Origin of the sequence: Campylobacter sp. JMF_01 NE2, assembly GCF_027737365.1 — a bacterium.
In the GTDB taxonomy this organism is placed as follows: Bacteria; Campylobacterota; Campylobacteria; order Campylobacterales; family Campylobacteraceae; genus Campylobacter_B.
The window spans coordinates 1-114,088 of record NZ_JAOVTR010000001.1 but is presented as its reverse complement, the minus strand read 5'-3'; the positions used below and the strand labels follow the sequence as shown (position 1 = coordinate 114,088).

119 protein-coding genes, 1 tRNA gene, 1 other RNA gene and 1 pseudogene (1 of these 122 cut by a window edge) are annotated in these 114,088 nt (G+C 40.7%); 73 read left to right on the top strand and 49 right to left on the bottom strand.

Features of this window, described 5'->3' with window-relative positions; genetic code table 11:
- Positions 1-171 carry the 5' end (the start) of a peptidase U32 family protein gene (locus OFO01_RS00610; protein WP_270858244.1) on the bottom strand. The gene continues 1,092 nt to the left of window position 1, outside the view, so 171 of the gene's 1,263 nt are visible here — the first part of the coding sequence; the start codon lies at positions 169-171; its stop codon lies off the left edge, out of view.
- 72 nt (positions 172-243) lie between these two features.
- Between OFO01_RS00610 and OFO01_RS00605 the strand changes: the two genes are divergently transcribed.
- The 3 genes from OFO01_RS00605 (at position 244) to OFO01_RS00595 (ending at position 2,476) form a co-directional block, all read left to right on the top strand.
- Positions 244-1,029 (top strand): histidinol-phosphatase, encoded by a 786-nt coding sequence (locus OFO01_RS00605; RefSeq protein WP_270858243.1) that lies wholly within the window; start codon positions 244-246, stop codon positions 1,027-1,029.
- Positions 1,030-1,044: 15 nt separating this feature from the next.
- On the top strand, positions 1,045-2,100 hold the full coding sequence (locus OFO01_RS00600) for a DUF3137 domain-containing protein (RefSeq protein WP_270858242.1): 1,056 nt from the start codon (positions 1,045-1,047) through the stop codon (positions 2,098-2,100).
- 235 nt (positions 2,101-2,335) lie between these two features.
- The gene (locus OFO01_RS00595; protein WP_270858241.1) at positions 2,336-2,476 is read left to right on the top strand and encodes a hypothetical protein; all 141 of its coding nucleotides are present in this window, start codon (positions 2,336-2,338) and stop codon (positions 2,474-2,476) included.
- A 138-nt stretch (positions 2,477-2,614) separates the two neighbouring features.
- Here OFO01_RS00595 and OFO01_RS00590 read toward each other — a convergent pair whose 3' ends face one another.
- The 9 genes from OFO01_RS00590 to rpoD form a co-directional block, all read right to left on the bottom strand.
- The gene (locus tag OFO01_RS00590; RefSeq protein ID WP_270858240.1) at positions 2,615-3,505 is read right to left on the bottom strand and encodes an NAD(P)H-dependent glycerol-3-phosphate dehydrogenase; all 891 of its coding nucleotides are present in this window, start codon (positions 3,503-3,505) and stop codon (positions 2,615-2,617) included.
- 129 nt (positions 3,506-3,634) lie between these two features.
- Positions 3,635-4,714: a DUF3137 domain-containing protein gene (locus OFO01_RS00585; protein WP_270858239.1), complete on the bottom strand. Its 1,080-nt coding sequence runs from the start codon at positions 4,712-4,714 to the stop codon at positions 3,635-3,637.
- 115 nt (positions 4,715-4,829) lie between these two features.
- Positions 4,830-6,248, bottom strand: coding sequence for an Asp-tRNA(Asn)/Glu-tRNA(Gln) amidotransferase subunit GatB (gatB, locus tag OFO01_RS00580; RefSeq protein WP_270858238.1), 1,419 nt, complete (start codon positions 6,246-6,248; stop codon positions 4,830-4,832).
- A 108-nt stretch (positions 6,249-6,356) separates the two neighbouring features.
- Positions 6,357-6,542 (bottom strand): hypothetical protein, encoded by a 186-nt coding sequence (locus OFO01_RS00575; protein ID WP_270858237.1) that lies wholly within the window; start codon positions 6,540-6,542, stop codon positions 6,357-6,359.
- Between the two features lie 25 nt (positions 6,543-6,567).
- On the bottom strand, positions 6,568-7,251 hold the full coding sequence (locus OFO01_RS00570) for a F0F1 ATP synthase subunit A (protein WP_270858236.1): 684 nt from the start codon (positions 7,249-7,251) through the stop codon (positions 6,568-6,570).
- A gap of 78 nt (positions 7,252-7,329) precedes the next feature.
- The gene (locus OFO01_RS00565) at positions 7,330-8,664 is read right to left on the bottom strand and encodes a coproporphyrinogen III oxidase family protein (protein ID WP_270858235.1); all 1,335 of its coding nucleotides are present in this window, start codon (positions 8,662-8,664) and stop codon (positions 7,330-7,332) included.
- A 64-nt stretch (positions 8,665-8,728) separates the two neighbouring features.
- Complete coding sequence (locus tag OFO01_RS00560; protein ID WP_270858234.1) at positions 8,729-9,067, bottom strand: AzlD domain-containing protein; 339 nt, start codon at positions 9,065-9,067, stop codon at positions 8,729-8,731.
- A gap of 2 nt (positions 9,068-9,069) precedes the next feature.
- A complete protein-coding gene (locus OFO01_RS00555) occupies positions 9,070-9,777 on the bottom strand; it encodes an AzlC family ABC transporter permease (protein WP_270858233.1) in 708 nt (235 codons plus the stop codon).
- 43 nt (positions 9,778-9,820) lie between these two features.
- Positions 9,821-11,698 carry an RNA polymerase sigma factor RpoD gene (rpoD, locus tag OFO01_RS00550; RefSeq protein WP_270858232.1) on the bottom strand — a complete coding sequence of 626 codons (1,878 nt, stop codon included), beginning with the start codon at positions 11,696-11,698 and terminating at the stop codon, positions 9,821-9,823.
- A 231-nt stretch (positions 11,699-11,929) separates the two neighbouring features.
- On the opposite strand from rpoD, the gene OFO01_RS00545 reads away from it, so the two are divergent.
- The 13 genes from OFO01_RS00545 to OFO01_RS00485 all read left to right on the top strand — a co-directional run bounded on the left by OFO01_RS00545 (position 11,930) and on the right by OFO01_RS00485 (position 22,035).
- Complete coding sequence (locus OFO01_RS00545; protein ID WP_270858231.1) at positions 11,930-12,409, top strand: 3-isopropylmalate dehydratase small subunit; 480 nt, start codon at positions 11,930-11,932, stop codon at positions 12,407-12,409.
- Between the two features lie 12 nt (positions 12,410-12,421).
- Complete coding sequence (leuB, locus tag OFO01_RS00540; protein WP_270858230.1) at positions 12,422-13,492, top strand: 3-isopropylmalate dehydrogenase; 1,071 nt, start codon at positions 12,422-12,424, stop codon at positions 13,490-13,492.
- Positions 13,493-13,504: 12 nt separating this feature from the next.
- Complete coding sequence (locus tag OFO01_RS00535; RefSeq protein WP_270858229.1) at positions 13,505-13,750, top strand: hypothetical protein; 246 nt, start codon at positions 13,505-13,507, stop codon at positions 13,748-13,750.
- On the top strand, positions 13,740-14,168 hold the full coding sequence (locus tag OFO01_RS00530; protein WP_270858228.1) for a CiaD-like domain-containing protein: 429 nt from the start codon (positions 13,740-13,742) through the stop codon (positions 14,166-14,168). The genes OFO01_RS00535 and OFO01_RS00530 overlap by 11 nt, the downstream gene beginning before the upstream one ends.
- Complete coding sequence (locus OFO01_RS00525; protein WP_270858227.1) at positions 14,149-15,252, top strand: CCA tRNA nucleotidyltransferase; 1,104 nt, start codon at positions 14,149-14,151, stop codon at positions 15,250-15,252. The genes OFO01_RS00530 and OFO01_RS00525 overlap by 20 nt, the downstream gene beginning before the upstream one ends.
- A 100-nt stretch (positions 15,253-15,352) precedes the next feature.
- Complete coding sequence (locus OFO01_RS00520) at positions 15,353-16,348, top strand: hypothetical protein (RefSeq protein ID WP_270858226.1); 996 nt, start codon at positions 15,353-15,355, stop codon at positions 16,346-16,348.
- A gap of 278 nt (positions 16,349-16,626) precedes the next feature.
- Positions 16,627-17,115 (top strand): tRNA (cytidine(34)-2'-O)-methyltransferase, encoded by a 489-nt coding sequence (locus tag OFO01_RS00515; protein WP_270858225.1) that lies wholly within the window; start codon positions 16,627-16,629, stop codon positions 17,113-17,115.
- Positions 17,103-18,449, top strand: coding sequence for an endonuclease/exonuclease/phosphatase family protein (locus OFO01_RS00510; protein WP_270858224.1), 1,347 nt, complete (start codon positions 17,103-17,105; stop codon positions 18,447-18,449). The genes OFO01_RS00515 and OFO01_RS00510 overlap by 13 nt, the downstream gene beginning before the upstream one ends.
- Complete coding sequence (locus OFO01_RS00505) at positions 18,446-18,580, top strand: hypothetical protein (RefSeq protein ID WP_270858223.1); 135 nt, start codon at positions 18,446-18,448, stop codon at positions 18,578-18,580. Before OFO01_RS00510 ends, OFO01_RS00505 begins: the two co-directional genes overlap by 4 nt.
- Positions 18,564-20,585: a glycine--tRNA ligase subunit beta gene (gene glyS / locus OFO01_RS00500; protein ID WP_270858222.1), complete on the top strand. Its 2,022-nt coding sequence runs from the start codon at positions 18,564-18,566 to the stop codon at positions 20,583-20,585. Before OFO01_RS00505 ends, glyS begins: the two co-directional genes overlap by 17 nt.
- A 9-nt stretch (positions 20,586-20,594) precedes the next feature.
- Positions 20,595-20,987, top strand: a complete 393-nt coding sequence (locus OFO01_RS00495) for a DUF4878 domain-containing protein (protein ID WP_270858221.1) — start codon at positions 20,595-20,597, stop codon at positions 20,985-20,987.
- Positions 20,988-21,003: 16 nt separating this feature from the next.
- Positions 21,004-21,393, top strand: coding sequence for a DUF4878 domain-containing protein (locus OFO01_RS00490; RefSeq protein WP_270858220.1), 390 nt, complete (start codon positions 21,004-21,006; stop codon positions 21,391-21,393).
- 3 nt (positions 21,394-21,396) lie between these two features.
- Complete coding sequence (locus tag OFO01_RS00485) at positions 21,397-22,035, top strand: YiiX/YebB-like N1pC/P60 family cysteine hydrolase (RefSeq protein ID WP_270858219.1); 639 nt, start codon at positions 21,397-21,399, stop codon at positions 22,033-22,035.
- A gap of 144 nt (positions 22,036-22,179) precedes the next feature.
- On the opposite strand, the gene OFO01_RS00480 is transcribed toward OFO01_RS00485, so the two are convergent.
- From OFO01_RS00480 to OFO01_RS00465, 4 genes are all read right to left on the bottom strand, one after another.
- Positions 22,180-23,229 (bottom strand): cytochrome-c peroxidase, encoded by a 1,050-nt coding sequence (locus tag OFO01_RS00480; RefSeq protein ID WP_270858218.1) that lies wholly within the window; start codon positions 23,227-23,229, stop codon positions 22,180-22,182.
- A 177-nt stretch (positions 23,230-23,406) separates the two neighbouring features.
- The gene (locus tag OFO01_RS00475) at positions 23,407-24,126 is read right to left on the bottom strand and encodes a metallophosphoesterase family protein (RefSeq protein ID WP_270858217.1); all 720 of its coding nucleotides are present in this window, start codon (positions 24,124-24,126) and stop codon (positions 23,407-23,409) included.
- A gap of 198 nt (positions 24,127-24,324) precedes the next feature.
- Positions 24,325-24,400, bottom strand: a tRNA-Lys gene (locus OFO01_RS00470).
- A 165-nt stretch (positions 24,401-24,565) separates the two neighbouring features.
- Positions 24,566-25,375 (bottom strand): lipid-binding SYLF domain-containing protein, encoded by an 810-nt coding sequence (locus OFO01_RS00465; protein WP_270858216.1) that lies wholly within the window; start codon positions 25,373-25,375, stop codon positions 24,566-24,568.
- Positions 25,376-25,485: 110 nt separating this feature from the next.
- On the opposite strand from OFO01_RS00465, the gene OFO01_RS00460 reads away from it, so the two are divergent.
- A complete protein-coding gene (locus OFO01_RS00460) occupies positions 25,486-26,298 on the top strand; it encodes a M23 family metallopeptidase (RefSeq protein ID WP_270858215.1) in 813 nt (270 codons plus the stop codon).
- Positions 26,291-27,169, top strand: a complete 879-nt coding sequence (locus OFO01_RS00455) for a hypothetical protein (RefSeq protein ID WP_270858214.1) — start codon at positions 26,291-26,293, stop codon at positions 27,167-27,169. The genes OFO01_RS00460 and OFO01_RS00455 overlap by 8 nt, the downstream gene beginning before the upstream one ends.
- Before the next feature lie 26 nt (positions 27,170-27,195).
- On the opposite strand, the gene OFO01_RS00450 is transcribed toward OFO01_RS00455, so the two are convergent.
- The 4 genes from OFO01_RS00450 to mobB are packed head-to-tail and all read right to left on the bottom strand — an operon-like array spanning position 27,196 to position 29,386.
- Positions 27,196-27,795, bottom strand: a complete 600-nt coding sequence (locus tag OFO01_RS00450) for a LysE family translocator (RefSeq protein WP_270858213.1) — start codon at positions 27,793-27,795, stop codon at positions 27,196-27,198.
- Between the two features lie 35 nt (positions 27,796-27,830).
- On the bottom strand, positions 27,831-28,034 hold the full coding sequence (locus tag OFO01_RS00445; protein ID WP_270858212.1) for a hypothetical protein: 204 nt from the start codon (positions 28,032-28,034) through the stop codon (positions 27,831-27,833).
- Positions 28,034-28,885 (bottom strand): class 1 fructose-bisphosphatase, encoded by an 852-nt coding sequence (locus OFO01_RS00440; protein ID WP_270858211.1) that lies wholly within the window; start codon positions 28,883-28,885, stop codon positions 28,034-28,036. Before OFO01_RS00440 ends, OFO01_RS00445 begins: the two co-directional genes overlap by 1 nt.
- 12 nt (positions 28,886-28,897) lie before the next feature.
- Positions 28,898-29,386, bottom strand: coding sequence for a molybdopterin-guanine dinucleotide biosynthesis protein B (mobB, locus tag OFO01_RS00435; protein WP_270858210.1), 489 nt, complete (start codon positions 29,384-29,386; stop codon positions 28,898-28,900).
- A gap of 90 nt (positions 29,387-29,476) precedes the next feature.
- Between mobB and OFO01_RS00430 the strand changes: the two genes are divergently transcribed.
- Positions 29,477-29,995: a hypothetical protein gene (locus OFO01_RS00430; RefSeq protein ID WP_270858209.1), complete on the top strand. Its 519-nt coding sequence runs from the start codon at positions 29,477-29,479 to the stop codon at positions 29,993-29,995.
- 71 nt (positions 29,996-30,066) lie between these two features.
- A complete protein-coding gene (gene ypfJ, locus OFO01_RS00425) occupies positions 30,067-30,948 on the top strand; it encodes a KPN_02809 family neutral zinc metallopeptidase (protein ID WP_270858208.1) in 882 nt (293 codons plus the stop codon).
- A 68-nt stretch (positions 30,949-31,016) separates the two neighbouring features.
- Here the strand turns inward: ypfJ and OFO01_RS00420 are convergent, their stop codons facing one another.
- From OFO01_RS00420 to gltX, 3 genes are read right to left on the bottom strand one after another with little or no spacing between them, the layout of a single operon-like run.
- Positions 31,017-32,675 (bottom strand): transglycosylase SLT domain-containing protein, encoded by a 1,659-nt coding sequence (locus OFO01_RS00420; protein WP_270858207.1) that lies wholly within the window; start codon positions 32,673-32,675, stop codon positions 31,017-31,019.
- On the bottom strand, positions 32,672-32,959 hold the full coding sequence (locus OFO01_RS00415; protein ID WP_270858206.1) for a YggT family protein: 288 nt from the start codon (positions 32,957-32,959) through the stop codon (positions 32,672-32,674). The genes OFO01_RS00420 and OFO01_RS00415 overlap by 4 nt, the downstream gene beginning before the upstream one ends.
- Complete coding sequence (gene gltX, locus OFO01_RS00410) at positions 32,946-34,253, bottom strand: glutamate--tRNA ligase (protein ID WP_270858205.1); 1,308 nt, start codon at positions 34,251-34,253, stop codon at positions 32,946-32,948. Before gltX ends, OFO01_RS00415 begins: the two co-directional genes overlap by 14 nt.
- Before the next feature lie 124 nt (positions 34,254-34,377).
- Here gltX and mscL point away from each other — a divergent pair, with 124 nt between their 5' ends.
- The 6 genes from mscL to OFO01_RS00380 all read left to right on the top strand — a co-directional run bounded on the left by mscL (position 34,378) and on the right by OFO01_RS00380 (position 39,815).
- Positions 34,378-34,776, top strand: coding sequence for a large-conductance mechanosensitive channel protein MscL (gene mscL / locus OFO01_RS00405; protein ID WP_270858204.1), 399 nt, complete (start codon positions 34,378-34,380; stop codon positions 34,774-34,776).
- A gap of 1 nt (position 34,777) precedes the next feature.
- Positions 34,778-35,416 (top strand): Crp/Fnr family transcriptional regulator, encoded by a 639-nt coding sequence (locus OFO01_RS00400; RefSeq protein WP_270858203.1) that lies wholly within the window; start codon positions 34,778-34,780, stop codon positions 35,414-35,416.
- A gap of 12 nt (positions 35,417-35,428) precedes the next feature.
- Positions 35,429-36,553 (top strand): metallophosphoesterase, encoded by a 1,125-nt coding sequence (locus tag OFO01_RS00395; protein WP_270858202.1) that lies wholly within the window; start codon positions 35,429-35,431, stop codon positions 36,551-36,553.
- Entirely contained in the window at positions 36,553-37,458 is a 906-nt protein-coding gene (asd, locus tag OFO01_RS00390; protein ID WP_270858201.1) for an archaetidylserine decarboxylase, read from the top strand. Before OFO01_RS00395 ends, asd begins: the two co-directional genes overlap by 1 nt.
- A gap of 63 nt (positions 37,459-37,521) precedes the next feature.
- Entirely contained in the window at positions 37,522-37,953 is a 432-nt protein-coding gene (locus OFO01_RS00385; protein WP_270858200.1) for a type II secretion system protein, read from the top strand.
- Positions 37,941-39,815: a primosomal protein N' gene (locus OFO01_RS00380; protein ID WP_442868031.1), complete on the top strand. Its 1,875-nt coding sequence runs from the start codon at positions 37,941-37,943 to the stop codon at positions 39,813-39,815. Before OFO01_RS00385 ends, OFO01_RS00380 begins: the two co-directional genes overlap by 13 nt.
- Here OFO01_RS00380 and ybeY read toward each other — a convergent pair.
- On the bottom strand, positions 39,812-40,231 hold the full coding sequence (ybeY, locus tag OFO01_RS00375; RefSeq protein WP_270858198.1) for an rRNA maturation RNase YbeY: 420 nt from the start codon (positions 40,229-40,231) through the stop codon (positions 39,812-39,814). The genes OFO01_RS00380 and ybeY overlap by 4 nt on opposite strands.
- Positions 40,232-40,286: 55 nt before the next feature.
- Between ybeY and queC the strand changes: the two genes are divergently transcribed.
- A complete protein-coding gene (gene queC, locus OFO01_RS00370) occupies positions 40,287-40,964 on the top strand; it encodes a 7-cyano-7-deazaguanine synthase QueC (protein ID WP_442868029.1) in 678 nt (225 codons plus the stop codon).
- A 111-nt stretch (positions 40,965-41,075) separates the two neighbouring features.
- Here the strand turns inward: queC and tsaD are convergent, their stop codons facing one another.
- Positions 41,076-42,083 carry a tRNA (adenosine(37)-N6)-threonylcarbamoyltransferase complex transferase subunit TsaD gene (tsaD, locus tag OFO01_RS00365; RefSeq protein ID WP_270858197.1) on the bottom strand — a complete coding sequence of 336 codons (1,008 nt, stop codon included), beginning with the start codon at positions 42,081-42,083 and terminating at the stop codon, positions 41,076-41,078.
- Positions 42,084-42,244: 161 nt separating this feature from the next.
- On the opposite strand from tsaD, the gene OFO01_RS00360 reads away from it, so the two are divergent.
- From OFO01_RS00360 to OFO01_RS00280, 17 genes and pseudogenes are all read left to right on the top strand, one after another.
- Positions 42,245-43,195, top strand: coding sequence for an NAD(P)-binding domain-containing protein (locus tag OFO01_RS00360; RefSeq protein ID WP_270858196.1), 951 nt, complete (start codon positions 42,245-42,247; stop codon positions 43,193-43,195).
- Positions 43,192-43,902, top strand: a complete 711-nt coding sequence (locus OFO01_RS00355) for a tRNA1(Val) (adenine(37)-N6)-methyltransferase (protein WP_270858195.1) — start codon at positions 43,192-43,194, stop codon at positions 43,900-43,902. Before OFO01_RS00360 ends, OFO01_RS00355 begins: the two co-directional genes overlap by 4 nt.
- Positions 43,892-44,254, top strand: coding sequence for a YkgJ family cysteine cluster protein (locus tag OFO01_RS00350; RefSeq protein ID WP_442868030.1), 363 nt, complete (start codon positions 43,892-43,894; stop codon positions 44,252-44,254). The genes OFO01_RS00355 and OFO01_RS00350 overlap by 11 nt, the downstream gene beginning before the upstream one ends.
- Positions 44,233-45,666, top strand: a complete 1,434-nt coding sequence (locus OFO01_RS00345) for a tetratricopeptide repeat protein (protein ID WP_270858193.1) — start codon at positions 44,233-44,235, stop codon at positions 45,664-45,666. Before OFO01_RS00350 ends, OFO01_RS00345 begins: the two co-directional genes overlap by 22 nt.
- Entirely contained in the window at positions 45,663-46,454 is a 792-nt protein-coding gene (gene trpC / locus OFO01_RS00340; RefSeq protein WP_270858192.1) for an indole-3-glycerol phosphate synthase TrpC, read from the top strand. Before OFO01_RS00345 ends, trpC begins: the two co-directional genes overlap by 4 nt.
- A gap of 9 nt (positions 46,455-46,463) precedes the next feature.
- On the top strand, positions 46,464-46,946 hold the full coding sequence (locus OFO01_RS00335; RefSeq protein WP_270858191.1) for an HIT family protein: 483 nt from the start codon (positions 46,464-46,466) through the stop codon (positions 46,944-46,946).
- A gap of 17 nt (positions 46,947-46,963) precedes the next feature.
- Complete coding sequence (locus tag OFO01_RS00330; RefSeq protein WP_270858190.1) at positions 46,964-50,197, top strand: WG repeat-containing protein; 3,234 nt, start codon at positions 46,964-46,966, stop codon at positions 50,195-50,197.
- Positions 50,164-50,394: a WG repeat-containing protein gene (locus OFO01_RS00325; RefSeq protein WP_270858189.1), complete on the top strand. Its 231-nt coding sequence runs from the start codon at positions 50,164-50,166 to the stop codon at positions 50,392-50,394. The genes OFO01_RS00330 and OFO01_RS00325 overlap by 34 nt, the downstream gene beginning before the upstream one ends.
- 23 nt (positions 50,395-50,417) lie before the next feature.
- Positions 50,418-51,419, top strand: coding sequence for a bifunctional 3,4-dihydroxy-2-butanone 4-phosphate synthase/GTP cyclohydrolase II (locus tag OFO01_RS00320; protein WP_270858739.1), 1,002 nt, complete (start codon positions 50,418-50,420; stop codon positions 51,417-51,419).
- A complete protein-coding gene (locus OFO01_RS00315; RefSeq protein WP_270858188.1) occupies positions 51,416-52,693 on the top strand; it encodes a DNA polymerase Y family protein in 1,278 nt (425 codons plus the stop codon). The genes OFO01_RS00320 and OFO01_RS00315 overlap by 4 nt, the downstream gene beginning before the upstream one ends.
- Before the next feature lie 9 nt (positions 52,694-52,702).
- Complete coding sequence (locus OFO01_RS00310) at positions 52,703-53,242, top strand: hypothetical protein (protein ID WP_270858187.1); 540 nt, start codon at positions 52,703-52,705, stop codon at positions 53,240-53,242.
- Positions 53,243-53,273: 31 nt separating this feature from the next.
- Positions 53,274-54,092, top strand: a complete 819-nt coding sequence (gene lgt, locus OFO01_RS00305; protein ID WP_270858186.1) for a prolipoprotein diacylglyceryl transferase — start codon at positions 53,274-53,276, stop codon at positions 54,090-54,092.
- A gap of 96 nt (positions 54,093-54,188) precedes the next feature.
- Positions 54,189-54,890 (top strand): annotated as a pseudogene (locus OFO01_RS00300) (fumarate reductase cytochrome b subunit); the annotation flags it as partial.
- 28 nt (positions 54,891-54,918) lie between these two features.
- Entirely contained in the window at positions 54,919-56,937 is a 2,019-nt protein-coding gene (locus OFO01_RS00295) for a fumarate reductase flavoprotein subunit (protein WP_270858185.1), read from the top strand.
- Positions 56,930-57,652, top strand: a complete 723-nt coding sequence (locus tag OFO01_RS00290; protein WP_270858184.1) for a fumarate reductase iron-sulfur subunit — start codon at positions 56,930-56,932, stop codon at positions 57,650-57,652. The genes OFO01_RS00295 and OFO01_RS00290 overlap by 8 nt, the downstream gene beginning before the upstream one ends.
- A 113-nt stretch (positions 57,653-57,765) precedes the next feature.
- On the top strand, positions 57,766-60,045 hold the full coding sequence (locus tag OFO01_RS00285; protein WP_270858183.1) for a dynamin family protein: 2,280 nt from the start codon (positions 57,766-57,768) through the stop codon (positions 60,043-60,045).
- Positions 60,039-61,874 carry a dynamin family protein gene (locus OFO01_RS00280; RefSeq protein ID WP_270858182.1) on the top strand — a complete coding sequence of 612 codons (1,836 nt, stop codon included), beginning with the start codon at positions 60,039-60,041 and terminating at the stop codon, positions 61,872-61,874. Before OFO01_RS00285 ends, OFO01_RS00280 begins: the two co-directional genes overlap by 7 nt.
- 15 nt (positions 61,875-61,889) lie before the next feature.
- Here OFO01_RS00280 and OFO01_RS00275 read toward each other — a convergent pair whose 3' ends face one another.
- Positions 61,890-62,303 (bottom strand): hypothetical protein, encoded by a 414-nt coding sequence (locus tag OFO01_RS00275; protein ID WP_270858181.1) that lies wholly within the window; start codon positions 62,301-62,303, stop codon positions 61,890-61,892.
- Complete coding sequence (rarD, locus tag OFO01_RS00270) at positions 62,296-63,171, bottom strand: EamA family transporter RarD (RefSeq protein ID WP_270858180.1); 876 nt, start codon at positions 63,169-63,171, stop codon at positions 62,296-62,298. Before rarD ends, OFO01_RS00275 begins: the two co-directional genes overlap by 8 nt.
- A 172-nt stretch (positions 63,172-63,343) precedes the next feature.
- On the opposite strand from rarD, the gene OFO01_RS00265 reads away from it, so the two are divergent.
- Positions 63,344-64,684 carry a class II 3-deoxy-7-phosphoheptulonate synthase gene (locus OFO01_RS00265; RefSeq protein WP_270858179.1) on the top strand — a complete coding sequence of 447 codons (1,341 nt, stop codon included), beginning with the start codon at positions 63,344-63,346 and terminating at the stop codon, positions 64,682-64,684.
- A gap of 136 nt (positions 64,685-64,820) precedes the next feature.
- On the opposite strand, the gene OFO01_RS00260 is transcribed toward OFO01_RS00265, so the two are convergent.
- The gene (locus tag OFO01_RS00260) at positions 64,821-65,579 is read right to left on the bottom strand and encodes a metallophosphoesterase family protein (protein ID WP_270858178.1); all 759 of its coding nucleotides are present in this window, start codon (positions 65,577-65,579) and stop codon (positions 64,821-64,823) included.
- A 64-nt stretch (positions 65,580-65,643) separates the two neighbouring features.
- Positions 65,644-66,004, bottom strand: a transfer-messenger RNA (tmRNA) gene (ssrA, locus tag OFO01_RS00255).
- A gap of 103 nt (positions 66,005-66,107) precedes the next feature.
- On the opposite strand from ssrA, the gene panB reads away from it, so the two are divergent.
- Positions 66,108-66,902 (top strand): 3-methyl-2-oxobutanoate hydroxymethyltransferase, encoded by a 795-nt coding sequence (gene panB / locus OFO01_RS00250; RefSeq protein WP_270858177.1) that lies wholly within the window; start codon positions 66,108-66,110, stop codon positions 66,900-66,902.
- 9 nt (positions 66,903-66,911) lie between these two features.
- Complete coding sequence (gene ruvB / locus OFO01_RS00245) at positions 66,912-67,925, top strand: Holliday junction branch migration DNA helicase RuvB (RefSeq protein ID WP_270858176.1); 1,014 nt, start codon at positions 66,912-66,914, stop codon at positions 67,923-67,925.
- A gap of 171 nt (positions 67,926-68,096) precedes the next feature.
- On the opposite strand, the gene OFO01_RS00240 is transcribed toward ruvB, so the two are convergent.
- The 3 genes from OFO01_RS00240 to OFO01_RS00230 form a co-directional block, all read right to left on the bottom strand.
- Complete coding sequence (locus tag OFO01_RS00240) at positions 68,097-68,894, bottom strand: hypothetical protein (protein ID WP_270858175.1); 798 nt, start codon at positions 68,892-68,894, stop codon at positions 68,097-68,099.
- Positions 68,875-69,726 carry an ankyrin repeat domain-containing protein gene (locus OFO01_RS00235; protein WP_270875513.1) on the bottom strand — a complete coding sequence of 284 codons (852 nt, stop codon included), beginning with the start codon at positions 69,724-69,726 and terminating at the stop codon, positions 68,875-68,877. Before OFO01_RS00235 ends, OFO01_RS00240 begins: the two co-directional genes overlap by 20 nt.
- Before the next feature lie 121 nt (positions 69,727-69,847).
- The gene (locus tag OFO01_RS00230) at positions 69,848-70,498 is read right to left on the bottom strand and encodes a Crp/Fnr family transcriptional regulator (protein WP_270858173.1); all 651 of its coding nucleotides are present in this window, start codon (positions 70,496-70,498) and stop codon (positions 69,848-69,850) included.
- A 90-nt stretch (positions 70,499-70,588) separates the two neighbouring features.
- On the opposite strand from OFO01_RS00230, the gene hcp reads away from it, so the two are divergent.
- The 3 genes from hcp (at position 70,589) to OFO01_RS00215 (ending at position 74,573) form a co-directional block, all read left to right on the top strand.
- Entirely contained in the window at positions 70,589-72,220 is a 1,632-nt protein-coding gene (gene hcp, locus OFO01_RS00225) for a hydroxylamine reductase (RefSeq protein ID WP_270858172.1), read from the top strand.
- Between the two features lie 98 nt (positions 72,221-72,318).
- Complete coding sequence (locus OFO01_RS00220) at positions 72,319-72,810, top strand: EexN family lipoprotein (RefSeq protein ID WP_270858171.1); 492 nt, start codon at positions 72,319-72,321, stop codon at positions 72,808-72,810.
- Positions 72,811-73,433: 623 nt separating this feature from the next.
- A complete protein-coding gene (locus tag OFO01_RS00215; RefSeq protein ID WP_270858170.1) occupies positions 73,434-74,573 on the top strand; it encodes an AI-2E family transporter in 1,140 nt (379 codons plus the stop codon).
- Here the strand turns inward: OFO01_RS00215 and acpS are convergent.
- Genes acpS through OFO01_RS00200 form a run of 3 tightly spaced genes read right to left on the bottom strand, consistent with a single transcriptional unit; the run spans position 74,567 to position 76,165 of the window.
- Entirely contained in the window at positions 74,567-74,929 is a 363-nt protein-coding gene (gene acpS / locus OFO01_RS00210) for a holo-ACP synthase (RefSeq protein WP_270858169.1), read from the bottom strand. The two genes, OFO01_RS00215 and acpS, sit on opposite strands and share 7 nt — an antisense overlap.
- Positions 74,930-75,418 (bottom strand): peptidylprolyl isomerase, encoded by a 489-nt coding sequence (locus OFO01_RS00205; RefSeq protein ID WP_270858168.1) that lies wholly within the window; start codon positions 75,416-75,418, stop codon positions 74,930-74,932.
- 9 nt (positions 75,419-75,427) lie between these two features.
- Positions 75,428-76,165 carry a YebC/PmpR family DNA-binding transcriptional regulator gene (locus OFO01_RS00200; protein WP_270858167.1) on the bottom strand — a complete coding sequence of 246 codons (738 nt, stop codon included), beginning with the start codon at positions 76,163-76,165 and terminating at the stop codon, positions 75,428-75,430.
- Positions 76,166-76,301: 136 nt separating this feature from the next.
- On the opposite strand from OFO01_RS00200, the gene OFO01_RS00195 reads away from it, so the two are divergent.
- The 10 genes from OFO01_RS00195 to OFO01_RS00150 all read left to right on the top strand — a co-directional run bounded on the left by OFO01_RS00195 (position 76,302) and on the right by OFO01_RS00150 (position 88,323).
- Positions 76,302-76,511, top strand: a complete 210-nt coding sequence (locus OFO01_RS00195) for a heavy-metal-associated domain-containing protein (RefSeq protein ID WP_442867897.1) — start codon at positions 76,302-76,304, stop codon at positions 76,509-76,511.
- 6 nt (positions 76,512-76,517) lie between these two features.
- Complete coding sequence (locus OFO01_RS00190; protein ID WP_270858166.1) at positions 76,518-78,686, top strand: heavy metal translocating P-type ATPase; 2,169 nt, start codon at positions 76,518-76,520, stop codon at positions 78,684-78,686.
- A gap of 132 nt (positions 78,687-78,818) precedes the next feature.
- Positions 78,819-81,368 carry a bifunctional aconitate hydratase 2/2-methylisocitrate dehydratase gene (locus tag OFO01_RS00185; RefSeq protein WP_270858165.1) on the top strand — a complete coding sequence of 850 codons (2,550 nt, stop codon included), beginning with the start codon at positions 78,819-78,821 and terminating at the stop codon, positions 81,366-81,368.
- 85 nt (positions 81,369-81,453) lie between these two features.
- Positions 81,454-82,698 carry an ankyrin repeat domain-containing protein gene (locus tag OFO01_RS00180; RefSeq protein ID WP_270858164.1) on the top strand — a complete coding sequence of 415 codons (1,245 nt, stop codon included), beginning with the start codon at positions 81,454-81,456 and terminating at the stop codon, positions 82,696-82,698.
- 21 nt (positions 82,699-82,719) lie between these two features.
- Positions 82,720-84,423, top strand: a complete 1,704-nt coding sequence (locus tag OFO01_RS00175) for a Na+/H+ antiporter NhaC family protein (RefSeq protein WP_270858163.1) — start codon at positions 82,720-82,722, stop codon at positions 84,421-84,423.
- Positions 84,410-85,519, top strand: coding sequence for a tRNA (uridine(54)-C5)-methyltransferase TrmA (gene trmA, locus OFO01_RS00170; protein WP_270858162.1), 1,110 nt, complete (start codon positions 84,410-84,412; stop codon positions 85,517-85,519). Before OFO01_RS00175 ends, trmA begins: the two co-directional genes overlap by 14 nt.
- Positions 85,516-85,905 carry a CoA-binding protein gene (locus OFO01_RS00165; RefSeq protein WP_270858161.1) on the top strand — a complete coding sequence of 130 codons (390 nt, stop codon included), beginning with the start codon at positions 85,516-85,518 and terminating at the stop codon, positions 85,903-85,905. Before trmA ends, OFO01_RS00165 begins: the two co-directional genes overlap by 4 nt.
- Before the next feature lie 2 nt (positions 85,906-85,907).
- The gene (gene ilvA / locus OFO01_RS00160; protein ID WP_270858160.1) at positions 85,908-87,119 is read left to right on the top strand and encodes a threonine ammonia-lyase; all 1,212 of its coding nucleotides are present in this window, start codon (positions 85,908-85,910) and stop codon (positions 87,117-87,119) included.
- Positions 87,120-87,141: 22 nt separating this feature from the next.
- Positions 87,142-87,858 (top strand): DUF4230 domain-containing protein, encoded by a 717-nt coding sequence (locus OFO01_RS00155; protein WP_270858159.1) that lies wholly within the window; start codon positions 87,142-87,144, stop codon positions 87,856-87,858.
- Between the two features lie 9 nt (positions 87,859-87,867).
- Positions 87,868-88,323 carry a hypothetical protein gene (locus OFO01_RS00150; protein ID WP_270858158.1) on the top strand — a complete coding sequence of 152 codons (456 nt, stop codon included), beginning with the start codon at positions 87,868-87,870 and terminating at the stop codon, positions 88,321-88,323.
- 1 nt (position 88,324) lies between these two features.
- Here the strand turns inward: OFO01_RS00150 and OFO01_RS00145 are convergent, their stop codons facing one another.
- The 4 genes from OFO01_RS00145 to ribH are packed head-to-tail and all read right to left on the bottom strand — an operon-like array spanning position 88,325 to position 90,607.
- A complete protein-coding gene (locus tag OFO01_RS00145) occupies positions 88,325-89,065 on the bottom strand; it encodes a DUF3108 domain-containing protein (protein ID WP_270858157.1) in 741 nt (246 codons plus the stop codon).
- Positions 89,062-89,748, bottom strand: coding sequence for an orotidine-5'-phosphate decarboxylase (pyrF, locus tag OFO01_RS00140; RefSeq protein ID WP_270858156.1), 687 nt, complete (start codon positions 89,746-89,748; stop codon positions 89,062-89,064). The genes OFO01_RS00145 and pyrF overlap by 4 nt, the downstream gene beginning before the upstream one ends.
- A complete protein-coding gene (gene nusB, locus OFO01_RS00135; RefSeq protein ID WP_270858155.1) occupies positions 89,745-90,134 on the bottom strand; it encodes a transcription antitermination factor NusB in 390 nt (129 codons plus the stop codon). The genes pyrF and nusB overlap by 4 nt, the downstream gene beginning before the upstream one ends.
- 2 nt (positions 90,135-90,136) lie before the next feature.
- A complete protein-coding gene (gene ribH, locus OFO01_RS00130; RefSeq protein WP_270858154.1) occupies positions 90,137-90,607 on the bottom strand; it encodes a 6,7-dimethyl-8-ribityllumazine synthase in 471 nt (156 codons plus the stop codon).
- 151 nt (positions 90,608-90,758) lie between these two features.
- Here ribH and sodB point away from each other — a divergent pair, with 151 nt between their 5' ends.
- Positions 90,759-91,382: a superoxide dismutase [Fe] gene (gene sodB / locus OFO01_RS00125; protein WP_270858153.1), complete on the top strand. Its 624-nt coding sequence runs from the start codon at positions 90,759-90,761 to the stop codon at positions 91,380-91,382.
- Between the two features lie 32 nt (positions 91,383-91,414).
- On the opposite strand, the gene OFO01_RS00120 is transcribed toward sodB, so the two are convergent.
- The 5 genes from OFO01_RS00120 to OFO01_RS00100 all read right to left on the bottom strand — a co-directional run bounded on the left by OFO01_RS00120 (position 91,415) and on the right by OFO01_RS00100 (position 96,867).
- Entirely contained in the window at positions 91,415-92,050 is a 636-nt protein-coding gene (locus OFO01_RS00120; RefSeq protein WP_270858152.1) for a phosphoribosylanthranilate isomerase, read from the bottom strand.
- Positions 92,051-92,057: 7 nt separating this feature from the next.
- Positions 92,058-92,783 (bottom strand): EcoRI family type II restriction endonuclease, encoded by a 726-nt coding sequence (locus OFO01_RS00115; protein ID WP_270858151.1) that lies wholly within the window; start codon positions 92,781-92,783, stop codon positions 92,058-92,060.
- A 3-nt stretch (positions 92,784-92,786) separates the two neighbouring features.
- Positions 92,787-93,884 (bottom strand): DNA adenine methylase, encoded by a 1,098-nt coding sequence (locus OFO01_RS00110; protein WP_270858150.1) that lies wholly within the window; start codon positions 93,882-93,884, stop codon positions 92,787-92,789.
- A gap of 110 nt (positions 93,885-93,994) precedes the next feature.
- A complete protein-coding gene (gene trpD / locus OFO01_RS00105; RefSeq protein WP_270858149.1) occupies positions 93,995-95,596 on the bottom strand; it encodes an anthranilate phosphoribosyltransferase in 1,602 nt (533 codons plus the stop codon).
- Positions 95,593-96,867, bottom strand: coding sequence for an anthranilate synthase component I family protein (locus OFO01_RS00100; protein WP_270858148.1), 1,275 nt, complete (start codon positions 96,865-96,867; stop codon positions 95,593-95,595). Before OFO01_RS00100 ends, trpD begins: the two co-directional genes overlap by 4 nt.
- Positions 96,868-96,937: 70 nt before the next feature.
- Between OFO01_RS00100 and OFO01_RS00095 the strand changes: the two genes are divergently transcribed.
- Together OFO01_RS00095 and OFO01_RS00090 are read left to right on the top strand one after the other, a co-directional pair.
- Positions 96,938-97,690, top strand: a complete 753-nt coding sequence (locus OFO01_RS00095; protein ID WP_270858147.1) for a YaaA family protein — start codon at positions 96,938-96,940, stop codon at positions 97,688-97,690.
- Positions 97,691-97,699: 9 nt separating this feature from the next.
- Positions 97,700-98,452 carry a sulfite exporter TauE/SafE family protein gene (locus OFO01_RS00090; protein WP_270858146.1) on the top strand — a complete coding sequence of 251 codons (753 nt, stop codon included), beginning with the start codon at positions 97,700-97,702 and terminating at the stop codon, positions 98,450-98,452.
- Positions 98,453-98,707: 255 nt separating this feature from the next.
- Here OFO01_RS00090 and OFO01_RS00085 read toward each other — a convergent pair whose 3' ends face one another.
- The 5 genes from OFO01_RS00085 to OFO01_RS00065 form a co-directional block, all read right to left on the bottom strand.
- Positions 98,708-99,406 (bottom strand): hypothetical protein, encoded by a 699-nt coding sequence (locus OFO01_RS00085; protein ID WP_270858145.1) that lies wholly within the window; start codon positions 99,404-99,406, stop codon positions 98,708-98,710.
- Positions 99,407-99,446: 40 nt separating this feature from the next.
- Positions 99,447-99,695: a hypothetical protein gene (locus tag OFO01_RS00080; RefSeq protein WP_270858144.1), complete on the bottom strand. Its 249-nt coding sequence runs from the start codon at positions 99,693-99,695 to the stop codon at positions 99,447-99,449.
- A 350-nt stretch (positions 99,696-100,045) separates the two neighbouring features.
- Positions 100,046-101,410: a sodium-dependent transporter gene (locus OFO01_RS00075; protein WP_270858143.1), complete on the bottom strand. Its 1,365-nt coding sequence runs from the start codon at positions 101,408-101,410 to the stop codon at positions 100,046-100,048.
- A 135-nt stretch (positions 101,411-101,545) separates the two neighbouring features.
- Positions 101,546-101,758 carry a 30S ribosomal protein S21 gene (gene rpsU / locus OFO01_RS00070; protein ID WP_270858142.1) on the bottom strand — a complete coding sequence of 71 codons (213 nt, stop codon included), beginning with the start codon at positions 101,756-101,758 and terminating at the stop codon, positions 101,546-101,548.
- A gap of 66 nt (positions 101,759-101,824) precedes the next feature.
- Entirely contained in the window at positions 101,825-102,358 is a 534-nt protein-coding gene (locus OFO01_RS00065) for a hypothetical protein (protein WP_270858141.1), read from the bottom strand.
- Positions 102,359-102,498: 140 nt separating this feature from the next.
- Between OFO01_RS00065 and OFO01_RS00060 the strand changes: the two genes are divergently transcribed.
- The 6 genes from OFO01_RS00060 to OFO01_RS00035 all read left to right on the top strand — a co-directional run bounded on the left by OFO01_RS00060 (position 102,499) and on the right by OFO01_RS00035 (position 109,243).
- Positions 102,499-104,598 carry a ribonucleoside triphosphate reductase gene (locus OFO01_RS00060; protein ID WP_270858140.1) on the top strand — a complete coding sequence of 700 codons (2,100 nt, stop codon included), beginning with the start codon at positions 102,499-102,501 and terminating at the stop codon, positions 104,596-104,598.
- Positions 104,599-104,626: 28 nt separating this feature from the next.
- The gene (nrdD, locus tag OFO01_RS00055) at positions 104,627-104,791 is read left to right on the top strand and encodes an anaerobic ribonucleoside-triphosphate reductase (protein WP_270858139.1); all 165 of its coding nucleotides are present in this window, start codon (positions 104,627-104,629) and stop codon (positions 104,789-104,791) included.
- A 63-nt stretch (positions 104,792-104,854) separates the two neighbouring features.
- On the top strand, positions 104,855-105,535 hold the full coding sequence (locus OFO01_RS00050) for an anaerobic ribonucleoside-triphosphate reductase activating protein (protein ID WP_270858138.1): 681 nt from the start codon (positions 104,855-104,857) through the stop codon (positions 105,533-105,535).
- A gap of 49 nt (positions 105,536-105,584) precedes the next feature.
- Positions 105,585-106,607: a ribonucleotide-diphosphate reductase subunit beta gene (locus tag OFO01_RS00045; protein WP_270858137.1), complete on the top strand. Its 1,023-nt coding sequence runs from the start codon at positions 105,585-105,587 to the stop codon at positions 106,605-106,607.
- A gap of 132 nt (positions 106,608-106,739) precedes the next feature.
- Positions 106,740-107,375 carry a protein-L-isoaspartate(D-aspartate) O-methyltransferase gene (locus OFO01_RS00040; protein WP_270858136.1) on the top strand — a complete coding sequence of 212 codons (636 nt, stop codon included), beginning with the start codon at positions 106,740-106,742 and terminating at the stop codon, positions 107,373-107,375.
- A 68-nt stretch (positions 107,376-107,443) separates the two neighbouring features.
- A complete protein-coding gene (locus OFO01_RS00035; RefSeq protein ID WP_270858135.1) occupies positions 107,444-109,243 on the top strand; it encodes a hypothetical protein in 1,800 nt (599 codons plus the stop codon).
- An 83-nt stretch (positions 109,244-109,326) separates the two neighbouring features.
- Here OFO01_RS00035 and OFO01_RS00030 read toward each other — a convergent pair whose 3' ends face one another.
- A complete protein-coding gene (locus OFO01_RS00030) occupies positions 109,327-109,779 on the bottom strand; it encodes a molybdopterin synthase catalytic subunit (protein WP_270858134.1) in 453 nt (150 codons plus the stop codon).
- Position 109,780: 1 nt separating this feature from the next.
- Positions 109,781-110,002, bottom strand: coding sequence for a MoaD/ThiS family protein (locus OFO01_RS00025; RefSeq protein ID WP_270858133.1), 222 nt, complete (start codon positions 110,000-110,002; stop codon positions 109,781-109,783).
- An 86-nt stretch (positions 110,003-110,088) separates the two neighbouring features.
- Here OFO01_RS00025 and nspC point away from each other — a divergent pair, with 86 nt between their 5' ends.
- The 4 genes from nspC to selD all read left to right on the top strand — a co-directional run bounded on the left by nspC (position 110,089) and on the right by selD (position 113,951).
- Positions 110,089-111,246 (top strand): carboxynorspermidine decarboxylase, encoded by a 1,158-nt coding sequence (gene nspC / locus OFO01_RS00020; RefSeq protein WP_270858132.1) that lies wholly within the window; start codon positions 110,089-110,091, stop codon positions 111,244-111,246.
- Positions 111,247-111,314: 68 nt separating this feature from the next.
- The gene (locus OFO01_RS00015) at positions 111,315-112,268 is read left to right on the top strand and encodes a formate dehydrogenase subunit gamma (RefSeq protein ID WP_270858131.1); all 954 of its coding nucleotides are present in this window, start codon (positions 111,315-111,317) and stop codon (positions 112,266-112,268) included.
- A 64-nt stretch (positions 112,269-112,332) separates the two neighbouring features.
- Positions 112,333-112,929: a sulfurtransferase-like selenium metabolism protein YedF gene (gene yedF / locus OFO01_RS00010; protein WP_270858130.1), complete on the top strand. Its 597-nt coding sequence runs from the start codon at positions 112,333-112,335 to the stop codon at positions 112,927-112,929.
- Positions 112,926-113,951, top strand: coding sequence for a selenide, water dikinase SelD (selD, locus tag OFO01_RS00005; RefSeq protein WP_270858129.1), 1,026 nt, complete (start codon positions 112,926-112,928; stop codon positions 113,949-113,951). Before yedF ends, selD begins: the two co-directional genes overlap by 4 nt.
- Positions 113,952-114,088 lie beyond the last annotated feature (137 nt).

Below are 114,088 nucleotides of genomic sequence, written 5' to 3'. Positions count from 1 at the left end.
GTGGGTAAATTCTACGCCCTCTTCAAAGCTAGTTTTATCAAATTCCTTTGCGCTTCTTTGGCGAAGCGAAAACGCCCCCGTGCTCGCATATACAGCGTCTGCGCCGTAGGATAGGGCGATTTTTAGTTTAGTTAAATTTCCTGCTGGACTTAGAAGTTCTGGTTTTTTCAAAAATAATCCTATAAAATTTTTTAAAGCGTGATTTTACTACAATTTAGCAAAAAAATATTTTAAGGAAGCAAAATGAAGGTCGATTTACACAACCACACAACCCTTTGCAACCACGCTAGCGGAAGCGTTTGCGAGTATGTGCAAAGAGCGTGCGAGCTGGGGTTTGATATCTATGGATTTGCTGATCATGCGCCGATGAATTTCGATGAAAAGTATCGTATGAGCTTTTCGCAGATGAGCGAATATGAGCGTATTATAAATGAAGCAAGGTCGAAATTTGGGGATAAAATCGAAATTTTAACCGGTTATGAAGTGGATTTTATGCGAAATCGCGCGCTTATAGATGAGCGAGTTTTGACGCGCAAATGCGATTACTTAATCGGTTCGGTGCATTTTTTGGATAATTGGGGCTTTGATAATGAGGAATTTATCGCGCAGTGGAGCGAGCGCGATATAGATGATATTTATGCTGAGTATTTTGCGCTGATTTGCGCTCTGTGTGGTAGCGGTAAATTTGACATTTTGGGGCATTTTGATTTGATTAAAATTTTTAAATTTACCCCTAAAAAGGATATTAGGATACTAGCGCGCGAAGCTGTGAAGGCTGTGAAAAAAAGCGGTATCACTCTAGAATTAAACGCCGCTGGACTTCGCAAAATGGTAGGCGAGATTTACCCAAGCGACGCGCTTTTGGCTGAGTTTGCGAGTGCGGGCGTGGATATTAGCTTTGGGTGCGATGCGCACGCTGTGGCACAAGTGGGCTTTGGATACGATGAGCTGACGCGCAAGGCTAGGGCGTTTGGCTGGGATAGAGTGGCCCTGTATCGCGGGAGAGATAAAGAGCTAGTGAAATTTTAAATTTAAGGCAAAAATTTGAATATCAAAGAATTAGAAAATTTAAGGAAAAATACTTTAAAGGAAATTGATAATTTAAAGCCTTTTGTTATTTTGGGGACTTTTATAATTCCGAGTTTGGTTTTGATAATTTTTCATTATTCTGGTTATGATGTAAAAAGTGCAAGTATTCCAATTGCTTTTATTTTATGTTTGCTTATGATTTTTTATGTAGCAGATATTTTTGAGCTTGATAAAACGCCACAAATAAAATATATGTTGTTTGCCAGAATTACACCTATGATATTTTTTACAATAGCAACAAATTTGGCAGAAAAATATCCAAAATTTTTCTATATTGTAGTTATAATTTTTACTATTTTTTCAATGAATTTAATTTATAAAATGTGTATGAAAAGCATAAAAAAATCAAAACAAAAAAAGTATCAAAAAGAATTTAAAATTCAATCTTTGAAGCCTTATTTGGCAGAGTTTGGTTATGATTATAATGAAAATGGTTTAATAGAAAATATGTATTTAAGACATAGTAAAATTTTTAGAGAAAGTGTTCATTATATAGAAAGTGGTAATGATAAAATTTGTGGAAAAGTCGATGGAATAAAATTTACTTTTGTAGATATAGCACTTGTTGATACTATAAAAAAATATGATATTTACGGTGTATTTTTTCATGCTAGTTTTAACAAAAAGGCAAATTCAAATTTATTTGTAATTTCAAACGACGCTACAAATGACAACGCCAAACAATTTAAAAAAATCACAATGGATAATAGCGAATTTAACTCTAAATTTAGCGTTTATTCAAATGATTTGCAAAATGCAATGTATATTTTAAGTCCTGCGTTTATGAAGCGACTTTTGGATTTGAAAAGACGGCTAAATTTCCCAATCAGCGTTAGTTTTGCGGGAGATAAAATTTACATATTTTTAGATACGGGCAAGGATAATTTTGAACCTGACATCGATAAAAGCGTTTTACGCGCAAATCCAGCTTTTACCATAAAACGGGAACTTTCGCACTTTTTATCAATCGTTAAAACTCTAAATTTAAATACAAGAATTTGGAAAGTGTAAAATTTGGCTAAATTTTGCGTGGAATTTCGTAGAATTTGAATTTTTGATAATTGCAAACCGCTAGGAATTTTAAAGTCTAATCTTTTTATGCGGGGGCGGTGCTCAGAGTTGCGAGGGCCGCCCGCCCCCGCACCCCCACCAGGCCGACGCCTATACTGTGGCGTGCTATGCACGCGTTTATTTACTGAATTTTGCTTACGCAAAATTCTTTTGCAATTACGCTTATGGGTAAAATTTGAAATTCACAGAATTTTGCCATTTTGGTGGCTGTGAATTTAAAATTTGTAGATTGCCACGCTCGTTTCACTCGCTCGCAATGACACTTAAAAGCAAAATTTCGGTGCAGTATCCTAAAATTTGCGAAGCGAAATTTTAAAAAAAAGTAAAATTTGGGCGAAATTTCACAAGATTTTGCCATTTTGGTGGCTGTGAATTTAAAATTTGTAGATTGCCACGCTCATTTCACTCGTTCGCAATGACACTTAAAAGCGAAATTTAAAAATTTCACTAAATTTTAGTGTTTTTTCAGCAAATCTTGCAAACTTTCCTTTACATTTTTGCCATTTAAAATTTTATTCACTTCGCTTGAAATTGGCGTGTAAATCCCATGCTCTTTGGCGATTTTTTCGACTGCGCGCGCAGTATATACGCCCTCTGCGACCTCGCCAAGCTCGTTTAAAATTTGCTCCAAGCTTTTGTTTTTAGCTAGACCTAGCCCCACGCGGTAGTTGCGCGAAAGCTCGCTAGAAGCGGTCAAAAACAGATCGCCAACCCCGCTAAGACCCAAAAATGTGTCGTCCTGCGCGCCAAAAAACTTGCCAAATCGTGCGATTTCGACGATTCCGCGCGCGATGAGGCTGGCTCTGGCGTTATTTCCTAGCCCTAGCCCGTCGCAAATCCCGCTGGCTATGGCGATGACATTTTTATACGCGCCACAGATTTCTGCGCCGATGACATCGGTGCTGGCGTAGGTTTTCATGTATGGTGGGAAAAGGTCTGCGATCGCTTCGGCGAGGGCGAGGGTTGTCGAGCTTACCACGAGGGCGCAAGGCAGTTTGCGCGTAACTTCGCTCGCAAATGAGGGGCCTGAGAGGTAGGCGAGGTTTTGCGCGCTCGTGTGGCGCTCGAAAATCTCGTTTAAAAACTTGCCGCTGCTGGCCTCGATGCCCTTTGAGGCGACTAGGATTTTTTGGTTTTTGTTTGTGAAATTATGGGCCAAAAACTCCGCCGTGTGCTGAGCGGCGATGACAAATACTAGCATTTCGCAATCCAAGGCTTCTTCGATACTGACGAAATTTGGCAAATCTCGCGGTGTGCGCGAGGTGATGACGCACTCGTTTTTTTCGCTTAACGCGCCACAAAGCGCACTTCCCCACTTACCTGCACCGATAATTGCTATTTTCATAAATTCACTTCCAAATTTAAAATAAACATGCTAATTTACCCAAAATTTGATAAAAAAATAATCAAAATTTGGATTTTTTGTGAAAAATAAAGATTGAGAGTAATATTTATATTTGTGTGATAATTAAAGCTAAATTTTCCAAATTTTGGTGTTTAAATTTAGTATTTTTACTATCGATAAAAAATTTGCAAAATCTTTTATTATAGTTGTTGCTGTTTGAGTGGCGCTTATATCGATATTTGGCTCAAAACTATCTTTTTTGGTGTCAATAAAAATATAAATTTTGCTTTTGAAAAAACTTACTATGATAGGAGAATTAAAAATTTGCCTTAATTGTGTAAGTCGTTGCATAAAAGCGGGACTTAGAATATACATTGTATTTTGCACATCATTTGAATATACATCAAAGAATTTATTAAATTCTGTATCGTCCATAGTGATTTTATCGCTTACAAAACCATAATCTTGCAATTTATATTTTTTTGTTGTTATAAAAGTCGTGAATTTAACTTTTTTGTTAAATTCAGCATAAAAAAATACGCCAAAAGTAGAAAAATTTATACTATTATGCACCATTATATCGGATAGTTCAAATTCTATATTATCGACTTTCCCGCTGATTTTATCATCGCCACCCGAAATTTCTTTCGTGCCAAAAATTAGACTATTTCTTATAAATTTTAAATTGATATTTCCTTTGGTTTCATACTCATACCCTTCTTTTAAAAACATAGGCTTTAAATATCTTAATTTAAATGCTTTTTTGTATTCTGCTATCTTATCGTTTTTTGCTAGGTTAAAAAACGCCAAATACGACACAAACATAGCAAATAAAGTAAGATATATCGCAGTAATATATGGAAAATCTACTTTGGTATATTGTGCTAACCCAAAAAATAATATATAAGGTAAAAATAAAAAAAACATTTCCTTCATTATTATAAATTTTCTTTCATCTCTTAGATATATATAAGTAAGAAATATTGCAAAAACTATGACAGAAATAACATCTATTGTAGGATTTATAGCAACGGTAATGTCAAATTTTTGATTTTGCTTATAAGCTAAGTTAAAAAATCCAAGCACAAGCTGATTATAAGAAATAAGTATAATAGGGATTAACAATGTATATAAAAAATATTTTATTTTTAATTTATGAATTTCTTTTAAAATTTTTATTCTTAAATTTTCTAGTTCGTTAATATCCAAATTTTCTCACTTTGGTTTCAATTTAAAAAATTTCACGCTTTTAAGAGTGGTGTATTTATCGTGCGTGAGCGAAAAAGCGTGAAATTTTTAATTTAATCCGTTTAAGTCTGGGAATTTAGAGTTTCGCCTTCAAAAGCTCATTTACTTTTGCTGGATTAAACGCTCCCTTGCCTTCCTTCATCACCTGACCCACAAAAAAGCCAAAAAGCTTATCTTTTCCGCTTTTGTATTCTGCGACTTTGTCAGCATTTGCGCCTAAAACTGCGTCGATTATAGCGATTATCGCGCCGTCATCGCTAACTTGTTTTAAGCCAAGTTTTTCGATTACGCTATCGACGCTTTCATCATTTTCCATTAAGAAATCAAGCACCTCTTTTGCCGCTTTTTGGCTGATTGTGCCGTCTTCAATGCGGGTTAAAAGCTCGTTCATTTTCGCGCTATCAACAGGGCTGTTTTCGATAGTTACGCCGTTTTTAAGGCGGCCGTTTAGCTCGACATTTAGCCATGTTACGCATAGTTTTGGCTCGCGCCCTGCGTTAATCAAATCCTCGAAATACTTCGCATTTTCATAGGTTGAAATGATAACTTCTGCGTCCTTTGGTTTGATACCAAGCTTTTCGACATAGCGAACTTTTTTCTCATCAGGCAGTTCAGGGATATTTTGCCCCTCTTTCATCATCTCATCATCGACTATCACAGTTAGCAAATCAGGATCGGGGAAATAGCGATATTCTGCGCTGTCTTCCTTGCTTCTCATTGATTTGGTTACAAATTTATTCGTATCAAAAAGTCTAGTTTCTTGATAAACTAGCTCGTCGTATTTGCCGTCTTCCCATGCTGAAATTTGACGCTGAACTTCGTATTCTATGGCTTTTTGGATAAATTTAAATGAATTTAAATTTTTGATTTCGACACGAGTGTAGAGCTTCTCATCGCCTTTTGGGCGAATGCTTACATTGACATCGCAGCGAAAAGAGCCCTCTTGCATATTTGCATCACTTATATTTAAAAAGCGTAAAATCGAGTGCAGTTTTTTCAGGTAAGCCACAGCCTCATCGCTAGAACGCATATCTGGCTCGCTTACTATTTCGAGCAGCGGCGTGCCTGTGCGGTTTAGATCGACTAGGCTTCTGCCGTTTTCGTGGCTGTTTTTACCCGCGTCCTCTTCTAGGTGCGCTCGCGTGATACCTATGCGTTTTTCATTTCCGTCAATATTGATAAAAAGCTCGCCGTTTTCGACGATAGGGATTGTAAATTGTGAAATTTGATACGCTTTTGGCAAATCAGGGTAGAAATAGTTTTTTCTATCGAAAATCGACTTGCGATTTATGGTCGCATTGACCGCGGTGCCAAAGCTTATGGCCTTTATGACAGCTGCTTTATTTAGCACAGGAAGTGCGCCCGGCAAGGCTAGGCAAGTAGGGCAAACATGGGTGTTTGCTCTGTCTCCGAAGCTAGTGGCGCATGAGCAAAAAATCTTGGTTTTTGTATTTAATTGACAATGAACTTCAAGTCCGATTATGGTTTCAAACATAAATTTTACCTTTAAAACAAAATTCTGTGATTTTACTACTAATTAAATTTGAAATCGGTTAAATTTTGAAATTTCAGCCCAAAATTTGGCAAAATTTGAGGCTAAATTTTACTTTTTGTTTTCTAATTGCTCTTTTAGATCGAGCAAATCGACTAAAAGGCAGGTGATGATGACACACACGACCCCAGGAGCTGTGCAAATTAGCAGAAATTTAAGACCTAAAAAATAAAATGCAGGATATGAAAAAAAGATAAACGCACCGACGAAAATCAGTCCGAACGATGCGCCTACCAAAAAGTATAAAAAATTGCGTTTAAGATTAATGCTCATCAACTACTACGGCGCCAGCTAGATAAACATAGCTAAGAACCATAAAAATGAAAGTTTGCAAAATCGCCATAAAGGTTAGTAGCGCATAAGGCACCATAGGCACGAGCGCAGGGAATAGCGTAAGCATAACCAAAAGGAACATATCATCGCCCTTGATATTTCCAAAAAGACGGAAAGATAACGACACAACGCGCGCGAAGTGTGAGATAAGCTCGACGATAAACATAAATGGTGCAAGAGCCTTTACTGGACCCATGAAGTGTTTGAAATATCCCACGACGCCGTGCTCTCTAATACCCTCGAAATGGTAATAAAACCACACACAAAGTGTCAAAGAAAGTGTCAAATTTAGGCTAGAAGTAGGGGATTCAAAACCAGGAATTAGACCGATAATATTGCTTAAAAATACAACCAAACCAAGAGTTGCTACAAGTGGGAGATATTTTTTGGCTCTTTCTTCGCTACCCATTGTGTCCTTGCCGATAGATAAAACACCGCCGACATAAGCCTCAGCGATATTTTGCATACCGTGTGGGACGAGTTGAAGTGAGCGAGTAGAAAAAATCGCAATAGCTATAATAATAGCAACTACTAAAAAGAAATAAAATAGATAAATAAAAGTGTGGTCGTAAGTAAATAAACTACCAGCGAACAAGAATATGTCTTTTAACATAAATTACCTTTTGGGATTAAAATTTTGCGCACATTTTACCTTTTTAATCGTTAAATTTGGTTTAAAATTTGAGCGAATTTAAGCAATTTGTTGCGCATTTTGCACTTCTTCTTCCATAATCGCAATATGCTTTGCGTGCTTGATTTTAGCGTCATCTTTGAAGGTCGCTCTGACCTTATCCATGCCGGTGTAGAACTCCTTCATCAAAATCACGCAAAGATATTTTCCAAACTGCGTCGTGGTGATTTTACCACCTTCTACGCGGATTGCGTTTGAAAGCCTAAGTAGCGAGATTTCGCGCCCTAGCTCTTTGCGTAAATTTATGCCGTTTGCGCTTTGAAATTTTGCCATGTCAATCTCGCCGTTAAAAAGCTCGGTCAAAAATATATATTTTGCTCTCTCGCTATCGCTAAAATCGCATGTGGCAATCACTGTGCTTTTGCCCTCTTTGATACGAGCTGAATAATCGCTTAGGTTGAAAGCATTTATCAAAAGTCTGCCGTCCAAAAAGCTAAACGCACCGCTTCCAATGCCCAAATATTCGTGGTTTGCGCCCACATACTCATCGGCGATATTTGAGCTTTCCCTCGCAAACGCCCATGAGTTGTTTTTGTGCCACGAGCTAAATTCATCGCAGATTATTTTGTAAAATTCCTCTTCATTATCCACACTGCTTATGCCTAAATTTCGCGCAATTTGATCGCGCATTAGAGGCGATTTCATTAGCGGATACATGGTGATTTGCTCTGGATTTACGGATTTTGCCATAGCGATGTCGTGGAGTAAATTCTCTTTTGTTTGAAATGGGAAATTAAAAATCAAATCAAGGCTTAAAATCGGCAACACCCCAACTGCTTTGCTTAGTTTTTCGCGCAAAACCTCGCCACTGCCGAATTTCTCATATCTCGCAGCCTTGCGCAAAATTTCATCATCGAAGCTTTGCACGCCCACGCTTAATCTATCTATTAGCCCACGAAACCTTGCTAGCGAGGCAGGGTCGATGTGGTTAGGGTCGCTTTCGCATGAAATTTCCTCGATATTAAAAAGCGATTTTGCAAGCTCCAATGTGCGCAAAAGCTCGTCCTCGTCGATTAAGGTTGTGCCACCTCCGACATAAAGTGTTTTGAAATCATACCCTGCCTCTTTTGTGCGACGCATTTCTGTTCTAAGTGCGCTAAAATAGGCTTTGCAGGCGTCTTTGTCATAAGCGTATTTGTGAAAAGAGCAATATGGGCAAAATGTGTGGCAAAACGGCACATGCATGTAGAGCATGTAGTTTTTCGCCGGATCGGGGATTTTCTCTATATTTTGATCAGAAATATCGATTCTAAGGGAATTATAAAGTGAATTTTGCATTGTTTTACTAGCATATTTTTTGGCAAAATTTTGGATAAAATTTGTGATTATTTGCATAAAGCTTAAACCTTCTTTAAAATAAAAAATTAACTTTTAAATTTAGCGAAATTTATCTTAAAATTCATATAAATCGCAGAAAAATCGTGTATAAAAGCGTAGGAACTGCGATTGTAATCAGCGAATTTCTAAATTTAGCGTGCGCCAAAAACGAGAGCGCCAGACAAAACACAAGCCCGCAAATAGTGGCGAAAAATGCGGTATTTTCGCCATTTTCGCTAAATTTTGGAATCATAGTTTTTAGCGCATAAATCATAAGCACTATCATAATCACAAGCCCAGAGTTTTTTTGCAGATACACGAGCGTGGGGTTTTTGCTCTTTTTTTTAAAGAGCCAAAACGGCAAAAATCTCGTAAGCACGGTAGCTATGCTAGCCATTGCGATATATGCGAAAATCTCCATTGCTAGGGCCTTTCGAAAAATTTGCGAAATGCTAAAAGCGCAAAAATCGCGCAAAGCAGTGTGCCAAAAAGATAGTATTTCACAGGGAATACAAACAGCCCCGCAAACGCGCAAATAAGGCTAAAAATCAAAATTTTATGCTGCGGGTTTGATTTAAACATTTCGTAACTTAGCATCGCAAAAAGCGCCACAAGGCTAAATTCAACCCCGCTAAAATCGACATTTAAACTAGCTCCAAGGATTGATCCAATCGCCACACCGCTAATCCAATACGAGTGGTTAAAAACAGCCGTGAGATTATAAATCAGCCCCAGCTCGCGCGCTCTTTGCTCGCTAATGCCATTTTTGCGCTCATCATCGCTTAAAAAAACGCGAGTTTTAAGCAGGGCAAATGTCTCATCGGTAAGCGCATAAATGGGATAAATTTTGCGTGGGATTGCGCGCAGTTCGTCGATGAGCGACATTGTGTAGAAAAAATGGCGAAAATTTAGCAAAAACGAGATGATAAAGGTATCTATCAGCGAAGCGCCAGTTACGATAAACGCCACCAGCACGAACTCCACGCTCCCTGCATAGACTAGCACGCTAGTTATCATCATCACCCAAAACTCCAATCCCTGCGAAATGCCGTAAATTCCAAATGCGATTCCAAGCGGAATATAGCCTAACATAACCGGTATTGTGGATTTGAAAATTTCGAATTTGCTCATAAGACGGAGTAAAATTTCGCCCAAAATGGGCGAAATTTAAATTTTAAGATTCAATGTAGGTTTTGAGTTTGCGACCGATTTTTGGGTGTTTTAGCTTTTTGATCGCAGAACTTTCGATTTGGCGCACACGCTCTCTGGTGATATTTAGCTCTTTGCCGATTTCCTCTAAGGTGCGGTCGCTCTCATCGTCTAATAACCCAAATCTCATGCGAATCACCGTGCGCTCGCGATCGTTTAACTGCTCTAAAATATCGTCGATTTGCTCTTTTAAATCTGATTTTAGGATTTGCTCGATTGGCGAGATTGAGTTTTTATCCTCGACAAAATCGCCGAATTTACCGTCATCTTCATTGCCGATTGGCGCTTCTAGGCTGATTGGCTCTTTTGTGATTTTGATGACTTGCTTGACCTTATCCACGCTAAGTCCCACTTCCTCGGCGATGACATTGATGTCTGGTTCTTTGCCACCTTCTTGGATATATTTGCGTGTGATTTTGTTTATGCGATTGATAGTTTCAATCATGTGGATTGGGATACGGATTGTGCGGGCTTGATCGGCGATTGCGCGCGATATGGCTTGGCGTATCCACCATGTGGCGTATGTGGAAAATTTGTATCCTCTGCGATATTCGAATTTATCCACAGCCTTCATAAGTCCGATATTTCCCTCTTGGATTAGATCCAAAAACGGCAAACCGCGGTTTGTGTAGCGTTTGGCGATACTCACAACTAGGCGCAAATTTGACTTTGCCATGCGCGCTTTTGCGTTGTCGCTTATGCGTTTGCCACGCTTGATTTGCTCTAAAATTTCTTTTAGTCTCTCTGGCTCTAAGTTGAAGCTTTTTTTGCTTGCCTCTTTTGTCAAAAACAGCTTTTTGATATCCACATAAGTCGATACCATGGTCGCTTCTGGCACACGGGCGATGATATCTTCTTTGCTTAGTTTTGTTATGTCTTTTAGGATTTTTTCGTGGTTTTCACGAAGCTCTTGGCTAAACATTGGAAGCTTGTATTCTAGGCGTTTTAGCTCTTTGTCAAACCCTGCGTCGCTTTTAAGAGCTGTTTCCATTGATTTTACAATTTCGGTAATTAGCTTGCTAGTTGGACCTAAATCCATAAGCTTTTCTTTTAAAATTTTCTTTTTAAATGCCAAATTTAGCTTAGATAGTGTGTCGTTGCTATCTTTGATTTGCTCGGCGTTTTTTTCGGCAAATCTCATCCACTCTTTTTTGGCTTTGTCTAGGGCTTTGAAGCTTTCGATGACTTTTAGAGTTCGTTTGTCGTTTTTCTTAGGGGCTTTTTTGACCTCTTTTTCCTCATCTTCGCCCTCACTCTCATCATCGCTAAAATCATCGTCGATTTCCTCGTCCTCAGCTCCCTCTTCGTCGCTATCATCAAAGCTTTTGAAAAGCTCTTTTACACGGCGTTCGCGGTTGATTAAAGGCTCTTTGTAATCCAAAATAAAGTCGATTAGGTATGGCACAGAGCAAAACGCATCGATGATGATATCCTCGCCAAGCTCGATTTTTTTGCTGATTTCTATTTCGCCGTCTTTGGTCAGAAGCGGGATTTGTCCCATTTCGCGCAGATACATACGCACTGGGCTATCAGAACGCGACCACTCCAAAAGCTCGACATCATTCGAGATATCAAAATCATCGTCCCAGCCCTCGTCAAGTAGTCTTTTTTGGGTAGCTTCTTTTAATTTTGCGTCCTCGATATTTCGGATTTTTGAAATTTCAGCAGCCGAAATAAGCTCCACATCGTATTTTTTGATAAGAGTTTCGATTTTTTTTACGACAGCTGTCTTTGGAGCTATATCGAAAAATTTAATCAATCTTTCAAAGGTTATGTAGCTTTTTTGGTTTTCCTCAAAAAATTGTTCAAGCGTAGAGTTAAGTTCTTTTGCTGATACTGCCATCAAATCTCCTTGTCTGCAAAAATAACCTTTAATTATACCCAAATTTTATAAAGCAAAACTTAAATTTATAAAAAATTCCCAAATTTAGGGCAAAATTTCAAAATTTAAAATTTGGCTGAATTTTTAAAATTTTGCAAAATTCATACGCTGTTTTTTGGCTAAATTGATTTAAATTTAATCTAAGTTTTGCTAAAATCAAAAGTTTATTTTAAAATTGAAAAGGTGAAAATTATGGCAAAAGTATGGAAGTTTGCAGACAATATCGACACGGACATCATCATCGCGGCTAGATATTTGAATACATCTGATGCAGATGTGCTTGCAAAGCACATTATGGAGGACGCTGACAAGGATTTTTATAACAAAATTTCGCAAGGCGACATTATCGTAGCTGGTAAAAATTTTGGTTGCGGCAGCAGTAGAGAGCACGCTCCAATGGCACTAAAAGCGGCAGGTATTTCGTGCGTAATCGCGAAAAATTTCGCTAGGATTTTTTATCGCAACAGCTTCAATATGGGGCTTTTGATTTTAGAGTGCGACCAAACTGATGAAATTGGCGAAGGCGATGAGCTAAAAATCGATTTAGATAATGGAATAATCCAAAATTTGACCCAAAATACGCAGTATAAATTTGGCGCAATTCCACCATTTATGCAAAAACTGCTAAATGCAGGTGGCGCGATAAATTATGCGAAATCTCAAATGAAATAATTAAGGAAATTTATGAAAACTTATAATATTTGCGTCATAAAAGGCGATGGAATCGGCCCTGAAATCGTGGAAGAAGCGGTTAAGGTTTTAGATAGTGTGAGCCATAAATTTGGCTTTGAGTTAAATTTCGACTACCATTTAATGGGCGGTTGCGCTGTCGATATTTTCGGCGTTCCGCTACCTGATGAGACACTAAATGCCGCCAAAGCAAGCGACGCTGTGCTTTTTGGTGCGATTGGCGGGGCTAAATGGGACAATTTAGCGCGACATTTGCGCCCTGAAAGCGGACTTTTAAAACTAAGAAAAGAGCTTGGTGCGTTTGCAAACCTGCGCCCGGCAATCATTTTTGATGAATTAATCAACGCTTCCACTCTTAAACCAGAAACCGTCAGAGGCGTGGATATCTTGGTCGTGCGCGAGCTAACGGGGGGAATTTACTTCGGACAACCACGCGAAAAACACGAAAAAAGCGCATTTAACACTATGGTTTATAGCTACGAAGAGATCGAGCGAGTATCGAAAATCGCCTTTGAAGCGGCGATGAAACGGGGCAAAAAAATCACCCTAGTCGATAAGGCAAATGTGCTAGAAACCAGCCAGCTTTGGCGCGAAGTAGTCGCGGAGGTGGCAAAATCATACCCAGAAGTTTCGGTCGAGCAAATGTATGTCGATAACGCTGCAATGCAACTCGTGCGCGATCCTAAGCAGTTCGATGTGCTACTAACTGAGAATTTATTCGGCGATATTTTAAGCGATGAGGCGAGTATGATTTGTGGCTCGATTGGGTTACTTCCGAGTGCTAGTATCGGTGGCAAGGTAGGAATCTACGAGCCGATTCACGGCTCTGCGCCTGATATCGCAGGTCAAGGAATCGCAAATCCGATCGCAACCATAATGAGCGCTGCAATGATGCTACGATACGCATTTAATGAGGTCGAAGCGGCGCAGTGTATCGAAAATGCCGTGAAATCGGTCTTGCGAGATGGATACCGCACCAAAGATATAGCGAAATTTGACGCCAAAGAGATCTGCTCAACAAGCGAAATTGGCTCTATTATCAGCGATTATACGCATAAATTTTAATCTGAGCGCAAAATGGGCGAAGCGATAGAAGAAATCCTAAAAATGGAGCGCGAGGGCGATTTTTACGGCGCTTTGGCACTTGCTCGCACGCTTTTGCGCGTAGATCCAAACGACAGCGACGCTAGGGTGGCATTTGCCAGAGTGAGATTAAATCACAGGATAAAAAGCGGTGTAAATATGCAAATGAGCGAGATTTTCCTAAGTCCTGGCGGGCATAAAAATCGTGAGCTTAAAAGGTGGCTAATAAATGGATTATGAGAACGAATTTAACGATATCATCAACGCTGTAAAAAGCGAAATCAAAGCGCAAAAACAGGTGCAAAATTCGCAAAATTCACAAAATTCTACCAGCGCGGTGAGTTTTGCTGAGTTTATCGAGCACTCAAACGATGAATTGAGCGCTGATTTAAACAGCGACGAGATTGCGCAAAATTTAGGCGATGATGATAGCTTGAATTTTAGCGAGATGAATTTTAATGCGCCTAAAAGCAAGGCTAGCGCAAACAGCGATGAGGTGGCGTTTTTAAACGCGGTTAGAGAGCGGATATTGGTGCTTTTTGAGGGGCTAAATTCCTTCGATAGCACAGATATCGAGGCTAGGGTCGAGCTGAATTTGAAATTTATGGAATTTTTACTTGCGAGTATCGAAAACAGACTTGAAAATCTATCAAAATAGCGATTTTATCGCTATTTTCGACCTTCTTAAAAAATATACAAAAAGAGCGTATTTCGTCGGTGGTTTCGTGCGCGATTTTTTCTTGGGGCGCGAAAGTGGCGACATCGACATCGAAGTTTATGATATAAATCCGCAAAAATTTAGCGAAATTATGGGCGAGCTTGGCGCACTTGGGACTGGAAAGCAATTTTTTGTCTATAAATTTCACAATTTCGACATTGCTCTGCCTCGCACCGAAAACAAGGTCGGAGTGGGGCACAAAGCCTTTGAAGTCGCCCTTGCAAATGACGAAAAAATCGGTGCTAGGCGCAGGGATTTTACGATAAATTCGATGATGATAAATATTTTTAGCGGCGAGGTGCTGGATTTTTACGGCGGGTTAAATGATTTAAGGGCCCGAATTTTGCGCGTTGTCGATGAAAAAAGCTTCGTCGAAGATAGCCTGAGAGTATATCGTGGGGTGCAGTTTGCGGCGCGGTTTGGCTTAAATATCGAGCCAAAAAGTTTGGAATTAATGCGCCAGATTGATACTTCTGATTTGAGTGTGGAGCGGATTTGCGCTGAGCTAATCAAGCTTTTTAGGGCTAAATTTCAGGGTTTGGGGCTAAAAATTTTACACGATTTGGGGCTGTTTGAGAAAATTTTTGGCGTGCAAATTTCGCGGGAGCGGTGCGCAAAAATCGCAAATTTTATCGATAATGGGCGGAAATTTATAAAAAATGAGGCGTTTTTTTTATACGCTGTTTTAAATTTGCTAAACTTAGACAAAAAGCAAATTTTAGAAAATTTAAAGCTAAATTCGCATTTTAAGCGCATTTTAATCGAGCCTTTTCATAAAAAAATAAACGATGAAAAACTAATACAAATTTCACTGCAAATGCCGATAAATTCGTGGCTGGGTGCGTATAACCAAACTCGCGTAAATAGTGCTAAAAAACTTGGAATTTATGAGAAAAAATTTATTTCAAAAGTAGGAAGCGAAGCCGTTATAAATGACGGATTTAAGGGCAAAGAAATCGCAAATGAAATCAAACGCCGTCAAAAAGATGAAATCAAAAAATATTTGGCAAATTTGAATTTGTAAATTTTATAAATTTAGGTTAAGTAAGGTATAGAAAATGATAAATTTGATAAAACAAAATATGTGCAATTACTCACTATATATTAGTTTGGAAAGGTTTTAAATGAAAACAAAATATTTATTAAGCGTAGTTTTATGCTTATCTACCCCTATATTGGCAATGGCAGAAAATGCTTCTACAAATAACCCATTAGAAGCCAAAGTAGTAAGTTATAAGCATGAAAAAGACTATGATGTCGAATTTGTGCAAACCAATCTACCCGCATTAAATAAAGAGTTAGAAAATTTATTTTGTAATTACGCTTTTGGCAACGAAAACGATATGGAAGACTGTCAGAAGCAAGATATTCGTCAGTCGATTGCATACGATTACAAATATAAAGATAACTATCGCTATTATTTCAGTCAAAATTACAAATATTTTAGTAAAAACAACAAACAATATTTCCAAATTTGCGTTATGGAAGATGGAAATATGGTTGATTATTGCAAAATTTATGATATTACCAATCCAAAAAAAGCGGTTTTATTAGACCGAGAAAATATACCAATTATTGAAGGTATGGGAATTGATTCAAGATATTTTAATCACGGTGATGACAAATACTTTTTATCTTGTCTTAAAGGTTACGGAATTAATGATTGCGATTTATATGATGTTAAAAATTCACAAAAACCTATTTTGCTGGAAGGCAATCTAACCAGTTATTTTTTAAACGAAGAGCAAATTAATAAAATTGTAAGCTATTATTTGGCTCATGGAAATTATTTTAATTATGAACCGCCATTATCTTGCAAAGAAGCGATTGCAAAATACGGCATTCGAGTATATACAGATAAAGACCGCTTTCCGGAAGAGGTTAAAAAACAATGCTCACCAGAAATAATTAAAGAGATAGATGAAATAGATAGAAATAACTATATAAATAAAATCACCCTTTCCAAAAATCCCAAAACATATAAATTTCCCTATACAATCTTTATTCTAACTTGGGAAGTATGGCGTGGGCGTTGGGGACATGTTGATGTGCCGGATGAAAAAACGCTAGGAGAACTTATTCCGCAAGATTTGTGGGAAATATTTATGATGGAAAGATAAAAAAGTATTGTAGAGTGATATCCTTGCCCGCTATAATGATTAATTATATGAGCGCAAATTCGCTTCAAAAGTAGGAAGCGAAGCCGTCATAAATGACGGATTTAAGGGCAAGAAATCGCAAATGAAATCTAGCGCTGTCAAAAAGATGAGATAAGAGAATTTTTAAAGGCAAAATTTGGTTAAATTTTGCGCTAAATTCAAAGAAAATTCCCGCAAAAAAGCGTAAATTTAGAGAGTTTTTAGTAAAATTATCGATTTGAATTAATGAGGAAGGCTTGATGTTTAATATCGTTTTAGTAAATCCCGAAATCCACACAAACACAGGCTCGATTGGGCGCATGTGTGTGAATTGTGGGTGTCGCTTGCACCTAATCAAACCGCTTGGTTTTGTCATTGATGATAAGCATTTGCGCAGAGCCGGCCTTGATTATTGGGCGAATTTGGATTTGAGAGTTTGGGAGAGCTGGGACGAATTTTACGCGGCAAACGAGGCGCACAAAGAGCGATTTTTCTTCGCTACGACCAAAACAAACAAGCTCTATTACGAGGCAAAATTTCAAAAAAATGATTTTATATTTTTTGGCGCAGAAGGTCATGGTTTGCCACTTGATATAATGAGAATAAATCGTGAAAATTGTATAACAATTCCCATGACTGCGCTTGGGCGAAGTCTAAATTTGGCCACGAGCGTGGGCATTATTACTTATGAGGCGATTCGCCAAAATTTGGGCGAATTTGATTTTAGGAGCAAGATTTGCGAATTTTAGCCCTTCTTTTCGTCGCACTCGCACTCTTTGGCACAGAGCTGAAAATCGCCACTTACAATGTCGAAAATCTCTTTGACGGCGAAAACAACGGCAACGAATACGAGGATTTCCGCCTAGAATTTGGCAAATGGAACAAGGTAAAATATAAAGAAAAATTAAATAAAATTGCGAGCGAAATTTTAGAGATAAACGCCGATATAATCGCACTTCAAGAGATTGAAAACGAAGGCGTTTTAAAAGCTTTGGCGAACAAAACGCAGTATAAATTTTATAAATTTTCAAACCCCAAATCAGCCCCAGCTGGCGTGGCGGTGCTATCAAAAATCCCGATAATTTCGAGCGAGTATTACCGTATGAGTAGCGTCAAAACTCGTGATATATTAAGAGCGGATTTCGAGTTTGAGGGGGCGAAATTTAGCGTGTATGCCCTGCACATGCTCTCCCAACGCAATCCTATCGGGGATAGAAAAAAGAGTTTTGATTTTTTAGCAAAAATCATAAAAAACAAAAAAAACAGCGTGATTTTGGGTGATTTTAACACCGGCATTGGTAAAAATTCGCTTTTAAACGAAATTTTAAGCGAGGGCAAATTTGTCGATTTGTGGAGCGATAATGTCTGCTTCGCAAATAAACTAATCGCGTGCAAATCACACGATAGCGGGGCTTTGCTAGATCATATTTTACTTAGCGATGATTTTTTTGGCAAGGCAAAATTTGGCTATAAAAAAGGCTCGTTTAAGGTCGAAAGCGCGGCACAAAGCTCCGATCATATCGCGCTTAGCTTTGTTTTAAGCAGTGAAAAAATTTCGCCAAACAAACCCAAGAATTTAGCCGTGCAAAACCCAAATTTAGAGTTAAAAGAGGCGCAAATTTCTGAAATTTACGGCGATGTAAATTCTGCTCCATTTATCCTAAAAAACGCAGTCGTAACCTACACTGACAAGCACGGAAGCGCGATTTCGCAAGGTAGCAAGGGCGTGTTTGTGTATGGGCTAAGTGGTGTTAGCGTGGGCGATAAGCTAGATCTTGCCGTGCAAAAAGCTAAAATTTATAGGAAAAAATTCGAACTTAGCGAGGCAAAAATCCTCAAAAGCCACGGAAATATCGGCAGTATCGAAAAATACACGCTAAAAGAGATTAACTATCACACCATCTCCCCGGGCGATGTCGTAGCGCAAATTTGGGGCGATGTAACGGACGGGCAAATCGTGGTAAATGGGCGAAAATATAAAATTTATTCCAAAAAAGGCAAAATCAAAAATCAAAAAAACGCAAAATTTAACAATGCGTATTTTACGATTTATGATGAGCAAAAGGAGTTTATAGTTCAATGATACATCTGCTTATGATGACCGCATTTGTGCTGTTTATGGCGTTTTTGGTCATCGGGTTTAACAAACAAATGATAGAAAAAAATAATAAACGAAATCAAGAAAAGGAAGAAAAAAATGAAATTACTTATTGAAATTGGAGTCGAAGAACTCCCAGCAATCCCGTTTTTGAAGGAATACAAAAACATTGCGCCAAAATGGAGTGCAGTTTTGGAAAAATACCGATTGCAAAGCGAATTTAGCTTCGAATTTACCCCTCGCAGATTTGTCATCTGCCATGAAAATTTCGCTAGCACACAAAGCGACAGCTTAATCGTCCAAACCGGCGCGCCAAAATCAGTCGCCCTAAAAGATGGCGCATGGAGCAAGGCCGCGCTAAGCTTTGCTAGCAAATGTGGAATTAGCGAGAGTGAATTGAAATTCAAAGAAATTGATGGCAAAGAGGTGCTGTATTTTGAGAGCGTGCAAAAAGGCGAGCCTAGCAAAAGCGTGCTAGGTGCGATGATTGAGGAGTTTTTGGGTAGTTTAAATTTCGGTAGAGCTATGCGCTGGGGCGAGGGCAAATTCGAGTTTATCCGCCCACTTCGAAGTGTGGCTTGCTTGCTAGGAAATGATAGCGTGGAGTTTGAAATTTACGGCGTAAAAAGCGAGCTAGCGTTTTTCCCACACAGAAGCTTTGGGTATGAAAAGGTCAAATTTACTAGCGCAGAGGAATACTTTGCGCTTTTGGAAAAACACGGCGTGATTTTAAGCGCACAAAAACGCAAAGAAAAAATCCTAGCCGAATTTAAAGAAATCGAGAGCGCAAATGGCGTTACAATCGAAATCGATGAGGATTTGCTAAGCGAGGTTGTCGCCATTACCGAGCACCCAACCGCGCTACTTGGCAGTTTCGAGGCTGAATTTTTAGCTGTGCCAAAAGAGGTAATCATCACTTCGATGAAGGAAAATCAACGCTATTTCCCAGTTTTCAAAAATGGCAAGCTAAGCAATCATTTCGTCGTTGCAAGCAACGCAATCACCGATGATAACAGCCTAATCGTGCGTGGAAACGAGAAGGTTTTGCGCGCAAGATTAAGTGATGCGATGTTTTTTTGGCAAAGCGATCTAAAATCAGGGCTAAATCCAGAAAAGCTAAAAAGCGTTTCGTATCTAAGCGGGCTTGGCTCGATTTATGATAAGCAAGTCCGTGAAATCTCTGTCGCAAAAGAGATTGCTAAATTTTGGGATAAAGAGCTAAGAGTCGAGTTTGGCGGGGATTACACTGGCGCGCTAGAAGAGGCGATAATGCTTAGCAAGGCGGATTTGGTTAGCACTATGGTGGGCGAATTTAGCGAGCTTCAAGGCATTATGGGAAGCTACTACGCCGCGCATGCGGGCAAAAACGAGCTAATCTCTCGCGCGATTTATGAGCAATACCTGCCAAATTCTGAGGACAGCGAGCTTCCTGTGGGCGTGTTTTCGTCGCTCGTGGGGGTTGCTACAAAATTTGAAAGCCTAGCAGGTCTATTTAGCATAAATAAAATTCCAAGCGGAAACAAAGACCCTTACGCATTGCGCCGTGCGGCCGCTGGAATTATCAAAATCGTGCAAAATTTGGGGCTAAATTTGGATTTGGGGGCGTTGGTTAAAAATGTAGCGGTGCAATATTCTGGGCTTGATAGCGATAAATTGTTGGATTTTATCAAAGATAGACTTTATGCTATTTACGATGTCAATCCATCTATTATAAAAGCGTGCCTAAACAGCGGCAAAGATGATATAAAGGCTCTTGGTAGCGCGATTGTGGCACTGGATAAAATTTCAAAAGATGAGAAATTTAAGGATAATTTCGACACCTTCAAACGCCTATCAAATATCATAAAAGATGAAAAAATCGGTGCTGTCGATGAAGCACTTTTCCAAAACGAAGCTGAGGGCGAGTTAAATTCGGCGTTTAAGGCGATTAGCGTGAGCCAAAACGAGCCTGAGGCCTACCTAAATGCGCTTTTTGGATTGAAAGATAAAATCGATATGTTTTTTGAAAAAGTAATGATAAATGTAGATGACAAGGCTGTGCGAGCAAATCGTATCGCAAATGTAGGTCAAATCTACAATGCGTTCAAAAAAATCGCCGATATCAAAGAAATTAGTTTTTAAGGAGAGAGTATGAAAAAGCTAATTTTAGCGTTTTTTGCTATGTTTTTTCTAATCGGTTGTGGTGGCGGTAGTGTCGATGATACGGTAAAGGGCTTTTTGGAAGCAGGGTATGCTGGCGATACAAAAACAGCCGCAAGCCTTATTTATCTTAGCAAAGAAGATATGCAAGATGAAAGTGTCAAGCCTGCATTAGAGGGCAAAGTGGGTATGTTGGTAGGTGAGGCTATGCAAGTAGCCAAAAAACACAACGGTCTAAAATCGATTGAAATCGTAGATAAAAATCTCGGCGAGGATGTCGGCACGGTGAAAGTGCGGATAGTTTTTAAAGATGGCAAAACGATAGATGATATGATGAAAGTGCGCAAAAATCACAAAGGCGAGTGGAAGGTGAATATTTTCTAAATTTTAAGGAGTAGCGATGAAAAGGTTATTTTCAGCGATTATAATGTTAGTTTTTGTGGGTTGTGGCGAAGGTCCTGAGGAAGTGGTAAAAAGCTATGTCGATTTGATAGGGTGCAAAGGAGATATCGAAAAAGGCGCGAGCCTAGTGTATCTAAGCGAAAGCCAAATGAAAGACGAGGCCACAAAGCGCAAGGTAGAGAGCAAGCTAGACTCGATGTCAGGCACCACCACAAGAGACGCTATGAGGCGCGGAGGGTGCAAAACAATCGAAATCACCGATAAAAATATCGGCAAAGACGCTGGCAGAATGAAGGTCAAAATCACCTTTGGTGACGGCACTACCGAAGAACTTGACGCCAGGGTTCGCAAAAATTATCAAGGCGATTGGAAGGTAGTATGGCGATAGTTTATGAAATTTAAAATTTCGCTTTTTATTTTTTTGGGATTTGCGCTTTTTTTGGCGGTGCAAATCCCGCAAATCCGCCAAAATTTACCGCAATTTTTCCAAGATAAAAGCTTAAAATTTCAAACCCTAAATTTGCAAAATTTAACAAATTTGCCAAATTTGGCGCCCGGCGATCTGGTTTTTCGCCTAGGCGATGAGTTTGATAGCGTGCTAATCGCGCAAATGAGCGAGTGGAAGTATTCGCATGTGGGGGTAGTGATAGATACTGCGCCGACACAAATCCTGCACGCGATCAGCGATAAGCGATACGCTCAAAACGGCGTCGTGATAAGCTCGCTAGATGAGTTTGTCTCTCGTGCGCGTAAATTTGGCGTAGCAAGGATAAATTTTTTAAGCGCACAAGAGAAGCGAAATTTGATAAATTCGCTAAATTTGCGCGTGGGCGAGGAGTTTGTTTTGGCAAAATCGACTGAGCCAAATTTATACTGCACGACGCTAATTGAGCGTGAAATTTCAAAAATTTATCCAAATTTCGCCCCCGCTTACACCTATATTGACGCGCCGTTTTTTCGCGGCGAGTATCTTTTTCCGCGCGCACTTGCTGAATTTAATGGCACCGAAATGATTTACGAGAGCGAGTGAAAATTCGCCGTGAATTTTGCTATGAAATTTCGCTGTGAAATTTCGCTGTGAAATTTCGCTGTGAAATTTAGTGGGAAAATTCGGGCATAAAAAAAGCTTGCCAAATTTGGCAAGCTTTGTGTGTCCGACGAGAATTTATAAACCTTAGTAATCTAACTCTGGTTTTGGAGTAGCATCTGTTCTAGCTGGCAATACTGGGTATTTTAGAGCTGCATCAGGTAGTTTTCCGCTTAGAGCGTTGAAGAAAGTAACGATTTTGTTTGCTTCATCATCGCTGATTTCGATACCTAATTGAACGCTACCCATAGCTTTAACAGCGTCTTTTAGTGACCAGATTGCGCCATTGTGGAAATATGGTGCAGTATCTACGATATTTCTTAGAACTGGTGCTTTAACCATACCGTTAGCATCGCCTTTGAAATCGCCAACATTAGCGAATTCGTATTTGCCTGCTACTTCGAACGGTTGCATTGTGCCGCCTAGGTTGATTCCGTTGTGGCAAGATACACAACCTTTATCGATAAATGTTTTTAGACCCTCTTTTTCGGCGTCAGTTAGGGCTTTTGAGTCGCCGTTTAAGAACTCATCATATCTTGATGGAGTTACAAGTGTTCTTTCGAAAATTCCCACTGTTGTAGCGAATAGATCGAAAGTGATTTTTGTATCTTTGCCATAAGCATCTTGGAATTCTTTAACATAGCCAGGGATTGAGTTAAGTAGTTTTTCTACGCTCTCAGGAGTTGCAGCCATTTCAGGAGCAGCTGTTGCTGGACCTGCTGCTTGCTCAGCTAGGTGAGCTGCACGACCATCCCAGAATTGCGCTGAGTTGAACACTGAGTTTAGTGTTGTAGGCGCATTGATATGGTGTGGGTTTGGAGTCCATTTGTGACCTGTTGAAGCTGGAACGCCGTCAGTTCCGCCGATTGCTAGGTTGTGGCAGGTATTACAGCTGATGATTCCACTTCTTGAAATTCTTGGGTCAAAATATAATTTTTTACCAAGTTCAACTCTTTTGTCGGTTGTTGGGAAATCTTTTGCATCTGGTGCTGCACTCTCTGCAAGTTTTGCGATTTCAGCAGCAGTTTTAGGTAGTGCTTGTAAGCCACTATCTTTTGCAAGTTTTGCCAAATCGTCAGCTGCGAATACTGAGCTAGCAACAACTACTGAACTAAGTAATAAAAACTTAACTTTCATTTTCCTCTCCTTTAAAAAAATGTAAATGGATTTTAAAATTTATTAAATAAAAAGTTACTTAAAAATTTAAGCGAAATAATAAAAATTCTTAAAAAAAAAAAAGATATAATTTATCGCAAAAAGGTGCTAGAACATAAAAAAATTACAAAATTTTATTAATTTAAGTTTTTTTTAAATTTAAAGCCGAATTTCTTCGATTTCTTGATAAATCACCCGAAATTTATCATCGATTTTAAAATCCTCGTGAAAATGCCCAAAATACCACTTTTTGAACTCTATTTTGTCGTAAAAATCCTGCAAAATTTTCGAATTTATATCATCAATTTTCGCTGCCATTGATAGTTTTATCACGCGTGGTATGACAAATCTGGGGCAGGTGTGCGTGATAATGATATCGACATTAAAGCCGTGTTTTGCGAGGTTTGCGTTCGCTTCGCAGATATCGGCCTGGCTTATCATTTCGCCCTCCCACCACGAGACCCCAAGCTCTCGCATATCTCGGTCGATACTAAGCGCGCCGCCCATGGTGAAAATTTTGCGCCCTGCGATTTCATAGACTTGCCCCCTCATTAAATGATACACGCTTTGCGAAATTTTATGCACTTTGTCGCCAGCAAATTCGCTGATTTCATAGGCGTTTAATCGGTCGAAATTTTCATGGTTGCCGTCGATGAAAAGCGTGGTAAATTTACGCTCATTGAAGTATTTTAGCCACTGCTCCTCGCGCGCGTCGCTTTGAAACATATTCCAAACAAAGCCAAAATCCCCAGCAATGATTAAAAAATCATCTTTGCAAAGCGCGCTTTCGAATTTCTCAAACTTCTTAAATCGCGCCATTTCGCCGCTAAACCCGCGCCAGCCGCCGTGTGTATCGCCTGTGATAAAAATTCTATTCATTGCCTGCCTTTTTAAATTTTTGTTTGATTTTTGCTTTTGCGATATTTATTTTATGTGCAAAATCCAAAATTTATGGAATTTTCATTATTTTTCAAATTTTGTATTTACCAAAATACTGACCCAAAAAACGATTACAACTATAAAATTGAAATTTTTGTATTTTATCGGAAACGAAATAAAGCTCAAAGGAAAATTTGGTGGTGTCCCGTGCAGGCTTCGAACCTGCGGCCCTCTGATTAAGAGTCAGATGCTCTACCAACTGAGCTAACGAGACACGAACTTGTATTTTATTCATATATATATAAAAAATAGGTTAAATTTGGCAGAATTTTCGAAAATTTGATTAAATTTAAATGATTTGTTGTTTAGTGTGAAATTTCATAGATAAATTTAATGGATAAATTTTAGGCTCCCTTAGCGAGAGCCTAAATTTGAGAAATTATTTTTTTGTTTGAGTTTTGCTTGCTTTTGCGCCTTTTTTGTAAGGGCGGTCAGAAACGATTGGTTTGCCATCAGCGTATTTTTTCTCGATTTTTGCAAACTCATAATTTGCGCCTACATTTTTAGCTGAGCGGACATTGCCCATTGTTAGGTATTTATAAAGAACATTTTTTAGGTTTTTAGTGTGTTCTGTATTGCGTGGAGAATCGTTTAAAATATCCTCGTAAGAGTAAATTCTCTCATAATAATCGTTTGTTAGTTGATCATCGATTGTGATACGACCGCTATCGATTGTTACGCCAGCATACAAGCCTGTTTGCTCGCCTGGGGTTGCAATCCATGCTGAAATATCAGGTAAATCAGTAGCGCGACCAGCTTTCGCACCGTGTCCGCCAAATGCTGCACCAGCACTTACTTCTAGTGTATCAGCGCCTGTGAATACATCTTGGTAAGATTTAGTTGTGTGGAAAAGTAGCACAACATCGCTTGTCTCGTATCCTGCTTGGATACCTACGCCAAAGCCTTTGTATTTGATGAAAATCGGAGCACTCCATGTGCCATCAGCATTTTTTACGCTAAAAATTCCATCGCCGTATTGGATAGAAGCACCAGCTGCTAGGCGTTTGACATCTGTTAGGATCGCTACTGCTTTTGCGCCTTGTAGATATTTTTGATCTACATGGAAACCGCTAGATGCGCCAAATGATCTCATAACATTAGTCGCTGCGATGACTTCTTGATTTGCTACGACATCAGCGTGCAAAAAACTAGAAACTACAAATGAAGCAATTAATAAAAATTTTTTCATATGTTTAATCCTTTTAAAATAGAAATTTAGTTATTATAACAGTAATTTCATTTTTTTTAGCTAATTTTTAACAAAAAATTGATGAAAAATAACAAATTTTTGGGAAAATAATGAAAATTTTGGCGATTTTAGCATTATGTGCGGTTAAAATTTTTGCTTTATCGATAGTAAATGGTGAAGCAATTGTTTTGAAATTTAACAAAAACACGAGTGAAATTTTAGCAAATGGTAAAAAAATTCCCCTCGTAAATTCACTGGGTAGTGATGAAAAAATTGCAATTATCGCTGCAAATTACAGAGCCAAAAACGATATCAAACTCAAAATCACCCAAGATGGCAAAACCACAACCGAGATTATAAATTTAATCAAAGGCAATTACAAAAGCGAGGCATTTTCTGTCGCTCCGTCTAAGGTAAAACCGCCAAAAGAGGCCAAAGCTCGCATAGAGCGCGAACTAGCCGAAGCAAACAAAATTTACGCTAAAACTACGCCAAAAATTTTATTACAAAAACCTTTTTTATTACCTTCAAATGCTAAAATTACATCCGCATTTGGCAATGCGCGCACCTTTAATGGCGAGTTGAAAAGCTACCACTCAGGCACGGATTACCGCGCTGCTATGGGCACAGATGTGCATAGTGTGGGCGAGGGCGTGGTCGTGATAGCAAAGGATAGATATTACGCTGGTGGCTCTGTGGTGATAGACCATGGTGCTGGCGTGTATTCGCAGTATTATCATTTAAGTAAAATTTTGGTAAAAGTAGGTGATAAAATAGGCGGTGGCGATAAGCTAGGGCTAAGCGGTGCTAGTGGGCGCGTGAGTGGGCCACATTTGCACTTTGGGATCGCTATAAATGGTGTGAGTGTGAATCCTTTGGATTTTATAAATAAATTTAATAAAGTGGTGTTTGAAAATGAGTGAAAACAAAAAATTAACCCCAAAAGAGTTGATAAAAGAGTTGATCGAAGGTAGCGAATATACGCTCAAAGACTCGGTAAAAGGGCGCGTGCGCATAGTAGGGCGAGATAAAAAAATCATAAATTTCCTCCCAAGACAATTCGGCGTAGAGAGCCTCAATGACAAAATGAGCCTAAGCCCAGAACAAATCGAAAAAATCAAGGCAAATTTCTTATCTATTTTGCGCGAGGGAGCAAAACCGGCCGCGAGTGCTGGAATTACTGGCGAGGCTAGTATGGAGCAGGATTTGCAAAGCGCTACAAAAAAATCGGTCAAAAGTAAGCCGAAATTTAACCTAGCGTCCAAAAATAAAACCTTGCAAGAAATTTACGAGGGCTCGAAAACAGCTGTCGCTAAGTCGCAGAGCAAAAGCGCGCAGTATTTCACGCCAGTAGCCGTGCGCAAGAAAAACACAAAAATCCCGTGCAAGGTGAGAATTTCGTTTTTGCGCAAAAGTTGCAGTGATGAAAAATTAGGAATCCTAGCTAGGGTGAAAATTCCGCTTTTAATGGAAAATTTCGGACTAAATGATGTCATAAACTCATCTGAACACGCGCAAATGGCGAAAAAAATGGTTCGCACAATCGCGAATTTGTATGTCGCCAAAGATTTGCGTGGCGTGCGCATAGAGGGCCCTGTGTGCCTATCTATGGGCTTTAAAAGCCAAATGGCAGATATCAGCAACCACGCTTTTGTATTCAAACTCATCGAGGATACTTTGGTAAATAACCGCGTCATCACGGACGATAACGCTAGCGTCGTCAAAGAGATAAAAATGTATAAACAAGACGAATTTGACGGCGTTTTGGTCGATATTTTAAAGACAGATAGATAACCGCTTCAAAATTTAATCGCTTAAATTTAAGCGATTAAATTTTTTATCACTCCCCAAAGAAGTTTTGCAGCATAAAACACCAAAATCGCCGTAGAAATGTAAGCAAACGCCCTAGCCACGCTATCTGGCAGGCGCGCTCTGTTTTTATAAACCACAAGCGGAAAAAGCGTAATCCACGATAAAATCGCTATAAAAAGCCCTAGCAGTGAGAGAGCGAAATTTTCGCTACTTACGCTAGCTGAGACACTGAGCCAAAACATAATCACATAAGGATTTAGCAAATTTAGAAAAAAGCCTTTTGAGTAAATTTTGGCGTGAGAGCCAAGCTCGACGCTTTTGATTTCGGGTGTGTTGCGCGCGCTTTTGTAAATTCCATACGCAATGTATAGCAAAAAACACGCCCCAAACACCGAAATAATCGCAAATACAAGCGGAATTTTGGCAAGTTGTGAAATCCCAAATGCGCTAAGGGCGAGATAAAGCATATCCGCACTCATCGCGCCAAGCCCCAAGCAAAGGGCTTTTGTGTAGCTTTGCAGCGCATAAGACATAATCAAAACATTAATCGGACCGATTGGCACACTCACGCCAAAGCCCATTAAAATGCCGTTTATAAAGGCGTTCATCAATTTCCTTTAAATTTTTAGTGTGAAATTAAAATTTAAAATTCAAAATCGCCAGTGCTACCTTTGGACATGCTCTCAAACACGGCCTTGACATACTTATCGCGCGTTTGGCAGTCTAGGATTTTTTCGCACTGGCTACAACTTTGCAAGCCATTTTGCGCTTGGCAATCTTGCAAAATGGCTAAATTTTTGTCTAAAATTTGCTCGAAAATATCGCGTTCTTGGTTATTTTCTGACATTATTTTTCGCTTTGATAAATTTCGTGCATTTTAGCAATTTCATATTTCGAGCCGAAAAAACACGGTGTGGTTTGGTGAATTTTTGAAATTTCAAGCTCTAAAAGCGAATTGTTTTTTCCGTCGCTAGTAGCACCGCCAGCACGCTCGTAGATATAGGCAAACGGCAACACTTCAAACGCCATGCGAAGCTTGCCTGCTGGGTGATCGCTCGTGGCTGGGTAGCTAAATAGCCCGCCACCTTTTAGCAAAATTTGGTGCAGGTCGCTGACCATGGCACCTGAGTATCTGAGGCGATAACCCTCGTCAAATAGCGTTTTTACGAGCACTCTGTGCGTATCGCTCCAACCTTTTTGCGTCGCTCCCGTGGCGTTTAGTTTGCCTTTTTCGTTTAAAACCAACTCTTTTGCGAAGGCAAATTTGCCGTCCCTGCCAAGCCTGTATAGCTTCGGAGTATCGCCTAAACATACGCAAAGCTCGATTCTAGGGCCATACACGCTATATACTGCCCCGCGCAATGAGCTTGGTGAAATTTCGCTCTCATAAATCGCAAAAATCGAGCCCACGGCGAAATTTACATCTACTAGGCTAGATCCGTCGAGCGGATCGTAAGCTACTATAAATTTGCCGTTTTCATTAATGCTTAACATTTCCTCTTTTTCTTCGCTAATTAGCGCCTTGACGCACTCTACGCCGCGAAATTCGCGCTCGATTATCATATCGCTTAGCACATCGAGTTTAAGCTGTGTATCTCCGGTGGAATTTTGCGTGCTAGCGTAGCCGAAATCAGCGTATTTTAGCTCTTCGCTGATTAAAACGGCGATTTTTTCTATTGTCTTTACGATTTCTTGCATACTCTCTCCTTTTTAAACTTTTTTAGCATTATCAAGTATCCATTTTGCGATACTTTGCGCGTCGTTTATGTCGAAATTTACGGGGCAGAATTTATCCATTTGCGCTTTTGGCAAATTTGTCGCAATGGCTTGCGAAAACGGCAAATACGCCTCGTCGATTTTGTCCCTAAATAGGCTGATTCGTGGCAGGGGCAGTGTTTTTAGACCCTCCACAATCAAAATATCAAAATCACCAAATCCAGCGATAATCTCGTCTAAATTTCGCATTTGTTTCAAAAAATATGTCGTGCGCGTAGGGCTTACGACCGCCACATCTGCGCCAACTGCGCTAAATTTCGCGCTGTCTTTGCCCTCGGTGTCAAATTTGGCCTTGTCTTTGGGGTCGTGTTTGACGATAGCGACCTTTAAATTTTGCTCGATAAAAATTTGCGCTACCTTGCAAATTAGCGTTGTTTTGCCGGTGTTTGACGGACCTGAAAACGCAATGGCTAGTCTTTTCATCTCTCTCCCTTAAAAAACCTTGATTGTATCAAATTTAGCCTTTTAAAAAGCAAAATTTGATAATATACGCCAAAATTTAAAGGAAGAAAAATGCAAAATTTAACTATTTCAAAATTTGCGCACACTCTGATTTTAGGGCTGTTTGCGCTAGGAAATTGCTCGTGCGCTAACAAAGAAAAAGTCCCTCACGACCCGGTCAAAAACGAGTTTATGGCATATACGCAAAAATTCGAAAGCGTCAAAGAGGGCGATAGATACCTGGGCGTGGCGACCTATCTAAACCCCACAATGCCCGAGATTCGTAATGAAAGAGAAGATGAGTTTTTCTTGCTAACCTCGTATCCAAAAGAGATCGAGATTAAAAATGTGCGCGTAAATGGAAGCGACGAAAATGTCAGCGTGGAGCTAATCGCCGATGAGAGCGAACTAGCTAGCAAAGAGGTTTTTAAAATCGCGTGGTCTAATCGCTACAAAATCAGCGCGCCAAAAACGCAAAAAGACGATCTCGTGCTTAGCTTTACGACCTCAAACGACCTAAATGCGAGCGTGAAATTTCGTAAGGTCTCAAAGTCGATGTATTGGCACCCTAAGCTCAAACTCGATGATTAGAGTGGGCGCAAATTTTGCTAGAAATAAAATTTGTGATAAAATTTCAGAAATTCAAATTTGAAGGATAAAAAATGAAATGGCGTGGCGGAAATAAAAGCTCAAATATCGACGATATGAGAGCTAGTAGCGGTGGTGGCGGAGGCGGAGTAAATCTCGCGCTTTTGATTCCTGTGGTGAAATTTTTGGTAAAAACGAAATTTGGCAGAATCGTCCTAGCCCTTGGCGTGGTGGCGGCGTTTATGGGTTATAATCCGCTAAATTTGCTAAATTTCACCTCTGCTGGCGGTGGAGCTGCGGCTAGTAAATTCGAAAACAACGAAGCAGCGCAGGAAGCCAAGGATTTCGTTTCTACCGTGCTAAGGCAAACCGAAGATGTTTGGGGCACGATTTTTGCGAAATACGGCGCGAAATACTCTGAGCCAAGACTGCTTTTATTCCACGGCGCGACAAGAAGCGGGTGCGGGTATGCTAGCTCGCAAGTTGGGCCGTTTTACTGCCCGGCTGATACTAGGATTTATTTGGATACGGATTTTTTCTCTGATTTGGCGAAAAAACACCACGCGGCGGGCGATTTCGCGCAAGGCTATGTCATCGCGCACGAAGTGGGACACCATGTGCAAAACCTGCTAGGAATTTTATCTAACGCCGATAAATTAAAGGCCAGAACAAACGAAGCTGGGGCAAACGCGATTCAGGTTAGAGTGGAGCTTCAAGCCGATTGTTTGGCAGGTATTTGGGGACATCATCAATACAAAATTTTAGAAGATGGCGACTTGGAAGAGGCGCTAAATGCCGCTACGATGATAGGCGATGATACCTTGCAAAAAAAGGCGCGCGGATATGTGGTGCCTGATTCTTTCACGCACGGAAGTGGCGCACAAAGAAAAGAGTGGTTTTATAAAGGCTTTAAAAGCGGTTCGCTAGAAGCGTGCAAAAGCGGATTGGAAAGTTAGTGAATTTGGCGAAATTTTAAATTTCGCCAAATTTTGAATTTTAATAAATCCGCTAAATTTGGTTAAATTTAGCGGATTTTATCACTTTTGCTTGGAATTAAGAGCTTATCTAGCTCCTCACGCACGCTTACTTTTGAATTTGGGTTTAAAATATGCGAATAAATCACATAATTTGCCAAAACCTTCTTGCCATAATCCCTGCTCTCGGCAAATGTTACTAGCTCCATTGACAAAAACGGCTCGTATTTTCCCCTCTTAAACAAATCTGCGCGTTTTAGAAGTTTGCTCGTAAATCCCAGTCCGCCATTGTATGCGTATGCGATAAAAACAGGGCTAAGTAGCTTGGTTTCGAGCGTGTCGATGTGGATATTGGCGAATTTATAGGCGATTTTTGGATCAAACATCATATCTTGATCCCAGCCCTCGATACTAACCTGCTTTTTGGCGATATCGTTTGCTACAAATGGCATAAACTGCATCATACCAAGCGCATACGATGTCGAAACGGCGCTTGGGATAAAGCGTGATTCTTGGCGGCCAAGGGCTAAAATCAGCGCTTGGCGGTGCAAATCAGTAGTGCCGATATGCTCCATAAATGGCGTTAGATAGTAGTTGTCGCGCCCACCACTAGCCTTATTCATTATATACGCCCATTCGCCAAGGCTCTCTTTTGTGTCGAATTTCTTCGCAAACTCCAAAAGCTCTGCTTTGCCCATTTTATCGGCTTTGGCCTTGGTGCGAACCCAGTTAAATGGGTTTTTGATATCATAGTTTGAAATTTTATCGCGCGCTGGGGTTGGATTTATGATATTTAGGCTTTTATCGCCCAAAATTTCCTTTGCGTAGAGCGAGTAGAGGCTATAATAGTTGCTTTTGGCAAGCTCGCGCAAGATATTTTCGTCTTTGCTTAGCAAATAGACCCAAAATTTCGCATTGTGCGAGTTATGCACGCTCTCTATCGTAGCTGCTGCGCGCCCAAAATACGCCAAAGCCTGCGCCTCATCCCCATAAGTTAGAGCATTTACGCCGAGCAAAAACGCGATTTCTTTATCCACTTTTTGCGGATTAATTCCTAGCATAGATTGGCGCAAATTTGAATATTTGCGCTTGATTACGGCGTCCTCTACGACAGCCTTAAAACCAGAGAGTTGCGCCATATCTGTGATAAAAGCGGGGCTTGCGTTTATGTTTAGCAAGCTCTCGTCGCCCTTGAATTGATAATATGAAAAATAATTTTGCGCATGTCCGCTCTCTCTAAAATACTGTGCCGGCGAGCCAGAATTAAAGCCTTTTAGCAAATTTATCGCACTCATCGCGCCCAAATTTCCGCTATTTTCAAATTTGCCAATTAATGCCGAGCGAGTTTTGGGGCTTAGCTTTGCCACAAATGCTGGATAGCTTCTAGCCTTTTGGCATGTTAAATTTGCGTCTAGTATATTCGCGCTCGTCACCCCTGCGCAACGATCTGGTTTTGGTAGAGCTTTAAACGCGCCTAAAATTTTATCAAGTTCCTTTTTTATCTTGCCACGATAGCGGTAAATTCCAACCTTTCTAAGGGCTTTTAACTCGTTTTTATCGTATTTGGTCTCGGTGGCTAGGCGGTAAATATAATAATCTTTCGCCAAAGATTTTGGTTCGTTTTTTATCTCTTCGTAGCTTTTGACATTTGCTGCGGCAAAACTCGCGCAAAGTGCCACCGCTAGGCTAAATTTAAATAAAATTTTCAAAAAACACTCCTTTGTAAGGCATAAATTATCGCATTATCAATCACGCTAAGGCCGATTAAAATCACAAGCGGGGCGAAATCAAACCCGCCAAGCGTGGTTGGGATATACCTGCGCACGAGTTTGAAAGCCGGGGTTGTAAGCTTATAAATCGCTTGGACAAATTTATTAAACGGATTTGGGCGTATGAAGCTAAGCACGCAGGCGACAAACACAAGCAAAATATAGGCTTGTATGGCGTAGTGCAGAGTGATTAAAACGCCGTAAATTAGGCTATTTGCTAGCATTTAGGATTTCCTTGATTGATGATTTTATGAGCGGATAAAGTTCATTTAGCTCTGGTCCGTGAGGCGCGCCTGTAAGAAGCAATCTAAGTGGCATAAAAAACGCCTTGCCTTTGAGAGCGGTTTTTTCCATAAGGATTGTTTTTAACTCGTTAAATTCGGCTGGAATTTGGGCTAAATTTAAAATTTCATTTCGCAAAATTTCAGCGTTTTGGCTAAATTCGCTTGGAATTTCTTTTTGGCTAAAAATTGCGCTAATTTTTGCTTTGATTTCTGGGATTAGGCTGGATTCTTGGGTGTAAAATTTCACTAACTCTACCTTGCTTTCATCTACGCCAAAAAGCTCGCAAATGCGCTTAGTGCTTGCTCTTTTGATATGCTCGCGGTTGATAAATGCAAGTTTGTCGATGTCAAATTTCGCCGGTGCCTTTGAAATTTTGGCGATATCGAAAAACTCCACCGCTTCTTCGATACTAAAAACCTCGCATGGGGTTTTATTTCCTAGCAAAATCAGATAATTCGCAATCGCCTCAGGCAAAAATCCAGTTTCCAACATCCATTTTACGCTACTTGCGTCGTCGCGTTTGGACATTTTCTTGCCATCAGGCCCCAAAATAATCGGCAAATGCGCGTATGAAATCTCGTCTGTGTATCCCAAACACTCCCTAATCCAGTTTTGTTTCGGGGTGTTGCTGACATGATCCTCGCCCCTGATTACAAAGGTAACGCCTTCTAACATATCATCAGTGGCGCAAGCGAAGTTGTATGTCGGGGTTTTATCTGCGCGCATGATGACGAAACTATCGATATTTTCAGGCTCAAAGCTAATCTCGCCTTTGATAGCGTCTGTGAATTTCAAAACTCTGGTTGGTTTTTTTAGCCTAATTGTAAATGGCTTTGGATTGTCTATGACCTCAGCGTCACTTAAATGCTCGCAAGTCCCGTCGTAGCGATACGCTACGCCTTTTTCTTTGGCTTTTTCTTTTTTGGCACTAAGCTCTTCTTCGCTACAAAAGCAGCAAAACGCCTTGCCTTCTTGCAGAAGCTTTGCGGCGAATTCTTGGTGAAATTTTAAATTTTTGCTTTGATAATAAAGTGTTTGCCATTTGATACCAAAAAGGGATAAAATTTCCATTATATCTTTGTCTTTGCCCTCGATATTGCGGGCAGTATCGGTATCCTCGATACGCAAAATAAATCCACTTTTATCTTGAAGCGAGCGGATATAGTTAAAAATCGCGGCGCGTAAGTTTCCAATGTGCATATCGCCTGTGGGTGATGGCGCAAATCTATACATAAATTTTCCTTTTCTTTATTAAATTTCAAAATTTGCCATTATACTTTTTTCTACCTAATAAAAAGCAAAAAGTAAGCAAAATTAGGTTATTATCTATCCTTTTATTTCCCAAAGGAGGCTTTTAATGAGCTTTATTCAAGAATTCAAAGAATTCGCAATGAAAGGCAATGTCATCGATATGGCAGTGGGTGTGGTCATCGGTGGAGCCTTTGGCAAGATCGTAACTTCACTAGTTGGCGATGTCATTATGCCAATCGTCGGAGTTATCACAGGTGGTATGAATTTTACCGATTTAAAAATCGTTTTAAAAGAGGCTGTGGGCGAAACACCAGCCGTGACGATAAATTACGGCTCGTTTATACAAACAGCGGTTGATTTTATCATTATCGCATTTTGTATTTTTTGCGCGATTAAGGCGATTAACAAGCTTAAAAAAGAAAAACCAGCCGAGCCAGAAGCTCCTGCCGAGCCAAGTGAAGATATCAAACTTCTAAGCGAAATCAGGGATTTGTTAAAAAAATAATATGGAAATTTTGAAATTTATCCCTTTTTTTAAGGGGCTTGATGAGGCCAAAATCGAGCGATTAGCTCAGATTAGTAGCAAAAAGGCTTTTAAAAAGGGAGAAATTTTATTTTATGAGGGCGATACAAGCTCTCATTTAATCATCTTGCTTAAAGGCACAATCGAGATTTACAAAACAGCCCCTAGTGGCAAGGAGATCTATATCCACGAAATCCGCCCGATGTCTTTCGTGGCTGAGGTTGTAAATTTCGAAAATATCCCCTATCCAGCCAGCGCGCGCTTTGCTAGCGGTGGCGAGGTTTTAAAAATAGATTATGAAAAATTTGTCGAAGAGTTTTTGAGCGAGCCTGAGATTTGCATTAGCATTATAAAATCAATTTCGGCGAAGTTAAGGGCGCTAGAATTTGCGCTTGAAAACAGCGTCGTGCTACCTAGCGAGGCAAAAATATCAAAGTTTATCATCGAAAATTTTGATATTTTTACCAGCTCAAAACACATTAAAATCGCCAAAATTTTAAATATCACCCCTGAGACATTTTCTCGCACGATTACGAAATTTAAAAAATCTGGCGCGCTTTTGGTCGATAAAGACGGCGAAATTTCGGGCTTTGATAGAGAAAAATTAGAAAAATTTATCTGATTTGGAGTAAGAGTGAAAATCCCATATATTTTTCCGATTGTAGCCACGACGCTCTTTGTTTTTTTGAATTTATACATTTACAAATCAATCTCAGCTAGGTTTGAAATTTATGATAAATTCAAAAAAATAAAGCCGTTTTTAATAGTTTTTTGCCTATTTTTGGTGATTTTCGAGGGTATGTTTTTTACTAGAAGTGTTTTTGCCGGCGCGCTAAAAGATGAAATTTTATACAAAATTTGCGTCGTTTGCGTGGCTAGTAGCTTTTCGCTTTTCTTTTTGTGCCTAGCCTATGATATTTTAAATGTGAGCGCAAAATTTGCTAAATTTAGCGAGAGCAGGCGCAAATTTATTAAAATTTGCGTAGATGTAACCTTTGTAATAATGGCGTTTAGCTACCTTTTTAAGGGCTTTTATAATGCTTTAAAAACTCCAAAAATAAATGAAGTGGATATAAAAATCAAAAATCTAAGCCAGGATCTGAATTTGGCTGTGGTGAGCGACATACACTTGGGCGAGTTTTTGAAAAAAGATTTTTTGCAAACTATCGTAGCACAGATAAACGCTACCAGCCATGATGCTGTGTGTATCGTGGGCGATATGTTTGATTTGCGTTCTCACGAGCTAGGCGATATTTTGGAGCCTTTGCGCGAACTAAAAAAGCCTGTGTTTTTCGTGACAGGAAATCACGAATATTACAGAGGCGCGAAGGGGTTAATCGAGGCCTTGGAGCGCGAGGGCGTGAGAGTTTTGCAAAACGAGAGCGTGGAGTTTATGGGGATAAATCTGCTTGGCACACACGATTTAAGCGGTGTGAGATTTAACGAATTAGAGCCAAATTTCAGGGCAGCCCTAAAAATGACAGATCCAAATAAACCTAAAATTTTGCTCGCTCATCAGCCAAAATTTATAAATTTACATGTAAAAGATGAGGTGGATTTGTGTATTTGCGGACACACGCACGGCGGGCAAATTTTCCCATTTAGCCTGCTTGTAGCACTCGATCAAAAATATGTCCATGGGCTATATAATGACGGAGCAAAGCAAATTTATGTGAGCAGTGGGGCTGGATTTTGGGGGCCTCCGATGAGGATTTTTGCCGACGCAGAAATCGCGCTACTAAGACTAAGGAGAGAGTGATGAAAAAGCTAATTTCACGCTGTTTTGGGGCTGTGGCTGGGGTAAAATTTCCGCGCCCTGTGCAAAGGTTTATAAATCAAAAATATATCGACGCTTTTGAGATTGATATGAGCGAATTTTTAGGCGCAGGTGATTACGATAGCCTAAATGCGCTATTTACGAGGCGTTTGGTGAGGGAGCGTGAAATTTGCGCCGAGCCTAGCGCGTTTTTGAGCCCAAGTGATGGAGTGATTTTTGAGTGTGGGGCTACTAGTGATTTTAGCGCGTTTAGTATAAAAGGGCATAAATACGATATTTGGGAGCTTTTGGGGCTTAAATCTTGGGCTGGGGATTTGCAAAAGCAAAATTCCGAAATTTTTATTAGTTTGCTAAATTTAGATGATATGAAAACTTCCAGAGATTTTAAAATGTCGGCGGATTTGACATACGCAAACATCTATCTAAGCCCAAAAGACTATCATCACTATCACGCTCCATGCGATCTTAGCGTTATTGGTGCGCTATATATCCCGGGCGAGCTTCACAGCGTGGCAAAAAAATATCTGCTAAAAGTGCCAAATCTTTATGCCAAAAACGAGCGCGTGGTTTTGCTCTGCAAAATGAGCAATGGCGGGCTTTTGTGGCTGGTTTTTGTAGGGGCGCTAAATGTAGGCAAAATGAAATTTGACTTTGATAGCAGGATTCAAACTAACGCTAAGGCTAACGATAAGGCTAGGGAAATTTTGAATTTTGATTATAATAAATTCGATTATGGCGAAGGCGTGAGCTTTAAAAAGGGCGAACATATTGGAAATTTCGAGCTTGGCTCTACGATAGTGATGATTGCCGAGAAGGAATTTTTGGAGTTTGAAATTTCGCAGGGGCAGAGAGTAAAATTTGCGCAAAAAATCGCTAGCTTAAAATAATTTAAAGCTAGCTTAATTTTATTTTGGCTATACTTAAATCTATTTTAAATCAAAGGATTTAATATGAAAAACGCATTTACTATGATTGAGTTGATTTTTGTTATCGTTGTGCTTGGCATTTTAGCGGGTGTTGCTGTGCCTAGACTAGCTATGACCAGAGATGATGCTACGGTCGCAAAAATGAGAGGCGATTTGGCTTCGATTAGAAGTGGAATTTCACTAAAAAGAGGCGAAGAGCAATTAAAAGGCAAGAGCGCATGGCCTGATTTAAACAGCAGTGGCTCTGATATGTTTGGTAATGTTTTGCAAAATGACCTAACTGCAAGCACTGGCAAAAACGGCTGGAAAGTTGTAAAACTAAATAAAACTTACCAAGCTTGTGTGGCTAATAATTGCACAACATTTACATATTATCAAACAGCAGACGCTACTCACAAGGCTGGCACATTTGATTGTGATCATACAGAAGCAACTTGTAAAGCATTAGCAGAATAAGCTTGTATTACTATGAAATCGCGGTTTTAGGGGCAAGACTAAAACCGCTTACCTATTTGTCGAATTCACAAATTTCACCATACCAAATAGTCCAAATTCCCGTAAAAAACGCCCAAAAACGCGGTGTAGTTTTGCGCGAAGTGCCAAAACCAGAGTTTTGTACGAAAGAAATCAGCGAAATTTTACCCCTAAATTTCACGCCGTTTCAGGTGGAGTTGGCGCAGTTTATTTCGCATTTTTATATCTGCAAAATCGGCGTGGCGTTTGGGGTTTTTGAGCCAAATTCGAGCATAAATTGCGCGCCTTGCAAAAAGCTAAATTTCACAAAAACGCCAAATTTGACCCCAGAGCAGACAAAAGCTCTAAATTTTGCCAAACAAAACGCCGTTTCGCTGATTTTTGGCGATACAGGAAGCGGCAAAAGCGAGGTTTATATCTCGCTCATAGCAGAAATTTTAAACTCTGGCAAACAAGCGCTATTTTTAATGCCAGAAATCTCGCTCACACCGCAAATGACGAAGCGCTTGCAAGGGTATTTCGGCGAGGCTCTTGGCGTGTGGCACTCCAAAATCACCCCCGCTAAAAAACGCCAAATTTTAGCCGATTTTTTCGCAGGCAAAATTCGCCTTATCGCAGGCGCGCGCTCGGCGCTGTTTTTGCCGTTTCATAACCTTGGCGCGATTATCGTCGATGAGGAACACGATGATAGCTACAAATCAGCCTCCGCTCCACGCATAAATGCCCGAGATCTCGCGATTTTTGCCGCGCACAAATGTGGCGTTAAAACCGTGCTTGGCTCAGCCACACCCTCGCTCACAAGCTTTGCGAAACAGCCAAATTTCAGGCTTAAAGGCACCTATCACGCCACGCACAAACGCTACATTTACGACGAGAGCGAAACTTCCCTCACTCCCAAAATAAAAAAAGAAATCAGCGCAAGTCTAGGCGCAAATCGCCAAGTGGTGGTGTTTTTGCCCACACGCGCAAATTTCAAATATATGGTTTGCAAAAGTTGTGGCGAGATTATCAAATGCCCGTTTTGCTCGGTGGGTATGAGCTATCACGAAAAGGAAAAGGCGCTAAAATGCCATTATTGCGGATACAGCGCGTTTTACAAACAGCCTTGCGCTAAATGTGGCAAAAGTGTAAGCGAGGCCAAAAAAATGGGTACTAGCGAGCTTTTAAAGGAGCTAAAAGCAAATTTCCCTGAGGCAAAAATCGCTAAATTTGACCGCGATGAGATTACAACCCAAAGAAAGCTAGAAACTCTACTAAACGACTTTAACGCCCATAAAATCGACATTTTGGTAGGCACGCAAATGCTTAGTAAGGGGCATGATTACCATGGTGTGGATTTGGCGGTGATTATGGGGATTGATGAGCATTTGAATTACCCTGATTTTAGGGCACGCGAAAAGACCCTAGCCCTTGGCATGCAAGTAGCAGGTAGAGCCGGCAGAAAGGGCGAAGGCAGGGTCGTGATACAGACTCTGCAAAGGGCGTTTTTCGAGGATTTTTTGCAGGATTATGACGCGTTTTTAGAAGAAGAAAGCGAGGATCGAGATCCGCTGTATCCGCCATACACTAGGCTTTTGCGCGTTTTAATCTCGCATAAAAACGAGGCAGAGGCGGCTAAAATTTGCGCTAGCGGGCTTGAAATTTTACACGGCGCGCTAAAAGCCAAAAAACTAAATGGTTTGCAAATCATAGGGCACGGCAAAGCTGGAATTGCGCTGATTGCGGGCAAATTTCGCTACGAAATACTGCTTCGAGCTACCACACACACGCCACTTTTAAAGGCTGGCGCACTTCTAGCACATTTGCCCGTTGAAATCGATATGGATCCGATTAATTTTTCTTAAATTTCATCTGTGCGCACAATCAGGCTTTTTGGAAGATTAAATTTAGCGATGATTTCGCACTCTTTTTCGCGCATTTGCCCGTTATCGATTTCGTGATCAAAGCCTAAGATATGAAGCAGTCCGTGCGTAAATAAAAGCGCGATTTCATCGTTATTGCAGTGCGAAAATTCTAACGCTTTTTGCTCTACTAAATCCAAATTTATCACAACAGAGCCTATCGGGGCAGTATTCGCACCACCTGGCACAATTTCAAGCGGAAAACTAAGCACATCGGTGGTTTTATCGACCCCGCGCGCGCTTTTGTTGATTTCGCGCATTTCCTCGCTTCGCACGAAGACTAGCTCGACCACGCCTGCGCTAAGCGTAGCTAAAATTTCGTCCAAAATTTTTGGGTAATTTTCTTCACAAAGTATCAATTTCAAGCCCTTTAAATCAAAATTTGCCTATAATTCTACCAAAAAAGGATTAAATTTGAAAAAAGCTTTATGTATCATCAGTGGCGGTATGGATAGCGCGACTTGCGCGTATATCGCCAAAAATTCAGGCTATGAGGTCATTGGAGTGCATTTTGATTATGCTCAGCGCACGCAGGATAAAGAGCGCGAGTGTTTCGAGAGAATTTGCGATGATTTAGGCGCGCAGAGGCGATACACGCTGGATGCTAGATTTATCGCGCAAATCGGCGCAAACTCGCTTACAGATACGAGCCTTAGTGTGCGAAAGGGCGCAAACATTGATAAAAACGAGATCCCAAACACCTATGTGCCGTTTCGAAACGGCGTGTTTTTGAGTATCGCGGGCGCGCTTGCCGAGCGTGAGGGGTGCGAGGCGATTTTCATCGGCGTGGTGCAGGAGGATAGTAGCGGATATCCTGATTGCACGGCGGAATTTATCGCAAAAATGCAAAGCGCGATAAATGCGGGCACTTCGCCGAATTTTAGCGTGGAGATTAAAACGCCTTTGGTGCATTTAAACAAGGGCGAGATTGTGGCGCGTGCGCTTGAAAACGGCGTAAATTTGGGGCTTACTTGGAGTTGTTACACAAACTCGCACAAAGCTTGTGGCGTGTGCGATAGCTGTCAATTACGCCTAAATGGCTTTGCAAAAGCCGGCGTAAAAGATCCAATTGAGTATGAAATCGAAATTTAAAATTCTTTGCTCTAAATTTGCCGTCATTGCGAGCAAAGCGAAGCAATCCAGTAAAATTTAGAGCAAAATTCTACTTAAATTTAGGATTGAACGATTTTTAAATTTTAAATTTCACTCAAATGCAGAGTTTAAATTTAGGCTTGGGATAATTTGCAAATTTTGCGGTGCGACAAAGCTTTGTTTGCGGTATTTCTCCAAACCTGCGCGCGCTATCATCGCAGCATTATCCGAGCAAAATTTCAGTGGCGCAAATAAAAGTTCGCACTCGTGCGCGTCGCATAAATTTGCCAAATTTTGCCTCAAATATAGATTCGCACTAGCCCCACCCACGACGCCAAAACGCCTAAATTTGCGCTCATCAAAGACCCGAGAGAGTTTATCCATGATGTGCTCGCAAGCACTTTTTTGAAAGGCGTAGGCGATATCGCACTTATCTTGCCCCGCTAGCTCGCCATTTTGCGATAGTTTTTCGATTTGCACTCGAACGGCATTTTTAAGGCCTGAGAAGCTGTATTGTAGGCGTTTATCGCCCTTTAAAGGCACTGGAAAGCTAAATTTTGACTTGCCATTTTTGGCTAAATTTTCGATTATCGCGCCGCCTGGATAGCCAAGTCCTAGCATTTTGGCGCACTTGTCAAATGTCTCGCCAAAGCTATCATCGCTAGTGCTTGCAAGCACGCTGATTACGCCCCTGGCGTCAATATCAAGAATCATCGTGTGCCCGCCACTTACTAGCAAAACCCCAAGCGGAAATTCTGCTTCTTTGTCCAAAAATAGCGAATAAATATGCCCGATTAGGTGATTTACGCCAATTAGTGGCAAATTTAGCGCAAGGCTAAGAGCTTTTGCCATATTCACGCCCCCTATCAAACTCACGCTAAGGCCCGGTGCGTGCGTTACGGCGACAGCTTTAAGAGAGCCAAAAAAGGGCTTTGCGCGCTCTAAAATGCGAGGCAGTGCTTCTGTGTGAAGACGCGCAGCTAGTTCTGGCACGACACCGCCGTATTTGGAGTGTTCGAGTTCTTGGGAGATTTTTTCGTAAAACTTTAATGCGAAATTCGAGCTGTTTAGCACAGCAATCGAGCTGTCATCACAGCTACTTTCAATGGCTAAAATCATTATTTTCCTTTAAATTTTTTCTAAATTTAGCATTTTTGGGCTAAGTTTTGGGTAAAAATAAAACAGACTAATTAAATCTTTAAAATTTTAATAATTTTTACCATTTATAAATAAATTTTGATTATAATCAAAGGTTGTAAAATTTAACACAAAGGAAAAAAATGATAAATGTTTATGATGTAGTTGTCATCGGTGGCGGTCCTTGCGGAATCGCGGCCGTGGTCGAGGCCAAAAGAAAAGGCGTAGCCAAGGTGCTTTTGCTAGAAAAAGGCGATAATCACTCTCAAACAATCAGACAATTTTACAAAGACAAAAAACGCGTAGATAAAGAATACAAAGGCATGGATAGCGAAACAAAGGGCACGATTAGCTTCGAGACTGGCACGAAAGAGAGCGTGCTAGATTATTTCGATAGCTTGCTAGATCACGGAGATATCGATATTTACTTCAACAGTGAGGTCGAAAAGGTCGAGAAAAAGGACGATGGGCTGTTTTGCATAACCACAGCCTCATCTGGCTTTGTAGCGCGCAATGTCATCATCTCAATCGGCCGCATGGGCAAACCAAACAAACCAAGCTACAAAATCCCGCCATCAATCACACAAAGGGTAAATTTCAACCTCGATAAATGTAGCGTCAATGAGAAAGTTTTGGTTGTAGGTGGTGGGAATTCGGCTGCTGAATACGCACTCTCGCTATGCAAAACAAATACCGTTACCCTATGCTACCGCAAAGAGAGCTTTACTAGGCTAAATGAAATCAACGAAGAAGATATCAAAAAAGAGGCTAGAAACGGCGATATTATCCTGCGCCTTGGCCTTGATATCGAAGCGCTAGAAAACGAAAGTGGCAAGGTGCTAGTGAAATTTACAAACGGCATGGAGTTAGTTTATGATCGCATAATTTATGCAATCGGTGGCACGAGCCCTGTGGATTTCCTTAAAAAATGCGGCGTAGAATTCGACGAAAACGGCGTGCCAAGCGTCGATGAGAGGTGCGAAACAGCCACAAAAGGGCTTTTTGTGGGTGGAGATTTGATCACCAGAAACGGCGGTTCGATCGTCGTAGCCTTCAATCACGCTCACACAATCGTAGAAAATCTGCATTTATGAGACTTTTCCAGCTAAAAAGTGGGTATCGCTACACCAGCGATACCATTTTTTTATGGAATTTTATCTGCGAAAACTGGCTTAACTCTCGCGCCACAAATTCTCTTAAAATTTTAGATGTTGGGGCAGGGTGCGGGATTTTGGGGCTGATGTTGAAGCGGGATTTTCCAAATTTAGATTTAAGCTTGCTTGAAATCCAAGAGCAAAATTTAGAAATTTTGCGTAAAAATTGCGAGCAAAATTCATTACAGGCTCAAATTTTACACGAAAATTTCGCAAATTTTAAAAGCGAGCAAAGATTTGATTTAATCGTTTCAAATCCGCCATTTTACAGGGAAAAAATCCTAACTAGCCAAAATTCGCACATCGCGCTAAGTAAAAGCGCCACAAGCCTAAGCCTTAGCGATTTCGTGCGTGTTAGCAACACTCATTTAAAGCCAAAAGGCGCGCTGATTTTTTGCTACGAGGCGGGCAAAATCGCGCAAATTTGCGAAATTTTACAAAGCTATAAGCTAAATTTGACAAAGCTTGCTTTCATCTATCCCAACGAAAACAAGCCCGCCAAACTCGCACTTTTTTTGGCGCAAAAAAGTTCGCGCTCACTTTGTGAAATTTGTGCGCCGATTTATACATTTCTTAATGGTGAAAAAAGTAAAATAACGGCTAAAATTTATGAAAAAGCTGATTTAGAAAGTGTCGATATTGAGTGAGTTTGACTATACCTTCGATAGTAGCGCCTGCGAAAGCTGCGGCGGCAAGTGTTGCACGGGCGAGAGCGGATATATTTGGATAAATGACGCAGAAATCGAGAAACTCAGCGAATTTATGGGGATAGATAAGGCAAATTTTATCCGCGTATTTTTGCAGCGCGTTGGAGATAAATTTAGCATAAAAGAAAAACCATACCTTGACGGTATGGCGTGTGTGTTTTTCGACGAAAAGCACCGAAACTGCGGGATTTATGAATACAGACCAAATCAATGTAGAACCTTTCCATTTTGGGAATATTTCAAAGAGCATAAAGATGAATTGGAGAAAGAATGTATTGGGGTAAAATTTTAACCGCTTTTTTGGCTCTTGGTGCCCTAAATTTGGGCGCTAGTGAAACCAAAAGCGACGCGATAAAAGATATGAATAAAAGCTCGGTTATCACAAATACTGCGCCGGTACCTGAGAAAAACGCTAGCGAAAATGTAGCGCAAAAGGCCACCACACCGCAAAAGCTAAAAGAGGCGATGAAGGCTTATGATGAGGCTGAGCTAAATTTCGATCTGCTAACTGCGCTAGAACTAGCCAACAAAGACCCGCAAAGCGCGATGAAACTCTATGAAAAGGCCTTTTTAAAGACAAATTCGCAGGTGTATTTGCTAGAAGCCTTAAAGCTTGCGTTTTTCTTAAAAGATAGCAAAGCAACCGCGCGCTACCTAGCTTTGGGCGATAAAATTTTGGCTGATGATAGCGAGTATTTGCGTGTAAAAGTGGGGTATTATATGGGGCAGGGAGAGATACTTAAAGCCAACACTACCGCACTTCACTTAGCAAATTTAGAGGTAAATTCGAGAAATTACTCGATTTTGGGCGCGACATATTATGCTATGGATAATTTCGCCCTAGCCAAGCAGTATTTCGAAAAGGCCTATGAGCTGGAAAAATCAGAGGAAAATTTGATCCGCCTTAGCGATGTGCTTTTAAATAGGCTTGATAGTAGCGACGCTGCGGTGCGTATCATGGAGACGCATAGGCGAATTTATGGGTGCGCTAGTGGTATGGTGTGCGAGGTTTTGGCTGATGTGTATCGTATGCAAAAAAAATACTTCGAGGTCGCCAAACTCGATGAGGCGCTGTATGAGAGCAAAAAAAATACAAAATTCCTAGACGATATGATTGGGATTTATTATTATATGAAGGAATTTGATAAAATCATCGAAATTTTGCAAAAATATGATTATAAAAAAGATCTCATAATGGACGCTTACGCCCAGAAAAAGGACTTCGCCACAGCTATGAGATTAGCGCGCGAGGAGTTTTCTAAAACCGAAAATTACGATTATTTGGCGAACGAGGCGATTTATCTGTATGAATCTTTTGGCGATAAAAAAACAGCCGCTCAAATTAACGAAGTCGTGGCGAAATTTGAAAACATAGCTAGCAAGCTAAAAGATCCAGTGCATTTGAATTACTACGGATACATTTTAATCGATCATGATTTGGATATCAAAAAGGGCATTGATTATGTCGAGCGCGCCCTAAAAGACGAGCCAAATTCGGTTTATTACATAGACTCGCTAGCGTGGGGGTTTTACAAACTTGGCGAGTGCGAAAAAGCCAAAGAGTGGATGGACAAGATAAAAGACGATGAGTTTTACACCAGCGACGAGGGCAAGGGGCATGTAAGCGCGATAGAGAGATGCGTGATAGATAAAAATATCCAAAAAATAGGCGAAATCGCAGGCGGAATAAAGGCTCAAAAATGATTTTAGATGAAATTTTAGAAAAAACGCGCGAGGATTTGGCTAGGCGCAAAGAAAAATTTAGCTTTGATATGCTTGGTCGCACGCTAAGTGCCAATCCCATGATACCACGCGACGCGAAAACTGCGCTAAAAAGCACCCCGGATAATCCGCTTCGCATAATCGCTGAGGTGAAAAAAGCAAGCCCTAGCAAGGGCATTATCAGAGAGGATTTCGATCCGCTTAAAATCGCTATGGAGTATGAAAAATCAGGCGCGAGTGCATTTTCTATTTTGACTGAGCCACACTATTTTCAGGGCGATATTAGCTACATTTCGCAGATTAGGCGCTATACAAACACGCCGATTTTGCGCAAAGATTTTATCATCGATGAGTATCAAATCCTAGAAGCGCTCGTGTATGGGGCGGATTTTGTGCTATTAATTGCAAAGGCTTTGGAGCAAAAAGAGCTTAAAAGACTTTTGGAATTTGCTAGGCATTTGGGGCTTGAAGCGCTTTTTGAAATTCACGATAAAGATGATTTGAAAAAGGCGATTTTCGCAGGGGCTGATATAATCGGCATAAATCACCGAAATTTGCAGACTTTCGAGGTTGATTTGAGTTTGTCGGCAAATTTAATCCCGCTTATCCCAAATGGCAAAATCATCGTGGCTGAAAGTGGGCTAGGCTCGCACGAACAGCTACTCGAACTAAGCGCACGCGGGGTCGATGCGTTTTTAATCGGCGAGAGTTTTATGCGACAAGATGATGTCGGTGCGGCGCTTAGAGCTGTGAAATTTGGCGAAAAATAGGGGGAAAATATGGATTATATTTGCGCACCGTGGAGAAGTGATTATTTCACCGAAAAACGCAGCGGTTGCCCATTTTGCGCAGCCGCAAAGGCAAAAAAGGGAGAAAAGTGCGTAGGCGTGGTATTTCGTGCTAAATTTTGCTTCGGGCTTATGAATTTATACCCATACAACCCCGGGGCTTTTATGGTGATTCCTTACGAGCATACTGATAATATCGAGAATTTACCGCTAGAAGCGTGGTTAGAGATGAGCGAATATGTCCAAAAAGGCGTAAAAGTGCTAAAAGAGGCTATTGGCGCAAAGGGGGTAAATATCGGTATGAATCTAGGCTCCGCTGCTGGGGCTGGGATAGCTGAGCATGTGCATTATCATCTGGTTCCGCGCTGGGAGAGAGATACGAATTTCATCACCACAATCGCAAATGTGCGTGTAAATGGCGTCAGCTTCGCCCCGCTTTATGAAAAAATAAAAGCTGGATTTGAAAATTTTTAAAACTGAAAGGAAAGAAAATGAAGTTACTTGCTATGGTTAAAAAAGACGGGAAATGTGGTTTTGTCGATAAAAATGGAAATGAGGTCGTGCCTTGCATTTATGATGATGCCTGGTCTTTTAGTGAAGGTTTAGTAAAAGTTAAAAAAGCTGGCAAATGGGGCTTTATCGATAAAAATGGAAATGAAGTTATACCTTGCATTTATGATAATGATGATGCCTGGTTTTTTAATGAAGGTTTAACAAGAGTTAAAAAAGATGGTAAATATGGTTTTATTGATACAAATGGAAATGAAGTTACACCTTGCATTTATGATGATGATGATGTCTGGCCTTTTAGTGAAGGTTTAGCAGTAGTTGAAAAAGATGGTAAATATGGATTTATTGATAAAAATGGAAATGAAGTTATACCTTGCATTTATGATGATGCCGATGTTTTTAGAGAAGGTTTAGCAAAAGTTGTAAAAGATGATAAATTGGGCTTTATCGATAAAAATGGAAATGAAGTTATACCTTGCATTTATGATGATGCCGGTGATTTTAGTGAAGGTTTAGCAGAAGTTGAAAAAGATGATAAACATGGATTTATTGATAAAAATGGAAATGAAGTTATACCTTGCATTTATGATAATGATGCCTGGTCTTTTAGTGAAGGTTTAGCAAAAGTTAAAAAAGCTTATAAATATGGATTTATTGATAAAAATGGAAATGAAGTTACACCTTGCATTTATGATGATGTCAATGATTTTAGTGAAGGTTTAGCAGAAGTTGAAAAAGATGATAAACATGGATTTATCGATAAAAATGGAAATGAAGTTATACCTTTCATTTATGATGATGCTTATGATTTTAGTGAAGGTTTAGCAATAGTTGGAAAAGATGATAAATATGGATTTATCGATAAAAATGGAAATGAAGTTATACCTTGCATTTATGATGATGCCGGTGATTTTAGTGAAGGTTTAGCAATAGTTAAAAAAGATGATAAATGGGGATTTATCGATAAAAATGGAAATGAAGTTGTACCTTGCATTTATGATGATGCCTGGTTTTTTAATGAAGGTTTAACAAGAGTTAAAAAAGATGGTAAATATGGTTTTATTGATACAAATGGAAATGAAGTTATACCTTGCATTTATGATGATGCTTATGATTTTAGTGAAGGTTTAGCAATAGTTAAAAAAGATGATAAATATGGATTTATCAATAAAAATGGAAATGAAGTTATACCTTGCATTTATGATGATGCCAAGTATTTTAGTGAAGGTTTAGCAAGAGTTAGAAAAGCTGGTAAATGGGGATTTATCGATAAAAATGGAAATGAAGTTATACCTTGCACTTATGGTGATGCCAAGTATTTTAGTGAAGGTTTAGCAATAGTTAAAAAAGATGATAAATATGGATTTATTGATAAAAATGGAAATGAAGTTATACCTTGCATTTATGATGATGCCGGTGTTTTTAGTGAAGGTTTAGCGGGAGTTAAAAAAGCTGGTAAATGGGGATTTATCGATAAAAATGGAAATGAAGTTATACCTTGCATTTATGATGGTGCTGATGATTTTAGTGAAGGTTTAGCAATAGTTAAAAAAGATGATAAATATGGATTTATCAATAAAAATGGAAATGAAGTTATACCTTGCATTTATGATGATGCCGGTGGTTTTAGTGAAGGTTTAGCAGAAGTTAAAAAAGATGATAAATATGGATTTATTGATAAAAATGGAAATAAAGTTATACCTTGCATTTATGATAATGCCCGGTCTTTTTTTATTGAAGGTTTAGCAGGAGTTAAAAAAGCTTATAAATATGGATTTATCAATAAAAATGGAAATGAAGTTATACCTTGCATTTATGGTTATGTTGGTGATTTTAGTGAAGGTTTAGCGGGAGTTAAAAAAGCTGGTAAATGGGGATTTATCGATAAAAATGGAAATGAAGTTATACCTTGCATTTATGATTATGCTGGTGATTTTAGTGAAGGTTTAGCGGGAGTTGAAAAAGCTGGTAAATGTGGATTTATTGATAAAAATGGAAATGAAGTTATACCTTGCATTTATGATGATGTCTGTTCTTTTAGAGAAGGTTTAGCAGAAGTTAAAAAAGTTGGCAAATGGGGATTTATTGATAAAAATGGAAATGAAGTTATACCTTGCATTTATGATGATGTCAATGATTTTAGTGAAGGTTTAGTAGAAGTTAAAAAAGCTGGTAAATTGGGCTTTATCGATAAAAATGGAAATGAAGTTATACCTTGCATTTATGATGGTGCTGATGATTTTAGTGAAGGTTTAGCAAAAGTTGAAAAAGATGATAAATATGGATTTATCAATAAAAATGGAAATAAAGTTATACCTTGCATTTATGATAATGTCTGGCCTTTTAGTGAAGGTTTAGCAAAAGTTAACAAAGCTGGTAAATATGGATATAAATATGGATTTATTGATAAAAATGGAAATGAAGTTATACCTTGCATTTATGATGGTGTCAATAGTGGCTTGTTCTACACTACCGATGTTGTAAGACTTAAAAAAGGTGGCAAATGGGGATTTGTCGATAAAAATGGAAATGAAGCTATACCTCGCATTTTTGGTGATGTTGGTGATTTTAGTGAAGGTTTAGCGGGAGTTAAAAAAGCTGGTAAATGGGGATTTATCAATAAAAATGGAAATGAAGTTACACCTTGCATTTATGATAATGCCCGGTATTTTAGTGAAGGTTTAGTGGGAGTTAAAAAAGCTGGTAAATGGGGATTTATCAATAAAAATGGAAATGAAGTTACACCTTGCATTTATGATGATGTCAATGATTTTAGAGAAGGTTTAGCAGTAGTTGAAAAAGATGATAAATATGGCTTTATCGATAAAAATGGAAATGAAGTTACACCTTGCATTTATGATAATGTCTGGCCTTTTAGTGAAGGTTTAGCAAAAGTTGAAAAAGCTGGTAAATGTGGCTTTATCGATAAAAATGGAAATGAAGTTATACCTTGCATTTATGATGATGCCGGTGGTTTTAGAGAAGGTTTAGCAAAAGTTAAAAAAGCTTATAAATATGGATTTATTGATAAAAATGGAAATGAAGTTGTACCTTGCATTTATTATGATGCTTATGATTTTAGTGAAGGTTTAGCAATAGTTAAAAAAGACTGGAAATACGGCTTTATCGATAAAAATGGAAATGAAGTTATACCTTGCATTTATGATAAAGTTTTCACAGTTTGGGCTGGACAGATATTATTTTTGAAGAGATGATTTGTGAGAAAGAAGGTATTATTAGGTTGAAACAAAATGGCAAATGGGGTTTGATTGATGAAAATGGTAATGAAATTTTACCACCAACTTTTTACGAAGAGTTTGAATTTATTAAAATTTTAAGCGATGATTATATAAAAATTAAACTAGATGGCGATGTTATAATAATCGATAAAAAAGGGAATATTGTTAGATAAATTTAATGAAAAGACAAAAAAGGATAAAAATGGTTAGCGTAGAACAAGCTATACAAGATATGAAAAATGGCAAGATGATTGTCATGGTCGATGATGTTGATCGCGAAAATGAGGGCGATTTGATTTTTCCTGCGACTTTTACGAGCGCGGAGAAGGTAAATTTCGCTATCACACACGCTCGTGGCGTGGTTTGCGTCGCACTGGACGAGGAAATCGCCAAAAGGCTAGATTTGCCCCTAATGGTCGATAAAAACACCTCTTCGCACGAGACGGCATTTACTATCACAATCGACGCAAAAGACGCAACCACGGGCGTAAGTGCCTATGAGCGAAATATGACAATCGAGCTTATGGCGCGCCCAAACTCCACCCCAAGCGACTTCGTGCGCCCTGGCCACATAAATCCGCTCATCGCCAAAAAAGGCGGAGTGCTCGTGCGCACAGGCCACACTGAGGGCTCTGTGGATTTGTGCAAGCTCGCTGGAATCGCGCCAAGTGCGGTGATTTGCGAGATCGTAAATGAAGACGGCACAATGGCAAGGCGCGATGATTTGGAGAAATTCTGCGAAAAATTTGGTATAAATATGATTTCAATCGCCCAAATCGTCGAATACAGATTAAAGCACGAAACTTTGGTTAAATTTGGTGAATTTAGCGAGGGCAAAATTTGCGGTAAATCGTGCAAAGTCTGCGAAATCACAGACCACGATGACAACGCTCACAAAGTCTTTATTTTCGGCGAAATTGGCGAAATTTGCAATGTAAAATTTCATAAAATTTCAAGTGATTTAGAATTTATGCAAGATGAAAATTACGATGATTTTATGCAAAATTTAGAAATTTTAAGCACGAGTGGTGGCGTGATTGTGGCGCTAAATTCGGCTTCGCACAAGGGTGATTTCAAAAGCTATGGTATCGGGGCGCAGATTTTAGCGCATTTGGGGATTAAAAAAATCAAAATTCTTTCAAATTCCAGCCCGAAGGAATACGCTGGACTTAGTGGATTTGGGATAGATATAATTTGATAGCGCATATCGATTTAGACTGCTTTTTCGTATCTGTCGCAAGGCTGATAAATCCCGCTCTTAGCGGAGTTCCTGTCGCAGTTATCGGCGGAAATAATGAGGAAATTTTCGCTAATAAAGACGAGGGCTTTGGGGCGAAATTTCACTTCGACGAGAGCGCGCAAAATTTTAAAATCCAAGCCCAAAAAGAGCAAAATTTGCAAAATTTTGCCGATGAGCAAAAAAGGCTAAAATCCTTGCAAAAAGGGGTGGTTTTAAGCGCTAGTTACGAGGCTAGAAAATTTGGCGTGCATTCAGCGCAACCCCTAAAAATGGCGCTTCTAGCATGTCCAGAGCTAGTGCTGGACGCGGCAAAGCACGGCGTGTATGGCAGGATTTCAAACCAAATTCATAAATTTTTGCTAAATTTCACGCCAGAAATCGAAAAATTTAGCGTTGATGAGTTTTTTTTGGATTTGCGTGGCACGAAATACAACGAAAACGCGCGCGAGTTTGCGCTATTTTTGCAAAGCGAAATCAAGGCGAAATTCGGGCTTCCTAGCAGTGTGGGGCTAAGCGAGGCGAAATTTATTGCTAAGCTTGCCACCGATTTAGCCAAGCCTTTTGGGGTGCGTGAAATACCACTCTCGCGCCTTAAAACCGAGCTTAGAGATGTCGAAATTTCAAAATTTCCAGGTGTGGGAAAATCTATGCAAAAAACGCTCGCAAAATACGGCATTAAAAGTATCGGCGACGCGTGGGGACATAGGGAAATTTTCGAAAAAATGGGCAAAAACGGCGAGCAAATTTTCGCTCAAATCAGTGGCGATATGAGCGAGCGGGTGCAGGTTAGCAGGGAGCGCAAAAGTATCGGTCTTGGGCGCAGTTTCGAGCCGTGCTTCGATAGGGACGAGATCAAAAGGCGCATTAAAATCCTCTCTCGACACCTTGCTAGCGAGGTTTTAGAGGGTGGGTTAAATCCACTTACTTACGAGGTCAAAATCCGCTACAAATCGCGCGATGAGAGCTCTAAAAGGCTTAGCCAGCACAGGCCTTTTAGCCTAGATTTGCTCGATGAGACGGCGCTTTTGCTTTTCGAGGCTATTGATGTGCATAGGGGCGATGCGATAAGTCATGTGTCGCTAAATTTGTCAAATTTTGGCGCAAATAGCGCAGAGTGCGCGACGCTGCTTTTCGATGAAATCGATAAAAAACGCCAAAGTTTGGATAAATCAATGAATCAAATTTGGTCAAAATTTGGTGTGGAAAAAATTAAAAAAGCTAGTGAAATTTAAGGAGAAAACATGAAAGTAGGGGAACTTTATTCGGTTATGTGTATAATTTTCGCGACGAATTTTAAGGGCGCGATAAGCAAGGAAAATTTCGAAAAACTTGCTAGCAAATGGATTATAATCAACGAAAATCCAGAAAACAAAAAAGGCCAAGAGCTCTGGGCTGGGGTTAAAAATAGCGATTATGAGGCCATTTGCGCTGATTTTGAAAATCTCAAAGAGGCCTTTGATATGAGCTATTTCAAACTAATAAGTGCGAGCGAAGTGAGCGTTTTTTACGAAAGATGTCGCTTCAAAAAGCCATTTGCGGATTTGCCAGATACACACGCTGCAAACATGCTAGGGCTGTTGGCGATGATTTTCAAGCAAGATACAAACGAAAAATCGCACAATATTTTGGGCGAGTATTTGACGAATTTTATCATGCCAAGCCTGCGTGGGCTAGCTGGACATTTGCAAATTGGCGCAAAAAGCGATTATTACAAGGCGTTTGGGTATTTTTTGGCGGATTTTTGCGTGGTTGTGAAAAATAGCTTGGGGCTTAAAATTTAGCCAAATTTACAAATTTAATTAGGGGCGAGAGTTGGAGTTTTGGAACCACATTTACGAAAAATTTGACCCAGTTGCGTTTAGCGTCGCCGGTTTTAGCGTGCATTGGTATGGCATAATGTATGTTTTGGCCCTGCTAATCGCACTCTTTATGGCCAAATGGATTGCCAAGCGCGACGGGCTGAAATTTAGCAGTGCGGTGCTGGATAATTATTTCATTTGGGTCGAAATCGGCGTGATTTTGGGCGCTAGGCTCGGATATATCGCGATTTATTCAGGCGAGGCGCTGTGGTATTTCACTCACCCGTGGCAAATTTTCAACCCCTTTTACAACGGCGAATTTATTGGAATTCGCGGTATGAGCTACCATGGGGCGGTGGTTGGATTTATCATCGCCACAATAGCGTTTTGCCGTCGCCACGCCCAAAACCAGTGGGCGCTGCTCGATCTTGTCGCGCTCAGCGTGCCGCTTGGGTATTTTTTCGGGCGGATTGGGAATTTTTTAAACCAAGAGCTAATCGGGCGCGCAACTGATGTGAGCTGGGGGATTTTTGTAGATGGCGTGCTTCGCCACCCTAGCCAAATTTACGAGGGTTTGCTCGAAGGAATTTTGATTTTTGTGATTTTATTTTTTAGTAGGAAATTTAAGAAATTCGACGGCGAACTGATTTGCAACTACGCTATTTTATACACATTTATGCGCTTTGTGAGCGAATTTTTCAGAGAACCAGACGCTGGGATTGGGTTTGTAATCGCCGGATTTTCAATGGGGCAAATTTTATCGCTCGTTATGTTTTTGGCGGGCGTTATATTAAAAATTTCTTTGAAATTTCAACTAATAGGGCGTAATTAACTTTACTTAAAGTTAAAAAATACTATAATATCCTGTTAAAGTTAAATTTACAAATTGTTAGTAATTTAACTAACTAATTTTCTATAAGGAGAGCTCATGAGCGAGCAAATCGAAGGCTTCTTAGGTATCCGCACGGATCGCACAAAAAGCCGTATGCCAGCGCGCCTAGACTTAATCCAAAGTATCAGTGGTGGAATTTTGGGTCTATTTATGTGGGTGCATATGATGTTTGTTTCTACTGTATTGTTCGGTGGAGACTTTTTTACCAAAGTTGTTGAATTCTTAGAATTAAGATTTTTGAGCGACAGCCCTTCTATGAGCTATATTACATCTTTCTTAGCTCTTGCTGTATTTATCATTTTCTTTATTCACGCTGCGCTAGGTATGAGAAAAATGCCAATCAATTTCCGCCAATGGCAATCATATCGTGCTCACATGAAACGCTTCAAACACGAAGATACTTCACTTTGGTGGGTTCAAGCAATCACTGGCTTTATTATGTTCTTCTTGGGTGCTGCACACCTTATTTTCATCATCACAAACTCTGATAAAATTTCAGGTGATATGTCAGGTGCTCGTGTAGTAAGCCATTTTATGTGGTTGTTCTACCTAGTATTGCTTTTCGCTGTTGAACTTCACGGTAGCATTGGTTTATACAGACTATGCGTTAAATGGGGTATTTTCGAAGGTCCTGATGCAAAAGAAAGTCGTAAAAAACTTAAAAAATTAAAATGGATTGTTTCAGCTTTCTTCTTAATTTTAGGTCTTTTATCTTTGGCTGCATTTATCAAAATCGGTGTAAATTTATAAAATAGGGAATTGAAATATGAATGTTAAATATTATGATGCATTAGTTATCGGTGGTGGGCTTGCAGGCCTACGCGCTGCGGTAGCTGCTGGCGAAAAAGGGCTTAGCACAGTAGTTTTAAGCCTTATTCCTGTTAAACGCTCGCACTCAGCAGCAGCACAAGGTGGTATGCAAGCAAGTCTTGGTAATTCTAAAATGAGTGAAGGCGATAATGAAGATGTGCATTTCGCTGATACCGTAAAAGGTAGCGACTGGGGTTGCGATCAAGATGTAGCTAGAATGTTTGCTCAAACAGCTCCAAAAGCTATTCGTGAGTTAGCTGCGTGGGGCGTTCCATGGACTCGTATCACAAAAGGTAAAAGAAGCGCGATTATCAACGCTCAAAAAACAACAATCGAAGAAAAAGAAGAAGTTCATGGTCTAATTCACAGTCGTGACTTTGGTGGAACAAAAAAATGGAGAACTTGCTACACAGCTGACGCTACTGGTCACACTATGCTTTTCGCTGTTGCAAACGAGGCATTAAAACACAATGTCGATATCCACGATAGAAAAGAAGCAATCGCTCTAATCCACGAAAACAACCGCTGTTATGGCGCGATTGTTCGCGATTTAGTAACTGGCGAGCTTACAGCTTATGTTGCAAAAGGCACACTAATCGCAACTGGTGGTTATGGTCGTGTATATCGCCACACTACAAACGCTGTTGTTTGTGAGGGAACTGGTGCTGCTATCGCACTAGAAACAGGCGTAGCTCAATTAGGAAATATGGAAGCAGTTCAATTCCACCCAACTCCAATCGTTCCAAGTGGTATCTTACTAACTGAGGGTTGCCGTGGTGATGGTGGTATCTTGCGTGATGTCGATGGATATCGCTTTATGCCTGATTATGAACCAGAGAAAAAAGAACTAGCTAGCCGCGATGTTGTTTCACGCCGTATTATGGAACACATCAGAAATGGTAAAGGCGTTCCTAGCCCTTATGGATACCATGTTTGGCTTGATATTTCTATCTTGGGTCGTGAGCATATCGAGAAAAACCTTCGCGATGTTCAAGAAATTTGCCAAATTTTCAACGGTATCGATCCTGCTGATACAGAGACTTACACAGATGAAAATGGTCGCAAAAGAGGCAAAGGTTGGGCTCCAATCCTTCCAATGCAACACTACTCAATGGGTGGAATCAAAACAAAAGCAACAGGCGAAAGCCCAACACTAGCAGGTCTATTCTCAGCTGGTGAGGCTGCATGCTGGGATATGCATGGATTCAACCGCTTGGGTGGAAACTCAGTTTCTGAGACAGTTGTCGCTGGTATGATTGTAGGTGATTACTTCGCAGATTTCTGCGCAAGCCACGAAATCGATATCAAAACAACTTCAATTGAAAAATTTGTAAATAAATCACAAGCTTACCTACAAAGCCTACTTGATAAAGACGGCAAATACAATGTATTTGAGATCAAAAATAAAATGAAAGATATCATGTGGGAACATGTTGCGATTTTCCGCACAGGCGAGGGCTTGGCAAAAGCTGTAAAAGAGCTAGAAGAGCTTTACAAAGAATCAACAAATGTTAAAATTTCAAACAAAGAGCTATTTGGAAACCCAGAGCTAGAAGAGGCTTATCGTGTTCCTATGATGCTTAAACTTGCACTTTGCGTTGCAAAAGGCGCACTAGATCGCACAGAGAGCCGTGGCGCTCACTACCGCGAAGACTTCACAAAACGCGATGACGCAAACTGGCTAAAGCGCACACTAGCGACTTGGAAAGACGGCGATACATTGCCAACTCTAACTTACGAGCCACTAGACATTATGAAAATGGAAATCCCACCAGCGTTCCGTGGTTATGGCGCTAAGGGTAACATTATCGAGCACCCAGATAGTGCTAAACGCCAAAAAGAAGTTGATGACATTAGAGCAAAAATGGAATCAGAGGGCAGAGGACGCTATGAAATCCAAGAAGCACTAATGCATTATGAGTTGCAACCAAAATATAAAGCACCAAATGAAAGAGCAGGTATAGGATATGAGTAGAAAAATCACAATTAAAGCGTTTAAATTTAATCCGCTAAGCAAGGTTTCTAAACCTCACTTTGCGACTTATGAGCTTGAAGAAACAGATGGTATGACACTATTTATCGCACTTAATGTCATCCGCGAAAAATTTGACCCAGAGCTAAGCTTCGACTTCGTATGTCGTGCTGGTATCTGCGGTAGCTGCGGTATGTTAGTCAATGGTAAGCCAGCACTTGCTTGCCGCACACTAACAAAAGACTATCCAGAGGGCGTTATCGAGCTTATGCCACTTCCTGTATTCAAACTACTAAAAGATTTGAGCGTAGATACAGGTAACTGGATGAACGCGATGAGTAAGAGAGTCGAGAGCTGGATCCACACTGACCATGTAACTGACATCTCTAAATTAGAGGAAAAAGTTGAACCAGAAGTAGCACAAGAGGTTTTCGAGCTAGATCGTTGTATCGAGTGCGGTATCTGCGTGGCAGCATGCGGAACTGCGATTATGAGAGAGGATTTTATCGGTGCTGTTGGTATCAACCGCGTAGCTAGATTTAAAATCGACGCTCTTGATAACAGAACAGACGATGATTTCTACGAGTTAATCGGCGATGATGACGGTGTGTTTGGTTGTATGAGTTTGCTAGGTTGCGAAGACAACTGCCCTAAACACCTTCCATTACAATCTCGCATTGCTTATATGCGTAGAAAACTTGCTGCAAAAGGCAAATAATCCTATGACGCTTGCAAAATTTTTGCAGGCGTCTTTCTACTTTTATAAAATTTTGAAATTTTATTGCAAAACTTATCAAATTTCTAACCATTTCAACCCAAAAAAGGTAGTTTATGAATAATTTTATGAGTAAAATTTGGGGTTCAAAGAGGCTTTTTATCGATGAGAGCCTAACTCGCACTATGCCTAGCGATATCGCTGCGCTTATGCTATGCACAAATTCGCAAAATTTCGAAAAATTTAAATCGTTGCAAAGTTTTAGAGAAATTTTAAAAGAGCTTGGCGAAGAGATTGGAATCTATGCGATTCAGTCCCTACAAATCGGCGCAATCAATGCGATTTGCAAGCTTAAAATTTCCAAATTAAGTGTTTTGATGATGGTTGAAAATTTAGGCAAAGAAGGAATTATTAGCAAAAGCGAGTATGATGAAATTTCAAAATTTTTGCTTCAACTTCAAAGCGATTTGAGTGAAAACGAAGCCCCAAATTCGCCCGCAAATTTCGCATTTTACGGCAAATTAGAGAGTTTGGACACTATTAGTGATGAGCTAAAAGCACTTTTGAGCGCCAAAAGCGAAGATGAGCTTGCAAATTTGGTTTCAGGCGCGGATACTGACGCGCGCGCGGACGCAAATTTAGGCGCAAATTCGGGCGAGTATTTGGATACTAGCGCGAGCGAAAATGCGAGCGAAAATTCAGATACAAATCCAGGCGCAGGTTTTCTCGTTTGCGCGAGCGAATTTGAAAATTCACTCTTTGAGCGCACAAACGCCGCCAAATTAAACGCCAAAGATGCGAATTTCACACTCTCGGTTACTGGCGTAATCAACGCTGGGAAATCCAGCATGCTAAATCGCCTTTTGGGATTTGATATTTTAGGGACTTCAAATATCCCTGAAACGGCGAATTTAACGCTTCTTAAAGGTAGCGATAAGCCTTATGCTAAGGTCAAATTCTACGATGATGAGGAGCTTGAAATTTTGGGTTTTGCACAGGAATTTCGCTCGAAATTTCAAAACCAAAGCGAAGCCATAATTGAGCCAGAAAAACTGCAAGAATTCACCTCTGCCAAGTATGAAATTTCAAAATTTATCAAATTTATCGAACTTGGCATAAAAAGCGATTTTCTAAGCGATAAAATCACCGTCGTCGATACCCCAGGGCTGGACGATAGCGTGGTTTTGCGCGAGGAGCTGACGAAAAACTTTATGTTTTCAAGCGACGCGATAATCCACCTAATGAACGCCTCTCAAAGCTCGACCAAAAAGGATATGAGCTTTATCGCAAGCACTCTAAAAAGCTCGAAAAACAATTCGCTAATTGTGGTCTTAACTCACGCTGATTTGCTTAGCCAGACCGAGCTAATCGACGCGCTAAGATACGCTAGGGCTAGTATTTGCGAGGAGCTTGGGGCGTTTGGGTTCGATGAGGGACTGATAGAAAATGTGAGCTATTTTTGCATAGACAGCCACAGCGGACGGGGCATTGGCGAGCTGAAATCTCATCTTTTCGAGCGATTTTTCGGCGAAAATTCAGCCAAAGCAGATGAAATTTTATCCTCATACAAAAAAGAGTTATCGCTGATTTGCGAGGCGTATTTGGCTGATTTGCAGGAGCAAAACGCCGATTTTAGCGCAAATAAAAGCGAGCTAGCCCAAAAATGCGAGAATATAAACGCCGAAATTAGCGCGCTAAATGCAAATTTAGCTAAGCTAAAAAACGATTTAACCGGCGCGATTAGCAAGCTTAGCTACGATGATAGCACGCTTTTTGCGCCGCTAAAATCAGCGATTTTGACGATTAAAGACAGGGTTTTAACTGACATAAATTACTCGAAAAAAAATAAAAAGCAGATCGATTTTTCGCGGCTAGAAGTCATCGCAAACTCTGGCGTCAAAGATGTCATCACAGACATTTTTCGCTCGTTTTCGCAAAAGATTTCGCGCGATATTTCTGATATCAAAGAGCTTTTAGGAAGCGATTTTAGCGAGGTAAATTCGCTTAAATTTGACACGAAAAAATACATGGACGAAAATTTCGCCCAGCCAAATTTCGCTAAATTTAACGAAAGCCTGCGTGAAATCGTGCGCAAAAACAGCGATTTTGGCGCATTATCGGCGAGTTTTGACGCGCTATTTAGTGAGTTTTTCGCTAAGCTAAATTTAAAATCTAGCTTCGAAAACATCGCCAAAACCTGCACGCAGGAATTTAAAGAAAATGTCCTAGCCCTTTTTGCTAGCAAAAAATCTAGCCTAGATTTGCGCCAAAGCGAGCTTGAAAGCGCGCTTAAAGCAGGCGATGAAAACGCCGAGCAAATCGCCAAAAACGCGCGATTGGTGCGAGAAAAAATAAATTTGGTAAATGGATTAATTAAAAGGATCGAGCAATGCTAAGGGAATTTATCAGCGAGTATAGGGCGAAATTTTTACCCAGCACGAAGCAGGGATTTTGGGGCGATATGAGTAGGGCTGTGAGCGAGCTAAAAGACCCGAGTCTGCACCCTAGTGCGCATTTAAGCAAGGTTTTAGATGAAATTTTGCTCGTCGAGTCCGAGCCTCTTAAAATCGCGGTTGTGGGGCAGTTTAGCAGTGGTAAATCGACATTTTTAAACACCTTGCTTTCTAGCGAAGTTTTACCAACTGGCGTCGTGCCGGTAACCGCCAAGGCCACTCACATCAAATACGCCCCTTATGAAATGATGAGTGTAGCGTATAAAAACGGCTACACCCAAACCTTAGAAAGCTCGCAGATTTCGGACTTCGTCGATCAAAGGCGGGAGCTAAAAGATATCAAAAATATAAATATGTTTTTGCCGCACGAGCTTTTGAAAAAGATAAATTTCATCGACACCCCAGGGCTAAATTCACGCTCGAACGCCGATACTAGGGAGACTTTGGAGATTTTCGACGAGGTTTTTGGCGTGCTTTGGATTTCACTCATCGACAACGCCGCTAGAAAGAGCGAAACAGCTCAAATTTCGCTTTTACCAAAATTTTTAAGCAAAAACTCCATTGCGATTTTAAGCCAAAAAGATAGGCTTGGCGCCGAAGAAATCGAGCGCGTGCATAATTACGCTAAAACGATTTTTGGTGCGAATTTCGCCTCTATCGTGCCAATATCATCAAAGCTAGAAAAAGCTGGCGATATCCAAAACAGCGGGTTTAGCGAGGTTAGAGAGTTTTTAGACGGACTTGATAAAAACCGCATTAGCTTTGCCAAATCTAGGCTAAATTTCATACTTGCCGAGCTTAAAAACGAGCGGGCAGGGTATTTGGAAATACATAAAATTTTAGAAAACATTATCGCTTCAAACAAAGATAAAATCGCTGAATTTTGCGCTAGCGAGCGCGAAATTTACAAAGAGGAATTTAGCAAAATTTACGCTTCGATTAAAGAGACCTCGAAATTTATCGCTAAAACCATGCAAGAAGCCCTAAGCTCGAAGCAAAACGAGTATTTCGTGAGCGCGACGCAGACGAAAAAGAGCTTTTTTGGCACGCAGACTTCGAAGGGATACGAAAAGGTAGCCTACGAGGCTCCGTATTTCAACACCGACGCCGCGCTTTCGAAGCTGATTTACAACGACGATAGGCTAAATGTGATTTTCCGCCGTTTTAAGGCTGAGTTAGTAAAAACCCAAAACGCCATGAGCGAGGCGATAGAGCGCATTTATGCGGGGTTTGAGAGGGAAATTTTGCTATTTAAAGGTAGGTTTGAAAACTACGAGCGCCAAAGCGATTTAGCCTCTATCATAGAGGCTTCAAACATCGCTAAAATCGCAAGCGAAGTCTATGGGCTGTTTTTAAAAGACGGCGAGAGGGCTGTTTTTCAAATTTGCCAAAAAATCGCGCTGTTTTTCGAGCAAATTATGATAAAAATCGCTTCAAACTACACAAACGCCGTAACCCTAAGTGCAAATTTCATCGCAAACAAAATCGCAAAATCAATCAGCGATTACGAGGAAGAACCAGGACTTTATCAGCTTTTTTATCCCTCTTATGAGGACTTTGAAAAGGCGGTTTTAGGGGGACTTCATTACTATGAGTTTGAAAATGACTTCGTAGGGTCTAGCTCGTTTGTGGATAAAATTTACTCAGATTTTAGCGCGCAGATTGCGCAAATTTTCGAGGAAAATTTAGCCAAAATCGCGGATTTTAAAGCCACGCAAGAAAATGCGCTTGTGATTTTTAGCGCACTTGAAAATTTGCAAAGCCAAAATTAGTCTAAATTTCTAAATTTAGACTAATTTCGCAAACTCGCTTCCTAGTTTTTCGCGCCAATTATCGGCGATTTTTTCGCCATCTTTGGCGTATTTTAAAATCACGCCCTCGCATTTTTGCAAAAATTTAAAGAGCTTTTCCTCCCAAATTTCGGGGCTTTGATTGCTTTTGTGCATGGTTTGGATAAAGACTAATTCCTTGCTAAGATTTGCGATTTCATCGAGTGCTTCGTCCCTTTGGCTCTCGTCTTTTAGCTCTAAATTTTGCAAAGCTAAAATTTCGCCATCAAGTATGTCGCAAAAGCTCAGATATTTGGCGTTATTTGGCACTTCCTCTATCATATCAGCGCGCGAGGCTGCGCGCATTACCTGCGAATAAACGATAAAACCTACTATCAAAAAAACCGCCAAAATCAGCGTTATATTAACCATTTTTACTCCTTTTTAAGCTATCAAATCCCACTATCGCAAGCCCTAGCCAAATGAGCGAAAAGCTGAAAATTTTGTAAAAACTAAGCTCCTCGCCGTATAAAAACACAGCGATTAGCATGCTCATCGAGGGGCTAAGATACTGCATAAATCCGATTGTAGAAAGCGGCAGATACGCAGTCGAAATAGCGAAGGTAATTAGTGGTAAAACCGTGATAACTCCGCTAAATGCGAGCAGTGCGCCGGTGCTGTGTGCCCCAAATGCGCTAGTGCCTGAATACACGCAAAAGCCCAAATACGCGCACGCAAACGGGAGCATGAGCGTGGTCTCGCAAAACAGCCCCTCGAAGCTAGGCACGGCGATTTTTTTGCGAATTAATCCATAAAATGCGAAACTTGTCGGCAAAATCAGCGACACAAATGGCAGTCTGCCAAGTGCGTAAATTTGCACGCAGATTGCCAAAAATGCCAAAAATAGCGAAACCCTCCCTGCTAGGCTTAGCCGTTCTTTTAGAAAAATTGCGCCCAAAAGCACCGATAATAGGGGGTTTATGAAATACCCTAGGCTCGTGGATAAAATATCGCCCAAATTTACCGCCCAGATAAAAATGCCCCAATTTATGCTAATCAAACAGCCTGTGCAAAGAAGCGCCAATGCTTTTTTGCGGTCTGATAACAAAAGCGAGATATTTTTTAGCTTTTTTGTAAAAAACAAAAATAAAAAAAGCAAAACAAAGGACCAAAAAATCCTGTGCGCTAAAATTTGCGTAGCATCTACATCTTGGATAAATTTGAAATAAATCGGAAAAACACCCCACATAAAAAAGGTCAAAAACGCGATTATTAGCCCTTTTGTGCGGTCATCTTTCATAAAATTCCTTAAATTTGTGATTGATTTAAAAGGCTTGCATTTTAAAATTTAATTGATTAATAACTGCTTATTTTTGGCGTGAAATTTAGGAGTAAATTTATATTTTTGAAATGAAATTTAGTCATATTTAGGTATAATGGCAAAATTTTTAAAACCAAAAAAAGGAGAATTTATGAGTTGGGATAGATCGTCTTGGAAAAATTTCAATATCTTACAGCAGCCCACATACCCTGATATGGGCGCAGTCGAGGCCGTCAAAGAAAGGCTCTATAACTTCCCGCCACTAGTTTTTGCTGGCGAGGTCAGATCTTTAAAAAGCGATCTTGCCAGAGCCACAAGGGGCGAGGCGTTTTTGCTTCAAGGTGGGGATTGCGCTGAGAGTTTTGCAAATTTTAGCGCAAACAATATCCGTGATATGTTTAAGGTAATGCTCCAAATGGCGATTGTAATGACCTTCGCCGCTGGCAAGCCTATCGTAAAGGTCGGACGCCTAGCAGGTCAGTTTGCCAAACCTCGAAGCAGTGATTACGAAGAGGTCGGCGGTGTGAAGCTTCCTAGCTATCGTGGCGATATCATAAATGGCTTTGAGTTTAACGAAGCTGCGCGCGTGCCAAATCCAGAGCGTATGATCGAGGCATATCACCAAAGTGCGGCTACGATGAACCTTTTGCGTGCGTTTTCACGCGGTGGTCTAGCCAATCTGCACGAGGTGCATAAGTGGAATTTGGGCTTTTTGAAAAGGGCTGAGTTGCAGGCGAAATTCAACGCCCTAAGCGATTCTATCTCAAATGCGCTGAAATTTATGGACGCATGCGGCATAAATACACAAAGCGCACCAACGCTAAATGAGACGAAATTTTACACTTCGCACGAGGCGCTTTTGCTAAATTACGAAGAGTGTTTGACGCGCATAGACAGCACGAGCGGGGATTGGTATGACTGCTCGGCGCACATGGTTTGGATAGGCGAGCGCACTAGGGGAGTTGGTGATGCGCATGTGCATTTTATGAGCGGTATCAAAAACCCTATCGGCGTAAAAATCGGACCAAACGCTAGCGCGCAGGATATTTTGCGCCTAGCAGACGCGCTAAATCCAGAAAACGAGGCTGGCAGGCTAAATATCATCATCCGCATGGGCGCGGATAAAATCGGCGATAGGCTGCCAAAAATACTGCGCGAGCTAAAAAGCGAGGGCAGGGAAATTTTATACAGTATCGATCCTATGCACGGAAATACCGTCAAAGCGGGCAATTACAAAACGCGCGAGTTCGATATGATTTTAAAAGAGGTTCAAAGCTTCTTTGAAATCCACAATGCCGAGGGGACGAAAGCTGGCGGAATCCACCTAGAAATGACAGGCCAAGATGTCACAGAATGCACAGGCGGGGCGTTTAATGTGACAGAAGAGACGCTAAAAGAGCGCTACGAAACCCAGTGCGATCCGCGCCTAAACGCAGATCAAGCGCTCGAACTTGCCTTTGTAATCGCTGATAATTTAAAGGCAGTGGATTAAAATTTCGAAATTTAAATTTTGCCTATAAGCCAAATTTGCCATTTTTGGTGAATTTGGCTTTTTTATTTTGTGGTGGATTTGTAAAAATGAATTGTTGTTATTTGTTATGGATTAATTTATAACTTGCGAAGCGAGGTTAAATCACGCACAAATGCTTGATTTTCTCGCTCTCAAATTTCAGCTCCACTATATCGTGCCAAAGTGTGACAAACTGGCTATTTACGCAAAAAAGCTCCTCGTGAAAGTGTCCGAAAAACCACTTTTTAAATTTGATTTTGCGATAAATTTCTTCTAACAAATCGCCGTTTGGATCGTGGAAATCCAGTGCAAACTCATTTAGGGCCAGCACCTTTGGCGCGATAGAATTCGGCGCAGTGTGCGAAAGCACCAAATCCACGCTAAAATCGTGCTTGGCGAGGTTTTCGTAAGCCTCGTTTAGCTCAGCCTCGCTGATATTTTCGCCCTCCCACCACGATATGTTTTGCGTGCGATACTCCCTGTCAATACTCGCCGCACCGCCCATACTAAGGACTTTGTGCCCTGTAAGCTCATAAACCTGCCCCCGCATGAGATGATACACGCTTTCGCTTATTTTATGCACTTTTCCGCCGTGAAATTCGGTGATTTTATAGGCGTTTAGACGCGCGAAATTTTCGTGGTTGCCGTCGATGAAAAGCGTGGTATAATTCCGCTCGTTAAAATATTTTAGCCAACGAATTTCATCTTTATCTGGCGAACTCTCCCAAATAAAGCCAAAATCTCCGGCGATAATGAGAAAATCATCTTTGCAAAGCTCTTTTCCGGTTTTGTATCTAAACTTTTCAAACCTTTTCATTTCACCGCTAAACCCGCCCCAGCCGCCGTGCGTATCGCCTGTGATAAAAATTCTAGCCATTGTTTTGCCTTTAAATTTGTGAAATTTTGTAAATTTTATGAAAACAACTTAAAAAAAGCTTAAATGGTGGAGGTGTGCGGGATCGAACCGCAGTCCAAAAACAAACGACCAAAGCCTCTACATGCTTAGCAAAAGTGAAAATCTCGCCCCAGCTTGCTCACTTTCCAAAACAAATCGCCAAAGCAAAGACTAAATTTCGCCCCGCGCCTCGTCAGAGCGCGAAACTACGCTATCTAGGATTACCCGCTACCGCGCTTAGATAGTATGGGCGCAGTGCAGGGCTCGACTGCGATTACGCTACTTTTGCGTAAGCAGGAGCAAAATTTTTGTTATTTGCGTTTAATTTTAATTTGGATTTTATACGCTATATCCGAAGCGGCATGCCACCTTGACCAATCCATTTCTGTCGAAGCCAAGTCACCCCCAAAAGGAAGTCGCACATTTTACTTCAAAAATTTTATATTGTCAAATTTGGGTTAAATTTGCCAAATTTAGGCTATAATCGCAAAAAATTTTTAAGGATTAAATATGGCAAAAATCACTATAAATGACCTTTATAAAATGAAAGAAAACAGCGAAAAAATCGTTATGATTACAGCATACGACGCACTTTTTGCCAAAATTTTTAACGACCAAGTCGATATGGTGCTCGTCGGAGATAGCCTAAATATGAGCTTTGGCGGACACGCTGAGACTATCGGAATAAGTGTCGATGAGATGATTTATCACGCAAGGGCTGTTAGGCGTGGCTTAACTCGCCCGTATTTGGTCGTGGATATGCCGTTTTGTTCGTGCGCAACGCCCCAGCTTGCTCTTAAAAACTGCGCCAAAGTTTATGAAAAGACAGGTTGCGACGCCGTTAAAATCGAAGGCGGAAAGGACTTTGCCGCTACCGTCGAGCTTTTAAGCAAAAACGGCATTGCCGTTATGAGCCACATAGGACTGCGCCCGCAACTTTCTCGTTTTCAAGGTGGTTACAAGGTAAGCGGTCGCGAGAAAAACGCACTAAATTTGCTTCTTGATGACGCCAAAGCCGTGCAAGACGCTGGGGCGGTTTTGCTTTTGCTTGAAGGCACAGTTCTGGGCGTGGCTAATGAAGTTATGAGCGTAGCAAATGTCCCGGTTATCGGTATCGGTGCGGGGTCGTGCGACGGACAGGTGCTAGTGTGGAGCGATATGCTAGGATTTTTTGACGAATTTAAGCCAAAATTTGTAAAACGCTACCTTGACGGCGCCACGCTCGTGCGAGAAGCTGTAAAAAACTACGCTAATGATGTCAAAAAAGGCATTTTCCCAAGCGAAGAATTTGAGTATTTGAAATAGGTAAATTTAATGGACAGAATCGTAGAAATTGAAAAATTAAAGCTCGATGAGGTCTCGGAGATTTCGCTAAGACCGGCGAATTTCGAGGATTATATCGGGCAAGAAAAAATCAAATCGAACCTAAACATAGCAATCACGGCCGCCAAAAAGCGCGCCGAGTGCCTAGATCATGTGCTGTTTTATGGGCCGCCAGGGCTTGGCAAGACCACACTTGCGCACATTATCGCCTCGCAAATGGGGGCTAATATCAAAGTAACCGCCGCTCCGATGATAGAAAAAAGCGGCGATTTGGCCGCGATTTTGACAAATCTCGAAGAGGGCGATGTGCTTTTTATAGATGAAATTCACCGCCTTAGCCCAGCGATCGAGGAGGTGCTGTATTCTGCGATGGAGGATTTCCGCCTTGATATCATCATCGGCTCAGGTCCAGCGGCGCAAACTATCAAAATCGATATTCCACACTTTACACTCATCGGTGCGACCACGCGCGCAGGCATGATTTCTGCGCCTTTGCGCGATCGCTTTGGTATGCAGTTTCGCTTGCAGTTTTACACCACCGAAGAGCTTGCCAAAATCGTAAAAATCGCCTCGATCAAACTCGAAAAAGAGTGCGAAAAAGACGCTAGTAGCGAGATCGCGCGCCGTAGCCGTGGCACGCCACGCATCGCGCTTCGGCTTTTGAAACGCATAAGAGATTTTGCTGAGGTCAAAGACGAGAAAATCATCACCAAAGAGCGCGCGAACGAGGGTTTGGACGCGCTTGGGGTCAATGAGCTTGGATTTGATGAGATGGATTTGCGATATCTCGCGATTTTGGGCGAAGCGGGCAAGAGAGCCATGGGGCTAAGCACCATCGCAGCGGCACTTAGCGAGGACGAGGGCACGATCGAAGATGTCATCGAGCCGTATTTACTCGCAAACGGCTATATTGAAAAGACAGCCAAAGGGCGCATTATGAGCGTGCGCGCAAAATCAGCCCTAGGATACGAAACCAGCCCCGATGAACGGGGACTTTTTGATTAAATTGCGTTAAATTTGCAAAATTTAATGCAAAATTTTGCAAATTTGTAGTCTAAATTTTAGGGGCATTTGAGATTGTTTATATTTCTTTGGCTCAAAATTTTTCAACTTTTTGCGCAATATATTCTGCGCGATTAAATTCTGCCATGCTTCTTCTCCTTTAATTAAATTTTATTAATATAAACTATTTCCACCATTTGTTAAAAAGATATTTCTTTCAGTATCCGATACAGCAATATTATTAAGTGTATCTATTATATACTCTTCATAAATTTGTTCTGTATTTTTTATGTATTTCGGATAACGGAAAATATGTTTGTATGTTAAATAACCTATAAAGTCTTTAATATCTTTAAAATTTGCATTTTCATCTAGTTGTTTTTTTCTATCATAATCACTTATGGCACGATATTGTTCTTTTTCTTTAATAATTTTTTCATCTAAATAAATTAAACTATCAAAATCTAAATTTTTATCACCACAGTATTTACCATAATCATCGATAGCTATGTCAAAAAATTTAATCAATTCAGGTTTTATCTCCATAGGCGTTCTTACGATTAAGCCGTCTTTTTCTAATGCGTTCCATATCATCCACACGGGGACTTCCGAATTCGGACTTATATGTTCTATTTTTCTAATTTTTTTTGCGTATTCATCTTTGTATTTATCAAAAATTTCTTTTTCTTTTTTTATATCGTGTCCTGTTTTCATATCTATTATATAGTTAGCTTTTCTCACAATTGCTCTTTTAAAATTGTAAAAACAATCTTCATAGACTTCTCTCATAACTCGTTGACTAGGTTGCCCTGAAATATTGTAGTCCAGTAATAAATTTAACATTTCTTCATAGCCATAAAGATTATATAATGCTTCATACAAACTAAGATAATAAAATTTCAATTTATCATAAAAAAAGTCTAAATCAAATTTTATTTGCCCACTGGCAACCTTACCAGATTTTTTTTTCATTATCAATCATTAGGTTGAGTTCATCTTGCGTAAAAATTTCTTCTACTGTATTACCAGACCTAATATCTGGGTCAGCAATATCAGCAAAATGATATTTAGGTGGTTTATAGCCACTATCTAACATTAGCTTTGTCATTTCTAACATATTGCTTCTTACGGCGACATCAAACGCAGTTCCCCACGCACCTTTTTTAAAAATATAATCAACTTCTGGTTTTTCTAATATTTTAACATCCACCACATTATGATTTTCATCGACATATATTTTGGTAATACCACCATACCATTTTGGAATAATATACCCCCGCACTATTTTCGCTTCATCAAATTTAACCCCGTTTTCTAAAAGAAGCTTGACGGCATTTATGGAATTTGCACCTATCGCATACGCCATAGGGCTAAGTCTGTATCTATCTTTTTTATGTGGATCTGCACCTAACTTTATAAGCTCATTTGCTGTCTCAATGTCATTATAAAAACTGGCATACATTAACGTCGTTACGCCATAATGTAAAGGCTCATCTACGCTAATATTATTATCTTTCATATAAGCTAAAATTTCTTGTGTGTTTTGTGATTTTAAAAGTAATCGTAAATTTTCCATTTTGTCGTTATTCATAACTTTATCTTTGTCAATATCCCAATACCTAAACGCAAAATCATCAACTTCTTCTTGGGTTACATATTTCGACAGACCTTTTACTTGCGAAACATTTGTGTCGGCTGTAACTGAAAATGTTTTGATTTTCCTACCACCCATAAAATCGGAATTTAAAGCAAGTATAGCGACAAAAATAAGAACAAAGACAATAAGTGGTTTTTTATCTGACATATTTTTCCTTGATTTTTTGAGGGCTAATTTTACATTGGAAGTGCTTAAATTTACTAAACAAACAAAGGCACAATGAAAATTTGCAAAATTTAACGCAAAATTTTGCAAATTTTAAAAAATTTCAAATATTAAAATTCAGGCGAAATTCGTTTTTATCATAGCTTATTAGTCCGTCTTTCGCCATTTTGCTAAGTTCGTTTGACATAGCGCTTCGATCAACGCCTAGATAATCAGCCAGCCCCTGCCTAGAAAACGGCACACAAAAGCTGGTGCTTGCGTTTTTGAGTGCTTGCTCACCAAAATAAGAAAGCAATCTCTCTCGTATAGTCTTGGGCGCAGTGTGCATCATACGGGCTGAGAGATTTAGGTTTTTGTTGCTTGAAATTTTAAATAGATTATAGATGATTTTGTGATGATAGGGGCAATTTTTGGCACAAGAAGTTAGAATTTTGCGCAAATTTAAAAATAAAATTTCACTTGGCTCTGCGCTTACGACATCGCATTCTAGGGGTTTTGCGCTTATGGCGTAGTTTGCAGCAAATATATCGCCTCTGGTAATACGCCCAAAAATATTGCTATTTCCACGCAAGAAATTTACGACGATATCCACGCTCCCGCTTAGCACGAGCCCGATTTTCGCAGTGGTGTCCCCACAGCGAAAGATTATCTCATCTTTGGCGAATTTCGCCCTTTGTGCTTCCAAGCAAGGGAGCAAATCCGCAATCTCATCTTCGCTTATGCCGTTAAAAAGTATGGTTTTGGATAAATTCATAAATTTTGCCTTTTTGTTGTTATAACAACAGAAATTAATTTTGCATTATATTATAATGCGCCTTGAATTTCAAATTTCAAAGGAGAAATTATGGAAAATATGTTTTGTTTCCAATGCCAAGAGACGGCTAAAAACACGGGCTGCACGGTTAGTGGTGTATGTGGTAAAAAGCCAGAAGTTGCAGCTATGCAAGATTTGTTAGTTTATGTTACAAAAGCTCTTTCTAGCGTAGCTTGTGCGCTAAGGGCGCAGGGTAAAAGCGTAGCAAAAGAGGTAAATCACAGAGTAACGATGAATTTATTCGTAACTATCACAAACGCAAATTTCGATAATCCTGCGATTATCGCAATTATCAAAAAAACCCTAGAAATGAAAAAATCGCTTATCGCAAATTTAGGCGATTGTTCAAATTTACCAAGCTTTGCCCTTTGGGAGGGAGATGAGAGCGAATTTGCACAAAAAGCAAGAGAAGTCGGAGTTTTAAGCACGGCTGATGAGGACAAACGAAGCCTAAAAGAGCTTACCACTTATGGATTAAAGGGGCTTGCTGCGTATATGAAACACGCAAACGCCCTAAATAAGGAAGATGAGAGCATTGATATTTTTATCCAAGAGGCTTTGGCAAAAACCCTTGATGATAGCCTAAGCATTGATGATTTAATCGCTCTTGCCATGGAGACTGGCAAATTTGGCGTATCTGGCATGGCTTTGCTAGATAGCGCAAATACAGGCGCTTACGGCAATCCTGAGATTAGCGAAGTAAATATCGGCGTAGGAAAAAATCCCGGAATTTTAATCTCAGGGCACGATTTGCGCGATTTAGAAATGCTATTGGAGCAGACACAAGGCAGTGGCGTTGATGTCTATACGCACTCTGAAATGCTTCCAGCCCACTACTATCCGTTTTTCAAAAAATATCCGAATTTCATCGGAAATTACGGTAATGCGTGGTGGAAACAAAAAGAGGAATTTGAGAAATTTAACGGACCGATTTTAATGACTACAAACTGCGTCATAATCCCGCCAGAGAGCTACAAACACAGACTTTGGACGACAGGTGCTGTGGGCGTGGAGGGTTGCTTGCACATTAAGGGCGAACACGGCGAAAATAAGGATTTTGGCGCCATAATCGAGCAGGCCAAAACCTGCGCCCCACCGACACAAATCGAAAGCGGTAAAATCGTAGGCGGTTTTGCTCACGCACAGGTTTTCGCCCTAGCTGATAAGGTCGTAGAAGCTGTAAAATCAGGCGCAATCCGTAAATTTGTCGTCATGGCTGGTTGCGACGGACGGGCGAAATCTAGGGAGTATTACACTGAGTTTGCAAAAGCTTTGCCAAAAGACACCGTGATTTTAACCGCAGGTTGTGCGAAATACAAATACAATAAGTTAAATTTGGGCGATATCGGCGGAATCCCGCGTGTCCTAGATGCAGGTCAGTGTAACGATTCATACTCACTTGCGCTAATTGCTTTGAAATTAAAAGAAATTTTCGGTCTAAATGATATAAATGAACTTCCACTAGCGTTTAATATCGCTTGGTATGAGCAAAAGGCGGTTATCGTGCTTTTAGCGCTTTTATATCTTGGCGTGAAAAATATCCACCTTGGACCTACACTTCCAGCGTTTTTATCGCCAAATGTGGCAAAGGTATTGGTCGAAAACTTCGGCATTGCGGGCATTAGCTCGGTTGAGGCCGATATGAGATTGCTTGTTGGATAAATAATAATAGTTCTCCTTTTATGCTCGCCGTTTTGGCGAGCAAATTTTAACCCCAAATTCGCTATAATCTTTCTTCAAATTTCACAAAAAGGCTAAAAATGAAATTCATAAAATTTTGCGCTATTGTGGCGTTTTGCGCAGTGTTTTTGGGTTGCGAAAGCGAAAAAAGCGTGGATTATTACAGGGCAAATTTAAGCGCAGCCAAAGAGCGAGTAGCGCAGTGCAAAGGCATAAAAAACAAATCCAAAAAAACAGCCAAAGAGTGCGCAAACGCGAGCACGGCGCTTTCGCAAGTGGCGGCGAAAATGGATTTAGAAGCAAATCGTGCCAAGCTCAGCATAGGAGCGATTGTGCAGGATTTCACCACGCATTATATCGCGCAGGGCGAGTTTGGCGCACCTGCTTCTATGAGTGGCGTCTCGCTTCCTTTGCGTGTGGGAAGCGTGGTTTGTGCGGAGTTTGAGCGCAAAAGTGGAGATGAAATGTGGCTTGTGATAAACCGAGATGATGAGTTTTGCGCCGTGATTTATAATGAGTTTAGACAGGGCGAAATTTCAGTGGCAAATTCGGCTAAAATCATTGTAAAATAGGCAAAATTTTAAAATTTTGCTTCGCAAATTCGCAATACTGCGCCGAAATTTTTAAATTTTGTTTAAATGTCATTGCGACGAAGCAATCTACAAAAATTCCAAAGAATTTTAAAATTTTAGCAAAATTTAAATTTTTCTAGATTGCTTCGTCAATGCTTCGCATTTCCTCGCAATGACAGCGATTTTATGTTTTGGTAATTTTTGCTCGTAGATTGCCACGCTCACTTCGTTCGCTCGCAATGACAAATCAAACCAAATTTCGCCCATAAGTGTCATTGCGAGGAGCAGAAAAAAGCGTCAAGACGCTTTTTGCGACGAAGCAATCTACAAAGTTTAAATTCAAAAATAGAGCAAATGGCAGAATTTCGCCGAATTTTGAATTTCAAATTTTCAAATTTCATTTTAAAAATACTGCACCAAAATTTTGCAAATTCAAAAATTCTAAATTTTAAACCCCTTTAAATTTCCCTAGATTGCTTCGCTTCGCTCGCAATGACACTTAGAAGTAATTTCGGCGCAGTATTTATAGCCTGTGGTAGCGAATTTGAAAGAATTTGGCGTAAAATTTGAAATTTAAAAATTAAATTTATAAAATACCCCTTTTGAAATTTAAAGGATAAAATTTGGCAAATAACGAAAATTTAGACGCGCTTTCACACTCACGCCCTAATATCGTCGATTCTAAGGGCGAACCGCTAGGCAAAGCTAGGGCAAAAAACGCAAAAACGAGCAAGATTTTTTTCATCGGTATAATTTTATTTCTGTTTTGTTGCGTGATTTATCTGTTTTCGCCGTTTTTGCTGGCGATTGCGATTGGGGTTTTGATTTCGATTTCGACATCTGGTCTGCATGTCAAAATCCTCTCATTTGTGCGTGGTAAAAAGGTTCTAGGCTCGCTTCTAACGACGCTGGTGCTGTGCGTGGTGCTGTTTGTGCCATTTATCTATGCTGGCACGCAGATTACGAAAAATATCGCGCATTTTGACATTTCTAGCCTAAATTTAATGGTCGAAAACGCCAAAAATATGGATATTCAGCTCCCAAAGGCACTAAATGGATTTGAGGCGCAAATCAAGGAATTTTTGGGCAACCTAGACATCGCAGCCACCGCCAAACAGGCGTTTTCATACTTTTCTGTGGCGGGCAAATCGAGCCTAAAATTTATCGCCGATATGGTGCTAATCATCATTTTTTGCTTTTTTTCATACCTTTATGGCGCCGATATTGCGGGCTTTATCAAAAAAATCGTCCCCGTCAAAGCCGAGCAGCTTGATTATATCTTCGCAGAGACCGCAAACACCATGAGCGTGGTGCTATACTCGACGATTTTTAACGCAGTTTTGCAAGGGCTTTTGTTTTCGGTGATTGTTGGAAGCTACGGATTTGACCCTGTGTTAATGGGCGTGATTTTTGGATTTTGCTCGCTAATCCCTGCAATCGGTGGCGCGCTCGTGTATGTGCCTACCGCGCTAATCGTCTTTATCGGGGGTTCGACGAGCGGTGCGCTTATCATTTTGATTTATTGTGTGGTGATGATTTCGACGATCGCTGATAGCTTTGTAAAGCCACTTGTGATTAAATTTATCAACTCGCGCCTTGTCAAAAATCCCGCCAAAATCAACGAAATTTTAATCTTTTTCTCAATGCTAGCTGGAATTTCGACCTTTGGGTTTTGGGGTGTGATACTAGGCCCTGCGATACTGACGCTGTTTTTAAGCGTGCTAAGCCTGTATGATTATCTCAAAAGCGCAGATTTTCAGTGAGTTTTCAAATTTATCGCTACAATCGCAATCGCGACGCCGTTATCGTGCGTAATCGAAAGCGACGAGGCTTTTATGCGGAATTTCTTTTTTAGTTTTTTTGTGAATTTAAAATTTGGCGCGCCAAATTTGTCTTTATAAATTTTGGCGTCTTTGAAGCTAAATTTCGCTCCAATACCCACACCAAGCGCCTTAGATAGAGCTTCTTTGGCGGCATACGCCCCAGCAATACTCTCATCGCGCACGAAAATTTCCCGCTCGCTCTTGCGCAAAATTTTGCACAAAAACTTCGCGCCGTATTTTTCGCGAAGTCTTACAATGCGGGAAATTTGGGTAATATCCGTGCCGATTTTTAGCATTTATAGAGTTTCTTTAATCTCGATATCGATGATTTTATCGCCTTGGCGGATACTATCAAGCACCGCTAATCCTGCATTATCCACGACCTTGCCAAATACAGTATGCACGCCGTCAAGGTGCGGTTGCGCGCTGTGGCAGACGAAAAACTGGCTTCCGCCTGTGTTGCGTCCAGCATGCGCCATGCTTAGTGAGCCACGCTCGTGGCGGTGTTTTTGACCTACGCACTCGCAGTTTATGCGCCAGCCAGGACCGCCTGTGCCAGTGCCGTAAGGGCAGCCGCCTTGGATTACGAAATTTGGGATAACGCGGTGAAAATTTAGCCCCTTATAAAAGCCTGAGTTTGCAAGTGTGGCGAAATTTGTCACAGCTTGTGGCGCCTCATCTGCGTATAATTCTAGCGTCATGTCGCCTTTGTCTGTGTGGATTATGGCGAATTTTAGCTTTGCTAGCGCGCTTTCGTCGATTTCATAGACTTTTAACTCTTCCATTTTTGCTCCTTATTCGATATTTGTATATATTGCTTGCACATCGTCGTCGTCTTCGAGGCGGTCTAGTAGCGCGTCGATATCGGCGATTTGCTCGTCGCTGAATTCGTGTTTGTCATTGGCGATGAATTTCAAATTTCCGCTAATTAGCTCCAAACCTAGCTTTTCGATACCCTCATTTAGAGTGCCGAAATTTTCGTATTCTCCGTAGATGATTAGCGTTTTTTCGCTCTCGCCTTTGTCGTTTTCGAACTCATTTACCTCGATTTCGCTTAGTCCGAAGTCGATTAGTTCGAGTTCTAGCTCCTCGATATCTGCGCCATCTGGGAATTTCGTCTCAAAAACTGCCTTGCGAGAAAACATAAATTTCAAACTTCCGCTTGGCAAAAACTCGCCCTTGCCTTTGTTGAAGGCTGATTTTATGTTTGCAACCGTGCGGGTAGGGTTGTCTGTGGCGCACTCGACGATGACAAGCGCGCCGTGTGGGGCTTTGCCGTCGTAAAATACGGTCTTAATCTCCGCGCTATCCTTACCGCTGGCGCGTTTAATCGCCGCGTCGATATTGTCCTTTGGCATGTTTTGCGCCTTTGCAGTCGCGATTGCAGCGCGAAGTTTGGCGTTCATTTCAGGATCTTCGCCACCTTCTTTGGCTGCCATTGTGATTGCCTTGCCAAGTTTTGGGAAAAGTTTGCTCATTTTCCCCCATCTAGCCTCTTTTGCCGCTCGTCTATACTCAAACGCTCGTCCCATAAATTATCCTTAAAATTTGGTATAAAAAGGCTGATTATAGCAAATTTGGCTTAAATTTAGGGGTAGTGGATTTAGGATTGACAAATGTTGTAAATTTTGATATATAATCGCAAAATAATTTTTTCAAGGAGCGAAAATGTCTTTTAAACAAACTATGAAATTTAGCGCACCAAAAATCATGTGCAATGGCTGCGCAAACACTATCAAAAACGCCCTAGCTGAGGAGTTTGGCGAGATTAGTGTCGATGTAGAAAACAAGGTCGTAAGCGTAAATTTAAGCGTAGATGAGGTGGAAAAATTCCTTAGCGAAATGGACGATTTGGGATTTAGCGCAACCAAAATTTAATCGCAAATGTCACAAAAATTTAACCTAAACATAGTCGGAATGACCTGCGTGAATTGCTCGAACGCAATCGAGCGAGTTACGCGCAAGATTGAGGGCGTAGAAAGCGTAAATGTGAGCTTCACGGCTGGGGTCGGCGAATTTGAAGTGGCAGATGAAGCCGTGCTAGATGCCGTAAAAGCAAAAATCACAAAACTAGGCTACGAAATCGCCACAAACTACGAAGAGCTGGAAGCCAAAAAGGCGCGAAATTTAAAAAATATGCTTTTTAAATTCGTTTTAGCCGTGATTTTAGCGTGTTTTATAATGCTAATTGAGATGAAATCAAATTTCAGCTTCGCCGTAAAAGCCCTGCTCTGTGCGATTTTGGGTGCAGTTGTGCTTGGCTTTTGTGGCAAAAATTTCTTTTACCACGCGCTAGGCTCACTTAAAAACAAAAACTACGATATGAATGTGCTAGTCTCTCTTGGCTCGTCTGCGGCGTATTTGTATTCGCTAGGAAGTGCGATTTTTGTCCATTTTAAAGGCGGAAACGAGTGGGCGAATTTGTATTTTAGCTCGTCAGCGATGATAATTGCTTTCATATTGCTTGGAAAATACCTTGAAGAGCGAAGCAAACTTAAAGCTAATGATTACATTAAAAAACTCATAGATTTAAGCCCAAAAAAGGCGGTTTTGATTAACCCGGACGGCACGACAAGCGAAATTTTAGCTAACGAACTAAAACCGGGCGATAAAGTTTTAGTCAAAAACGGCGCGCAAATCCCGGGCGATGGCATAGTCATAAGTGGCGAAGCTGAAATCGATACGAGCTTGATAACCGGCGAGAGTTTAGCCGTTTTTAAAAAAGTCGGCGACACGGTAAATGCTGGGTGCGTGAGTGTCGCAGGAATTTTGCAGGTCGAAATCACCAAATTTTCGCACCAAAGCGTTTTGGCTGAAATCAAAAATCTTCTAAGCGAGGCAGGAAGCAAAAAAATGCCGATTTCTCGCTTTGCCGATAAAATCGCAAATATCTTTGTGCCAAGCGTGATTTTTATCGCCGTTTGCGTGTTTGTGATTTGGCTAGTCGCAGGAAAAGCCCATATCGGCTTACTTTGCGCGATTTGCGTTTTGATTATCTCTTGTCCTTGTGCTTTGGGTTTGGCTACGCCCATTGCGATAGTTTGCGCTATTTCAAATGCCGCTAAAAACGGCGTTTTGGTGAAAAACCCAGAAGTTTTAGAAATCCTAAAAGATACGAAAATCGCCGTTTTTGACAAAACAGGCACACTAAGCAGGGGCGAAATTTCTGTAAATTTTACAAATTTAAGCGATGAAAATCTAGCACTAATCGCAAGCGCGCAAATGCTTAGCGAACACCCGATTTCAAAGGCGATTGTGAAATTTGCGAAAGAAAAAGGGCTTAAATTTGCTAAATTTGACGGAGAATTTGAGAGTTTGCTGGGTCGTGGTATAAAGGCGCAAAACGGCGAATTTACGCTACTAGCGGGAAATAAAGAGCTTTTAAATGAAAACGGCGTGGAATTTGAAACGCCAAAAAATGCAGATGAATTTTTAGCTAACGGCTTTGGCGTGATTTTTGTGGCTATAAATGCCGAATTCGTGGGCTTTGTGGCACTTAGCGACATTTTGCGAGATGAAGCCGTAGAGTGCATAAAAACGCTAAAAAATCAAGGCATAAAAACCATAATGCTAACAGGTGATAACGCCAAAACGGCGAATTTCATCGGCAAAAATTTAGGCATAGATGAGATCATAAGCGAAGTTTTGCCAAGCCAAAAATACGAATTTATCGCAAATTTAAAAAACGGCGAAAAAGTCCTTTTCATAGGGGACGGCATAAACGACGCTCCGTCACTCAAAACCGCAGACATAGGCGTCGCGATGAACTCAGGCAGCGACATCGCCAAAGGCGCAGGAGATATAATCTTTATCAAAAACGACTTGCGAAATTTGGCTTATTTGATAAATTTGTCGCAAAAAACCATGACGACGATAAAACAAAACCTTTTTTGGGCGTTTTTTTACAATCTCATCTGCATACCTGTGGCGGCTGGAATTTTATATCCTTTGTGGGGAATATTACTAAAACCGATGTTTGGCGCAGCTGCAATGTGTTTTAGCTCGGTAACCGTAGTGCTAAATTCAATCCGCCTAAAATTTGCGAAAATTTAAAATTTAAATTGTTTTGAATTTTGCTAACGCAAATTTCTTGCAATGAGTGCAAATTTAAAATTCCTGCGAATTTAACTATTTAATCAAATTTATTGTAAAATTGTCCGAAATTTTACCAAAAAGGGGCAAAATATGGACTTTTTACAAAACTACGAATCCAGCGTAAATGAGCGCGCGAAGCTAGGTATCCCGCCACTTGCACTTAGCACCGAGCAAACCAAGCAGCTATGCGAAATCCTAAAAACCAATCCAAGCGAAAAATTAATCGAAATTTTAAAAACACGCATTAACCCGGGCGTCGATGATGCTGCTAAAATCAAGGCCGAGTTTTTGGGCGAAATCATAAACGGTGAGTGCATCGTGGCTGGCATTAGCAAAGATGAGGCTTTTGCGATGTTAGAGCGCATGCTTGGCGGATACAGCGTGATCGAGCTAATCCGCGCCTTACAAAGCGCAGATGAAGCCACCGCAAAGGGCGCAGCAGTGGCTCTTGGCAGGACGATTTTCGTGCATGATTATTTCGCAGAGGTCGCAAGGCTGGCAAAAGAGGGCAACGCTCACGCAAAAGCTGTGCTTGAAGCGTGGGCGAATATGGAGTGGTTTAGGGCGAAAAAACCTCTGAGCGAGTGTATCAAAGGCGTGGTTTTCAAGGTTGCTGGCGAGACAAATACAGATGATTTAAGCCCTGCTAGCGAGGCTTTCACGCGTTCGGATATCCCGCTTCACGCTCTAAGCATGCTTAGCAAACGCCAAGCCGGTAGCCTAGAAACAATCGCCCAGCTTAAAAAAAGCGGTAGGCAGGTCGTGTATGTGGGCGATGTCGTGGGCACTGGAAGTAGTCGCAAAAGTGGTGTGAATTCCGTGCAATGGCATATCGGCGAGGAAATTTATGGTATCCCAAACAAAAAAACAGGCGGTGTAATCATAGGCTCGGTCATCGCGCCGATTTTTTTTAACACAGCCCAAGATAGCGGTGCTCTGCCAATCGAAGCGAGTGTGGAAAACTTCGAAATGGGCGATGAAATCGAGATTTATCCATACAAGGGCGAGATTGTTAAAAATGGCGAGGTCGTTTGCAAATTTAGCCTGAGCCCAAATACGATTTTCGATGAATACAAAGCCGGCGGGCGAATCCCGCTAATCATCGCAAGAGGGCTTTGCGCTAAGGCTAGAAAAGAGCTAGGCTTAGGCGATGATGAGATTTTTACTAGACCAGAGCAACCTAAATTTGACGAGAGCGCAGGTTACACTCTCGCGCAAAAAATCGTCGGCAAAGCCTGTGGCATGGCGGGCGTGAGAGCTGGTATGTATGTCGAGCCACTCACGCTAACTGTGGGTTCGCAAGACACCACAGGCCCTATGACGCGCGATGAGATTAAAGAGCTTGCTAGCCTTGGATTTGGCGCAGATTTCGTGTTGCAGAGCTTTTGCCACACAGCAGCCTATCCTAAGCCAAGCGATACTATCACGCACCGAACGCTTCCGCCTTTTATGAGTAGTCGTGGTGGCGTGGCACTGCGCCCAGGGGACGGAGTAATCCACTCGTGGCTAAATCGTATGGTGCTCCCTGATAGCGTAGGCACGGGTGGAGATAGCCACACGAGATTTCCAATCGGCATTAGCTTTCCAGCAGGTAGTGGGCTAGTGGCGTTTGCGGCAGTTACTGGAAGTATGCCACTAAATATGCCAGAATCCGTGCTTGTGAAATTTAAAGGCGAGTTACAAGAGGGAATTACTTTGCGCGATTTGGTAAATGCAATTCCTTACTATGCGATTAAAAAAGGCTTATTGAGCGTCGAGAAAAAGGGCAAAAAAAATATATTTGCAGGCAAAATTTTAGAGATTGAAGGGCTTGAAAATTTAAAGGCCGAGCAGGCTTTCGAGCTAAGCGACGCTAGCGCTGAGAGAAGTGCAGCAGCGTGCGCAATCGCGCTAAATACCGAGAGTGTGTGTGAATACATACGCTCAAATATCGCTCTAATCGACGCTATGATAAAAGCTGGTTATCAAAACAGCGACGCGCTAGCTAGAAGGGGCGAAAAAATGAAAAAATGGCTAGAAAATCCGACACTTTTAAAAGCCGATGAAAACGCAAAATACGCAGAAGTGATTGAAATCAATTTAAATGATATTAAAGAGCCGATTTTAGCCTGCCCTAACGACCCTGACGATGTCGCAACGCTAAGCGAAATTTTAGCCGATGAGACAAGAGCGAAAAATATCGATGAGGTTTTCATTGGAAGCTGTATGACAAATATCGGGCATTATCGCGCCGCAGCGCAGATTTTAAAGGGTAGCGCGCAAACACCAGCTCGCCTTTGGATAGCACCGCCTACGAAAATGGACGAAAAAAAACTCAAAGAAGAGGGCGTGTATAGTGTATTTGGCGCGGTAGGAGCGCGCACAGAGGTGCCTGGGTGCTCGCTGTGTATGGGAAATCAAGCACGCGTAAAAGATAATGCGGTCGTGGTCTCAACTTCGACTAGAAATTTCGATAATCGCATGGGTATGGGCGCTAAGGTATATTTAGCCAGTGCCGAACTAGCTGCTGTTTGCGCGATACTAGGCAGAATTCCTAGCGCGAGAGAATACAAAGAGATAGTGCGCGAGAAATTAAGTGGCAAAAATAGCGAAATTTATCGTTATTTAAATTTTAACGAGGAAGAAAATTTCGCGCTCTAAGCCACGAATTAGCGCGTTTTGCGCTAATAAGTTTAAATAAGCAAAATTTCGCTAAAATGGCGGGTTAAATTTGACAAGGTTGGTTATGCAAAGAATTTTGATTTTATGGATATTTGGCGCAATCTGTGCTTTTGGGGCTACCTGCGCCGATATCGAGGCAGATCCGAAAGCCTATTTTGCCACTACGCCAAGCCCTAGCGAACTTTTGCTGAGCGATTATGATTGCAAGGGCTCGCTTGTAAAGGCTCCATTTTTGCGAAATTTGCAAAATTTAGCTAGGACGATTAGGAGCGAGAGTATCGAGTGCGTGGGAAACGAAGCTAGCATAAATGAGAAAAAATTCGAACGCATCTTAGCGCAGGCTGGCATGGATAGCGAGGGATTTTTGCGCGAGGCTAAGCAGAAAAATTTAGGTGCAGCGTATGCAAATGCGCTAGAAATTTTAGAATTTTACTCTGAGCAAAAATTTATAAATTTCATAAATTTCAAAAATTTTATCTCTGAGATAAATTTGGCAAAAACAGCATTACAAAGCCATTTTAACGCAAATTTATCCCCAAACGAGGCTAGTGAGATTGCGGATTTGGTGCTGAGCGAATTTGCCCTATATGCGGCTAAAAATCGCAGTATCGACGCGTATAATAAGCTCGAATTAGCCCTTAAAAACAGGGTAAATATAGATGAGTTTAATGTGCTTTTAAGCAGCGATACTTACAGCACAAACGACCTTAGCGGTGCGCTAAATTTGGCACTTTTGCTAGGATATGATACGAAATTTATCGACGCACTTATTATGCGTGGGGCAAAGATTAACGACGGGGACGATAGCGCGTTATTTTACGCTATGTCAAATTTACAAAATGCTAAATTTCTAATCTCCAAAGGCGCGCAAGTATCGCACAAAAATCAACTTGGCCAAACCCCGATTTTCTACGCTGTGGCTAGCAAAAACTACGAAATGGTAAATTTCATGGTCTATAACCACGCAAGTGTCAATGTCCGCCAAATCGGCTCTACCGAAAAAGGCGCGCTAGCTTCGCTTGGCGGGTATTCGGACGCGTGTGCGTTTAATGATTTAGGTGCTAGTTTGCTAATGTATTCGGCACTACATGGAAACAAAGAAATCACCGAGCTTTTGGTCAAATCCGGCGCAGATGAAAAAAGAGTAGATGAATCTGGGCTAAACGCGCTTGATTACGCTATTTTTGGTGGCGATGAAAAGATCCAAGAATACCTCAAATCTATCGGACTTAAACCTAGTGTAAGCGCGAATAATGGGGATTTCATGGGAAGCATGGCAGAGGAAAATTTTGAAGATATAGCGAACTAATCTAATACAAAAGGGAAATTTATGTTTAGGATTTTATTTATTTTTTTGCTTCCGTTTTTTGTCTTTGGCGCGGAGCTTAGCCCAGCTGAAAAAAATGCAAGCATTTATGGCGCATTGACGCTGATTCCGCCACTTGTGGCGATTGCTCTTGCATTTATCACCAAAGATGTCATTTTATCGCTGTTTTTGGGCGTGTTAAGCGGGACATTTCTCATCGGTATGAACGATAATGGCGTGCTCTCTGGCTTTGTCGCAGCTTTTACTGATTTGTGTGCGCGTGTGGTAGCTTCCATGGCTGATGCGTGGAATGCGGGAATTTTGCTTCAAGTTATGTGTATCGGAGGCTTAATCGCGCTAGTTACCAAAAGTGGCGGCACCAAAGCCATTGCAATGTGGCTTGGCGAGCGTGCAAAAACTGGCGTTAGGGCGCAAATTTACACTTGGTTTATGGGAATTATCATTTTCTTTGATGATTACGCAAACGCCCTTATTTTGGGGCCTATAATGCGTCCATTAATGGATAGATTTAAAATTTCGCGTGCGAAATTTGCCTTTATCATCGACGCGACAGCTGCGCCGATAACTGGAATTGCGCTGATTTCGACTTGGGTCGGGGTTGAGATTTCGGCGATTAAGGAAGCGTATGCGCAAATCGGCGTCGAGGATATCAACGCATTTACGATTTTTGTGGAGACAATCCCGTATAGATTTTATAATATTTATATGCTTTTCTTTGTCGTGGCAAGTGCTGTTATGATGAGAGAATTTGGCCCTATGTATCGCGCCGAAATGGCGTCTCGTGCTGGCAAAAATGGCGGACGGGACTTTAAAATTGCAAATTTAGAAGATCAAGCATTTAGCCCAAAAGAGGGTATCGAACCACGCAAAATTAATGCTTTAATTCCGCTTGGAGCGATGATTGTGCTAAGCGTGATTGGGTTTTATGCAAACGGACTTGGCGCGCTTGGCGAAGAGGAATTAAAGGCTGTGCAAGCAGATCCATTTTCCTTCGTTTCTATCAGAACGGCATTTAGCGGGGCTGACGCTTCTGTGGTGCTGTTTCAAGCGGCTATGTTTTCGTCAATAATAGGCATAGTTTTGGGGCTGTGGCAAAAAATTTATGGTATCAAAGAGGGAATTGAAATTTGGATTGGGGGCTGGAAAACCATGCTCACAACCGTTTTAATCCTGCTTTTTGCGTGGTCACTAAGCTCTACGATAAAAGAGCTTGGCACCTCGAAATACCTTGTCGATTTGCTAGGCGAGAGCACTCCTATGGCGCTACTTGCGCTTGTAATTTTTGTGTTAAGCTCGATTATTTCATTTTCGACCGGCACTAGCTTTGGCACTATGGGTATCGTAACCCCACTCGCTGTGCCGCTAGCTGCCTCTGTGGGGGCAAAATACGGCCTTAGTGGCGATGAATTTCATGCTTTTATGTGTTTAAATATCAGTTCGGTTTTTACAGGGGCGATTTTTGGCGATCACTGCTCGCCGATTTCAGATACCACAATCCTCTCCTCAATGGGCGCAGGTTGCGATCATATCGAGCATGTCAGCACGCAGCTACCTTACGCTATCGTCGTGGGTATCATCAGCACACTTTGCGGGTTTTTGCCAGCTAGCCTTGGGGTAAATGTCTGGGTCTGCCTACTCTTTGGGCTTGGCGTAACCGTGCTTGCGATACGAATTTTAGGTAAAAAGGTAAGCGGTGAAGTGCGATAAATTTGGCATTTGTGGAAGTTGCGTTTATGATTTGCCTTACGAGGCGCAGTTAAATTTAAAAAAAGAGCGCATAAGTGCGGAGTTTGCGCCGTTTTATACTGGCGAAATCGAGGTTTTTGCCTCCAAAGAAAGTGCATTTCGCTCGCGGGCTGAATTTGGGATTTTTCACGAGGGCGAGAAGCTTCATTTTAGCATGCGAGGCAGGGATAAAGAGCGTGTTTTCGTGCAAAACTGCCCTATCGTAGATGAAAAAATCCAAAGCTTTATGGATAGAGTTTTGCCGATTTTGCGGGGCGATGAGGTTTTGAAATTTAGGCTGTTTGGGGCCGAGTTTATCGCTACGAAAAATGATTTTTTATGCGTGCTTTTATATCACCGAAATATCGTAGAAATAGAGCCGAATTTGGCAAATTTAGCCAGAAATTTAGAGCTAAATTTAATCGCTAGATCGCGCGGGAAAAAGCTCGTTTTTGGCAGGGAAAATTTAGAAGATGAATTTGAAATAAAGGGGCAAGTTTATCGCTACACTTTCGAAGCTACGGCGTTTTCGCAGCCAAACAGAGGCGTTAATGAAAAGATGATTTCGTGGGTGTTAGGCGCAGTGGGCGATGAGAAAACGCCTAAAAAAGATTTGCTTGAAATGTATTGCGGACATGGGAATTTCACAATCCCGCTTAGTGCTAAATTTCGCCAAATTTTGGCAAACGAGATTAGCAAAAACAGCATAAAAAACGCACTTTTAAACGCGCAAAAAAACGGCGTCAAAAACATAAAATTCGTGCGCCTAAGCGCAGATGAGCTAATGAGCGCATTTGGGGGCGAGCGCGAATTTACCCGTTTAGAGGGGGTAGATTTGCAAGGCTATGAAATTTCGCATATTTTGGTAGATCCACCGCGCGCAGGGCTTGAAACAAGCGTGCTAAATTTCATCAAAGATTACAAAAACATAATCTACATTTCGTGCAATCCGCAAAGTTTAAAGCAAAATTTAAGCTATCTTTGCAAAACGCACAAGGTGAAGAAATTTGCGATTTTCGATCAGTTCGCGCACACTAATCATGTCGAGTGTGGCGTGATTTTAAGGGCGTTAGCGTGATAAGTGAAATTTTAAGAAATGCCAAAAATATCGCTATCGTGGGGCTTAGCCCAAATCAGAGCAAGCCAAGCAACCGCGTGGGGCAGTATTTAGCCGCGCAAAATTTTAAAATTTTTCCAATTTATCCTAAATTTGATGAAATTTTAGGCAGGAAGGTTTATAGAAATTTAAAAGAAATAAATGATAAAATCGACATTGTCGTTATGTTTCGAAAAGGCGAGTTCGCAAATGCGCTTTTTAGCGATGTTTTGGCGTGTAAAGCCAAAACGCTTTGGTTGCAAGTTGGCATTTTTAACGACAGCGTGGCTTTTCTCGCGCAAAAAAATGGAGTAAATTTTATCCAAAACAAGTGCATAATGATAGAGCATAAAAATTTGAAAGGCTAAAAATGGTAGATTTAAATAAAATAGTTCAAGCAAAGCGCACAATAGCGGCTTTTGTGCATAAGACACCCTTTGCTTTCGCGCCAAAGCTAAGCGAAATTTACGGGGCGCAAATTTATCTAAAAAATGAGAATTTACAACGCACAGGCGCGTATAAAATTCGTGGCGCATACAACAAAATCGCTCATCTTAGCGAAGATGAAAAGAGCCGTGGCGTAATCGCAGCGAGTGCGGGCAACCACGCGCAAGGCGTGGCGATGAGTGCGCAAAAATTTGGTGTGCGCGCCGTAATCGTCATGCCAGAGGCAACTCCGCTTTTAAAGGTCAGTGGCACCAAGGCTTTGGGGGCTGAGATTATCCTAAAAGGCGATAATTTCGACGAGGCTTACGCTTATGCGCTCGAATACGCCAAGGAAAACAACCTTACCTTTGTCCATCCTTTCGATGATGAGCTAGTCCAAGCAGGACAGGGCACAATCGCGCTTGAAATGCTAGAAGATGTCGCGGATTTAGACTATATCATAGCGCCTGTGGGCGGTGGCGGACTAATCAGTGGCGTCGCAAGCTGTGCTAAACAAATCAATCCTGATATAAAAATCATCGCTGTTGGCGCAAAGGGCGCGCCTGCTATGCACGATAGCTTCGTAGCCAAAAAGGCGATAAACTCTCAGAGCGTGCGCACTATCGCCGATGGTATCGCGGTGCGTGATACTAGCGAGATCACGCTAAAACATATTTTAGAAAGCGTCGATGAGTTTGTCCAAGTCGATGATGAGGAGGTCGCAAGCGCGATTTTGTATCTGCTAGAAAATCAAAAAATCATCGTTGAAGGTGCTGGTGCTGTGGGTGTGGCAGCTCTCATCAATCATAAATTTAGCTTCAAAGAGGGCGCTAAAATCGGCATTATTTTAAGTGGCGGAAATATCGATGTGCAGATGCTAAACATCATCATCGAAAAAGGTCTTATCAAATCTCACCGCAAAATGACGATAAATGTCACTCTCGTGGATAAACCGGGCTCGCTAACCAAGCTTACAAATGTTTTGCGTGATGCGAACGCAAACATCGTCAAAATCGACTATGATCGCTTCTCGACCGAGATTGAATATGGCGATGCGCAAATTACAATCACGCTAGAAACCAAGGGCAAGGCGCACCAAGAGGAGATTGCGTGGGCGTTAAAAAGCGCAGGATATGATTTCAAAGAGCTGTTTTAGGCGAAATTTGAAAGGATAAAATTTGGAAAATTTGGCTTTTATCTTAAATTTTTTAATTTTTGTGATTTTGGTTTATATGTTTTTGCGTATGAAAAAATCTGGCGCAAATGCCCCTAAAACGGAGATTAGCACGGATATTACGCGCCTAAAAAGCATAGGCGAGTTAAGCGTGTTTAAAATTTATTCCAAAGAGATTGTTACGCGTAAAGAAAATGTCGCTGACGGCTTCCTTGGCTCGCTAGTTTCGCCACTGATGACGAAAAAACAGATTGCGATTATTTTCGAGTTTGAGATAGATTTCGTCTATGATCTGCTAAGCCCTGAATTTAGCATAATTCCGCGTGGCGAGGACAAATACGAGATCAAAATGCCACCTTGCAAATACAAATATTCGATTAAAGATATGAAAATTTACGACGAGCAAAATTCCAAACTTTTGCCGTTTTTGCTGCCTGATTCGCTAAATGGTATTTTTGGATCTAGCTTTGATGAGAGCGATAAAAACCGCCTAATCGATGACGCGAAAAACGAGGTTAAGGCTTTGTCGCTTAAAATCATAAACGATTTAGGGGGCAAAATCCACAAATCCGCAACCGACACACTCGAAACCATAGCAAAAAGTTTTGGCGCCAAAGAAATCGGCTTTGTCTTCCAAGATAAGGCATTAGAGACAATCGATATCAATCCAAGCGATATTTCTATCGCAAGCTCGCTAAAATCGCAAATCGAAGAGAAATAAGGGCGAGCGTTGCAGGCTTATGAGGCGCTGTTTGGGCTGTATTTTTCGTATTATACGAGCTTTAAGCGCAAAATTTACGCTAAATTCGAGCGATTTATCACTCCGATTCGCCTAAGCAGGGAGAAAAAACGGCTCAAAGCCAAGGGCTATTTTGTGCCAGATGAGCTTTGGGCGGGCTTTTTTAGCGAATTTAGCTTTTGCAAATGCTTTATCATAAAAAAAATCCTTTTTCCGAATTTTTACGCTATCAAAAACAGCTCCAAATGGCAGATACAAAACGCACAAATCGCCTTTAAAATCGGGGTTTTTGCATACGATGAGATAGCGTGGATTTTCATACCACAAAGCTACGATAAAACGAAAAAAAATGATTTGGAAATGGTGCTAGATTTGCTAGCAAAATTTCCGCAAATTCGCTACGAAAAGCTAGAAGAGGGCATTAAAATTTTCGGATATGAATTTTAGGCTAAAATTTGGCCTCAGTTAGCTTAGCATGGATATCGCCGAAAAACAAAACATCTTTTAAAATCACATTTTCTGCGATTTCTTGGCGATTTAGCGAGAGGTAGAGTTCGCCCTTTTTGCTAGAAAAAATCTTTTGATTTATAAAAACGATAAACGGATTCGAGCTCGTTTGCAAGGCGTTTTGGATAGCTTTGGCGTGTTTGCCACGCGGGATTTGCACATCTATGCGCCCAGTTTCGTTTTTGGCTCCGGCTGCGGTTAGGAAAAACATATCGCCTTTGTGCGGAATTTTGCCGAAATTAAAAAACACGCTTAGCAGGTCGTTTGTCGCAAAATACGGCAAAATTTTGTCGCTACTAGGATGCAAATCGCCGTTTTCGCCCTTAAATTTCTGCTCTCTAATGCGTTTGTTGTTGTAATCAAATGTGAAAATTTGGCGCGTGTTTATGGTCTTTTTGCCCTTTTTGCGCTCGACTTCGTGGCGGTAAATTTTGGGTTTTAAAATCTCGCCCACGACACTTCCTTTGGAGTAAAATTTCTCCCTTCTATCCCCGCTTAGCGAGCCAGCGATCCCATAAGCCCTCGCATTTAGCGTGATTTCGTAGGTTTTGGCGGTTTTGACTAATTTAGCATCGGCATGCCCCACGACGCCAAAAACGCCGTAAGAAATATCGTAGTGCGCCTCGATAGTTTCGCCAAATACTGCGCCGAAAAAGAAAAAAAGAAATGCTAAAACTCTCATAAGCTAGCCAAAATTTGATTTACGATTTGTTCTGGATTTTGTGCTTGATAAATCGGGCGACCAACCACGATAAAATCGGCGTTTGCGCTTTTAGCGTCGTTTAAATTTGCCACGCGCGCTTGATCGTTTGCGCTCTCGCCAAAAGGTCGCACACCCGGGCAAAGCGTGATAAATTCGTCGCTTGTGGCATTTTTAATCGCGCTTGATTCAAAAACAGAGCAGACCATGCCATCTAGCCCACACTCATGCGCAAAATGCGAAAATTTCACCACGCTTGGCGCAATTTCATCATTATAAATTTCGCCAAATTCGCTCTCGTTAAAGCTTGTCAATGCCGATACGCCAAGCACGAGCGGGCGGGTATTTAGCGCACCTAAGCGGTTCATAACCTCGCTCATAGCGCGCTTTCCAGCGCTTGCGTGCAGGTTTATCATATCTACGCCAAGACCTGCTACGACCTGCGCGGCGTCAGCCATGGTGTTTGGGATATCGTAAAATTTAAGATCTAAGAAAATTTTAAAATTTGCAATTTTTTTGAGTTCTTCAATAAATTTTGCCCCGTCTCGCAGATACGAGCGCAGGCCGACTTTGAGCCAAATTTGATCTCCAAATTGCGCTAAATTCGCACTCAAAGCTAAATTTTGCTCTTTGCTAGCCATATCTAAGGCTACGCAAAGCTTCATTTTACGACCTTAATAGCGTCTAAAACGCCGTTTATTAGCTTCGAGGACGCGCCAAGCTCCTTGGCTGCGGTTACGGCTTCGTTTATGATGATACCAGCGTCTGTATCACTGAAACGCAACTCATACGCGCCAAGTCGCAAAATAGCGCGCTCAACCGCCGAAATTTCGTGTAGTTTAAATTCCTTCAAATACTCGTTTAAAAGCGCGTCAATTGTCTCCGTATTATCGCGCACGCTGTGAAGCAGGCTCAGCGTCCAGTTTCTTTGCTCGTTTCTAATCTTTTTTTCTTCTAAATACTCGTTTTCAAACTCAGGCTTTTCTTCGTTCATATCTTTTGCGTAAAGTAGCGAAATCACCGCCAATCGCGCTTGGTGTCTTGTCGCCATGATTACGCCTTTATTTCGCGAAATAAGCTTAGCATTTCAATTACGCCAGTCATCGCTTCGAAGCCCTTGTTGCCGGCTTTTGAGCCTGCGCGCTCAATCGCTTGCTCGATAGTATCTGTGGTAAGCACGCCAAAGGTAACTGGCGCGCCGTGGCGAAGCATGGTGTTTGCGATACCCTTGCTGACCTCTGCGCTGACATAGTCAAAATGCGGTGTGCTGCCTCTGATGACTGCGCCTACGCAGACGACGGCGTCGTATTTTTTCGATAAAAGTGCCTTTTCTAGGGCGAGCGGGATTTCAAACGCGCCAGGGACTAGCATTAGGCTTAAATTTTCCTCTTTGCCGCCATGTCGCAAAAATGCGTCGTGAGCGCCTTCTACTAGGCGATCTGTGATGATGTGATTAAATCTAGCGTTGATGATTAGGATTTTTTCATCGCCGTTTAGGGTCAATTTTCCTTCGATTATGTTCATTTTAGATCCTTTAAATTTCAAAATTCCCTAAGTTTAGCCAAATTAGGCAAAATTTTTAATAAATTTATAAATTTCAATTAAAGGATAAAATTTATCTTTTGTTTAAGAGAGTTTTTGTATCATAGGGGATAATTTTTTTAAAGGAGAGAATATGTTTAAACTTAGAAATTTACCTTTCGAGGCAGAGAAAAACGCCGTAGTAAGCGCAAAAACCTGTGAGTATCACCACGGCAAACACCACGCAACTTATGTGGCAAATTTAAATAAAATGACCGAAAGTGGCGAGTTTGCGGGCAAGGGGCTTTATGATATCGTAATGAACGCTACTGGTGGGGTTTTTAACAACGCGGCGCAGGTGTATAACCACGACTTTTATTGGGATTGTATCGCAAAAGTTAGCGAGCCAAGCGAGGCACTAAAATCGGCATTGGCTGAAAATTTCGCTGATTTTAAAGCTGAGTTTATCGCGGCAGCGACGGCTCACTTTGGCTCTGGCTGGGTGTGGCTAGTGTGCGATCCATCTACTAAAAAGCTTTCGATTGTCGCTACGAAAAACGCCGACACACCTGCGCGCGACGGGCTTGTGCCGCTTCTAGTAGTCGATGTGTGGGAGCACGCATACTATATCGATGTTTGCAATGCGCGCCCAGCGTATTTGGAGAAATTTTATGCTGGAATCAACTGGGAGTTTGTATCAAGTGCCTACGAGTGGGCTCTGAAAGAGGGTATGGGCTCGGTGAAATTCTACATAGATGAGCTTCACGGCAACGACTGATTTTGATTTCGCTTCTTATTTTGCGCGTGGATTTACTGCGCGCAAAGCCTTAAAATTTCCATTATTTTTGCTGGGTTTTTTATGCCATTTTCGTCTTCGACTTTACTATTTATGTCAAGGCAAAAAGCCCCTGTTTGCAGAGCTTCGGCTAAATTTTGCGCGCCGATACCGCCTGCTAGGATAAATGGAATTTGCAGATTTTTTAGCATTTTCCACTCGAAACTCTCGCCGTTTCCGCCCATTTTTTCGCCTTTGTAGTCAAATAAAATTTTATCGCAATTTAAATTTTTTAGTTCGCCTAGATTTGGCACCTCATCTTTTATTCGCACGACCTGCCACGCTTCGACACCCAAATTTGCTAGATTTTGCTTTAAATTTAGCGAAATTTCTTTATAAATTTGCGCTACGCTTAAATTTGCAAATTTGCAAATTTCTAAAATTTCATCATCGCTCGTATCGGTAAAAACGCCGACGCTTTTGCGACCAAATTCACGCACTAAATTTGAAATTTCTTTTGCTATTTCGGGCGTTACTTTTCGCTTACTCTTAGCAAAAATTAAACCCAAAAAATCCACTCTAACGCCACTAAATTCGCACTCCAAAACGCTTTTTGCTTCGGCTAAATTTTTAATCCCGCAAATTTTGATTTTTGGTTTTATGGCGCCCATTTTATGCCTAGAAAATGTAATATCTAAGTGAAGTTTCGGCTATTTCTTTCATAATTTCAAACATTTCATCGACACTCCACTCTTCTTTTCTAAAATACATACTCACAGGCGAAAATTTATTGTGTTCGCTGTTGCCATCAAGTTTGAAAATATAAGTTTTATTTAGATAATAAAATTCGTTTAATGTGCTGAGTTTTGAGAAAACATTTTTTGTCGTTATATCTTCTTGATTAAAATCATCACCGTGTCCGAAACAAACAAATGGTGTAATGTCTTCGTGGTTCATCATAGCCTTTATGCCGATTAAATTTTTCCCAAGCCTTTCTATTGCATTACCACGAGCTTGTTTTGCTAAACCCTCTGCTTCTCTTTTGTCGTTAGTTCCTTGTCGCTTAACTTCGGCTGCTAAAAGCAGTTTTTGGTAATTATCGTCATCTTCTTTTCTGAGAATTAAAAATCCGCCGTCTGGGGCTATTGTATTTTCCTCCCAGTTTGTATCAAATTGCTTTCTAATACCACTATTTCTTATATTATCCATCATTATTTTTAGTGATAAATGTTTTCCGAATTCAAAATAAAATCCATTGAAATTTTGTATATTTTTAAAACGATTTTCTAAATATTCAATAGTTTTATTCATGGCTATTGCTATATTTCTATCATCGAATTTGGAATTTGTATTTTTTACTTTATGTTGATTTTTATTTTTTCTTAAATCATCGCTACTTGCCATTTTTTATCCTTTTTTCACAATATATAGATATTCTGTTACATACAAATCTCTTGAATTTAAATTTCTGCTAGCTCTGTAAGTTGGATATTTGATTTCTACTTTTTTGACTTTACCTATTTTATCAAGATTTATAAGAAATTCTTTTTCGCTGATGAAGCCCTCTGAATTAAACGAAATTATTAAGTATTTTGCTCTAAAATCGTTTAAAAGTCTGAAAAATTCTTCCGAAGCTTTTGCTTTTTTATTGTAATTTGAGCGATTCCAATCATTTGGAATACCACTTACTTCACTGATTAGTTCTTTGTTTGGTGATTTAAAATCGCATATTAAATTTAACATAAAATAATTAGAGCCATAAGGGTGTTGATTATACGGTGGGTCAAAATAAGCAATATCGACACTTGGCGCAATTTTTGAAAATTCATAAGCGTCTTGTTGGAATACTTTAAAATCGCTTGTGAAATTTGAAAAAACCGGAAATGGCAAACTTATCTCGCCCAAAATTCGACTTAGTGCATTTTCACCACTGCCACCGAATTTTCCAATCCCGTTTTTGTCCTTGTAAAAGCCCTTAAAAACGCCACCCGTGTTTGAGTGGATACTGGCTTCGCTTAAAAGTGGGGCTATAAAATATTTTTGAAATTCGGTTGGAATTTTTGAAATTTCATCTCTAATACCACCCAAAATCAAAGCATTATCTCTTGAATAAAAAACTCTTTCGCCTTTTTTAATTTTTTTGTCATCTTTTGGAGCATAAAGTTCGCTAATAAAACTTTCTTTTGGTTTATAATTTTTTAGAATTTTATTATGTATTTTTTTTAAATTTTCTTTGAATTCATCTGTTGCATTTTCTAAATAGCACGAATTTATAACAAAAGAGTAATTTTCCAAATCATTTGCCAAAATTAAATGTGAGTGTTTTTTCGCAAATCTTGCCACCACGCCACTGCCACTGAAAACATCTGCAAAAGCGATTTTTTCTTTTTTTAAATTATTTTTAATATCGCATACAACGCTATCTATGGAGCTTAAAAGCGAACGCTTGTTACCCAAATAACTAATTAATTGTTCGCTTAAATACGCTTTGTTTTCTTCTTCCATCAAATCTCCGAAATTTTTATTAGAATTTTGAATTTTATTAAAATTTTGCTTTAAATTTGTGAAATTTCAAAATTTTGGCGAAATTTTAAATTCGCCAAAATTTTTTGTTTTTACGAGAAATTTTTAATGTAGCTTTGATAAAATCCCCACACTTTGCCGCTATCAAGGGCGTTTTCGATTATCTCTTTGGCTTGCGTTGGGCTTTTGGCAAAGTCAGCCGCATACAAAGCAAACATCGCATTTAGCACGACTATATCGCGTTTAGGTCCTTTTAACTCGCCCTTAATCGTGCTTTTAAAAATTTCAGCATTAAATTTGCTATCCCCGCCCTCGATGTCTGTGTGAAAGGCGCGGTTAAAGCCAAATTGCTCAGGCGTGATTTTATACTCGATGATTTTCTCGCCCCGCACTTCATGCACGAGCGTCTCGTCGCACAGCGTGATCTCGTCCATGCCGTCCATGCCATGCACGACTAGGGCGTGCTTTCGACCTAGTTTTTGCAAGGTTTGCGCTATAAGCTCATTTACTTCTTCGTGGTAGTTGCCTACGACTTGGTTCGAAAGGGTCAAATTTGGATTTAAAAGCGGTCCAAGGATATTAAAGAAAGTGCCGATTTTAAGGCGAGTTCTAGCTTCTTTTACTTCGGCTGTAACCTTGTGAAAAAACGGCGCATGGAAAAATGCCAAATTCGTTTTATCCATAAGCGCTCTAAGTTCGCCAAGATCGCTATTTAACGGCACTCCTAAGGCTTCAAAGATATTACTCGATCCACTTTTGCTTGATACTGCGCTGTTGCCGTGTTTGCCGATCCTGACGCCAAGAGAAGCGAGTATAAACGCGCAGGTCGTGGAGATATTTATCGTTTTTAGCGCGTCTCCGCCGGTGCCTACGATGTCTAGCATAGGCTTATCGTCACTGTAAGTTTTGGAGTATTTCAAAACGCTTCGCACAAGCGCACTTAGGCTATCTGGGTAGAGCGATTTTTCGCTAATTAGCACGAGCAAACCAGCCAGTTGGACAATGTCATAGTCTTTTGCCATAACGGCACTAAAAATCTCTTCATAATCGCCGCCTTCGAGCGGGAAGCCCTTTTGTAGCTTTATCATAAACGGGGCGAAATTGCTCACTTTTTTCTCCTTGATTTGGGGTTTGTTTAAATTTACAAAATTTTCAATGATTTTTTTGCCATACTGCGTGAAATAGCTCTCAGGGTGAAACTGAATGCCGTAAATTTCGCGTTCTTTGTGCTTCATCGCCATTATGACGCCATCTTCACTCACAGCTGAAATCTCCAAATTTTCCGGCAATTCATCGACATAAAGCGAGTGATAGCGCATAACTTCAAATTTGCTAGGCAAGCCTGCCAAAACGGCATTTTCGCCCACTACGCTAATTTCGCTAGTTTTGCCGTGTTTTGGCACTTCTAGCGTTTTGATTTTCGCACCAAAGCTTAATCCTATGGCTTGGTGTCCCAAACACACGCCTAAAATGGGAATTCCCAAATTTGCCTTTAAAATTTCTAGGCAAATTCCGCTATCTTTTGGGTGTTTTGGACCCGGGCTTAAAATAATCTTGCTTGGCGATAAAAATTTAATCGCTTCGAGTGTGATTTCATCATTTCGTTTGCAAATTATCTCTTCGTCAGTAGTTTCAAGCACATATTGATATATGTTAAATACGAAACTATCGTAGTTATCAATCATTAAAATCATTGCATTTCCTTGCATGTTTTTTCAAAAATTTTTAGGCAAGATTTGCGTTTGTTGCAGATTTCGGCGTATTCGTTTTCAAACACACTATCAAAAACCTGCCCGTATCCTGCTCCCACGAAAACATCGCTAAATTCGGGGTTTGCCCTGTCGCGCACGAAAATCGCAGAACGGATTAAAATCGCCATTTGCAAATCGCCGTTAAAATGCCAAAAGCCAATCCCGCCGCCGTAAATCCCCCTAGCGTGGCTTTCAAGCTCATTTATGATTTGCATAGCGCGAATTTTTGGGCTTCCGCTAAGTGTGCCAGCAGGAAAAACCACACCCAAAACATCAAAATTATCTTTGCTTTCATCTTTTATGCCACGCACATCGCTGACGATATGCATAACGCTTTCAAAAAACTGCACATGGGCTAAATTTCGCACTTTCACGCTTCCTTTTTTGGCAAATTTGCCAATGTCGTTTCGCGCCAAATCAACTAGCATTTTGTGTTCGCTCATCTCTTTTTCATCGCTTAAAAGGTCGTTTTTTAGGGCTTCATCTTCGTTTGCGTCCTTGCCGCGTGGTCTAGTTCCTGCTATGGGAGCGACAAAAATTTCGTTATTTCTGATTTGAAGCACGAGCTCAGGGGAGCTTCCAGCCACCACGCCGTAAGGTGTCGGGAAAAAATACATATAATGGCTTGGATTTTGGCGTTTTAAAATTTCATAAAACTCCAAAGGGTCTAAATTTGAGTAAATTTGCAGTGTTTGAGACGGCACGACCTGAAAAATATCGCCGCTTTTGATATACTCTTTTGCTTTTTTAAAAATACGCTCGGCGTCCTTTTTTTCGGCGTTTAAATCGGTTTTGATTTTATAAAATTTCTCGCCCCCAAATTTCGGCGCGGTATCCCCAAAATCTGAATTTTCCAAATTTTCAAAATATTTTCCCTCGCCATAAAAGCTGTAAATTTTGCTTTGTTTGTCGTAGTGCAGATACGCCCTTGCGTTTGCGTAAAAATATGTCGGAAAGTCGTAAAGGCGGGGTTTAATGTCGCCAAGTCGTTCAAATTTATAAACTGCTTCGTAGCTTAGCACTCCAAAAAGCCCTGCAAATTCGCAAATTTGCGTGGTATTTTGCAAAGCAAATTTTAGTTTATCAAGGTCATCGCCTTGTAAATATTCGCAGTCAATGCCGACGATGATCTGCCCGCCGTCTTCGGCGAGATAGGAATTTGGAAACCTAGATAAAATATTTTTGAAATAAAAAATCGGATTTTTTAAAAACATAAAACCTCTTTGTATTTTTTTGTAACTTAAATTATAGTAAAATGGGCTTAAATTTTGTATAAGGATTATGATGAAAGTTTTGTTTTCGCCAAGCGAGATGAAGTCGAAAATCGGCTCGGATAAAATTTTGGATTTGTCAAATTTCGAATTTTGCGATGAGAGTGGAGTGCGAGAAAACGCTGTCAAAGAGTATGCAAAATTTGTCGAAAATGCTAGTGAAGCGGAGTTGGCTAAGCTTTTTGGGCTAAAACAAATTGATGAGAGTTTGCGGGAGAGTATCTTTGAAAAAGGCTGTGTGAGCGCATTGGAGCGTTACACTGGCGTGGCGTATGAGGCGCTAGCTTACGCTAAGCTTGAAAATACTGCGCGCGAATTTTTGGGCGTTAATGTGATAATTTTTTCAAATCTTTTTGGACCGATTTTGGGGCGCGACCAGCTCCCTGAATACAAACTTAAACAAGGCGAGAAATTTTCTGGGCTTGATTTGCCTAAAATTTACAAGGCAAATTTCTCCCGCCAAATCGATGAAATTTTAGAGTGCGAAATAGAAAACGGCGAGTGCGTGGTGGATCTGCGCGCTGGGTTTTATGAGAAATTTTACGAGTTAAAAGTCCCGCATCTAAGCTTTAAATTTATCAAAAATGGCAAGGTGCTCAGCCACTATGCTAAGGCGTATCGCGGGAAAGTATTGCGCGAAATCGCACGAAATTTAGCCAAAACCGAGCGGGAAATTTTAAATTTAAATTTTAGTGGTGTAAAATTAGCCGAAATCAGAGAAATTTCACTCAAAAAAGAGATAGTTTTGGAAATTTGCGAAAACTAAGGGGAGAAAATGCTTTTTATAATACCATTTTTAGGGATTTTGGTAGGTTGTATTTCCGGGTTTTTCGGCATTGGCGGCGGCACAATCGTCGTGCCGATAATGATGGCGCTAGGATACGATATCAAAGAAGCCGTGGGGATTTCGATTTTGCAAATGCTTTTTAGCGCGATTTTTGGGTCATATCTAAACTACAAAGCAGGAAAACTCCGCCTTGATAGTGGCGTGATTGTGGGGCTTGGCGGACTTTGTGGCGCGTCGCTTTCTGGCTTCATTGTCGCAAATGTGGCTTCAATCGTCCTAGAAATCGGACTTTTGCTGACTTTGACAATCGCGTTTTGCAGGGTTTTGATGACAAATGTCGAAAACACTGCGCCCAAAGAACCAGCCAAAATTTTGCTTTTTGCCGTGGGCTTTGCAATCGGCGCAATCGCCATTAGCATGGGCGTTGGCGGGGCGATTTTTTTAACGCCGATTTTGGTTGGTTTCCTTGGCGTGGATATCAAAAAAGCCGTTTCTATGGGGCTATTTTTCGTGATTTTTAGCTCGTTTAGCGGATTTTTAAGCATGGCGTATAATGGCAATGTGCAGTATTTAGAGGGCATATTAATGGGGCTTGGCGGCCTTGTGGGCGTATATTTTGGCACGAAGATTTCGCACAAAGTGGCTAAAAGCACGCAGAAAAAATGCCTTTTGGTGATGTATGTGGTGATGTTTTTGTTAGCCCTTAAAAAGACGCTCGGGGTTGATTTTGGGATTTTGTAAAATTTCGGAATTTTAAAATTTGGCGAAATTTTGCTTTTAAGTGTCATTGCGAGGAAGCGCGAAGTGGCTTCCGAAGCAATCTACAAAGCTTAAATTAAAAGCAGAGTAAATGGCAAAATTCTGCGAAATTTAAAATTTCGCTGCCGCAAGCTCTAAATACTGTGCCCGAAATTTTGATTTTGCGTAAATTTTGCTTTCATATGTCATTTGTTTTTGGTGGGCAAGGATGCCCACCCTACGATGCTACTTTTTAAATCAATTCTTGGCATCGCCATCTCCTTTCAAATTTGGATTTTTATTGGAATTGTTATTTTTTAAAACTTGGTATTGATAGAATATATTGTTGTATTCATTGTAAATATTGTCTCTTTGTAAATATTGCAGAATTTTATTAGTATTTCTATATAAATTCCTATAATAAAATATATCTTCTAATGTCAAAATATCGTATGCTCCATTTTTAGTAAATTTTATTGGTATAAAAATAAAGTCAAGTTTTTCTTTATTTTCTTTTGAAGTGATAATTTTATTATATTTTTTGCAAAAACCTAATGGGTATTCTAATGCTACGCTATCTAAAAATAAAATTCTAAAATTTTCATTTCTCGGTATTATAATGTCAAAATCTCTATTTGCATGGGTGTTCTCATATTTTTTGCTTAAAAATACCTTGCCATAAAATAGATTATACATTTCTGATTGATAAAAAAAGTTAGTTATAAAATTTCCATTTTCATCTACAAGTGCTTTTTCATCTTGTGGATAAAAAAGCTTTTTGTTTTGTAAAATTTCATCGTTTTTTATTATTTCTTCGGCATTTTTTGTCGGCTCTCCATTTATGCAAATTCTTTCTCCCAAATTCATTAAATACTCTAAATTTAGTCTTTTATCAAATGTTTTAAATTCACATTTATCATCGTGCTTTTTGTCTCCATTGCAATTTCTATAAACCATATCTACATGCGAATCGTGTGTATCATTATAATAGAAAAAATCATATCTTTTTTTTAGAATCACGAATTTTAAAATTTTCAATACTATGCATTTTATCAAGGTAAATTTTAAGGCTTTTATTTATGATTTCAATTTCATCATTTGGATTGTCTAATTTAAATTCAATGAAATTTTGGCGAATTTTCCATTGATTATAATGTTTCTCAAAAAATCCTATAATAGGTAAAATAAAGATAATGATAACAACTGCTACGGATATAAAAAAATACTTAATAACTTTCTTTTTCACTTTTATTTCCTTTTATAAAAATTTCTTTGTAAATCCAAATTATGGTCGTATTTGATAATCATCAAATACGAAATTCTTAATCTGAAATTTACACATTTAAATCTAAGTATCGTAGGGTGGGCATCCTTGCCCACCAAATTTTATGTATTTGTTAAATTTTATCATTTTTAATCTTTTATTTAATCATTGTGGTGGGTAAAAATAGCTATTTTACGATACTTAAAATTTTGCAAAATTTTGCTTTTTTTAAATTTTGTGCAAAAATTTACTAAAACAAAATTTCGGCGCAGTATTTGAAATTTGCGATAGCGAAATTTAGCGCTAAATTTGCGCTAAATTTTTAAATTTTATTAAAACGCGACTTTATTTATCAATGCGATACCGCACAAAACAAGCACGATTGGCACATAGATAAATTTGCCGATATAATACCAGGCGTTTGAGTATGTTTTAGCCGAGCCCGTGTTGATTTCGTCCAAGAGCTCGTCCTTGCGCAAAATCCAAAACCACGAAATCGCGCCCAAAACCGCGCCGATTGGGATTATATAGATAGATACTAGATCCATCCACGGACCCCAGTTGTGTAGATGAACTTCATAAAATGTGGTCGCTGGGTTTGTGTCGCTTGGCGCGATTGTCTCCATATTTACGCCGATTCCGAAGCAGACCACACACAAAATCACCAAAACCAAAGCTCTATTTAAGCTTGGAAATTTATGCAAAAGCGACTCAGTTACGGCCTCGAACATATTTTGCAAAGATGAAATTCCGCCAAAAATCACCGCCGTAAATAAAATAATCGCAAAAATTCCGCCACCTGGCATGTCTTGCAAAATTTTTGGCAGTGTTACGAAAAGCAGTCCAGGGCCCGCTGTTTGGTCCTCGCCGTAAGCAAAAAGCGCAGGTATCATCACCAAGGCCGCCACAAAAGCGGCGATTGTGTCGAAAAATGCGGTTTTTTTCGCCGCATCGACGATATCTTCGTCTTTGTGCAAATACGCGCCATATACGAGCATTCCTGAGCCTGTGATAGAGAGCGAAAAGAGCGCTTGTCCCATGGCTGTGATCCAGACATTGGCATCGCTTAGTTTGCTCCAATCCGCGCTAAACATAAATTTATACCCAGCCCCAGCTCCGTCTAAAAGTGCCACGCGCACCGCTAAAATGGCAAAAAGCACGAAAAATAGTGGCATCATGATTTTGTTTGTGCGCTCGATACTTTTCGCGCCCAAAAATATGCTAAAAAGCGTGCCAGCAACGATGATGAAGTGAAATGGTACCACAGAATATGGCGTGAAGGCAAACGAGCCGAACCAAGTCGATGTATCCACGCTCATTAGTGAGCCGTTTAGTGCCTGAAATAGGGCTTTTAAGACATAAGCAATGATTACGGCATATCCGATAGCGATACACATCGACCCCGCTAGTGGGAGCCAGCCTAAAATTTTGCCAATGAAGCCTAAATTTCGTGATTTCCACGCAAGCTCGTAAGAGCCAAGAGTGCCAGTTTTTGCCCGTCTGCCGATAGCGTATTCGGCTGAGAGTGCGACATAGGCAAAAAGTGCGATGAAAAAAATGTAAATGAGTAAAAACGCGCCACCGCCGTTTGCGCCGAGTTTATACGGGAAGCCCCAGACATTGGCCATGCCCACAGCCGAGCCGACACAGGCTAAAATAAAAGCCCAACGAGATGAAAAAATTTTATTTTTGCTCATTATGGTTTCCTTTTTGCGAAAAAATTCAAGAATTATAGCAAATTTAAAATTTAATTAATTTAAATTTTGATTAAGATTTAAAATTCGGTTAGGCTAAAATTTAAGAGAGAAATTCGGGCGAAATTCGCCCGAGAATTACAAACGAGATTCGTATCTGCGAAGTGTGTAAAGTCTTTTAAGCATTTTTTTGCGAGCCGCAATTTTTTGTTTTTTGCGGATCTCAGTCATAGGCTCGAAATACTTTCTAGCACGGACTTCGGTAACGATAAGGTTACGATCTGTCTGTTTTTTGAAGCGTCTGTAAGCTTCATCAAATGATTCGTTCGGATGTACCTTAACTCCTGGCACGCTCCTCACCACCTTTCGAAAAAAAATTAAGCTGTGATTTTAGCCAAAATAAGCTTAAATTTGGCATTAAAATTTGTTTTTATAACTCCAAATTTCGCTTTTTTTCTCTGCGTCTTTTAGCGAAACCTCGAAAATACCGCTTTTATCGCCACTAAATTTGACGCTAGGAAGCAGGATAAAATCAGGCGAATAAATCGAATTTGCGTGCGAGGCGTTGGATTTTTTAAGCCCGTCGTTGCTAAATACTAGCTCATCGGTGCTAGGCGCGTCGATGACTACGACTTTGCCCGAGTGTATCAGACCCACTTTGAGTTTTTTTCTCAAAAAATCGGTGTTGAAATCGCATTTTTTTTCGCATGAAATTTCGCTAATTCCCACGATTGCGAAGCGGTTTTTTTGCTTTGAAATTTTTTTGGAAGCAAGGAGTTTTTTTGTGCTATCGCTTGCTAGTTTTTTAAGCGTAGCTTCTGAAATTTTAGCGCTTTTTAAATTTTGCTCGCTACTGCTACTTTGTGCGCTAGTTGGGGATTTTTTGGCGATACAGCCACCCAAAAACATAGCTATAAAAACAGCCAAAATCGCAAATTTCAAACCCTTCATAAATTCGTCCTACAAAATAAATTTTATCCGAAATTATACTAAGCCTTGGTTAAATTTAACTTTGTTTTTCAAACTACAAAATTCAATAAATTTTAACTATATCTTGCTATACTTTCGCGTTTCTTTTTTAGGGGGAATTAATGATAAAAATTATTAAAAGAGATGGTAGTTTTCAAGAATTCAAAGATTACAAAATAAAAGACGCTATCAAAAAAGCCTATGAGAGTGTAGGCGCGAATTTTGATGAAAAAGTCTTTGAAAATGTCCTAAAAACGATTGTTTTCAAAGATAGCCTAAGCGTCGAAGATGTCCAAGACATAATAGAAAAAAAGCTGTTTGAAAGCGGGAATTTCGATGTTTTAAAAAGCTTTATGATCTATCGCCACACGCACAAAATGCAAAGAGAGCATGTCTATGGGCTAGAAGAAGACACCACCTACATAAACTGCACCCAAACCGTCAATGAATATATCGGCAAATCAGATTGGCGAATTTTGGCTAACTCAAACACAAGCTATTCAAACGCAGGATTGATCAACAACACCGCTGGCAAGGTCATCGCAAACTACTGGTTAGATAAGGTGTATTCGCGCGAAGAAGGCGCTGCGCACAGAAACGGCGATTATCATATCCATGATTTAGATTGCCTCACCGCATACTGCGCTGGTTGGAGCCTAAGGGTATTGCTCGATGAGGGATTTAACGGCGTTAGGGGTCGTGTAGAGAGCAAGGCTCCGAAGCATTTTAGAGAGGCGCTTCATCAAATGGCGAATTTCTTAGGAATTTTGCAAAGCGAGTGGGCGGGAGCGCAGGCGTTTTCTAGCTTCGATACCTATCTTGCCCCTTATGTTTTTAAGGATAAATTAAGCGACAAAGAGATCAAAAAAGCAATCACAAGCTTCGTTTATAACCTAAATGTCCCAGCGCGCTGGGGTCAGAGCCCATTTACAAATGTTACGATTGATATGACCTGCCCAGAGGATTTAAAGGCGCAAATCCCTACCTCAAACCAACACCACCTTTTTGAGGGAATCGATGATGAGGAGCTGTTGCAAAGGGCAAAAGAGCGTGGCAAAAACTCGCTTATCGAGCTTACTTACGGCGATTTTGAGCCGGAGATGAGGCGCATTGTTATCGCATTTTACGAGGTTTTGACAGCGGGCGATAAATGCGGTCAGCCATTTACCTTCCCGATTCCTACCGTAAATATCACTCAGGATTTCGACTGGGACAGCGATGCGGCAAATGCGGTGTTTGAAAACACAGCCAAAATCGGATCAAGCTATTTTCAAAATTTCGTCGGAAGCCAGTATATCACGGACGAAAACGGCAACAAAGTCGAAAATCCAAAAGCCTATAAACCAGGCGCAGTTCGTTCGATGTGTTGCAGACTGCAACTAGATCTTAGAGAGCTTTTAAAGCGCGGTGGCGGGCTTTTTGGCAGTGCTGAGATGACTGGAAGTATCGGCGTGGTAACGATAAATTTAGCCCGCCTTGGATACCTTTACAAAGGCGATAAAGAGGCGCTTTACGCGAGGCTCGAAACGCTTTTGCAGTTAGCAAAAAGCACTTTGGAGAAAAAGCGTGTGTTTGTCAAGGAAATGTTCGAACGCGGGTTGTATCCATACACCAAGCGCTATTTGCCGGGCTTTAACAACCATTTTAGCACCATTGGCATTAACGGCGCAAACGAAATGATTAGAAATTTCACAGATGATAAAGAAGACATTACGACCAAATTTGGCCGTGAATTTGCGCTAGAATTGATTGAGTATTTACGCCATAAAATTCGCCTTTTCCAAGAAAACACAGGAAATCTATACAACCTCGAAGCAACGCCAGCGGAAGGCACCACATATCGCTTCGCCAAAGAGGATAAAAAACGCTACCCAGATATCATACAAGCGGGCTTTGGCGAAAATATCTACTACACAAACTCTACCCAAGTCCCAGCAAGTTTTAGCGACGATCCGTTCGCGGCGCTGGATATGCAAGACGAGCTACAAAGTAGCTACACAGGGGGCACGGTGCTTCATTTGTATATGAAGGAGCGAATTAGTTCAGCGTCAGCGTGCAAGAAATTTATCAAAAATGTCATTAGTAACTACAAACTCCCATACATTACGATTTCGCCTGTATTTAGCGTCTGCACGAAGCATGGATATATCGCAGGCGAGCACGAATACTGCCCGAAATGCGACGCTGAGTTAATGGCGGAGTATGAGAGCAAGGGTGCTTGAAATTTGAAATTTAAATAAGGAGCAAAAAATGGAATTCCCAAAAGAGTTAGAAAAAAAACGCACAAAATGTGTAGTTTATACCCGTGTAATGGGGTATTTGCGCCCTGTGGAGAGCTTCAATGTAGGCAAAAAGGGCGAACACAAAGAGAGAGTGTTTTTCGACGAAAATAAGGTAAAATTCGAAGAAAAATAAAATTTACTAAATTTAGCCAAATTTAGCGCGTTTAAATTTGGCTAAATTTTAAAATTCACAATTATGCAAAATCCTGAAATTTACCATATCACGCCATTTACGATGACAGATTTCCCTGAGCGGCTCTCGGCTATTGTGTGGTTTGCGGGGTGTAATATGCGATGCCGGTATTGCTACAACCCGAGCGTCGTGCGTGGCGAGGGCAAAATCAGCGAAGATGAGCTATTTGCGTTTTTGCGCTCGCGCATGGGCAAGCTCGAAGCAGTTGTTTTCAGCGGTGGCGAATGCACCTGCGCTAGGGGATTTATGCAAATTTTGCAAAAAACGAAAAATTTGGGTTTTGAGGTCAAAATCGACACAAACGGCTCAAATCCACAAATCATACAAAACGCCGTAAATTTGGGCTTAGTCGATTTCATCTCGCTTGATTTTAAGGCGCATGAGGCTAAATTTAGTTTTATCACAAAATCAAATTTCTACGAAAATTTCCTTCAAACTTTGAAATTTTTATTATCCACAAATTTCGCCTTCGAGGTGCGAACTACCGTGCATAGCGATCTTTTAAGCGAAAGCGATATTTCGCAAATGGCGCAAATTTTGTGCGAGCAGGGTTATAGGGGCGAGTATTTTTTGCAAAATTTCCTTGATACTGGCGAAAATTTGGGCGGTCTTGGCGCGCCAAAGCAAAATTTCGACCCTTCTAAGATAATCTCGCCTCTAAAAATCTCTCTTAGAAATTTCTAATTTGTATTTTGCTAGAATTGCGAGTTAAATTTCAAAAAAAGGCAAAATTATGGATAGAAAAAAAATCTACAACCCCTTTTCAGACGAAACTCTCACCAATCGCAAGGTCTTTAACGGCAATCCGCACGGAATACTAAATTTCACCAAGGCAAAATACCAATGGGCGCTCAAACTCTGGGACATTATGGAGGCAAATACTTGGTTTCCCAAAGAGGTCGATACGACTGATGATGTGAGGGATTATAACTTCAATCTCACAACCGCCGAAAAACGCATGTATGATTTGGTATGGAGCCAGCTAATTTCCATGGATAGCTTCCAGACAAACAATCTAGCCGATAATATCAATCCGTACATAACAGCCCCTGAAATCAACGCTGTGCTCGCTCGCCAAGCCTACGAAGAGGCAAATCACAGCAAAAGTTACGCGGTAATGGTCGAGGCGATTTGCGAAAATACCGATTTGATTTATGAAATGGAAAAACACGATGATGTTTTGCGCGAGAAAAACGCCTATATTTCGAGCGTATATGAGGAGCTAGCAGGCGAGGTTACAGACGATAAACTGCTTTTAGCAATGGTTGCGAATCAAATTTTAGAGGGGATTTATTTTTACAGTGGATTTACTTCGATTTATGCCTTGGCGCGCGCTGGTAAAATGCTTGGCTCAGCGCAGATGATTAGATTTATCCAAAGAGATGAAATCACACACCTACTACTTTTCCAAAACATGATAAACTCCGTGCGCAAAGAACGAGCTGACCTTTTCCACGAGAAAAATATCAGCAAAATTTACGAGATGTTTGAAACGGCTGGAAATTTGGAAATCAAATGGGGCAAATATATCACAGATAACCAAATCATGGGCTTTACAGACGATATCATCGAAGAATACATACACTACCTAGTCGATCAACGATTGCTTGCGATTGGTTTAGAGAAAAAATACGGCGCCTCTCACCCGATAAAATGGGTCGATGATTTCTCTAAATTTAACGATCAAAAGTCAAATTTCTTTGAAAGTAAGGTTACGAACTACTCAAAAGGAAGTTTGAGTTTCGACGATTTCTAGGGAGTTTGGCGGTTGAACCCAGCCTAGCTTTTTTGCGTTGCGAACTCGGGCAGACGACTTAGTCTAGCCCTTCGTCCGCCCCGCAAAAAATCGTCGGCATTCGTAGTTCATTTTAAAATAATGGAGAAAATTTTGGATAGTTTAGAAAAACTTCGTTGCGAAAAAATGGCGGAGGAAATCGCTGATAAAATCGCTATTTCGCCAGCGCTTTATGACGCATTAAAAAGCGTATCTCGTAGCGAGTTTGCCCCATTTAGCGCGCATGCGTTTAGCCTAAATGCGCAACCGATTTTGGCGTCTCAGTGGATTAGCTCTCCGCTAACTGTGGCTAGAATGAGTATGGCGCTCGACATTGATGAGAGCGTAGAAAATGTCCTAGAAATCGGCTGCGGGAGCGGGTATCAGTCTGCGATTTTGGCATATATGGTGCGTAGGGTTTTTGCCGTGGAGCGCGTGGAGAGGCTAGTGGGCGAGGCGAAAAAACACTTCGCAAATTTGGGTATTCGCAACATAAATCTCCGCCACGATGACGGTAATGTGGGCTGGCGCGAGTTTGCGCCTTATGATAGGATACTACTCTCAGCCTGCGCGTCCAAAATTAGCGACAGGCTCTTCGCTCAGCTTAAAATCGGCGGTATTTTGGTTGCTCCCATGAGTGAGGGCGGGGCGCAATATATCATTAAATTTCATAAAATTTCGCCTAGCGAGATAAGCCAAGAAAATTTGGGTGCGTGTGAATTTGTCCCGTTGATTTCGGGCATACAATAAGTTTTATTTATTATTTATTTAAATTTAGGTATCTTGCGAGGTTTTATTTATCTTAAAAGGAAAAGTCCATGCAAGATTTCACAAAAGAGCAAATTACCACGCTTGCTAGCGATTGGAAAAATCATAGCAAAAACCAGTATTGGGTCAAAAAACACCTAGCTATTTCAAAACATTTGCAAACTTTAAAGCACAATTTAAATAGTTTCGATGATTTTGAGAGCGATTTTTTGTCGAATTTATACATAAATTTCAGCGATGGAAATTTAAGAAGCGACAAAATTTTAAGCTTCGGCGAGAAATTCCCGCATGCTGAGTATTTTTTTATGGAGCAGTTTTTTGACGCGAATATCGGCGCGTTTTATTACGATTTTGTTTTCAAAGATCGTATCGCAGCCAAAAAAGATCTTTTCCCAAAAACAGCCGCGACTAGCGTAGAGAGCGTGCTTAGCGGTGAGGATAAAGATGTCGTTTCACTCTACATTTTCATAGAAAATATAATCAAAAATTTCAATATGGCGACGCAAGAACGCCTTCAACGAAACGAATTTAAGCAAAAAATCATAAATTTTTACGACACGATGTATAGGCTATTTATCAGCATTGACGCGAATTTAGCCAGCGAATTTTTTGATATTTGCTTGCATAATCAGCCTTTTGTCGTAATTGAGTTTTTAAAAGCGACGATGAAGGCGGACAATTTTTTCTTATTAGAGCATTATTTAGGCGACGAGGGTTCGCTGAATTTAGGCGTGGGCGCGGGCGCAGACTTGGAGCAGGCCAGCTCGGAAAAACTTTACTTGCTAGCTAGTATTTTCACGCAGGCTAACGATGAGCTTCCGACATTTTTATACACAAATGAAAGCGTGAATTTACTAAATTCGCTCTATGCCATGCAAATCGAGAATTTCTCCGATTTTTACGAGGCTAGCGCGAAATTTATGGGCGAGTTCGAACCATACCCTGCCCAAGCTCCATATAACGCCAAACCGGTCTATGCTTCGCTATTTTTCGAGTATTTGCAAAATTACAAAAGCGAGGAAGTCGCCAAAAATACGATATTTTTCGGCGCAATCGGCTCAGGAAAAACTAGAAAAATCCGCTCACTTATCAAGGATAAAAAGCTCGCCCCAAGCCATTTTTGCTACCTTAGCTTCCACGAGAGCTTCTCATATAGCGATTTTATCGATGGTTTCGTGGGTGATATGCTAGTAAATGGCGAATTTAAGGCGCTTTGTAAAAAGGCGCTAAAAGACCCAAAAGGCGAGTATTATTTGATAATTGATTCCATTGATAGCGGAAATTTCGATGAAATTTTTGGCGAGAGCATTGCGCTTTTGGAGCGCAGATACGACGAAAACGACCCGCTCTCTATCATCCGCACCAAAAACTCGCACTTCATCGACACCCTTGATGAGGCGGAAATGGAAAAATTCAGCGTGATCGTCAAAGACAATAAATCCTATTTCGCCGTGCCAAAAAACCTCTTTATCATCTGCGCAGCAAATGTCAATGACACCCAAATTTCCCCGTCCAGCGCGAAAGCATTTCGCTGGATCAAATGCGAGTGCGATTATGGCGTGCTCGAAGACTTTTTAAACGACAACCATGTCGCTAACGCCAAAGCCACAGTGGCTGTGTGCCACGCGCTAAACGATTTCATGGGCAAGGAAGCGCGCTTTGGCAACGAAATCGGACATGGTATTTTTATGGGGTTAGCAAGGTATGCTAGCAACGAGCAGATTACCCAAGAGGGCTTAAACGCCTTTTTTACCGAGGTTTTGGAGCCGATTTTTAAATGCGGTTATCAAAAAATCGATATTGGTATGGCAAAACAAATTTCATCTGCAAAAGATGTGTTTAAATTTTAAATTTACGGGGTAAAACCCGTAAATTTGAGTGTTTTTATAAAATTTAGTAGTTTAAATTTAAAGCAAAATTTTCAAAATAAATTTCACCCCAAAATACCTGCGCCGCGCAGTTTTTGCGAGCGAGAAGCAGCGTAAATTCGCTCGCCTTTTATCAAATCGTATTTCCAAATCGGCGCATTTGCCTTAAAATCCTCGACAAAATCGTTTATCAAAGCAAGAGCGAACTTGCGCTGTGGGCTTAGCACACCCGCGATATATGAGCTTTCATGCACGCTCACATCGCCTTTTGAGTGCGCGAAAAAGACCTGCGCGCCAGATTGTTGCGCCTTTGTTTGCCATGATTGAAACCACGAGCGCAAAATCGGCTCGTATATATCAAAACTAAGTCCGCTAATGCCGTCCTCATCGCGCACAATGCCGATAAAAGTAATCAGCGCACCGCAGTTTGCGCCCTTGTAATGCTCATACCATGAATTCGAAATCGCAGGGATATCAAGCGCACCATCGTGCAAAGAAAAATTGCCAGCAAACTCCATATTAGCCTCCACAAACCGGCGGCAAAAGGCTGATTTTATCGCCGTCTTTAAGCGCGGTATTTAGTTCATAGACCATTTTGTCATTTACCGCCACAGCGCAGCTAGATAGCCACTCTTTTAGCGAGCTATCTTTGCTTAAAATCTCTTTTACTTCGCTAAGTGTTTTGGCGTCAAATTTCATCGGCTCTTTGCCGATTGGACCTAAAAATTCCACTTCTACCATATCTTTCCTTTGATTTAAAATTCGGCGATTTTAGCCAAAATTTTATAAAATTTTATATAATTAAAAAATTTTACAAAAGGATTTTTATGAAAATTGATGAAATTCAAACCCCAGCGTATGTGTGCGAAAAATCGAAATTGCGGGCAAATTTAGCCCTTTTGCAAAGGGTCGGCGAGCGAAGTGGGGCAGTGGTTTTGTGTGCGTTAAAGGGTTTTGCGTTTAGCCTTGGTATGCCTTTGGTGCAAAAGTGCCTTTCCGGGGCTACTTGCAGTGGTCTGCACGAGGCTAAATTTGCTAGAAAGTATTTAGGTGAAAATGCGCAGGTTCATACTTATTCGCCCGCTTTTAAAGAGTGCGATATGGCTGAAATTTTATCCCTTAGCGATCATGTGGTTTTCAATAGCGCCTCCCAGTGGCGAAAATACCGCGCGCAGGCGATGAGTGCGGGCGTGCAATGCGGACTTCGCCTAAATCCACAAACTTCTTTTGCGCCCAAAGACGCTTACAATCCGTGCGGTAAATTTAGCCGTTTGGGTATGACACTGGACGCACTAAACCGCGCTATTAGCGAGGAGAGCGGGTTTTTAGAGGGGATTAGTGGATTTCATTTTCATGCACTTTGCGAGGAGGGTGCGGAGAATTTAGAGCGCGTTTTAGAGGCGTTTGAGGCGAAATTTAGCAAATATTTTGGTGTGATTAAATGGCTAAATTTCGGTGGCGGACACCATATCACGCGCGAGGGATACAATGTCGAATTGCTAATTAGCTTAATCAAAAAATTCCGTGAAAAATACGGCGTGGAGGTATTTTTAGAGCCGGGCGAGGCTGTGGGCTGGGAGTGCGGATACCTAGTCGCTAGCGTGCTTGATATCGTCGAAAACGACGCAAACATCGCTATTTTGGATACTTCGGCTGAGGCACACATGCCAGATACCGTGCTTATGCCATATCGCCCTGCGGTGCGTGGCGAGAGCAAAGAGGGTAAATTTGTCTATCGTTTCGGTGGAAATACCTGCCTAGCTGGCGATATTGTAGGCTTGGAAGCAGGTGAGCCAGAGTATAAATTTGATACCCCGCTTAAAATCGGCGATAGGGTGATATTTGAAGACCAAATCCACTACACGATAGTCAAAAACACGACCTTTAACGGCATAAAATTGCCAAATTTGGTAATGGTAGATGAGAGCGGAAATGTCGAGGATATGATAGAGTTTGGTTATGAGGAATTTAGGCGAAGAAACTAATAAAATTTTCTAAGCCATAATTTGGCTTAAAACGCTATAATCCCTAAATTTTTGTGTCAAGGAAATATATGAAGAAGTTCTTTTGTGTGCTTTGCGCCTGTTTGGGCGCGTATGCCGAGGACCGACCATATGCACAGGTTGTGCAAACTAGTGGGAATAATGTGTGGGGGAAAGCCCGACTAGAAAACATAAATTTATACGAAGATGGCCTAGCGCCGCTTTTTGTGCAACTTCAAAGTTCGGGATTTTTTGCGTGGTTAGCCTTGGGGGCTAGCCTTGCGGTGATATTCTCGTTTTTGGGACATTATTTGATTGTGGGGGCGAAACACTTCGACCACCACGCTGGCAAGCCAGTGCTTGCATTTACCCTTTTTGAGCGATGTTTTCATTTCGTCGCGGCTAGCTCGTGGGCGATTTTGGTGCCAACTGGTCTAATAATGATGTTTGGCGAGAGTTTTGGCGGGGGAAGCTTCGTGAGGTTTTGTAAAAACGCTCATGGAATCGCCACTATCGCATTTGCAATCGCTGTGATTCCGATGTTTGTTTTGTGGTTTTGGCGTATGCTGCCGCGCTTTTATGATATTAAATGGATGATTATCATGGGCGGATACCTTAGCAAAACCAAGCGCGCAATCCCTGCTGGTAAATTTAACGCTGGCCAAAAGGCGTGGTTTTGGATAGCGACTGTGGGCGGTATGGTGATGATAGCCACTGGTGCGTCAATGTATTTTTTGGATTACAGCGCGCCTGCGGTAAATAGCGCATTTGGTGGCGTGAGCCAAATCGAGGTTTTGCGCGCTAGCGCAATCGTGCATAACCTGCTTGGCGCAGTTTGCGCTGTGTTTTTGTGCGTGCATATCTATATGACCGTGTTTGCGATCAGCGGAGCGATCCACTCTATGATAGATGGACACAAACCAGAAGAGGAAGTTTATGTGCTCCACCACTACTGGTATCGCGAGCTTTTGGATAAAGGAAGCGTGGCGAAATCGCAGTTTGAGGAAAAATATCCTCGTTTATAAAATTTGAGCGAGGATATTTCCTCGCTAGCTTTGCGTGTCAAAGATATTTTTTTAAGGATTTAATTTGCAACTAGATTGTCGAAATTTATTGTGCCCTGAGCCACTTTTGCTTACCAAAAAAGCCCTAAATTCGCTAAAAATCGGCGAAAATTTGGAAATTTTGGTTAATGATATCGCACCCAAAGAAAACATAAAACGATTTTTGCAAAAAAACGGATTTGAGGCGCAAATCAGCGAAAATAGCGGTGAAGCCACGATTTCGCTTACCAAAACCGATGAGCTAAAAGATGAGAGTTTGGACGATATTTTTTGCGATATGCCAAATTTCGCTAAGCCAAAGGTAGTGTTTTTAAACGAAGAAAGTTGCGGTTCTGGCGCAGTCGGCAAGGCGCTTTTGGCTAAATTTTTGGGCGCGTTATTAAATTTAGAGCAAAAACCAGCCAAAATCATTTGCGTAAATAACGCCGTATTTATCACCACGAATCGCGCTCACCCAAGCTTTGAAGCGTTAAAAAATTTAAGCGAGGCGGGCGTGGAAATACTAAGCTGTGGAAGCTGTTTGGAAAGCTATAAATTAGTCGGCGACCTAGCTCTTGGCGAAATTTCAAACGCTTATGAGATTATGGAAATTTTATCAAAATACGAAGCTATAAAACTATGATTTATCGTGATTTTAACCTTACGAAATTTATCAGCGCAGCGGGTTGAGCAGCCAAGCTGGACCCGGCGGGTCTAACGAAAAATCTTGGAAGCTTAATCACGCCCGATGCAAATTTACTATCATCGATTGATAGCAACGAGGACGCAAGCGTCTTTCGCATAAGCGAGAGCTTGGCGCTCGTGCAGACGCTCGATTTTATCACGCCGATTGTCGATGATCCATACATTTTTGGCCAAATCGCCGCGGCAAATTCGCTCAGCGACATCTTCGCAATGGGCGCAAAAGTGATAAACGCTCTAAATATCGTTGGATTTGATGATTGCCATTTTGGTGATGAAATTTTGCAAGAAATTTTATCTGGCGGCAAGAGCAAAATCAGCGAGTGCGGTGGCGTGCTAGTGGGTGGGCACACGATAAAAACGAAAGAAATTTATTATGGATTAAGTGCTACTGGCGTGGTTGAGCCGGGGAAATTTTGGTCGAATAACACTGCGCGTGAAGGCGATTTGCTCGTGCTGACAAAGGCGATTGGCACTGGCGTAATCTCAACGGCGATAAAGGCGAAATTTTTAAAATTCGCTGAATTCCGCGACGCAATTGAGAGTATGATTAGGCTAAATTCATACGCTGTTGGTGCGCTTAGTGGGTTAGAAATACACGCTGCGACCGATATCACGGGCTTTGGGCTTTTGGGACACGCGCTAGAAATGATAAATGAAAATATCAGTTTTGAAATTTTTGTGCGTGAAATTCCGCTTTTTGCAAGCGTGCAAAAGTGCCTAGATGAGGGGCTGATCCCTGGCGGAAGTTATAGAAATTTGAAATTTATCGCTCCGTTTTGCGATAAAGAAGCGCAAGTGATTTTAGCCGATGCGCAAACTAGTGGCGGGCTTTTGCTCGCTATAAGTGAAAAAGATGTCGCCGTGGCGGTGCGAAATTTAAAAAATGCAGGATATGAAAGTGCCACTATCGTGGGTCGCATCGTAAAACGGGCAGAAAATAAAATTTTGCTTAAAGATTAAATTTTAAAATTTCAAAAATTTTTTCTAGTTTTAATCTATTTTTAAGCAACCCTTGAATATAATCCACTTTCCGTTTTTGAAATCTAACTTCTGTTATTTTCCAATGCGTGTTATTTTATTTATTATTGTCAAAAACT

Excerpts from the sequence above, each read along its gene's own strand:
- OFO01_RS00400 (WP_270858203.1), top strand. The coding sequence starts at position 34,778 with ATGGAAATTTTGAAATTTATCCCTTTTTTTAAGGGGCTTGATGAGGCC.
- OFO01_RS00530 (WP_270858228.1), top strand. The coding sequence starts at position 13,740 with ATGGATTATGAGAACGAATTTAACGATATCATCAACGCTGTAAAAAGC.
- pyrF (WP_270858156.1), bottom strand. The coding sequence starts at position 89,748 with ATGAAGCTTTGCGTAGCCTTAGATATGGCTAGCAAAGAGCAAAATTTA.
- OFO01_RS00605 (WP_270858243.1), top strand. The coding sequence starts at position 244 with ATGAAGGTCGATTTACACAACCACACAACCCTTTGCAACCACGCTAGC.
- OFO01_RS00445 (WP_270858212.1), bottom strand. The coding sequence starts at position 28,034 with ATGTCAGAAAATAACCAAGAACGCGATATTTTCGAGCAAATTTTAGAC.
- OFO01_RS00260 (WP_270858178.1), bottom strand. The coding sequence starts at position 65,579 with ATGGCTAGAATTTTTATCACAGGCGATACGCACGGCGGCTGGGGCGGG.
- OFO01_RS00345 (WP_270858193.1), top strand. The coding sequence starts at position 44,233 with ATGTATTGGGGTAAAATTTTAACCGCTTTTTTGGCTCTTGGTGCCCTA.
- nrdD (WP_270858139.1), top strand. The coding sequence starts at position 104,627 with ATGGAATTCCCAAAAGAGTTAGAAAAAAAACGCACAAAATGTGTAGTT.
- OFO01_RS00090 (WP_270858146.1), top strand. The coding sequence starts at position 97,700 with ATGCTTTTTATAATACCATTTTTAGGGATTTTGGTAGGTTGTATTTCC.
- OFO01_RS00185 (WP_270858165.1), top strand. The coding sequence starts at position 78,819 with ATGGACTTTTTACAAAACTACGAATCCAGCGTAAATGAGCGCGCGAAG.
- OFO01_RS00175 (WP_270858163.1), top strand. The coding sequence starts at position 82,720 with ATGTTTAGGATTTTATTTATTTTTTTGCTTCCGTTTTTTGTCTTTGGC.
- OFO01_RS00440 (WP_270858211.1), bottom strand. The coding sequence starts at position 28,885 with ATGCAAGAAATCGTAAAGACAATAGAAAAAATCGCCGTTTTAATCAGC.
- mscL (WP_270858204.1), top strand. The coding sequence starts at position 34,378 with ATGAGCTTTATTCAAGAATTCAAAGAATTCGCAATGAAAGGCAATGTC.
- OFO01_RS00220 (WP_270858171.1), top strand. The coding sequence starts at position 72,319 with ATGAAATTCATAAAATTTTGCGCTATTGTGGCGTTTTGCGCAGTGTTT.
- OFO01_RS00095 (WP_270858147.1), top strand. The coding sequence starts at position 96,938 with ATGAAAGTTTTGTTTTCGCCAAGCGAGATGAAGTCGAAAATCGGCTCG.
- hcp (WP_270858172.1), top strand. The coding sequence starts at position 70,589 with ATGGAAAATATGTTTTGTTTCCAATGCCAAGAGACGGCTAAAAACACG.
- OFO01_RS00545 (WP_270858231.1), top strand. The coding sequence starts at position 11,930 with ATGGCAAAAGTATGGAAGTTTGCAGACAATATCGACACGGACATCATC.
- OFO01_RS00180 (WP_270858164.1), top strand. The coding sequence starts at position 81,454 with ATGCAAAGAATTTTGATTTTATGGATATTTGGCGCAATCTGTGCTTTT.
- OFO01_RS00065 (WP_270858141.1), bottom strand. The coding sequence starts at position 102,358 with ATGAAGGGTTTGAAATTTGCGATTTTGGCTGTTTTTATAGCTATGTTT.
- ilvA (WP_270858160.1), top strand. The coding sequence starts at position 85,908 with ATGGTAGATTTAAATAAAATAGTTCAAGCAAAGCGCACAATAGCGGCT.
- OFO01_RS00330 (WP_270858190.1), top strand. The coding sequence starts at position 46,964 with ATGAAGTTACTTGCTATGGTTAAAAAAGACGGGAAATGTGGTTTTGTC.
- OFO01_RS00460 (WP_270858215.1), top strand. The coding sequence starts at position 25,486 with ATGAAAATTTTGGCGATTTTAGCATTATGTGCGGTTAAAATTTTTGCT.
- OFO01_RS00195 (WP_442867897.1), top strand. The coding sequence starts at position 76,302 with ATGTCTTTTAAACAAACTATGAAATTTAGCGCACCAAAAATCATGTGC.
- mobB (WP_270858210.1), bottom strand. The coding sequence starts at position 29,386 with ATGAAAAGACTAGCCATTGCGTTTTCAGGTCCGTCAAACACCGGCAAA.
- nspC (WP_270858132.1), top strand. The coding sequence starts at position 110,089 with ATGAAAATTGATGAAATTCAAACCCCAGCGTATGTGTGCGAAAAATCG.
- ruvB (WP_270858176.1), top strand. The coding sequence starts at position 66,912 with ATGGACAGAATCGTAGAAATTGAAAAATTAAAGCTCGATGAGGTCTCG.
- leuB (WP_270858230.1), top strand. The coding sequence starts at position 12,422 with ATGAAAACTTATAATATTTGCGTCATAAAAGGCGATGGAATCGGCCCT.
- rarD (WP_270858180.1), bottom strand. The coding sequence starts at position 63,171 with ATGAAAGATGACCGCACAAAAGGGCTAATAATCGCGTTTTTGACCTTT.
- gatB (WP_270858238.1), bottom strand. The coding sequence starts at position 6,248 with ATGTTTGAAACCATAATCGGACTTGAAGTTCATTGTCAATTAAATACA.
- gltX (WP_270858205.1), bottom strand. The coding sequence starts at position 34,253 with ATGTATAGATTTGCGCCATCACCCACAGGCGATATGCACATTGGAAAC.
- OFO01_RS00535 (WP_270858229.1), top strand. The coding sequence starts at position 13,505 with ATGGGCGAAGCGATAGAAGAAATCCTAAAAATGGAGCGCGAGGGCGAT.
- ypfJ (WP_270858208.1), top strand. The coding sequence starts at position 30,067 with ATGAAATGGCGTGGCGGAAATAAAAGCTCAAATATCGACGATATGAGA.
- OFO01_RS00030 (WP_270858134.1), bottom strand. The coding sequence starts at position 109,779 with ATGGAGTTTGCTGGCAATTTTTCTTTGCACGATGGTGCGCTTGATATC.
- trpC (WP_270858192.1), top strand. The coding sequence starts at position 45,663 with ATGATTTTAGATGAAATTTTAGAAAAAACGCGCGAGGATTTGGCTAGG.
- OFO01_RS00060 (WP_270858140.1), top strand. The coding sequence starts at position 102,499 with ATGATAAAAATTATTAAAAGAGATGGTAGTTTTCAAGAATTCAAAGAT.
- rpoD (WP_270858232.1), bottom strand. The coding sequence starts at position 11,698 with ATGGCAGTATCAGCAAAAGAACTTAACTCTACGCTTGAACAATTTTTT.
- OFO01_RS00115 (WP_270858151.1), bottom strand. The coding sequence starts at position 92,783 with ATGGCAAGTAGCGATGATTTAAGAAAAAATAAAAATCAACATAAAGTA.
- OFO01_RS00465 (WP_270858216.1), bottom strand. The coding sequence starts at position 25,375 with ATGAAAAAATTTTTATTAATTGCTTCATTTGTAGTTTCTAGTTTTTTG.
- asd (WP_270858201.1), top strand. The coding sequence starts at position 36,553 with ATGAAAAAGCTAATTTCACGCTGTTTTGGGGCTGTGGCTGGGGTAAAA.
- OFO01_RS00100 (WP_270858148.1), bottom strand. The coding sequence starts at position 96,867 with ATGTTTTTAAAAAATCCGATTTTTTATTTCAAAAATATTTTATCTAGG.
- OFO01_RS00205 (WP_270858168.1), bottom strand. The coding sequence starts at position 75,418 with ATGGAAGAGTTAAAAGTCTATGAAATCGACGAAAGCGCGCTAGCAAAG.
- OFO01_RS00025 (WP_270858133.1), bottom strand. The coding sequence starts at position 110,002 with ATGGTAGAAGTGGAATTTTTAGGTCCAATCGGCAAAGAGCCGATGAAA.
- OFO01_RS00415 (WP_270858206.1), bottom strand. The coding sequence starts at position 32,959 with ATGCTAGCAAATAGCCTAATTTACGGCGTTTTAATCACTCTGCACTAC.
- OFO01_RS00560 (WP_270858234.1), bottom strand. The coding sequence starts at position 9,067 with ATGGAGATTTTCGCATATATCGCAATGGCTAGCATAGCTACCGTGCTT.
- OFO01_RS00310 (WP_270858187.1), top strand. The coding sequence starts at position 52,703 with ATGAAAGTAGGGGAACTTTATTCGGTTATGTGTATAATTTTCGCGACG.
- OFO01_RS00290 (WP_270858184.1), top strand. The coding sequence starts at position 56,930 with ATGAGTAGAAAAATCACAATTAAAGCGTTTAAATTTAATCCGCTAAGC.
- OFO01_RS00495 (WP_270858221.1), top strand. The coding sequence starts at position 20,595 with ATGAAAAAGCTAATTTTAGCGTTTTTTGCTATGTTTTTTCTAATCGGT.
- OFO01_RS00120 (WP_270858152.1), bottom strand. The coding sequence starts at position 92,050 with ATGGGCGCCATAAAACCAAAAATCAAAATTTGCGGGATTAAAAATTTA.
- OFO01_RS00355 (WP_270858195.1), top strand. The coding sequence starts at position 43,192 with ATGAGACTTTTCCAGCTAAAAAGTGGGTATCGCTACACCAGCGATACC.
- OFO01_RS00265 (WP_270858179.1), top strand. The coding sequence starts at position 63,344 with ATGAGTTGGGATAGATCGTCTTGGAAAAATTTCAATATCTTACAGCAG.
- OFO01_RS00360 (WP_270858196.1), top strand. The coding sequence starts at position 42,245 with ATGATAAATGTTTATGATGTAGTTGTCATCGGTGGCGGTCCTTGCGGA.
- ribH (WP_270858154.1), bottom strand. The coding sequence starts at position 90,607 with ATGAACATAATCGAAGGAAAATTGACCCTAAACGGCGATGAAAAAATC.
- OFO01_RS00035 (WP_270858135.1), top strand. The coding sequence starts at position 107,444 with ATGCAAGATTTCACAAAAGAGCAAATTACCACGCTTGCTAGCGATTGG.
- OFO01_RS00085 (WP_270858145.1), bottom strand. The coding sequence starts at position 99,406 with ATGGTTTATAGAAATTGCAATGGAGACAAAAAGCACGATGATAAATGT.
- sodB (WP_270858153.1), top strand. The coding sequence starts at position 90,759 with ATGTTTAAACTTAGAAATTTACCTTTCGAGGCAGAGAAAAACGCCGTA.
- OFO01_RS00285 (WP_270858183.1), top strand. The coding sequence starts at position 57,766 with ATGAATAATTTTATGAGTAAAATTTGGGGTTCAAAGAGGCTTTTTATC.
- OFO01_RS00145 (WP_270858157.1), bottom strand. The coding sequence starts at position 89,065 with ATGAGAGTTTTAGCATTTCTTTTTTTCTTTTTCGGCGCAGTATTTGGC.
- OFO01_RS00295 (WP_270858185.1), top strand. The coding sequence starts at position 54,919 with ATGAATGTTAAATATTATGATGCATTAGTTATCGGTGGTGGGCTTGCA.
- OFO01_RS00430 (WP_270858209.1), top strand. The coding sequence starts at position 29,477 with ATGCAAAATTTAACTATTTCAAAATTTGCGCACACTCTGATTTTAGGG.
- OFO01_RS00110 (WP_270858150.1), bottom strand. The coding sequence starts at position 93,884 with ATGGAAGAAGAAAACAAAGCGTATTTAAGCGAACAATTAATTAGTTAT.
- OFO01_RS00555 (WP_270858233.1), bottom strand. The coding sequence starts at position 9,777 with ATGAGCAAATTCGAAATTTTCAAATCCACAATACCGGTTATGTTAGGC.
- OFO01_RS00570 (WP_270858236.1), bottom strand. The coding sequence starts at position 7,251 with ATGTTAAAAGACATATTCTTGTTCGCTGGTAGTTTATTTACTTACGAC.
- OFO01_RS00275 (WP_270858181.1), bottom strand. The coding sequence starts at position 62,303 with ATGGTTAATATAACGCTGATTTTGGCGGTTTTTTTGATAGTAGGTTTT.
- OFO01_RS00240 (WP_270858175.1), bottom strand. The coding sequence starts at position 68,894 with ATGAAAAAAAAATCTGGTAAGGTTGCCAGTGGGCAAATAAAATTTGAT.
- OFO01_RS00190 (WP_270858166.1), top strand. The coding sequence starts at position 76,518 with ATGTCACAAAAATTTAACCTAAACATAGTCGGAATGACCTGCGTGAAT.
- OFO01_RS00075 (WP_270858143.1), bottom strand. The coding sequence starts at position 101,410 with ATGAGCAAAAATAAAATTTTTTCATCTCGTTGGGCTTTTATTTTAGCC.
- OFO01_RS00455 (WP_270858214.1), top strand. The coding sequence starts at position 26,291 with ATGAGTGAAAACAAAAAATTAACCCCAAAAGAGTTGATAAAAGAGTTG.
- OFO01_RS00235 (WP_270875513.1), bottom strand. The coding sequence starts at position 69,726 with ATGTCAGATAAAAAACCACTTATTGTCTTTGTTCTTATTTTTGTCGCT.
- panB (WP_270858177.1), top strand. The coding sequence starts at position 66,108 with ATGGCAAAAATCACTATAAATGACCTTTATAAAATGAAAGAAAACAGC.
- OFO01_RS00015 (WP_270858131.1), top strand. The coding sequence starts at position 111,315 with ATGAAGAAGTTCTTTTGTGTGCTTTGCGCCTGTTTGGGCGCGTATGCC.
- OFO01_RS00200 (WP_270858167.1), bottom strand. The coding sequence starts at position 76,165 with ATGGGACGAGCGTTTGAGTATAGACGAGCGGCAAAAGAGGCTAGATGG.
- nusB (WP_270858155.1), bottom strand. The coding sequence starts at position 90,134 with ATGGCGACAAGACACCAAGCGCGATTGGCGGTGATTTCGCTACTTTAC.
- OFO01_RS00565 (WP_270858235.1), bottom strand. The coding sequence starts at position 8,664 with ATGCAAATAATCACAAATTTTATCCAAAATTTTGCCAAAAAATATGCT.
- OFO01_RS00490 (WP_270858220.1), top strand. The coding sequence starts at position 21,004 with ATGAAAAGGTTATTTTCAGCGATTATAATGTTAGTTTTTGTGGGTTGT.
- OFO01_RS00385 (WP_270858200.1), top strand. The coding sequence starts at position 37,522 with ATGAAAAACGCATTTACTATGATTGAGTTGATTTTTGTTATCGTTGTG.
- trpD (WP_270858149.1), bottom strand. The coding sequence starts at position 95,596 with ATGATTTTAATGATTGATAACTACGATAGTTTCGTATTTAACATATAT.
- OFO01_RS00515 (WP_270858225.1), top strand. The coding sequence starts at position 16,627 with ATGTTTAATATCGTTTTAGTAAATCCCGAAATCCACACAAACACAGGC.
- OFO01_RS00475 (WP_270858217.1), bottom strand. The coding sequence starts at position 24,126 with ATGAATAGAATTTTTATCACAGGCGATACACACGGCGGCTGGCGCGGG.
- glyS (WP_270858222.1), top strand. The coding sequence starts at position 18,564 with ATGAAATTACTTATTGAAATTGGAGTCGAAGAACTCCCAGCAATCCCG.
- OFO01_RS00590 (WP_270858240.1), bottom strand. The coding sequence starts at position 3,505 with ATGAAAATAGCAATTATCGGTGCAGGTAAGTGGGGAAGTGCGCTTTGT.
- OFO01_RS00450 (WP_270858213.1), bottom strand. The coding sequence starts at position 27,795 with ATGAACGCCTTTATAAACGGCATTTTAATGGGCTTTGGCGTGAGTGTG.
- OFO01_RS00280 (WP_270858182.1), top strand. The coding sequence starts at position 60,039 with ATGCTAAGGGAATTTATCAGCGAGTATAGGGCGAAATTTTTACCCAGC.
- OFO01_RS00485 (WP_270858219.1), top strand. The coding sequence starts at position 21,397 with ATGAAATTTAAAATTTCGCTTTTTATTTTTTTGGGATTTGCGCTTTTT.
- OFO01_RS00230 (WP_270858173.1), bottom strand. The coding sequence starts at position 70,498 with ATGAATTTATCCAAAACCATACTTTTTAACGGCATAAGCGAAGATGAG.
- OFO01_RS00045 (WP_270858137.1), top strand. The coding sequence starts at position 105,585 with ATGGATAGAAAAAAAATCTACAACCCCTTTTCAGACGAAACTCTCACC.
- OFO01_RS00335 (WP_270858191.1), top strand. The coding sequence starts at position 46,464 with ATGGATTATATTTGCGCACCGTGGAGAAGTGATTATTTCACCGAAAAA.
- OFO01_RS00050 (WP_270858138.1), top strand. The coding sequence starts at position 104,855 with ATGCAAAATCCTGAAATTTACCATATCACGCCATTTACGATGACAGAT.
- tsaD (WP_270858197.1), bottom strand. The coding sequence starts at position 42,083 with ATGATTTTAGCCATTGAAAGTAGCTGTGATGACAGCTCGATTGCTGTG.
- OFO01_RS00505 (WP_270858223.1), top strand. The coding sequence starts at position 18,446 with ATGATACATCTGCTTATGATGACCGCATTTGTGCTGTTTATGGCGTTT.
- OFO01_RS00480 (WP_270858218.1), bottom strand. The coding sequence starts at position 23,229 with ATGAAAGTTAAGTTTTTATTACTTAGTTCAGTAGTTGTTGCTAGCTCA.
- acpS (WP_270858169.1), bottom strand. The coding sequence starts at position 74,929 with ATGCTAAAAATCGGCACGGATATTACCCAAATTTCCCGCATTGTAAGA.
- OFO01_RS00520 (WP_270858226.1), top strand. The coding sequence starts at position 15,353 with ATGAAAACAAAATATTTATTAAGCGTAGTTTTATGCTTATCTACCCCT.